Source organism: Alistipes sp. AM16-43 (assembly GCF_003435745.1).
Classification (GTDB): Bacteria; Bacteroidota; Bacteroidia; order Bacteroidales; family Rikenellaceae; genus Alistipes; species Alistipes onderdonkii.
The window spans coordinates 129724-245066 of sequence record NZ_QTUQ01000005.1 but is presented as its reverse complement, the minus strand read 5'-3'; the positions used below and the strand labels follow the sequence as shown (position 1 = coordinate 245066).

General features: G+C 58.4%; 104 protein-coding genes, 2 tRNA genes, 1 pseudogene and 1 riboswitch (1 of these 108 running past the window's edge). Of the genes and pseudogenes, 57 read left to right on the top strand and 50 right to left on the bottom strand.

Annotated features, from left to right (window positions below; translation table 11 throughout):
* The 14 genes from pyrB to DW189_RS11000 all read right to left on the bottom strand — a co-directional run.
* A protein-coding gene (gene pyrB, locus DW189_RS11065; protein WP_117508147.1) for an aspartate carbamoyltransferase crosses the window boundary here: on the bottom strand, nucleotides 1-763 show its 5' portion. Its footprint begins 323 nt before the window's first position; the window shows 763 of its 1086 coding nt (coding positions 1-763); its start codon is at nucleotides 761-763; the stop codon falls past the left edge of the window.
* A 139-nt stretch (nucleotides 764-902) separates the two neighbouring features.
* The gene (pyrE, locus tag DW189_RS11060) at nucleotides 903-1535 is read right to left on the bottom strand and encodes an orotate phosphoribosyltransferase (protein ID WP_022332502.1); all 633 of its coding nucleotides are present in this window, start codon (nucleotides 1533-1535) and stop codon (nucleotides 903-905) included.
* Between the two features lie 2 nt (nucleotides 1536-1537).
* Complete coding sequence (locus tag DW189_RS11055; protein WP_232045620.1) at nucleotides 1538-2641, bottom strand: S41 family peptidase; 1104 nt, start codon at nucleotides 2639-2641, stop codon at nucleotides 1538-1540.
* Nucleotides 2642-2694: 53 nt separating this feature from the next.
* On the bottom strand, nucleotides 2695-2955 hold the full coding sequence (locus DW189_RS11050; protein WP_022332504.1) for a glutaredoxin family protein: 261 nt from the start codon (nucleotides 2953-2955) through the stop codon (nucleotides 2695-2697).
* A 31-nt stretch (nucleotides 2956-2986) separates the two neighbouring features.
* Complete coding sequence (gene pyrF, locus DW189_RS11045) at nucleotides 2987-3691, bottom strand: orotidine-5'-phosphate decarboxylase (RefSeq protein WP_117508229.1); 705 nt, start codon at nucleotides 3689-3691, stop codon at nucleotides 2987-2989.
* A gap of 17 nt (nucleotides 3692-3708) precedes the next feature.
* Entirely contained in the window at nucleotides 3709-4668 is a 960-nt protein-coding gene (locus DW189_RS11040; RefSeq protein ID WP_174760532.1) for a dihydroorotate dehydrogenase, read from the bottom strand.
* Nucleotides 4662-5402: a dihydroorotate dehydrogenase electron transfer subunit gene (locus DW189_RS11035; RefSeq protein WP_117508143.1), complete on the bottom strand. Its 741-nt coding sequence runs from the start codon at nucleotides 5400-5402 to the stop codon at nucleotides 4662-4664. The genes DW189_RS11040 and DW189_RS11035 overlap by 7 nt, the downstream gene beginning before the upstream one ends.
* 36 nt (nucleotides 5403-5438) lie before the next feature.
* Nucleotides 5439-8621 (bottom strand): carbamoyl-phosphate synthase large subunit, encoded by a 3183-nt coding sequence (gene carB, locus DW189_RS11030; protein WP_117508141.1) that lies wholly within the window; start codon nucleotides 8619-8621, stop codon nucleotides 5439-5441.
* Nucleotides 8614-9705, bottom strand: a complete 1092-nt coding sequence (gene carA, locus DW189_RS11025) for a glutamine-hydrolyzing carbamoyl-phosphate synthase small subunit (protein ID WP_022332508.1) — start codon at nucleotides 9703-9705, stop codon at nucleotides 8614-8616. Before carA ends, carB begins: the two co-directional genes overlap by 8 nt.
* Before the next feature lie 2 nt (nucleotides 9706-9707).
* Nucleotides 9708-10979, bottom strand: coding sequence for a dihydroorotase (locus DW189_RS11020; RefSeq protein ID WP_117508225.1), 1272 nt, complete (start codon nucleotides 10977-10979; stop codon nucleotides 9708-9710).
* Nucleotides 10980-11295: 316 nt separating this feature from the next.
* Complete coding sequence (locus DW189_RS11015; RefSeq protein ID WP_022332510.1) at nucleotides 11296-12069, bottom strand: DeoR/GlpR family DNA-binding transcription regulator; 774 nt, start codon at nucleotides 12067-12069, stop codon at nucleotides 11296-11298.
* Between the two features lie 143 nt (nucleotides 12070-12212).
* Nucleotides 12213-13667, bottom strand: coding sequence for an MFS transporter (locus tag DW189_RS11010; RefSeq protein ID WP_117508139.1), 1455 nt, complete (start codon nucleotides 13665-13667; stop codon nucleotides 12213-12215).
* A 39-nt stretch (nucleotides 13668-13706) separates the two neighbouring features.
* Nucleotides 13707-15047: a sn-glycerol-1-phosphate dehydrogenase gene (locus DW189_RS11005; RefSeq protein ID WP_117508137.1), complete on the bottom strand. Its 1341-nt coding sequence runs from the start codon at nucleotides 15045-15047 to the stop codon at nucleotides 13707-13709.
* A 238-nt stretch (nucleotides 15048-15285) separates the two neighbouring features.
* The gene (locus tag DW189_RS11000; RefSeq protein WP_162508115.1) at nucleotides 15286-18228 is read right to left on the bottom strand and encodes a fibronectin type III domain-containing protein; all 2943 of its coding nucleotides are present in this window, start codon (nucleotides 18226-18228) and stop codon (nucleotides 15286-15288) included.
* A 641-nt stretch (nucleotides 18229-18869) separates the two neighbouring features.
* On the opposite strand from DW189_RS11000, the gene DW189_RS10995 reads away from it, so the two are divergent.
* The 8 genes from DW189_RS10995 (at nucleotide 18870) to DW189_RS10960 (ending at nucleotide 30820) form a co-directional block, all read left to right on the top strand.
* The gene (locus DW189_RS10995) at nucleotides 18870-22178 is read left to right on the top strand and encodes a SusC/RagA family TonB-linked outer membrane protein (RefSeq protein WP_022332514.1); all 3309 of its coding nucleotides are present in this window, start codon (nucleotides 18870-18872) and stop codon (nucleotides 22176-22178) included.
* A gap of 13 nt (nucleotides 22179-22191) precedes the next feature.
* On the top strand, nucleotides 22192-23961 hold the full coding sequence (locus DW189_RS10990) for a RagB/SusD family nutrient uptake outer membrane protein (protein WP_055211425.1): 1770 nt from the start codon (nucleotides 22192-22194) through the stop codon (nucleotides 23959-23961).
* A gap of 75 nt (nucleotides 23962-24036) precedes the next feature.
* A complete protein-coding gene (locus DW189_RS10985) occupies nucleotides 24037-25626 on the top strand; it encodes a calcineurin-like phosphoesterase C-terminal domain-containing protein (protein ID WP_117508133.1) in 1590 nt (529 codons plus the stop codon).
* A 55-nt stretch (nucleotides 25627-25681) separates the two neighbouring features.
* On the top strand, nucleotides 25682-26857 hold the full coding sequence (locus DW189_RS10980) for an FN3 domain-containing metallophosphoesterase family protein (RefSeq protein ID WP_022332517.1): 1176 nt from the start codon (nucleotides 25682-25684) through the stop codon (nucleotides 26855-26857).
* Nucleotides 26858-26945: 88 nt separating this feature from the next.
* Nucleotides 26946-27842, top strand: coding sequence for a glycerophosphodiester phosphodiesterase family protein (locus tag DW189_RS10975; protein ID WP_018695070.1), 897 nt, complete (start codon nucleotides 26946-26948; stop codon nucleotides 27840-27842).
* Nucleotides 27843-27846: 4 nt separating this feature from the next.
* Complete coding sequence (locus tag DW189_RS10970; protein WP_032136071.1) at nucleotides 27847-28713, top strand: HAD-IIA family hydrolase; 867 nt, start codon at nucleotides 27847-27849, stop codon at nucleotides 28711-28713.
* Nucleotides 28714-29001: 288 nt separating this feature from the next.
* The gene (gene zupT, locus DW189_RS10965) at nucleotides 29002-29802 is read left to right on the top strand and encodes a zinc transporter ZupT (RefSeq protein WP_117508131.1); all 801 of its coding nucleotides are present in this window, start codon (nucleotides 29002-29004) and stop codon (nucleotides 29800-29802) included.
* Nucleotides 29803-29806: 4 nt separating this feature from the next.
* Nucleotides 29807-30820, top strand: a complete 1014-nt coding sequence (locus DW189_RS10960; RefSeq protein ID WP_117508129.1) for a calcium/sodium antiporter — start codon at nucleotides 29807-29809, stop codon at nucleotides 30818-30820.
* Here DW189_RS10960 and mutY read toward each other — a convergent pair.
* A complete protein-coding gene (mutY, locus tag DW189_RS10955) occupies nucleotides 30796-31836 on the bottom strand; it encodes an A/G-specific adenine glycosylase (RefSeq protein WP_117508127.1) in 1041 nt (346 codons plus the stop codon). The two genes, DW189_RS10960 and mutY, sit on opposite strands and share 25 nt — an antisense overlap.
* 80 nt (nucleotides 31837-31916) lie before the next feature.
* Between mutY and DW189_RS10950 the strand changes: the two genes are divergently transcribed.
* Nucleotides 31917-32219 (top strand): GNAT family N-acetyltransferase, encoded by a 303-nt coding sequence (locus DW189_RS10950; RefSeq protein ID WP_117508125.1) that lies wholly within the window; start codon nucleotides 31917-31919, stop codon nucleotides 32217-32219.
* A gap of 48 nt (nucleotides 32220-32267) precedes the next feature.
* Here DW189_RS10950 and DW189_RS10945 read toward each other — a convergent pair whose 3' ends face one another.
* Complete coding sequence (locus DW189_RS10945) at nucleotides 32268-33677, bottom strand: sialate O-acetylesterase (RefSeq protein WP_117508124.1); 1410 nt, start codon at nucleotides 33675-33677, stop codon at nucleotides 32268-32270.
* 206 nt (nucleotides 33678-33883) lie between these two features.
* Here DW189_RS10945 and DW189_RS10940 point away from each other — a divergent pair, with 206 nt between their 5' ends.
* From DW189_RS10940 to DW189_RS10905, 8 genes are read left to right on the top strand one after another with little or no spacing between them, the layout of a single operon-like run.
* Nucleotides 33884-34111 (top strand): 2TM domain-containing protein, encoded by a 228-nt coding sequence (locus tag DW189_RS10940; RefSeq protein ID WP_055202442.1) that lies wholly within the window; start codon nucleotides 33884-33886, stop codon nucleotides 34109-34111.
* Between the two features lie 19 nt (nucleotides 34112-34130).
* Nucleotides 34131-34508, top strand: a complete 378-nt coding sequence (locus DW189_RS10935) for a DUF2141 domain-containing protein (protein ID WP_117508122.1) — start codon at nucleotides 34131-34133, stop codon at nucleotides 34506-34508.
* Nucleotides 34509-34512: 4 nt separating this feature from the next.
* Nucleotides 34513-36870 (top strand): outer membrane beta-barrel protein, encoded by a 2358-nt coding sequence (locus DW189_RS10930; RefSeq protein WP_117508120.1) that lies wholly within the window; start codon nucleotides 34513-34515, stop codon nucleotides 36868-36870.
* Nucleotides 36871-36912: 42 nt separating this feature from the next.
* Complete coding sequence (locus DW189_RS10925; RefSeq protein ID WP_117508118.1) at nucleotides 36913-37548, top strand: hypothetical protein; 636 nt, start codon at nucleotides 36913-36915, stop codon at nucleotides 37546-37548.
* Nucleotides 37541-38176, top strand: coding sequence for a hypothetical protein (locus DW189_RS10920; RefSeq protein WP_117508116.1), 636 nt, complete (start codon nucleotides 37541-37543; stop codon nucleotides 38174-38176). The genes DW189_RS10925 and DW189_RS10920 overlap by 8 nt, the downstream gene beginning before the upstream one ends.
* 33 nt (nucleotides 38177-38209) lie before the next feature.
* Nucleotides 38210-38797, top strand: a complete 588-nt coding sequence (locus DW189_RS10915) for a hypothetical protein (RefSeq protein ID WP_117508223.1) — start codon at nucleotides 38210-38212, stop codon at nucleotides 38795-38797.
* 8 nt (nucleotides 38798-38805) lie between these two features.
* Nucleotides 38806-39441 carry a hypothetical protein gene (locus tag DW189_RS10910; protein ID WP_117508114.1) on the top strand — a complete coding sequence of 212 codons (636 nt, stop codon included), beginning with the start codon at nucleotides 38806-38808 and terminating at the stop codon, nucleotides 39439-39441.
* Nucleotides 39426-39710: a winged helix-turn-helix domain-containing protein gene (locus DW189_RS10905; RefSeq protein ID WP_018696559.1), complete on the top strand. Its 285-nt coding sequence runs from the start codon at nucleotides 39426-39428 to the stop codon at nucleotides 39708-39710. The genes DW189_RS10910 and DW189_RS10905 overlap by 16 nt, the downstream gene beginning before the upstream one ends.
* A 118-nt stretch (nucleotides 39711-39828) precedes the next feature.
* Here the strand turns inward: DW189_RS10905 and DW189_RS10900 are convergent, their stop codons facing one another.
* From DW189_RS10900 to DW189_RS10890, 3 genes are read right to left on the bottom strand one after another with little or no spacing between them, the layout of a single operon-like run.
* On the bottom strand, nucleotides 39829-40824 hold the full coding sequence (locus DW189_RS10900) for a lysine exporter LysO family protein (RefSeq protein ID WP_117508112.1): 996 nt from the start codon (nucleotides 40822-40824) through the stop codon (nucleotides 39829-39831).
* Between the two features lie 3 nt (nucleotides 40825-40827).
* On the bottom strand, nucleotides 40828-43518 hold the full coding sequence (locus DW189_RS10895; RefSeq protein ID WP_117508110.1) for an AsmA-like C-terminal region-containing protein: 2691 nt from the start codon (nucleotides 43516-43518) through the stop codon (nucleotides 40828-40830).
* Nucleotides 43515-43955, bottom strand: coding sequence for a GNAT family N-acetyltransferase (locus DW189_RS10890; protein WP_117508108.1), 441 nt, complete (start codon nucleotides 43953-43955; stop codon nucleotides 43515-43517). Before DW189_RS10890 ends, DW189_RS10895 begins: the two co-directional genes overlap by 4 nt.
* Nucleotides 43956-44266: 311 nt before the next feature.
* On the opposite strand from DW189_RS10890, the gene DW189_RS10885 reads away from it, so the two are divergent.
* Genes DW189_RS10885 through DW189_RS10875 form a run of 3 tightly spaced genes read left to right on the top strand, consistent with a single transcriptional unit; the run spans nucleotide 44267 to nucleotide 46820 of the window.
* Complete coding sequence (locus DW189_RS10885; protein WP_117508221.1) at nucleotides 44267-45142, top strand: hypothetical protein; 876 nt, start codon at nucleotides 44267-44269, stop codon at nucleotides 45140-45142.
* Between the two features lie 55 nt (nucleotides 45143-45197).
* Nucleotides 45198-46073 (top strand): DNA alkylation repair protein, encoded by an 876-nt coding sequence (locus DW189_RS10880; RefSeq protein ID WP_232045622.1) that lies wholly within the window; start codon nucleotides 45198-45200, stop codon nucleotides 46071-46073.
* Nucleotides 46074-46094: 21 nt separating this feature from the next.
* A complete protein-coding gene (locus DW189_RS10875; protein WP_117508106.1) occupies nucleotides 46095-46820 on the top strand; it encodes a polyprenol monophosphomannose synthase in 726 nt (241 codons plus the stop codon).
* Nucleotides 46821-46911: 91 nt separating this feature from the next.
* Here DW189_RS10875 and DW189_RS10870 read toward each other — a convergent pair whose 3' ends face one another.
* On the bottom strand, nucleotides 46912-47280 hold the full coding sequence (locus DW189_RS10870; protein WP_055211448.1) for a GtrA family protein: 369 nt from the start codon (nucleotides 47278-47280) through the stop codon (nucleotides 46912-46914).
* Nucleotides 47277-48986: an ArnT family glycosyltransferase gene (locus DW189_RS10865; protein ID WP_117508104.1), complete on the bottom strand. Its 1710-nt coding sequence runs from the start codon at nucleotides 48984-48986 to the stop codon at nucleotides 47277-47279. Before DW189_RS10865 ends, DW189_RS10870 begins: the two co-directional genes overlap by 4 nt.
* 543 nt (nucleotides 48987-49529) lie before the next feature.
* Between DW189_RS10865 and DW189_RS10860 the strand changes: the two genes are divergently transcribed.
* From DW189_RS10860 to tatC, 7 genes are all read left to right on the top strand, one after another.
* Nucleotides 49530-51179 (top strand): DUF6377 domain-containing protein, encoded by a 1650-nt coding sequence (locus DW189_RS10860; protein WP_055202422.1) that lies wholly within the window; start codon nucleotides 49530-49532, stop codon nucleotides 51177-51179.
* 221 nt (nucleotides 51180-51400) lie between these two features.
* Nucleotides 51401-52474 (top strand): Gfo/Idh/MocA family protein, encoded by a 1074-nt coding sequence (locus tag DW189_RS10855; protein ID WP_055211452.1) that lies wholly within the window; start codon nucleotides 51401-51403, stop codon nucleotides 52472-52474.
* A gap of 50 nt (nucleotides 52475-52524) precedes the next feature.
* Complete coding sequence (locus tag DW189_RS10850; RefSeq protein ID WP_022333036.1) at nucleotides 52525-52734, top strand: twin-arginine translocase TatA/TatE family subunit; 210 nt, start codon at nucleotides 52525-52527, stop codon at nucleotides 52732-52734.
* Nucleotides 52735-52768: 34 nt separating this feature from the next.
* Entirely contained in the window at nucleotides 52769-54241 is a 1473-nt protein-coding gene (locus DW189_RS10845) for a Gfo/Idh/MocA family protein (RefSeq protein WP_172678899.1), read from the top strand.
* Nucleotides 54242-54286: 45 nt separating this feature from the next.
* On the top strand, nucleotides 54287-55159 hold the full coding sequence (locus DW189_RS10840; RefSeq protein WP_032136088.1) for a DUF1080 domain-containing protein: 873 nt from the start codon (nucleotides 54287-54289) through the stop codon (nucleotides 55157-55159).
* Nucleotides 55160-55180: 21 nt separating this feature from the next.
* Complete coding sequence (locus DW189_RS10835; RefSeq protein ID WP_022333038.1) at nucleotides 55181-56086, top strand: sugar phosphate isomerase/epimerase family protein; 906 nt, start codon at nucleotides 55181-55183, stop codon at nucleotides 56084-56086.
* Nucleotides 56087-56191: 105 nt separating this feature from the next.
* Nucleotides 56192-56971, top strand: coding sequence for a twin-arginine translocase subunit TatC (gene tatC / locus DW189_RS10830; protein ID WP_055202420.1), 780 nt, complete (start codon nucleotides 56192-56194; stop codon nucleotides 56969-56971).
* Between the two features lie 98 nt (nucleotides 56972-57069).
* Here tatC and DW189_RS10825 read toward each other — a convergent pair whose 3' ends face one another.
* Both DW189_RS10825 and DW189_RS10820 read right to left on the bottom strand, forming a co-directional pair.
* A complete protein-coding gene (locus DW189_RS10825; RefSeq protein WP_117508102.1) occupies nucleotides 57070-57963 on the bottom strand; it encodes an AraC family transcriptional regulator in 894 nt (297 codons plus the stop codon).
* A gap of 98 nt (nucleotides 57964-58061) precedes the next feature.
* On the bottom strand, nucleotides 58062-58955 hold the full coding sequence (locus DW189_RS10820) for a helix-turn-helix domain-containing protein (RefSeq protein WP_117508100.1): 894 nt from the start codon (nucleotides 58953-58955) through the stop codon (nucleotides 58062-58064).
* Nucleotides 58956-59195: 240 nt separating this feature from the next.
* On the opposite strand from DW189_RS10820, the pseudogene DW189_RS10815 reads away from it, so the two are divergent.
* From DW189_RS10815 to DW189_RS10790, 6 genes and pseudogenes are all read left to right on the top strand, one after another.
* Nucleotides 59196-60379, top strand: a pseudogene (locus tag DW189_RS10815) (iron-containing alcohol dehydrogenase).
* A 20-nt stretch (nucleotides 60380-60399) separates the two neighbouring features.
* The gene (locus DW189_RS10810; RefSeq protein ID WP_117508098.1) at nucleotides 60400-61428 is read left to right on the top strand and encodes an alpha/beta hydrolase; all 1029 of its coding nucleotides are present in this window, start codon (nucleotides 60400-60402) and stop codon (nucleotides 61426-61428) included.
* A 105-nt stretch (nucleotides 61429-61533) separates the two neighbouring features.
* Entirely contained in the window at nucleotides 61534-62082 is a 549-nt protein-coding gene (locus DW189_RS10805) for a cyclophilin-like fold protein (protein ID WP_117508096.1), read from the top strand.
* The gene (locus DW189_RS10800) at nucleotides 62060-62188 is read left to right on the top strand and encodes an SDR family oxidoreductase (protein WP_117508219.1); all 129 of its coding nucleotides are present in this window, start codon (nucleotides 62060-62062) and stop codon (nucleotides 62186-62188) included. Before DW189_RS10805 ends, DW189_RS10800 begins: the two co-directional genes overlap by 23 nt.
* Nucleotides 62189-62207: 19 nt before the next feature.
* Nucleotides 62208-63071 (top strand): DUF3737 family protein, encoded by an 864-nt coding sequence (locus tag DW189_RS10795; RefSeq protein WP_117508094.1) that lies wholly within the window; start codon nucleotides 62208-62210, stop codon nucleotides 63069-63071.
* A 76-nt stretch (nucleotides 63072-63147) separates the two neighbouring features.
* Nucleotides 63148-63624: a TspO/MBR family protein gene (locus DW189_RS10790; protein WP_117508217.1), complete on the top strand. Its 477-nt coding sequence runs from the start codon at nucleotides 63148-63150 to the stop codon at nucleotides 63622-63624.
* Nucleotides 63625-63718: 94 nt separating this feature from the next.
* Here DW189_RS10790 and DW189_RS10785 read toward each other — a convergent pair whose 3' ends face one another.
* Nucleotides 63719-64597, bottom strand: coding sequence for an arginase family protein (locus DW189_RS10785; RefSeq protein WP_174760533.1), 879 nt, complete (start codon nucleotides 64595-64597; stop codon nucleotides 63719-63721).
* Between the two features lie 382 nt (nucleotides 64598-64979).
* Nucleotides 64980-65182, top strand: a riboswitch (cobalamin riboswitch).
* Between the two features lie 282 nt (nucleotides 65183-65464).
* Between DW189_RS10785 and DW189_RS10780 the strand changes: the two genes are divergently transcribed.
* Genes DW189_RS10780 through DW189_RS10760 form a run of 5 tightly spaced genes read left to right on the top strand, consistent with a single transcriptional unit; the run spans nucleotide 65465 to nucleotide 74409 of the window.
* Complete coding sequence (locus DW189_RS10780) at nucleotides 65465-67474, top strand: DUF5074 domain-containing protein (protein WP_117508092.1); 2010 nt, start codon at nucleotides 65465-65467, stop codon at nucleotides 67472-67474.
* Nucleotides 67475-67485: 11 nt separating this feature from the next.
* On the top strand, nucleotides 67486-69210 hold the full coding sequence (locus tag DW189_RS10775) for a PKD-like domain-containing protein (protein ID WP_022333048.1): 1725 nt from the start codon (nucleotides 67486-67488) through the stop codon (nucleotides 69208-69210).
* Between the two features lie 4 nt (nucleotides 69211-69214).
* On the top strand, nucleotides 69215-71242 hold the full coding sequence (locus DW189_RS10770) for a hypothetical protein (protein WP_117508090.1): 2028 nt from the start codon (nucleotides 69215-69217) through the stop codon (nucleotides 71240-71242).
* Nucleotides 71229-72311, top strand: coding sequence for a YncE family protein (locus tag DW189_RS10765; RefSeq protein ID WP_172678680.1), 1083 nt, complete (start codon nucleotides 71229-71231; stop codon nucleotides 72309-72311). The genes DW189_RS10770 and DW189_RS10765 overlap by 14 nt, the downstream gene beginning before the upstream one ends.
* A 13-nt stretch (nucleotides 72312-72324) precedes the next feature.
* Nucleotides 72325-74409, top strand: coding sequence for a TonB-dependent receptor plug domain-containing protein (locus DW189_RS10760; protein WP_055202398.1), 2085 nt, complete (start codon nucleotides 72325-72327; stop codon nucleotides 74407-74409).
* Nucleotides 74410-74702: 293 nt separating this feature from the next.
* On the opposite strand, the gene DW189_RS10755 is transcribed toward DW189_RS10760, so the two are convergent.
* Together DW189_RS10755 and uvrC are read right to left on the bottom strand one after the other, a co-directional pair.
* Nucleotides 74703-74786: transfer RNA gene (locus tag DW189_RS10755), tRNA-Leu, on the bottom strand.
* Between the two features lie 65 nt (nucleotides 74787-74851).
* Complete coding sequence (uvrC, locus tag DW189_RS10750; RefSeq protein WP_117508088.1) at nucleotides 74852-76672, bottom strand: excinuclease ABC subunit UvrC; 1821 nt, start codon at nucleotides 76670-76672, stop codon at nucleotides 74852-74854.
* A gap of 182 nt (nucleotides 76673-76854) precedes the next feature.
* On the opposite strand from uvrC, the gene DW189_RS10745 reads away from it, so the two are divergent.
* Entirely contained in the window at nucleotides 76855-77781 is a 927-nt protein-coding gene (locus tag DW189_RS10745) for a hypothetical protein (RefSeq protein WP_117508086.1), read from the top strand.
* Nucleotides 77782-77794: 13 nt separating this feature from the next.
* Nucleotides 77795-79174 (top strand): DUF5723 family protein, encoded by a 1380-nt coding sequence (locus DW189_RS10740; RefSeq protein WP_117508084.1) that lies wholly within the window; start codon nucleotides 77795-77797, stop codon nucleotides 79172-79174.
* A 418-nt stretch (nucleotides 79175-79592) separates the two neighbouring features.
* Here the strand turns inward: DW189_RS10740 and DW189_RS10735 are convergent, their stop codons facing one another.
* The 3 genes from DW189_RS10735 to DW189_RS10725 are packed head-to-tail and all read right to left on the bottom strand — an operon-like array spanning nucleotide 79593 to nucleotide 81648.
* Nucleotides 79593-80390, bottom strand: coding sequence for a patatin-like phospholipase family protein (locus DW189_RS10735; protein ID WP_022333055.1), 798 nt, complete (start codon nucleotides 80388-80390; stop codon nucleotides 79593-79595).
* Complete coding sequence (locus tag DW189_RS10730) at nucleotides 80387-81106, bottom strand: DUF169 domain-containing protein (protein ID WP_117508213.1); 720 nt, start codon at nucleotides 81104-81106, stop codon at nucleotides 80387-80389. Before DW189_RS10730 ends, DW189_RS10735 begins: the two co-directional genes overlap by 4 nt.
* Nucleotides 81107-81111: 5 nt before the next feature.
* Complete coding sequence (locus DW189_RS10725; protein ID WP_117508211.1) at nucleotides 81112-81648, bottom strand: 5-formyltetrahydrofolate cyclo-ligase; 537 nt, start codon at nucleotides 81646-81648, stop codon at nucleotides 81112-81114.
* A gap of 118 nt (nucleotides 81649-81766) precedes the next feature.
* Between DW189_RS10725 and DW189_RS10720 the strand changes: the two genes are divergently transcribed.
* From DW189_RS10720 to DW189_RS10705, 4 genes are all read left to right on the top strand, one after another.
* A complete protein-coding gene (locus DW189_RS10720; protein ID WP_022333058.1) occupies nucleotides 81767-82471 on the top strand; it encodes a succinate dehydrogenase/fumarate reductase cytochrome b subunit b558 family in 705 nt (234 codons plus the stop codon).
* 33 nt (nucleotides 82472-82504) lie between these two features.
* Nucleotides 82505-84451 carry a fumarate reductase/succinate dehydrogenase flavoprotein subunit gene (locus DW189_RS10715; RefSeq protein WP_055202395.1) on the top strand — a complete coding sequence of 649 codons (1947 nt, stop codon included), beginning with the start codon at nucleotides 82505-82507 and terminating at the stop codon, nucleotides 84449-84451.
* A 39-nt stretch (nucleotides 84452-84490) separates the two neighbouring features.
* Nucleotides 84491-85234 (top strand): succinate dehydrogenase/fumarate reductase iron-sulfur subunit, encoded by a 744-nt coding sequence (locus DW189_RS10710; protein WP_055202393.1) that lies wholly within the window; start codon nucleotides 84491-84493, stop codon nucleotides 85232-85234.
* Nucleotides 85235-85462: 228 nt separating this feature from the next.
* Nucleotides 85463-85684, top strand: coding sequence for a hypothetical protein (locus DW189_RS10705; protein WP_018696602.1), 222 nt, complete (start codon nucleotides 85463-85465; stop codon nucleotides 85682-85684).
* Between the two features lie 25 nt (nucleotides 85685-85709).
* Here the strand turns inward: DW189_RS10705 and DW189_RS10700 are convergent, their stop codons facing one another.
* The 5 genes from DW189_RS10700 to DW189_RS10680 are packed head-to-tail and all read right to left on the bottom strand — an operon-like array spanning nucleotide 85710 to nucleotide 88961.
* The gene (locus DW189_RS10700) at nucleotides 85710-86195 is read right to left on the bottom strand and encodes a DUF4252 domain-containing protein (protein ID WP_022331810.1); all 486 of its coding nucleotides are present in this window, start codon (nucleotides 86193-86195) and stop codon (nucleotides 85710-85712) included.
* A gap of 17 nt (nucleotides 86196-86212) precedes the next feature.
* Nucleotides 86213-87106 carry a hypothetical protein gene (locus DW189_RS10695; RefSeq protein ID WP_117508082.1) on the bottom strand — a complete coding sequence of 298 codons (894 nt, stop codon included), beginning with the start codon at nucleotides 87104-87106 and terminating at the stop codon, nucleotides 86213-86215.
* Nucleotides 87107-87125: 19 nt separating this feature from the next.
* Nucleotides 87126-88022 carry a hypothetical protein gene (locus tag DW189_RS10690; RefSeq protein ID WP_022331808.1) on the bottom strand — a complete coding sequence of 299 codons (897 nt, stop codon included), beginning with the start codon at nucleotides 88020-88022 and terminating at the stop codon, nucleotides 87126-87128.
* Nucleotides 88023-88033: 11 nt separating this feature from the next.
* Nucleotides 88034-88468, bottom strand: coding sequence for a hypothetical protein (locus tag DW189_RS10685; protein ID WP_022331807.1), 435 nt, complete (start codon nucleotides 88466-88468; stop codon nucleotides 88034-88036).
* The gene (locus DW189_RS10680) at nucleotides 88443-88961 is read right to left on the bottom strand and encodes an RNA polymerase sigma factor (protein ID WP_232045624.1); all 519 of its coding nucleotides are present in this window, start codon (nucleotides 88959-88961) and stop codon (nucleotides 88443-88445) included. Before DW189_RS10680 ends, DW189_RS10685 begins: the two co-directional genes overlap by 26 nt.
* A 253-nt stretch (nucleotides 88962-89214) precedes the next feature.
* Here DW189_RS10680 and DW189_RS10675 point away from each other — a divergent pair, with 253 nt between their 5' ends.
* The 8 genes from DW189_RS10675 (at nucleotide 89215) to DW189_RS10640 (ending at nucleotide 96026) form a co-directional block, all read left to right on the top strand.
* A complete protein-coding gene (locus tag DW189_RS10675; RefSeq protein ID WP_117508078.1) occupies nucleotides 89215-89733 on the top strand; it encodes a PspC domain-containing protein in 519 nt (172 codons plus the stop codon).
* A gap of 4 nt (nucleotides 89734-89737) precedes the next feature.
* Entirely contained in the window at nucleotides 89738-89947 is a 210-nt protein-coding gene (locus tag DW189_RS10670) for a PspC domain-containing protein (protein ID WP_018696608.1), read from the top strand.
* 6 nt (nucleotides 89948-89953) lie between these two features.
* Nucleotides 89954-90283, top strand: coding sequence for a PadR family transcriptional regulator (locus DW189_RS10665; protein WP_022331804.1), 330 nt, complete (start codon nucleotides 89954-89956; stop codon nucleotides 90281-90283).
* A 27-nt stretch (nucleotides 90284-90310) separates the two neighbouring features.
* Nucleotides 90311-91114: a head GIN domain-containing protein gene (locus DW189_RS10660; RefSeq protein WP_117508076.1), complete on the top strand. Its 804-nt coding sequence runs from the start codon at nucleotides 90311-90313 to the stop codon at nucleotides 91112-91114.
* A gap of 18 nt (nucleotides 91115-91132) precedes the next feature.
* Nucleotides 91133-92467, top strand: coding sequence for a PspC domain-containing protein (locus DW189_RS10655; RefSeq protein WP_117508074.1), 1335 nt, complete (start codon nucleotides 91133-91135; stop codon nucleotides 92465-92467).
* 131 nt (nucleotides 92468-92598) lie between these two features.
* Nucleotides 92599-93579, top strand: coding sequence for a 6-phosphofructokinase (pfkA, locus tag DW189_RS10650; protein WP_022331801.1), 981 nt, complete (start codon nucleotides 92599-92601; stop codon nucleotides 93577-93579).
* A gap of 30 nt (nucleotides 93580-93609) precedes the next feature.
* A complete protein-coding gene (locus tag DW189_RS10645) occupies nucleotides 93610-94611 on the top strand; it encodes an adenosine kinase (RefSeq protein WP_022331800.1) in 1002 nt (333 codons plus the stop codon).
* A 128-nt stretch (nucleotides 94612-94739) separates the two neighbouring features.
* Complete coding sequence (locus DW189_RS10640) at nucleotides 94740-96026, top strand: hypothetical protein (protein WP_117508072.1); 1287 nt, start codon at nucleotides 94740-94742, stop codon at nucleotides 96024-96026.
* Nucleotides 96027-96033: 7 nt separating this feature from the next.
* On the opposite strand, the gene DW189_RS10635 is transcribed toward DW189_RS10640, so the two are convergent.
* Complete coding sequence (locus DW189_RS10635) at nucleotides 96034-96933, bottom strand: glycosyltransferase family 2 protein (protein WP_117508070.1); 900 nt, start codon at nucleotides 96931-96933, stop codon at nucleotides 96034-96036.
* 66 nt (nucleotides 96934-96999) lie between these two features.
* Between DW189_RS10635 and DW189_RS10630 the strand changes: the two genes are divergently transcribed.
* Nucleotides 97000-99081 (top strand): protein-disulfide reductase DsbD family protein, encoded by a 2082-nt coding sequence (locus tag DW189_RS10630; protein ID WP_117508068.1) that lies wholly within the window; start codon nucleotides 97000-97002, stop codon nucleotides 99079-99081.
* A gap of 90 nt (nucleotides 99082-99171) precedes the next feature.
* Here DW189_RS10630 and DW189_RS10625 read toward each other — a convergent pair whose 3' ends face one another.
* Nucleotides 99172-100077: a PLP-dependent cysteine synthase family protein gene (locus DW189_RS10625; RefSeq protein WP_018696617.1), complete on the bottom strand. Its 906-nt coding sequence runs from the start codon at nucleotides 100075-100077 to the stop codon at nucleotides 99172-99174.
* A gap of 149 nt (nucleotides 100078-100226) precedes the next feature.
* On the bottom strand, nucleotides 100227-100388 hold the full coding sequence (locus DW189_RS14460) for a hypothetical protein (protein WP_022331793.1): 162 nt from the start codon (nucleotides 100386-100388) through the stop codon (nucleotides 100227-100229).
* Between the two features lie 106 nt (nucleotides 100389-100494).
* On the opposite strand from DW189_RS14460, the gene DW189_RS10620 reads away from it, so the two are divergent.
* From DW189_RS10620 to DW189_RS10610, 3 genes are all read left to right on the top strand, one after another.
* A complete protein-coding gene (locus DW189_RS10620; protein ID WP_117508066.1) occupies nucleotides 100495-102147 on the top strand; it encodes a hypothetical protein in 1653 nt (550 codons plus the stop codon).
* Between the two features lie 150 nt (nucleotides 102148-102297).
* Complete coding sequence (locus DW189_RS10615) at nucleotides 102298-102798, top strand: DUF2867 domain-containing protein (RefSeq protein WP_117508064.1); 501 nt, start codon at nucleotides 102298-102300, stop codon at nucleotides 102796-102798.
* Nucleotides 102799-102838: 40 nt separating this feature from the next.
* The gene (locus tag DW189_RS10610) at nucleotides 102839-103354 is read left to right on the top strand and encodes a hypothetical protein (protein ID WP_117508062.1); all 516 of its coding nucleotides are present in this window, start codon (nucleotides 102839-102841) and stop codon (nucleotides 103352-103354) included.
* A gap of 83 nt (nucleotides 103355-103437) precedes the next feature.
* Here the strand turns inward: DW189_RS10610 and DW189_RS10605 are convergent, their stop codons facing one another.
* The 12 genes from DW189_RS10605 to DW189_RS10550 form a co-directional block, all read right to left on the bottom strand.
* The gene (locus DW189_RS10605; RefSeq protein WP_055211514.1) at nucleotides 103438-103917 is read right to left on the bottom strand and encodes a hypothetical protein; all 480 of its coding nucleotides are present in this window, start codon (nucleotides 103915-103917) and stop codon (nucleotides 103438-103440) included.
* Nucleotides 103918-104032: 115 nt separating this feature from the next.
* Nucleotides 104033-104108: transfer RNA gene (locus tag DW189_RS10600), tRNA-Met, on the bottom strand.
* A 260-nt stretch (nucleotides 104109-104368) separates the two neighbouring features.
* Nucleotides 104369-106150 (bottom strand): (Fe-S)-binding protein, encoded by a 1782-nt coding sequence (locus DW189_RS10595; protein WP_055211516.1) that lies wholly within the window; start codon nucleotides 106148-106150, stop codon nucleotides 104369-104371.
* A 2-nt stretch (nucleotides 106151-106152) separates the two neighbouring features.
* Nucleotides 106153-106488, bottom strand: a complete 336-nt coding sequence (locus tag DW189_RS10590) for a 4Fe-4S dicluster domain-containing protein (RefSeq protein ID WP_018696667.1) — start codon at nucleotides 106486-106488, stop codon at nucleotides 106153-106155.
* 3 nt (nucleotides 106489-106491) lie between these two features.
* Nucleotides 106492-107496 (bottom strand): FAD-dependent oxidoreductase, encoded by a 1005-nt coding sequence (locus DW189_RS10585; protein WP_117508060.1) that lies wholly within the window; start codon nucleotides 107494-107496, stop codon nucleotides 106492-106494.
* Complete coding sequence (locus DW189_RS10580; protein WP_117508058.1) at nucleotides 107496-108584, bottom strand: heterodisulfide reductase-related iron-sulfur binding cluster; 1089 nt, start codon at nucleotides 108582-108584, stop codon at nucleotides 107496-107498. Before DW189_RS10580 ends, DW189_RS10585 begins: the two co-directional genes overlap by 1 nt.
* A gap of 2 nt (nucleotides 108585-108586) precedes the next feature.
* Nucleotides 108587-109285 (bottom strand): 4Fe-4S dicluster domain-containing protein, encoded by a 699-nt coding sequence (locus DW189_RS10575; protein ID WP_117508056.1) that lies wholly within the window; start codon nucleotides 109283-109285, stop codon nucleotides 108587-108589.
* 103 nt (nucleotides 109286-109388) lie between these two features.
* Entirely contained in the window at nucleotides 109389-109874 is a 486-nt protein-coding gene (locus tag DW189_RS10570) for a dihydrofolate reductase (protein WP_055202361.1), read from the bottom strand.
* 76 nt (nucleotides 109875-109950) lie between these two features.
* Nucleotides 109951-110850: a thymidylate synthase gene (gene thyA / locus DW189_RS10565; protein WP_117508054.1), complete on the bottom strand. Its 900-nt coding sequence runs from the start codon at nucleotides 110848-110850 to the stop codon at nucleotides 109951-109953.
* Nucleotides 110847-111584: a UDP-2,3-diacylglucosamine diphosphatase gene (locus DW189_RS10560; RefSeq protein ID WP_117508052.1), complete on the bottom strand. Its 738-nt coding sequence runs from the start codon at nucleotides 111582-111584 to the stop codon at nucleotides 110847-110849. Before DW189_RS10560 ends, thyA begins: the two co-directional genes overlap by 4 nt.
* On the bottom strand, nucleotides 111584-112726 hold the full coding sequence (locus tag DW189_RS10555; RefSeq protein WP_117508050.1) for a TlpA disulfide reductase family protein: 1143 nt from the start codon (nucleotides 112724-112726) through the stop codon (nucleotides 111584-111586). The genes DW189_RS10560 and DW189_RS10555 overlap by 1 nt, the downstream gene beginning before the upstream one ends.
* Before the next feature lie 62 nt (nucleotides 112727-112788).
* On the bottom strand, nucleotides 112789-113475 hold the full coding sequence (locus tag DW189_RS10550) for a DUF4290 domain-containing protein (protein ID WP_022333490.1): 687 nt from the start codon (nucleotides 113473-113475) through the stop codon (nucleotides 112789-112791).
* A gap of 193 nt (nucleotides 113476-113668) precedes the next feature.
* Here DW189_RS10550 and DW189_RS10545 point away from each other — a divergent pair, with 193 nt between their 5' ends.
* A complete protein-coding gene (locus tag DW189_RS10545; RefSeq protein ID WP_117508048.1) occupies nucleotides 113669-114802 on the top strand; it encodes a sigma-54-dependent transcriptional regulator in 1134 nt (377 codons plus the stop codon).
* 7 nt (nucleotides 114803-114809) lie between these two features.
* Here the strand turns inward: DW189_RS10545 and DW189_RS14630 are convergent, their stop codons facing one another.
* Complete coding sequence (locus DW189_RS14630; protein ID WP_232045627.1) at nucleotides 114810-114974, bottom strand: hypothetical protein; 165 nt, start codon at nucleotides 114972-114974, stop codon at nucleotides 114810-114812.
* Nucleotides 114975-115343: the final 369 nt, after the last annotated feature.

Below are 115343 nucleotides of genomic sequence, written 5' to 3'. Positions count from 1 at the left end.
TGGCCGACCCGAGTTTCTCGGGGTTGAGCACGAAGCTGTTCTTCACGCGGTCGAACTCCTCCTCGTCGAGGAAGCGCTCCTTCTGTACGCGCGTCATGTAGAGGACGTCCAGTTCGGGCATCACCTCCTCCATGGTCTCCACCTCGCGGAACTCCAGCTTCGAGTTCTCGCTCATCTCGGCCAGCATGTAGTCGGGAAGGCGCAGCTCCTGCGGGGCGATCAGGATGACCTTGATGCCCGAGTAGCGCGACAGCGCCTTGATAAGCGAATGGACGGTGCGGCCGAACTTGAGGTCGCCGCAGAAGCCGATCGTCATGTTGTCGAAACGCCCCTTTTCGCGCTTGATCGTCAGCAGGTCGGTCAGCGTCTGCGTCGGGTGGCTGTGGCTGCCGTCGCCGGCATTGATGACCGGCACCCCGGCGTACTGCGAGGCCACGAGCGGCGCCCCCTCCTTGAAGTGGCGCATGGCGATGATATCCGCGAAGCAGCGGATCACACGTACGGTATCGGCCACGGTCTCGCCCTTGGACACGGACGACGAGTTGGCGTCCGAGAAACCGATGACGCTGCCGCCCAGCTCCATCATGGCCGAGGTGAAACTCAGGCGCGTACGGGTCGAGGGCTCGTAGAAGAGCGTCGCCAGCTTCTTTCCCTTGCACGCCTCGCTGTATTTGGCACGGTTGGCGATGATGTCCTCCGCCAGCGCAACGATCTGTTCGGTTTCGGCAACCGTCAGGTCGGTCGGATCGATTAAATGTCGCATATTTTTCTTCTCTGTTTTCGGTTTCGGGTTGCGTAGTCCGTATCGGCGCCGGTATGTCCCGCGGTTCCACCCCGGCTGCGTGCGGGCATATCCCCGCACGGCAGGAAAGGCCCGGCCGGGAATACGCGGCCGCAGCGAACTATTTGTCCATCCAGCTTTCGTCCGAGGGGTTGTCGCGGAATTTCAGCAGCCGGGCCTTATCCCCGGGCTCGATATACCCCTCTTCGGCGGCGACCTCCACCAGCGCATCGAGGTTCGAAAGGCTGTAATTGACCACATCGGCCTCTTTCAGGCGCTCCAGCCCCTTCTTCATGCCGTAGGTGAAGATCGAAGCCACACCCAGCACCTCGGCACCGGCTTCGCGCAGGGCGTTCACCACCTCGATGCAGGAACCGCCGGTCGAGATCAGGTCTTCGATCACGACGACCTTCTGCCCCTTCTCCAGTTTGCCTTCGATCCGGTTGCCGCGGCCGTGGTCTTTCGAACCGCTGCGCACGTACCCCATCGGCAGGTCGAGGATCGTCGCCGTGATGGCCGCATGGGCGATGCCGGCGGTCGAAGTGCCCATCAGCACCTCGGCACCGGGGAATTTGGTGCGGACGATCCCGGCAAGCCCGGCCTCGACATGTCCGCGCACGACAGGCGCCGTCAGCGTCAGGCGGTTGTCGCAATAGATCGGGCTCTTGATACCGCTGGCCCAGGTAAACGGCTGCTCGGGACGCAGGAATACCGCGCCGATCGAGAGCAGGTCTTTAGCAATTGATTTCTCCATGATTATTTTGCATTTTTTTCGGTTTTTTTCAAATCTCCGGCCACCCACTCGACCCACGGGTCAACGTTGTCGGTGAGCGTCCGGGGCAGCGGCAGCGGGATGCGCACGTCGGGGGCAATCCCCTCCCGGTCAATGCCGCGCCCTGCGGGAATCCGGTTGGAACGGGTGACGGGCACGATCATCCAACGCGCCGTGTCCCGAGGGAAATAAAGTATCTCGCAGTTCGAATAGTCGAGGCACCCCAGCGTGTTGTCCTGTCCGTAGACGGTCGTACGACGGCTGCACGCCTTGATTTCGAGCACCAGCTGCTCACCCGACGAGGCCACCCGGCCGTCGACGATCAGCGCGGCGCGCCGGGGCACCGGCGACACCGAATCGTAACGGATACGGTAGGTTTTGCCCTCTTCGAGAAATTCCCCGGCCGGGGTTCGCTCCATACGCGCAACCTTCCTGCGTCCCCGCTCCGTATTCCCGGCAAACTCCCGGACGTGGGCGATGGCTATATCCGATACGCGGTACTCCATGGCATCCTCCACACCTTCGTGGTCGTAGAGCAGTTTGAGCAGGGGTTCATAGGCATTGTCGCTCCCGCCCATATTGCCGCGGATGTCGACGACAAGGTTCTCACAGCCCGAGGCGCGGTAAGCCGCGACAGCGGCCCGCACTCCGGCGATTTCGGCATCGGTCAGGTCGCACGACGGGAATCGGATCAAATACGTATCTTCGTCCACGCGGCAGTGCATGAACTGCGGATCGTAACGCTTCATCCGCCCGGCATAGTCCGTATCGCGGCGCAGCGACTTAGCCCGGTAGGCTTCGGCACCGGGTGTTTGGAGGTGCGAATCGTCGAACCAGCCGAGGTATTCGGCAATGGCATCATAGACGTCACGGTCGCCGGAAATCTCGCTTTGCAGCCGCCCTTTCAGTGCGGCGTACTCCGCTTCGCGGCCCGCGATCTTGTCCGGATAGCCGGCATAGGCACGTTCCACGACACCGACGGCATAGCCGAAATCGGACACAGCGTCCCCTGCCGGGGTTTGTGCCCCGGCGGGCAGCAGGCAAAGCACGACCGCAGCCGCCAGCGACATTCGCAGCAAGGTCTTCATCGGGCAGGTTCGTATGAATCGGCTCCCCGGATCGGTTCTTCCCGACCGGAGAGTTATTCCAGTGCCGAGCGTAAAATCTTCTCCACCTCCTCGGGATAAACCCCGCCTTCGTGCACCTTCACGCCGCCGACATAGAATGTCGGCACGTAGTAATAGTCGAACGTGTCGGCCAGCTCGGGCTGTTCCGACTCCTCGATCATCTCGATCCCGACGGCAGCCAGCTCGGGGTGCGCCGCCCTGGCCTCTTCGATGTAACGCAACGCCTTCTTGCAGAAGGGGCAGTTTTTCAGGTAGAAAAGTTTTACCGGTTTCATAACTATACTCGTTTAAAAGTAACTTCGCGGATTATCCGCAGAATTCGTCCACACAGCGGCGGTAGGCTGCCACGGGGTCGGCCGCAGCGGTGATCGGACGTCCCACGACGATGAAGTCGGAGCCGATCTCCCGCGCACGGGCGGGCGTGGTGACGCGTACCTGATCCGCCACGTCACCGTCTGCAAAACGCACGCCGGGCGTGATTGTGAGGAACTCTTTTCCGCAGGCTTGGTGTACCATGCCCGCTTCGAGCGGCGAGCAGACCACGCCGTCGAGCCCTGCGGCCTTGGTATTCTGCGCGTATTTCACGATCGTGTCGCCGATCGAAGCGTTGATAAGCAGTTCCTGCCGCATACGCTCCTCGCTGGTCGAGGTGAGCTGTGTCACGGCGATCAGCAGGGGGCGCGTACCGTCCTCGCGCGTGAGCCCCTCGAGGGCATATTTCATCATCTCGATGGTACCCGCCGCATGGACGTTGCACATATCCACGTCCAGCCGCGACAGTACGGCCATCGCTTTCTTCACCGTATTGGGAATGTCGTGCAGCTTGAGGTCGAGGAAAATCTTGTGCCCCCGGCGCTTGATCTCACGCACGATTTCCGGCCCTTCGGCATAGAACAGCTCCATGCCGATCTTGAGGAAAGGTTTGCGTGCCTCGCCCCTGAACAGGTCGAGGAATTCGAAGGTATCTTCCGCAGACTTGAAGTCGCAGGCGATAATTACGTCATGTTGCATATCGTACGGTTTTACGTTCATTCTACAATTCCGATTATGTCGCTCAGCCGCCCGATCCCGAGCCGTTGCATCTCGGCAGGCAGCGCCTCGACGATCTCCTTCGAGGCATAGGGGTTCGCCAGGTTCGCGGCGCCGACCTGTACGGCCGTAGCGCCGGCCATCATCATCTCGATCACGTCGCGGGCCGTCGTCACGCCGCCGCACCCCATGACGGGTATTTTGCAGGCCTTGGCGACCTGGTAGACCATCCGCACGGCCACGGGGAAGACTGCGGCACCCGAAAAGCCTCCCATCGTATTGGCGATGACCGCCTTGCGCTTCCTGACGTCGATCCGCATCCCCAGCAGGGTATTTATCAGGCAGATGCCGTCGGCACCCGCCTCCTCGCACGCCCGGGCGATCGAGACAATGTCCGTGACGTTGGGCGACAGCTTGATGTAGACGGGTTTGGTCGTCACGGCCTTCACGGCGCGCGTCACCTCGGCGGCACACTCGGGCGACGTGCCGAACGACATGCCGCCGTGCCGCACGTTGGGGCACGAGACATTGACCTCGATGATGCCAACCTGCGGCTCGCGGTCGATCCGCTCGCAGCAATAGGCGTACTCCTCGACCGAAAAGCCGCTGATATTGGCGATCACGGGTTTATGGAAAAAAGTCTTCAGGCGCGGCAACTCCTCGGCGATCACGGCGTCGATGCCCGGGTTCTGCAGCCCCACGGCATTGATCATGCCCGCCGTACATTCGGCAATGCGGGGCGTGGGGTTTCCGAAGCGCGCATCGCGCGTGGTGCCCTTGAACGAGAACGACCCGAGGATGTTGATGTCGTAAAAATCCCGGAACTCGTTGCCGTACCCGAACGTACCGCTGGCCGGCACGACCGGGTTATCCAGTCTCAGGCCGCTCAGGCAGACGGACATATCCGCGGCGGGTTTTTCCGCGGGCCGGTTTTGTGCGATGAACTGCTTGTTTACCATATGACCTCCCCTTTCGTTAATACGGGCCCCTCCTTGCAGATGCGCTTGTTGCCGTATTTGGTTTTGCACGAACAGCCCATGCAGGCCCCGAAACCGCAGCCCATGCGCTCTTCGAACGAGAGCTGCCCGTCCTGCGGCACAGCGTCGCACAATGCCCGCAGCATCGGCAGCGGCCCGCAGGCATAGAAATAGTCGAACTCGGGGCGGCACTCGGCGATGGCCGTCGTGACGAACCCCCTGACACCCGCCGAACCGTCGGCCGTAGCCAGATCGACGTCGCAGCCCAGCGCCCGGAATTCGTCGGCATAGAAAACCTCGTCCGCCGTATTGAACCCGAGCACCACACCGACCCGTTTGCCTGCCGCAAGCAGCACTTTGGCCAGGTTGTAGAGCGGGGGCACGCCCACGCCGCCGCCCACCAGCAGGGGGCGCTGTGCGGCATTGTGCACGTCGAACCCGTTGCCGAGCCCCGTCAGCAGGTCGAGCTCCCTGCCCGCGACCATACGGCTCATCTGTGCGGTTCCCTCGCCCACCACCTTGTAGATGAGCGTGAGCGTCGTGGCGTCGTAGTCGCAGACCGAAATCGGACGGCGCAGGTAATGGCCTTCAAGCGCGATGTCGACGAACTGCCCGGGGGCGGTGATCCACTGCGTGTCCCCCCCGAGCACCATGCGCCATACGGTCGCCGTCAGCGGTTCGTTGGCAAGGATTTTATAGATGCCTTTCTTATACATGCCTTTCTGTTCCAATGTGCCGCATAATACCGGAAATCACTTCGCGTCGATGGTCGAAACCCCGAACGTAATCTCTTCCAGCACGTCCAACAGCACCTTCACCGTTTCGAGCGCCGTAAATACCGTCACGTTGTTCTCGACGGCCGTGCGGCGGATCTCGTACCCGTCGAGGCGGGTGTTATGCTGGTTGATGTCGATGGTGTTGATGACGTAGCTCACATGTCCCTGGCGCAGCGAGTCGATGATCTCCGAGCTGCCTTCGCTCAGTTTGCGGCGCGTACGGGTACGGATGCCGTGGTTACGCAGGAACTCGGCCGTCCCGGTCGTGGCCTCGATGTTAAAGCCCAGGTCGTAGAAACGCCGCACGAGGGGCAGCGCCTGCTCCTTGTCGTGGTCGGCGATCGTGACGAAGATCGTCCCGTAGTTCGAAACGTTCATGCCCGTGGCCTGCAATGCCTTGTAGAGCGCGCGGGTGAGTTTGTCGTCGTAGCCGATCGCCTCGCCCGTGGACTTCATCTCGGGCGACAGGTACGAATCCATACCGCGGATCTTGGCGAACGAGAAAGCCGGGGCCTTGACGTACCAGCGTTTCTTCTCCTTGCCGTAGACTTCGGTGATGCCCAGCTCGCGGAGCGTCTTGCCCAGGATGACCTGCGTGGCGATGTGCGCCATGGGCACGCCCGTCGACTTGGAAAGGAACGGCACGGTACGCGACGAACGCGGATTGACCTCGATGACATAGACCTCGTCGTTTTCGTCGAGGATGAACTGGATGTTATAGAGGCCGACGATGCCGATCCTCAGTCCGAGTTTGACCGTATAGTCGATGATCTTGTCCTTGGCCTTCTGGCTGACGCTGAAGGTCGGATAGACGCTGATCGAGTCGCCCGAATGGATGCCTGTGCGCTCCACATGTTCCATGATGCCGGGGATGAAGACGTCCTTGCCGTCGCAGATGGCGTCCACCTCCAGCTCCTTGCCCATGATATAGCGGTCGACCAGCACCGGCGAATCCTCGTTGACCTCGACGGCCGTCTGCAGGTAGTGGCGCAGGCGCTCCTCGTTCGAGACGATCTGCATGGCACGGCCTCCGAGCACATAGCTCGGACGCACCAGCACCGGGTAGCCGATGCGGGCGGCGGCCTTCACGCCGGTCTCGATGTCGGTGACGGCCTCGGCCTCGGGCTGCGGGATGCGCAACTCTTCCATGATCTTTTCGAAGCAACCGCGGTCTTCGGCGTTCCTGATCGCCTGCGTATCGGTACCGATAATGGGCACGCCCAACTGCGCCAGCGGCTCGGCCAGGTTGATGGCCGTCTGTCCGCCGAGCGACACGACGATCGCCTTCGGTTTTTCGAGGTGGATGACGTTCATCACGTCCTCGACCATCAGCGGTTCGAAATAGAGCTTGTCGCTGGTAGTGTAGTCCGTCGACACGGTTTCGGGGTTGTTGTTGATGATAATCGCCTCGTAACCGGCCTCGCGGATCGACCAGATGGCATGCACGGTCGAGTAGTCGAACTCAACGCCCTGGCCGATACGGATCGGGCCCGAGCCGAGCACCACGATCTTCTCCTTATCACTCACGACCGACTCGTTCTCGTCCTCGTAGGTCGAGTAGAAATAGGGCACGTAGGAGCTGAATTCGCTGGCGCAGGTGTCGATCATCTTGTATACGGGGAAGAGGCCGTTCTTCTCGCGCAGCCGGTAAACGTCATACTGCGAGATGCCCCACAACTGGCCGATGAACTTGTCGCTGAATCCCATGCGCTTGGCGTCGCGCAGGGTTTCGACATCCATCGGGTGCGCTTTCACCTCGCGTTCGAATTCGACGATGTTCTTGAACTTTTCGAGGAAGAACATGTCGATCTTCGTATTGTCGTAGATCAGCACCAGGTCGATGCCGTTGCGGATCAACTGCGCGATGGCATAGAGGCGGTCGTCCGTAGCGTCCTTGATGTATTCCAGCAGCTGCGCGTCCGACCAGTCGTCGAATTTCTTGTGGTAGATATGGCAGACGCCTGTTTCGAGCGAGCGCATCGCCTTCAGGAGGCTTTCCTCCATCGTGCGGCCGATGGACATCACCTCGCCCGTGGCCTTCATCTGCGTACCCAGTTTGTTCGACGCATCGCTGAACTTGTCGAACGGGAAGCGGGCGACTTTGGTGACCACGTAATCGAGCGTCGGCTCGAAGCTGGCGGGCGTATTGGCCAGCATGATCTCGTCGAGCGTAAGCCCTACGGCGACCTTGGCCGTCACACGCGCGATCGGATAGCCGCTGGCCTTCGACGCCAGGGCCGACGAGCGCGACACGCGGGGGTTCACCTCGATCAGGTAGTATTTGAACGACAGGGGGTCGAGTGCGAACTGCACGTTGCAACCGCCCTCGATCTTCAGCTCGCGGATAATCTTCAGCGCCGAGTCGCGCAGCATCTGGAACTCCTTGTTGGTAAGCGTCTGGCACGGCGCCACGACGATCGAGTCGCCCGTATGCACGCCCACGGGGTCGATATTCTCCATGCAGCAGATGCTGATGGCCGTGTCGTTATGGTCGCGCATCACCTCGAACTCGATCTCCTTGTAGCCCTTGATGCTCTTCTCGACGAGCACCTGGTGCACGGGCGAAAGGAACAGGGCGTGGCGCATCATTTCGCGCAGCTGCTCCTCGTTGTCGACGAATCCGCCGCCCGTACCGCCCAGCGTATAGGCGGGACGCAGCACGACGGGATAGCCGATCTGGGCGGCGACCTCCACGGCCTCCTCGACCGACATGGCGATTTTAGATTCGATCACCGGTTCGCCCAGCGACTCGCACAGCTCCTTGAAAAGTTCGCGGTCTTCGGCGCGTTCGATCGACTCGAACGAGGTGCCCAGGATCTCGACCTGGCACTCTTTCAGGATACCCTTCTTGGCAAGTTGCACCGCAAGGTTCAGGCCCGTCTGTCCGCCCAGCCCCGGCACGATGGCGTCGGGACGCTCGAAACGGATGATCTTGGCCACGTATTCGAGCGTCAGGGGTTCCATGTAGACCTTGTCTGCGATATGCGTATCGGTCATGATCGTCGCAGGGTTGGAATTCACCAGGATTACCTCGTATCCCTCCTCCTTGAGTGCGAGACACGCCTGCGTACCCGCATAATCGAATTCCGCGGCCTGGCCGATGACGATCGGGCCGGAACCGATGACCATTACCTTGTTTATATCTTTTCTCTTAGGCATTTTTACGCTCCTCCATTATTTTGGTAAACTTCTTGAACAAATAGCCGCTATCCTGCGGGCCCGAGGCACTCTCGGGGTGGTACTGCATCGAAAAGACGCCGTCCTCGGCGCACTCCACGCCCTCGGCCGTGCCGTCGAGCAGGTTTACGTGCGTCAGCCTGAGGCCGGTGGCGGCCAGCGAGTCGATGTCCACGGCATAGCTGTGGTTCTGGCTCGTGATCTCGATCCGTCCCGTCTCCAGATTTTTCACGGGGTGGTTCCCGCCGCGGTGGCCGAATTTCATCTTCACGGTCTTGGCGCCATAGGCCAGCGATATGAGCTGGTGCCCCATGCAGATGCCGAAAATCGGCAGTTTGCCGCGCAGTTGCCTGACCAGCCCGATCACCGGCGTCACATCCTCGGGGTTGCCTGGGCCGTTCGACAACACGATGCCGTCGGGATGGAAGGCCATGATCTCCTCGACCGTCGAGTCGTAGGGCACGATGGTCACGTTGCAGCCCACGCGGTTGAGCTGGCGGATGATATTGTGCTTGATGCCGCAGTCGACGGCCACCACGTCGTACTTGTGGTTGGGAACGCGCGACATCCAGCGTTTTTTGCAGCTCACACGTGAAACCATATCGTGCGGCAGGCAATACCCGGCGAGCTTGCGCATCGCTTCCTCACGGGGCGTGGCGGCATCGGTGACGATGACCTTCTGGCTGCCCTCGTTGCGGATAATGCGCGTCAGCGTGCGGGTATCTACGCCCCAGATCGCCGGGATGCCGTACTCCTCAAACACCTCGTTCAGGGTTTTCGTATACCGGAAATTCGACGGCGAGTCGTTATACTCGCGCACGATCATACCGCCGATGGTCGGGTTCTTCGTTTCGTAATCCTCATCGGCCATACCGTAGTTTCCGATGAGCGGATAGGTCATCACGACCATCTGATCCGTGTAGGAGGGATCTGACATGATCTCCTGATACCCCACCATCGAGGTATTGAAGACGATCTCGTTGATAGCCTCTCGGTCGGCACCGAAGCCGTAACCGTAGAACTCCCGGCCGTTTTCCAGCACAATTTTCTTCGTAAATGGTTTCATTCTTATCTATTGGTTTTCATCGTTTCGTCTCTAAACACTTCCCTGCCGCCCACGACGGTCATCGCCGCACGGCCCTGTACTTCCCAGCCTGCGAACGGGGTCGCCCGGCCCATCGAAAGGAACGTCGCAGGGTCGACCCTGTACCGTGCATCGAGATCCAGCACCGTAAAGTCGGCCTGGTCGCCGACATGCAACCCGCCGCCCAGGCCGAATATCCGGCGGGGATTGACAGCCATCAGCGCGACCAGCTTTTCGAGCGTGACGATGCCAGGCAACACCATATATTTATATAACAGCGGGAAAGCACACTCCAACCCCACGACCCCCATGGCGCTTGCGGCCAAGCCGCGCGACTTCTCCGCGGCGGTATGGGGCGCATGATCCGTGGCGATCACCTCGATCGTGCCGTCCGTGATCCCCGCAAGCAGGGCATCGCGGTCAGCGCGGCTGCGCAGCGGCGGGTTCATCTTGAACCGCCCGTCCTCCTGCAGATCCTCGTCGCAAAGCAACAGGTAGTGCGGGGCCGTCTCGCAACTCACGCGCAGGCCCCTGTCCTTGGCGCGACGTACCAGTTCGACGCTCTCACGGGTCGACACATGGCAGACATGGTACTGGCAGCCGGTCTTTTCCGCGAGCGCGATGTCACGTTCCACCTGCCGCCACTCGCTTTCCGAACAGATGCCCTTATGCCCGTGCGCACGGCAGTACTCCCCGTCGTGGATATAGCCGCCCCGCAGCAGGTCATCGACCTCGCAGTGCGCCACGACCGGCTTCCCCACCTGTGCAGCGCGGCGCATCGCCTCTTCCATCAGGCCGTCCGACTGCACGCCGCGTCCATCGTCCGAAAAGCCGACGACCTCGGGCGCCAGCGCCGCAAAATCGACCAGCCGGCCGCAGCCGCGCTGCCCCATCGTGATGCAGCCGTAGGGAACTACGCGCACGACGGCATCGCGGCGGATGATGTCGGTCTGCGCACGGAGCGTCTGCGGAGTGTCGGGCGCAGGGTTCAGGTTCGGCATCGAACATACCGTCGTATAGCCTCCGCGGGCCGCGGCCGCCGTACCCGTCGCAATGGTCTCCTTCTGCGAAAACCCCGGTTCGCGCAAGTGGACATGCACGTCGACAAGCCCCGGCACCACGTGGCGCCCTCCGAGGTCTACGACCCGGTCGGCAACGCCCCCGGCGGGCACGACACACCCCCCGTCGACGGCAAACTCCCCGGCCGCAAAACGACCGCCGTCATAAACTACGGCATTGGTATAAAGTGTTTTCATCTGCGTAAGCGTAAAAAAATAGGGCAACTGAAACAGTTACCCTAATAAAACAAAATCGCCGAAAACCGGAGGAAATACGTCGCCCGACCAATAGTCTTGCTGCCAGGAAGCCTGCGCCGACAATATGCTGGGTTTACAATTCATAGGTTCTCGGGATCACTATAATTGTGCACAAAGGTAGGGCTTTTTTGCCGGGCATGCAAAATTTAGCCGGAAAATTTTCAACAAATAATCCACACCGATCCCCGCCGCCGGAAACGCCAACCGCCCCGTAACGGCTCTGTAATCCGGAATAAGCTTCCCTCCCCGGGTAGCGTTATCTGACGATAATCAGGTCGACGCCCGCCTCTTCGACGATGGTGACCATCTGTTCAGGAATCCCGTCGTCCGTGATGATCACGTCGATATCCTCCAACGCACAGATGCGTCCGAAGCCGCGCTGCCCGAATTTCGACGAGTCGGCCAGCACGATATTCTGCGACGAGGCCTTCATCATCTTGCGCGTGAGTTTCGCCTCGTCGAGCGTCGAGGTGGTGATGCCGTGTTCGAGGTCGATGCCGTCCACCCCGAAAAAGAGTTTCGAGCAGATGCAGTCGTCCAGCGACCGCGAGGCCTCCTCGCCCAGCACCGAAAGCGACTTCTTGTGCACCGTACCGCCCAGCTGCACGACATTGACATTCTCCGCCTCGTTGAGCAGCACGCCCAGCCGCAGGAACGGCGTGACGATGTTCAGATGGTGCCACTGGCGCATCTTGATCTCCTCGGCGAAAGAATAGATCGTAGACCCCGATGCGATGATGATCGAATCGTTATCATCCAACAACTCCACGGCGCGCTGCGCGATGAGGCGCTTGGCATCGCGGTTGATATTGTCCTTGACATGCACGTCGAGGTCGGCGACATGGGGATTGGCGGGACGGGCGCTGCCGTGTACCTTGTAAAGCAGTCCTTTGCTCTCCAGGATTTTCACATCCTTGCGGATCGTTACCTTCGTAACCCCCAGCTCGTTCGCCACGTCGGTGATGCGCACGAAACCATATTTGTTCAGTTTGTCGAGGATATATTTGTGTCGTTCGGCAATGCTCAGCATATCTCTCTGTCTTTTTAGCAGTTATTGGAGCAAATATAGTTATTTTTTCGCTTTTATCAAAAAAAGTGTCCGAAACCGCGCTCCGGTTCGGACACTCCCGGATCGCAAGACCCGTATCATCATCTAAAATAGGAACATACTGTTTAATTCCGTTCCGGTTCGGCATCGTAACCGTCGGCACGCGCCCCCCACATCATCAGGAAGACCAGCATACCGACGATGGCTACGCCGATAATACCGACATAAGCCCAGTTCCAACCGTAATGCTGCGCCACGAAGCCCAGCCCCACGCCCGAAACGACCGTGCTGGCATAACCGAACAGGCCGGTAAGCCCGTTGGCCGTCGCAGCGGCCTTTTTCGTGGCCTGGTTCGCGGCTGCGATGCCGATCAGCGCCTGCGGGCCGTAGATGCAGAACCCGGCGGCACACAGCGTGAGGAAAAGCAACCACACGGGAGCATCGGTGGGCAGCTGCCAGAACAGGAACACGAACAGCGCAGCGCCGGCCATACAGAACACGCAGGTACGGTGCGCACGGCCCCTGAGCCATTTGTCCGTAGCCCAGCCGGCGAACAACATGCCGACGATACCGGCGATTTCGAACATCGCCACGAGCCACCCGGCATGCGACATGCTGACACCCTTCGACTGGCTCAGCAGCGAAGGCCCCCAGTCGAGCACCGAGAAACGGACGATATATACGAAGAAATTGGCGAAGCCCAGGATCCAGATCAGCGGGTTCCTGAACACATGCTTCATCAGGAAAGCGCGGTGCTCGGCACTCTTCGTCTCCTTTTTCACCTCCTTCACCTCGGTGCCTTCCAGTTCGGGAAGCCCGACCGAAGAGGGCGTATCGCGCAGGAAGACGACCAATCCGATCGCCCCGGCGAATGCGATGGCCGAAGGCACCCAGAAACACCATTTCCAGGCCCCAACATGCGTCGCCGAAGCCATGACGCGCTCCATCCCGGCAGCATCGTCGGGCGCAACGCCCAGATTGGCGGCGATCGTCGCCACGGCGTCGGGGTCGGCCGTCATGTTCATGCCCACGGTACCCATGATGTAACCGCAGAGGATCACCACGAGGCCCGCACCGATCGAATGCGAGGTATTCCACACAGACATCTTGGTCGCCAGCTCCGTTGGCGGAATCCAGTGGGTCAGCAGACGCGCACAGGGAGGGAATCCCGTCCCCTGCAACATGCCGTTTATCACCCACATGATCCCCATGAAGAGGATCATCGTATTGGTGAACTGCGAACCGTCGTGCTGCCCCGTGATCCAGTAGGAGACATCCTCGCCGAATCCGAAGGCGAAGTTGGCCAGCGCACAGAGCGCAAGCCCGATGGCCATGTACCAGCGGGCGTTCATGCGGTCGGCCAGGATACCGTTCACGAAACGCGAAAGCCCGTAGACCACACCGTTCAGGGTCAGGAAAATACCCAGGCTGGTTTTCGAGATCCCCAGGTCGGCCTCCAGGCCGGGCATCGCCAGCGAGAAGTTTTTACGCACGAAGTAAAAGAGCGCATAGCCCACCATCGTGGCGATGATGGTACGCGTCTGCCAATACTTGAAGCGTTTGGTTTGTTCAGGAGTCATTTCGGAATGAAAGTTTAGTAGTTTCAGTTTGCAAATATACTACTTTATTTCCCAAATTCCGCCTTTCCCGAAAAGTTTATCGAGCCATTGTTCCATCCAACCGCAACGGAAAGCGACGTCGATGACCGTGAAACGACTGCGCATGTAAGGTATTTTTTCGAAACTTGCCCGGAACCTGGCACGTGAGACGCCGATCTGCTCGGGTTCGTAGGGCGCACCGACCAGCTCGAGGCGGCGGCGGACTTCCCCGAACGGGATGATCTGCCGGCGGATACGCACGCTCAGCTCGGGCCATGCTTTCTTCAGGCGCTGCAACTGCCTGCGCAGCCCCTCCTTATCGACGTATTTACCCTTGGTCTCCACCAACCCGCGGGCCACGAATTCGGGGTCGTTATCGAAGATCCGGCGAATGTCCGCCTCGGTCTCCTCCCATGATTTCCAGGCTGCGACGCACTTTTCGACGTCGAGTTCCCCGACCGGAGCTTCGAGCAGCATTTCGAGGAATGCCGTCGACGCAAGCGTACCTATGCCCACCTTGAACCCGTGCGAAACGGATGCCCCGTTGTATTTGAGGTGTTCCATGTCCCACAGGTGGCTGAACTGGTGTTCGGCTCCCGACGCGGGTCGGCTCGACTGGGTTGCCTGCATCGCAAAACCACTCAGCAGCAACCCTTCGGCCAGCTGTTCCACTTTGACGACATTCCCCGCGTGTACGCCCGCCGGGTCGCAGAGCGCCTCTTTCAGGCCGTCCTGCACCACCGAGAATGCGAAGTCGTCCATCAACTCCGACCCCACGGCGTCGGCCAGCATCCAGTCGGCACCGGCCGGGATCTTGGCGATCAGATCGGCATAGCCCGAGGCGGAGAGCTTCGCAGGCGCAGCCGCGGCGATGTTCGGGTCGAGCACCATCCCCAGCGGCGCCGGGCAATCGAAAGTCTGCTTGTTGCCGTCCTTGGTGATCGAAGCCCCGTAGGCCGTATAACCGTCCATCGAAGCGGCCGTACCCACGACCATGTAACGGCGTCCGTTATGGCTGGAACAGAGTTTCGTCAGGTCGTTGATCACCCCCGAACCGACGGCTACGGGCACGGCATCGGTCTCGGCAAGCACGGTATCCAACTCCCCGACATACGCCCATTCGGCATAGAGCTTCGGGTCGGTAAAGACATATGGTTCATCCTGCGCGACACCCGCTCCGGCCAGTATCTTATGCACGTCATCGCCGGCCACGCGCCATGTATTGGCATCGGCCACGACAAGCGCCCGCTTATCCGGGAACAGTTTTCTGAACATATCCGCAACCTGCGGAAGGGTATCGGTTCCGATCACCAACGCCTTGGTGTCGGTCGTGCGCGACAGGGCACTTTCTACTTTATTCATAGTACGAAATTAATTTATTACCATCCGGAAAAGGGGATAAGCCATCCTAAAGCAAAATAAAGACGCAAGAATTTTCCCTTTCATGCCTCAAAGTTAACATATTTTACTTTATTATGCAATATAAGAAAACAAAATACCAACAAATAACTATCTTTTTATTTTCTTTTTAATCTCCAATGTCGATAAAAACCAGGGACTGCAGACACCCGCAGCCCCCGGTTCACCATATCCACCAAAACTAATTAACCTTCTTAACCTTCAGATTATCCAGCCACATACGATAGTTTTCACCCTCTTTGCCAACAAGAGCCGAATAGATTTTAATGCGCGTATCGGCCGTAACACCGGTGATCTTCACTTTGTGATTCGTATAGCGATACGTATCCTTCAGCCCCTCCTCGATCATTTTATCCACAAGCACGTTACGTAAAGTCACCGTGGCACCGCCGTCGCTGATAACGGCATCGGCCGAGGTCTCGCCCGTTACGCTCACGATCGTCGCTCCGGTCACCGTCACCCCGAAATACTCCATAATGTCGGTGTTCGAGGGTGCCATCATATCCCCCTTCGTACTGGGCTCATAATAGGGGCACGCATCGAATTCCAGCTCGATCTCCGTAGCGCCGGACAACGAGGACAGTTTCGGCAAAGTCAGCCATGCGGGCTTCTTGCCGCCACCGAATTTCATATATCCGGCGGCGATCCCGACATTGGAACTGTTGGCCTTCCAATCCGCACGATCCCACTCGGACAGGTATGCACTGAAATAAGAGTCATTATCCTTCACGCCCTGGCAATAGATGGAGTTCGCATCGCCCGTCGTAATCAATATCTTATCCGGATCGGAAAAATCGGTCGTGCTGCCCAGGCTGAAGCCGTAGGCACCATAGAAGGGCTGACCGCCTCCGGGAAGATTCTCGAAGTCCTTATAGAGGAGGTATCCGGACTTGTCGGGAGCCGCGTCGGTCGTAACGGAAGCCGAAGCCCACTCGGAATCGAGAAGCGCCTCCTTATTCGCCGTCGACTTGCGGCGGAGCTCCAGTGTATAGGTCGCCCCGGGCGTCAGCCCGCCCCACACGAGCCGGTAATATTTATACTTCGTAAAATTGAATTTCGAGAAGTTCTCGATCGACCGGATCACATTCCCGCCGGCATCCTTCACCCGGAAATCATAGGTATCGGTCGACCCTACGGGCTGCTGCTCCAACGCTGCGGCGGACAGCTCCCACTCCAGCACGGCAAGGCCGTGTGTCTTCGCGTAAATCCGCGCAGTGGGAGCAATCATAGGCACGGGATCGGTGGTCACGAACTGAACCGCCACCACGTCCGAATCGAATTCATTCGCCACGGAGCCGTCGCCGACAAGCGCCTGAACCGAAACCGTATAATCCGTACCGGCCTTGAGCCCGGCAGCCGTATAGCTGGTGGCGCCGACGATCGTCGAGGCAACCTCCTGCCCATCGAACGTCGTTTTGACCACGACCCGGTAATTGGCGGCGCCGTTCACTTCGGCCCAGCTGATCTTGGCCCCCGAGGAGGTCACGTCGGCAGCCGCCAATTCTGTTGGCGTCGCTAATTTTTCAGCCGCGAAGCCCAAAGTCCCCACGACCTTCTGCGTCGGGTCGGAATTGAATTCCGCATTCCCGGCGTAAAGCGCCCTGACGGTAAAGATATAAAGGCCGGGTTCCAGATCGGCGAACTCGCAGTTCGAATCCTCTGTCTCGACGGTTTTCCTGAAGTCGGGACGCGTTTGCTGCGCCACGGAAGCCTCATAGGAGGTCGCCCCCTTCACGCCTTCCCACGCAAATGCGATGGAAGTCTTGGCGGGCGTATAGGTAATCTTTTCAAGCTCGAGGGCCGGCAGTTTCTCGGTCACCTCCGTCTTGTCGGCAGCCATAACGACGATATTGTCGATATTGATACGGTACCCCTTTTCGTTATAGGTCTGCGCCTCGATCTTGATGCGCGTCTTGTTGGTAGCGTCCTGAACGGTAAAGGTCAGCGTCTTCCATTTGCGGCCGGCAGCCGAAGTCTGTGCCGGGAGCACGGTATTGTTCACTTCGCCGTTGGTTACGACTCCGGCACCCTCGGCAGAAACGATGTAGGTACCCGTTTCGTTATCGAAACGCAGGAAGTCGATCGAAACCGACACGGTCTCGGGTGCCGCCGAAAGGCTTTCGAGCTCCGGCGTCATGATCCAGCCGCCATTGGCCGTAACCCCCAGCTTCACATAACCCGGGTGCTCATATACACGCAAGCCCGACCACTTTTCAACGCCGCGGTTGATGCGGTAGGTCTCGCCCATCGTGTTGAAAACGTCGCTCGTACCGTCGGATCCCGCCGAAATCACATCGGGTTCCGCAGGCTCCGTACCATCGAACTCCTTGCCGGCGCCGTCCTTTCCGTTCGGGCCGGGGCCCTTCTTGTTGTTCGGGTAATCGCCGCCCCATTTGAACAGGTCGAAGCCCATGCCGAACACTTCGTTCGACGAACTTACGTTCCCCGAAACATCGCCCTGGAATTTCACGACCCCGTCGAGTTTGAAAGTCACATGGCACACCACCTCACCCAGCGTCACGGGCACACCGGTGATAGGCACCGAAATCGTACCGCTACCTTCGTGCTCGATCACAGACTGATAGGGGCTGCTGATGCCGAGCCCCTCGGCGGCAAGGCCGTCGAGCGTGGCTTCGATTTCCACCATCTCTTCGCCGAAAGCCTTGTCATAGGCGATTTCGAGCATTGCGGCGGATTCCGTATTGGACTTGAGCGTCCCCGAAATCACGGGGTCGTTCACCGAGAAATGACCGTCGGCCTGTGCGACCTCGATCTTGATCTCCTCACCGTTGGCCGGTTTCAGATAAATGTATCCCGTACGTTTGTCGCCGGGATTACGCTCGGCCGTAACGGTCACCCACTGGTAATCGCGTCCGTTACCGACACCATTGTCCGGAGAGATGGAGAACCAGTTGTTCACCGGAGCCCCGCTTCCGTCCGTACACTCGACACGCGCCGACCACGAACCGGCATAGCGTACCGAGATCTGGGTCGTGGCGCCTGAATTGTACGTCAGCTCGACGGCATCGGTATCCCGTTTGAGCGGAGCCACATCCGGATCGTCGGAGCAAGCCGCCAGACAGAGGGCCGACACGAAGAGCATCGTCTTTATCCAATTTTTCATAAGTTTCATAACATTTTGATTAGAGTAATAACTATTACCGAAAATAGCAAAGCGGATACGCCTCGGGGCGCGTCCTTACTCTCAAGAGATATGTCGGAACAACTTGCAGGACAAACATAAGCACATTTTTTCTTTTTTGCAAATTTTCGCACCTTAAAAACACTATTGCAACACAAATTGTTTCCTTTAGTGATTATTTAAATAGTTTTTAACACGCATGAAACATCAATAAACGAGCTTTGCCACACAAAAGACAATAATAAGACAACACGAATCAAGACTAACAAAATACAAACACCAACAATTGATTTTAAGGTATTTACAATATATAAATATAAAAATACCCCAAACCTACATAATTTTTACTATTCTTTTTGCAAAGTTTTTAAACCAAATAGTTGCACGAAAGAAAATAAAAACATATATTTGAAAGCAAAATTAGAAGAACCTTATTTATTAAATAATTAAAACACACAAACCTGACACACGCGAAAACCTAACTACTTTTTTTCACACTCTCCAGCAGAAGTTATATCGGGAATGACTTGCAACCAGCCGAAATCCCCGGAAAAACCCGGCCTTATATAATAATAGGTATGGGATCCGGCAACGAACCGATTGATAACTTAAACTGATGTAAAATGAAACAATGTTACACGCTGACCGGACTTGACGTACTGGGCAAAATACGCTCGTACATCAGGCTCCTGACGGTTATTCTTTTATATGTGACATTTGCGCTCCCGGCCTCGGCACAAGGGGGGGGGAAGGCCGTCTCGGGTATCGTTAAAGACGACACGGGAAATCCACTCATAGGTGTCACCGTCACCGTCCCCGGTACCACGAAAGGCACGACTACCGATGCCAACGGTACATACACGATCAATGCTGACAATTCAGAGAGCCTGAATTTCAGCTATGTGGGCTACAAACCCCAGACAATCCACGTCAACAACCAATCCACCATCGACGTCACCATGAGCGAAGACAACACCAGCCTCGAAGAGGTCGTCGTCGTCGGCTACGGCGTACAGAAGCGCCGCGACATCGTAGGCGCCGTCGAAACCCTTTCGACAAAGGGCCTCGAAGAGCGTATGGGTTCGTCGATGAGCATTTCGCGCTCGTTGCAGGGCGCCATCCCCGGCCTTACGATGACCTTTTCCGACGGTAAGCCCAACCGCGGCGCGACGGTGCGCATCCGCGGCGCGGAGAACTCGATCGGTTCGGGCGGCTCGGCCCTGGTGATGGTCGACGGCGTCGAAACCGACATGTCGACCGTGAACCCGGACGACATCGAGTCGATCACGGTGCTCAAGGACGCCTCTTCGACCGCCGTATACGGTGCCCGCGGCACCTTCGGCGTGATCCTCCTTACCACCAAAAAGCCTCAGAAAGGCAGCGCCAAGGTGACTTACAACGGCACCTTTACCTTCTACAAGCGCGCCACCAAACCCGAGATGGTCACCAACGGCTACGATTATACCACCTCGTTCCTGGAATCCTACGTCAACGCATTCGGCAAGGATCCCTCGAACATCAACAACGTATTCAAATTCTCGCGCACCTGGTACAACGAACTGGCACGCCGCAACAGCGACCCCTCGTATGAGAAATGGCGCGTCAACAACCGCAACGTCTACGAATACTTCGGCAACACCAACTGGTACGACGTATTCTACAAGGACTATACGACCGGACACCAGCACAACATCAGCGTGACAGGCGGCGGTGACGTGGCATCGTACTACGTCTCGGGCCGTATGTTCGAGCAGGACGGCATCTACAACGCCGGCGACGAGAAATACCAGCAGTTCAACGTCAAAGCCAAAGGCATCGTCAACGTAAAGCCGTGGCTGCGCGTGGAGAACACCACCGACTTCATGTACCGCTATTCGCACCAGCCGACGAGCCACACGGGCATCTCCACAACGCCGATGACGGTATCGCGCATGCTCAACCACCAGGCTTACCCCGTAGCCCTGGTCACCAATCCCGACGGCACGTGGACGGAAGCGGCCGTATACACGGGCTGGGCAGGCTTCGTCGAGGGCAACTCGTGGCGTAAAGACCGCAAGTTCGACATGAACAACCGCACGGCGGTCACGATCGACCTGTTGAAGGACGTGCTGGTCGCCGCCGCCGACGTGAGCTTCTATTTCAACCAGACCGACCGCCGGCAGGCCGTGAACAGCTACACCTACTACACGGGGCCCGACAGTTCGGGCGAACGCCCCTCGGGCTCGCTCTACGAAGAGCGCTCCTACAACCGCCAGAAAGTCGCTTCGAGCGCCACGCTGACCTACACGCCCCGCTTGGGCGACAACCACTCGCTAAGTATCATGGGCGGTTGGAACATCGAAGATTATACCTACAAGAGCAACCTGATGAGCCGCGAAGGCATCATCATCCCCGGCAAGCCCAATTTCAGCCTGCTGGAAGGCGAAGCGATGACCCTGAAGGACAACGGCAGCTACGACTGGGGACTGGTCGGCGCATTCTACCGCGTAAGCTACTCGTACAAAGGGAAATACCTATTGGAAGCCAGCGGCCGTTACGACGGTAACTCCAAGTTCCCGTCCAACCAGCGTTGGGGATTCTTCCCCTCGGGTTCGGTGGGATGGCGCATCTCGGAAGAGAACTTCATGAAAAACGCCAACTGGCTCGACAACCTGAAGATCCGCGCATCGGTCGGTTCGGCGGGCAACGGCCTCATCAGCGATGCCTACGCCTACCTCTCCACGATGTCGATTGCACAGTCGAGCCTGCTGAACAACGGTTCGGTGTTCAACTACACGCAGGCACCCTCCCCGATTCCCAAGAGCCTGACATGGGAAAAGGCCACAACCTATGACCTCGGCCTGGATTTCGAGGCATTCAACGGCCGCCTGAACTTCTCGGCCGACATCTACCGCAAGAAGACAACCGACATGTATGTGGTGGGCGAAGAGCTGCCTGCCGTATTCGGCAACAGCGCCCCCAAGGGTAACTACGCCGACATGCGCACCGACGGGTGGGAGGCCAGCCTGTCGTGGCGCGACAGCCACAAGGTTGCGGGCAAGACCCTGAGCTACAATATTAAAGTCGCCGTATGGGACAACACCAGCAAGATCACCCGCTATACGGCCAAAACTGGCACGCTCCCGACCAACTACTCGATCAACTATTACGAGGGGATGACCCTCGGCGAAATGTGGGGCTACAAGTGCGACGGGCTGTTCCAGAGCGACGAAGAGGCGCAGACATGGGCCAACTATTCGAAGTTCACCAACCGTTCGGCGACCTGGCAGGCCGGCGACCCGCGCTACCTCGACCTGAACGGCGACGGATACGTCAACAACGGCAACAACACGATCTACGACCACGGCGACCTGGTGAAGATCGGCAACACCACGCCCCGCTACAGTTACAGCATCCAGGGCGGCGTGCGCTGGAACGGCATCGGCATCAGCATGATGTGGCAGGGCGTCGGCAAACGCGACTGGTATCCGGCCAAGGAGTCGGGTTATTTCTGGGGACAGTACGGCCGCCCGTACAGCATGGCACTCCCGTGGCATAACAGCGACCGCTGGTCACCGACCAACCGCGGCGCCTACTGGCCGCGCCTGGTCGGCTATTCGGCCAGCGACTCGGGCCTGATCCTCGCGCAGCCCAACACGCGCTACGTGCAGGACGCTTCGTACATCCGCCTGAAGAACCTCACCATCGACTACAACTTCCCCAAGGAGCTGGTCAACAAGATCGGCCTCCAGGCACTCAAGATCTATGTGTCGGGCGAGAACCTCCTGACCTTCTCACCGCTCAAGAAGTACGCGAAGAACTACGACCCGGAAGGTATCTACGCCGGCGATGCGGACTACGGAACCAACAAGTTCGGTAGCGACAACTTCGGCGACGGCGACGGTTATCCCGTCATGAAATCGTACACGATCGGTTTGAGCATAACTTTCTAAATTACGGACGACAATGAAAAAGATAACATATATTTTACTTTCGGCCTGTTTCCTGCTCACGTCCTGCGAGGATTTCCTTAACAGGGATCCCGACGCCAAGGTCGGATCCGGGGATTATTTCACGGACGAAGGCTCTCTGCTGACCTATATCAACGGGTTCATCCAGAAATACACCCCCAGCGCAGCAGACCTGGGTTACGGCGACGGATACTCGGACATCATGGCTACCGAAAAGTCGTTCACGTTCCTGACCAACGCTTCGTGGACACCCGACCTGCAGAGCGGCTGGTCGATCAGTAACTGGACGCCGATCTACAACATCAACTATTTCCTGGTGCACATGCGCGAGGCGAAGGGGCTCTCCGAAGCTACCTACAACCACTACGAAGGCACAGCCCGTTTCTGGCGCGCATGGCAGTATTTCGAGAAGGTCAAGACCTTCGGTGCCGTACCCTGGTACGACGAACCGATCGACCCCGAAGACATGGTGGCGCTCTACAAACCGCGCGACAGCCGTGAATACGTCATGGAGCGCGTGCTCGAAGACCTGAACTTCGCCTGCGAGCACTGCTACACGTCGTCGGACTGGATCAACTGCGCCCGCATCAACCGGTACATCGCCCTGGCTTACAAGGCCCGCGTGTGCCTGTTCGAAGGTACCTACCGCAAATACCATTCGGTAGACCCGTCGACGGGCAAGGCATGGGAAGACAAGCAGGCTTCGGCGAAATTCCTGCGCGAATGCGCCGAGGCCTGCGAGGAACTGATGGCAGCCGGCGTATACAGCATCGTGAACAACCCTGCCAAGGTCAAGACCCAGTACCGGGAGCTCTTCACACAGGAGGCCGTCAACACGACCGAAGTGATCTGGGCTCGCCAGATGAGCGTCGGCATGACCACGTTCCACGACCTTACGTGGCGTTACACGTCGGGCAGCTACGGACAGCGCTGGTCGCTCGACCAGGATTTCGTGAAGACCTACCTCAACCTGGACGGCTCGCGCCACACGGCCACCGGCGAGGAGTTCACGACCGAAGTCGAAAACCGCGACTACCGGCTCTCGCAGAGCATCATCACACCGGGCTACACGAAGCTGGTGGGCGGCATCTCGACCGCAACACCCCCCGATTTCACGGTGACGCTGACCGGCTACCAGGTCATCAAGTTCAACATCGACGACAAGGCATACGAGTCGGCATCGGTTTCCTACAACTCGCTGCCCATCATGCGTTACGCCGAGGTGCTGCTCAACTACGCCGAGGCGAAGGCCGAACTGGGCGAATTCAGCGACGACATCTGGAACAAGACCATCAAGCCGCTGCGTGAGCGCGCAGGCGTCGACGGCAAGCGCCCGACATCGGCAGACCCCTATCTGCAACAGTACTACGGGCTGAGCGACAGCGACCTGCTCGAAATCCGCCGCGAGCGTGCCATCGAGTTGCTGCTGGAAGGGTTCCGTTACGACGACCTGATGCGCTGGCATGCGGGCGAACTGCTGAACAAGCAGTGGTACGGCATCTACATCCCGGCCATGGACACTTCCTACGACCTCAACGGCGACGGCATCAACGACGTCTGCGTGACTTCGGGCGAAGCCGGCAACGAACCCGGTGTAACGTACATCATACTCGACAACAGCAAATACTCGCTGGAGAACGGCACGACCGGACGCCTGCTCTATACCGTGGGCCGCAACTTCGAGGAAAAGCGCTACCTGCGCCCCATCCCCAAGACGGCACTGAACATCAACCCCGACCTGGGACAAAACTATTACTGGAGATAAACAGGGAGGAAACGTGCCCCGGAGCTAAATTTTCCCGGGGCGCGCATCCCGACACAAACCTTAATTCAGCATACAATGAAACGATACATATTTATCATCGCCGCGCTCACTGCCCTGATCTTTTCCGGGTGTTCGAATGACGACGACCGCCCGGTAAAGACCCCCATAGATCCGCTGACCGACATCTACGGCGTGGTGACCGACAACCAGGGGAACCGACTTCAGGGAATCGTCGTAAGCGACGGATACACCTGCACAGCCACCGACGAGAACGGCGTATACCAGCTTACGGCCGGGGAATTCTCCTATCATGTGTACCTTTCGATCCCCGCGGCATACGAGGTACCCGTGTCCGAAGGGCTGCCCTGCTTCTGGCAGAAACTGACCGAAGGGCGCAAGCGCTACGACTTCACGCTGACCCCGCTGGCCGGAGGTGCCGAAAACGAGTTCAACCTCTTCTGCGTGGCCGACCCCCAGTGCCAGAACACGACCAACATCGCACGTTTCAACAACGAGACGGTGCCCGACATCGCCGCACAGGTCGCAGCCTCGGCGCTGCCCTCGTACGGCATCACGCTGGGCGACATAGGGTGGAACACCGAGAATACGGACTACACGAACGACGTATTCCCGCTGATGAAAAAGGCCATGCAGATGGACAAGGTCGGGCTGCCGCTCTTCCAGGTGATGGGCAACCACGATAACAAGGTGATCGCCGTCAGCAAGGATAACTACACCGTCGCACACGACATCGCCGCACAGCGGAATTTCGAATACATCTTCGGCCCCGTAAACTATTCGTTCGACCGCGGCAACGTGCACATCGTCGCCATGGACAACATCATTTTCCCGAGCCACAAGGATTATTCGCTCGGATTCCGCGACGACCAGGTCGAATGGCTCCGACAGGATCTGAGTTATGTTTCGAAAGACAAAATGGTGATCCTCTGCGTACACATCCCCATGCGCGCCAGCGGCAACCAGAACGTACAAGCGGTATTCGAACTGCTCAAGCCGTTCGCCGAGGTGCACGTCATGTCGGGGCACACGCACTACGCCGAGAACAACGTCTACGACAGCCACTACGAACACGTGCATGGCGCGGCCTGCGGCGCATGGTGGAACTCCACGATCAACGTCGACGGCACGCCCAACGGATACGCCATCTACAACATCAAGGGCGCCACGATTACCGACTGGGTATACAAGGGCACGGGGCTCGATGCCCAGCAGCAGATACGGCTCTACCGCGCCAACGACATCTTCATGCGTGATTACTCGAAAAATTACCAGTTCTATTACAAGGGCGACGACCAGATCGTAGCCAATGTCTGGAACGCCGACAAGGACTGGAAAATCGAAGTATACGAGAATGGCATAAAAACAGGGGAAATGACGCATTTCGACTACACAGGCAATGAAAAGGACAAGTCCTGGGATGCCTGGGCACTGGGTTACCACATCGGCGTAGTAGGCAAGGCCGAACTGGACAGCAATAAGAAACCCACGAGCTACTACCAGCGCAACGTCCGCCACCTGTACTACTACACGCTTCAGTCACCGACAGCGTCGGTCGAAGTGCGTGCCACAGATCGGTTCGGCACGACCTTCACGCAAACGAAATTCACCACGGGCCTTGCCGAGGATTTCCCGGTCGGCGAGTAGGTTATTACGGAAAAATTCGTAACTTTGTGAATTGCGATTCAAAAGCAAAAACAAAATGAAACGACTGATCTCGATACTCGTCGCCCTATCGGCCTGGGGCATTGCCATCGGACAGCCCTCGGTACGCATTGCCCACGGGCCCTACCTGCAACAGGTCACCGACGACGGTTTCACCGTCGTGTGGACGACGACCATCAATGCCGCATCGTGGGTCGAAGTCGCTCCTGACGACGGATCGCATTTCTACGCCGCCGAGCGGCCGAAATATTACGATTCGCACATCGGCAAACGCCGCATAGGCCGCCTGCACCGCGTACGCGTGGAGGGGCTGGCTCCGGGGACGACCTACCGTTACCGCATCATGCAGCAGGGCGTGCTCTGCGACGAAGGCAACAAGCGGGTAGTCCTGGGCGAAGGTTACGGGAGCGACATCCTCAAACACAAGCCCTATACGGCCACTACGCTCGACGAAAAGAAGGATCAAACCGAATTCTGGGTTGTGAACGACATTCACGCCCAGGATTCGATCTTCCGGTTGCTGCTGGAAGGTGCCGAAAAGGCCAAACCCGATTTCGTCTGCTTCAACGGCGACATGCTCACTTCGATGGAGTCGGAGAAGCAGCTTTTCGAGGGGTATCTCAATTCGGCCGCCGAATTGCTGACGCCCGCGGGAATCCCGATCTTCGCCACGCGCGGCAACCACGAGAACCGCGGCTCTTTCTCCCCGAGTTTCCTCGACTACTTCCCGACCTCCACGGGCGAGGTATACTACACGTTCCGGCAGGGGCCGGCCTATTTCGTCGTGCTGGACTGCGGCGAGGACAAACCCGACAGCGACATCCGCTATTACGGGTTGTCGACCACCGACGCCTACCGCGAACAGGAAGCCCGCTGGCTGAAGGGCGTGGTCGAAAGCGAGGAATACCGCGCGGCACCCCTGCACATCGTCGTGCTGCACATGATCCCGGGCGGGAAAAGCAGCTGGCACGGCGAACAGGAGATCCGCAGATTGTTCGTACCGATCCTCAACGAAGCTTCGGTCGACATCATGCTATGCGGGCACTACCACCGCTACCAGTGGATAGACGACGGGAGCCGGGGCACGAACTTCCCGATCCTCGTAAATTCGAACCGGGACAAGCTCGTGGTGAAGGCCGACCGCAGGGGAATCGACATCGACGTCGTGAACACGGGCGGCGAGGTCATCAAACGCCACCGGATCGACAAGTAACCGCCTGAAAGGAAACAGAACAGGGACAAAGGCGCTTCCGGGCGCCTTTGCTCTTGGAACAAACCGCAGAGAACCAATAAAACACACTATGAAAACATCCAGACTACTGACCGCCTTCGCCACCGCCGCCCTGCTGCTCGGATGCGCCCCGGGCGGGCAAAAGGCCGAAGGGCCCTACTACATCGACATCAAAGACCGCACACAGCTGCACGAGTGGTTCCGCTATTCGCCCGAGCGGCCGGTCGTCATCAGCGGCCACCGCGGCGGCATGGTGACGGGATTCCCCGAAAACTGCATCGAGTCGTTCGAGAAGACGCTCACGATGATGCCCTCGTTCTTCGAGATCGACCCGCGCATGACCAAAGACAGCGTGATCGTGCTGATGCACGACGCCACGATCGACCGTACCACGACCGGCACGGGCAAGGTTTCGGACTACACCTACGCGGAGTTGCAGCAGTTCTTCCTCAAGGATCGCGAAGGCAACGTCACGACCTACAAGATCCCCACCCTCGAGGAGTGCATCGCATGGAGCCAGGGCAAGACGATCCTCAACCTCGACATCAAGGACGTCCCGCTCGAAGTGATGTCGCAATTCATCAACCGCCTGGCACCGGCCAACGTGATGTATACCGTGCGCAACGCCAAACAGGCGCGCACGTATCTCGACCGCGACCCGCAGGCGATGTTCTCGTGCTGGTGCAAGAACATGAAGGAGTTCAACGAATACGTCGGGGAGCGGATTCCCTGGTCGCAGGTGATGGCCTACGTCGGCACGATGATGCTGCCCGACCAGCAGGAGCTTTACGACAACCTGCACCGCAACGGCGTGATGTGCATGATCTCGCTCGCCCCGACGCACGACCGCAGGGCCACCGACGCGCAGAAGATACAGGGCTATGAACTCGAAATCCCGACGGGTTGCGACGTCATCGAAACCGACTACCCCTACTTATTCCAGAACCTTAATCTCAACCGCAAGTAAACAAATGGCTGCATTCGAAAAATATCGCTCGGTCTACACGCACGACGAACTGATGGAACACCTGCGCCGCATCCGGCACGTGGCGCTCGACATGGACGGCACGATCTACATGGGCATGTCGCTCTTTCCCTACACCAAGCCGTTCCTCGCGGGGCTCAAGGAGATGGGCATCGGCTATTCGTTCCTGACCAACAACCCGTCGAAGTCGATCGCCGACTACCTGCACAAACTCGACGTGCTGGGCATACGGGCGACACGCGACGAGATGTACACCACCGCACTGGCGACGATCGACTACATCAGGGAGCATTACCCTGCGGCCAAACGGCTTTTCCTGCTCGGCACGCCGAGCATGATCTCGGAATTCGAGGCCGCAGGTTTCGAATCGGCCGCAGATTCGGCGGACGACGTGCCGGACGTGGTGGTCGCGGCGTTCGACATGACGCTGCAGTATGACCGCCTGTGCCGCGCCGCATGGTGGGTGTCGCAGGGCGTGCCCTACATCGCCACCAACCCCGACCGGGTATGCCCCACCGACCAGCCGACGATACTGGTCGACTGCGGTTCCATTTGCGCTTGCATCGAACATGCCACGGGACGGCGGCCCGACATCACGCTCGGCAAACCCGATCCCAACATGCTCTCGGGCATACTCTCGCGCCACGGCCTGCAACCCGACCAGATCGCGATGGTCGGCGACCGCATCTACACCGACGTGGCGATGGCGCACAATGCCAAGGCCATGGGCGTGCTGGTGCTCTCGGGCGAAACGACGCTCGACGTGGCGGACAAGGCCGACCCGCAGCCGCACATCACGGCCGACAGCATCGAAGTGCTGGGCGCGCTGATCCGCGAAGCACACGGCAAATAACCGGACGCAGCATGCCGTCCGGCAGACCGGCAGCACCGCACCGCCACATCGGCATATCAGCGCTTGGGCGCACAAATGCCTGTCGGAAACAGCACTCCGAATAGGCGGAGGTTATACTCCTATCAGAAAAACCGGGCTCGCAAGGGCCCGGTTTTTTACGGTGTTCACCGGAAAAGCACTATCTTTGCAGAAGATAAGTTGCACCCGGGCATTTGAGAGCAAGCTCCCTTGCCGCCCGTTTGCACCATCATCGCGGCGATAGAGCCAGATAAACGAACGGTAAACCCTATGGAACACAATATCCTCATACCCTTGCTGCTGACGCTGGGCGCCGGACTGGCCACCGGCATCGGCAGCGCCATCGCTTTCTTTGCCCGCCGCACCAACAAGCGGCTGCTGTCGTTCTCGCTGGGCCTGTCGGGCGGCGTGATGATCTACGTATCGTTCGTCGAGCTGTTCCAGCAGGCGCACGCCACCCTCTCGGACGAATGGGGCGCACAGACGGGGATCATCGTCACCGTCGCCAGCTTCTTCGCCGGGATACTGCTCATCGGCATCATCGACCGGCTCGTCCCCTCGTTCGAAAACCCCCACGAGGCACACATGGTCGAGGAGATGGACAAGCAGCCCCGCAACCCGAAACTCATGCGCATGGGCGTAATGACCGCACTGGCAATCGGCATACACAATTTTCCGGAAGGTATCGCCACGTTTACCTCGGCCGTGGACAACATGGCTCTGGGCGTTGCCATCGCCGCGGCGATCGCCATCCACAACATCCCCGAAGGCATTGCCGTCTCGATCCCGGTTTACTACGCCACGGGCGACCGCAAAAAAGCCTTCAAACTCTCGTTGTTGTCGGGGCTCGCGGAACCTGTCGGGGCGGTGCTGGCCTACCTGGTGCTGATGCCCTTCATGACGCCGACACTGATGGGCTGCATCCTCGCGGGCGTGGCGGGAATCATGGTATTCATTTCGATCGACGAACTGCTGCCTGCGGCCCGCGAATACGGCGAAGCGCACATCTCGATCTACGGCGTGGTGGCCGGCATGGCACTCATGGCCGTAAGTCTTATCATACTCGGATAAAACAATGGACATCCTGTTACTACTCGTCGGCCTGGGGCTGATCCTCGGCGGCGCAAATTTCCTGACGGACGGCTCTGCGGCGGTAGCCCAGCGTTTCCGCGTCCCGGAATTCATCATCGGCCTGACGATCGTCGCCGTCGGCACCTCGATGCCCGAACTGGTGGTCTCGGTGCTCTCGGCTGCGGCGGGCAACAGCGACGTGGCGATCGGCAACGTCGTCGGCTCGAACATTTTCAACGTCTTCGTAATCCTGGGAATCTGCGCGCTGATCCGGCCGCTCGTGCTTACGAAGGAGAACATCCGGCGCGATATCCCGTTCGGCATGGCCGCGTCGCTCGTGCTGCTGGCGGTCACTTCCGACCGCCTGGTATGCGCCGGGGCAACGGACAGGATCGGCCGCCCGGACGGCATCGTCATGCTCGCGCTCTACATCGGGCTGATGTGGTACATGATCCGCACGACCAAACGCCAACGCAGCATGCCCGGTGCGGCAACCGGGATGACCGTTCCCGTATCCGGAGCTGCCCTGAAAAACGGGGCGCAACACGCCGAAGGCACAAAAAAACCGATGGCGTTGTGGCTGGCGGGGGTGATGATCGCAGGAGGGCTCGCGGGACTGATCTTCGGCGGCGAGATGTTCCTGAAAAGCGCTACGGCGATCGCCCGCACGCTCGGAATCAGCGAATCGGTCATCGCCATCACGCTCGTGGCGGGCGGCACGTCGCTGCCGGAACTGGCTTCGTCGGTGGTATCGCTGCTCAAAGGCAAGGCCGAAATGGCGCTCGGCAACGTCATCGGATCGAACATCGCCAACATCCTGCTGATCCTGGGCATCAGCGCCACGATCCACCCTCTGACGATGGGCGGGATCACGCTGACGGACATCCTCGTGGTCGTGCTCAGTTCGCTGCTGCTGTTCATGGCAGCCTTCACGTTCCGCAGCAAAAAGCTCGACCGGTGGGAAGGCGCTATCTTCCTGGCGATTTACATCGCTTATATCTGGTATTTGATCAGGTAGCGGTCGACCAGCCGAGGCAGGGCATAGCCGCCAAGCGCGGCGGTTTCCACGGACGGGAAAGCGGGCATGGCATCGCATTCGATGCGGTGGAAAACCGCATGCAAAAGCTGGTGCGAAAGCCGGTGCCCGGGCATCGTGACGCTGCGAAGCAGGTGCCACCTGCCGTTGCCGAGCAGCTCCCCGAACGCCGCCGTTGCAGCCAGCTCCGCGAAATCCACGGCCTTGTCGGTTTCGATAAGCGGAAATTCATACAACCCCTGCCAGATATCGCCTCCGCCGCGACGATGCAGCAGCGTCTGCCCGCCGCATGTCACGTGCAGGTAGTTGAACCAGCGGTCGCGCACCTTCGCACGCCCCTGTTTTACGGGACGCACGTCCACCGTGCCGGCAGCCAGGGCGAGGCACCGCCCAGCCAGGGGGCAATCCCCGCACCGGGGCTGCGCGGGGGTACATTGAAGGGCTCCGAAATCCATGATCGCCTGGTTGTAAAGTCCCGGGCGGGAAGTATCCAGCTGCGACTGTGCCAACTCGGCGAACGTCCTCTTCCCGGCCGTCGTATCTATCGGGATGCCGATATCGAAAAGCCGTGCCAGCACCCGGTATACATTCCCGTCGAGCACCGCACACGGGGCGTCGTAAACGATCGAGCAGACGGCCGCCGCAGTATAGTCGCCCACGCCGGGCAGCGCGCGCACCTCCCCGTACGTGGCAGGGAACACCCCGCCGAACCGAGACATGACCTGCCTCGCGGCAGCATGGAGGTTGCGGGCACGGCTGTAATAGCCCAACCCCTGCCACAGTTTGAGCACCTCGTCCTCGGGCGCGGCTGCCAGTGCGGCGATGTCGGGGAACCGCTCCGTAAAGCGCAGGTAGTACTCCAATCCCTGCGCCACGCGCGTCTGTTGCAGGATAACCTCCGAAAGCCATATCCGGTAAGGGTCACGCGTGCGACGCCAGGGCAAGTCACGGCCTTCGCGGGCGAACCAGGATAGCAGTATGTCGGAAACAGGCTCCATCTTTCGGATGCAAAAATAACATTTTTCCCGATTAGGAACTATATTTGAAGAGGTAAAGCCACTATCTAAAACGCAAGGTTATGGAAAGAAAAAAACACACGCTGGTCGACAATGCCGACGAAAAGCGCTATGAATTCGACCTGGGCGACGACATCGCCATCATCGAATACATCAAAACCCAGGGATTCATTATCCTGACACACACCGAAGTCCCTGAAAAATACGAAGGGCAGGGCATCGGCGCCGAGCTGGTGCACGACGTACTGGAGGATCTGCGCGCCAAGAAACTACAAATGATCCCCCAGTGCCCCTTCATCGCCCAATATATCCGCCGCCATCCCGAATGGGTGGACGTGGTACTGAAAGAAATGCCGGCCAAATAAACAGGAAACCCGCCTCCCGGCGGGTTTCCTGTTACGGTATCACGGCATTCAAAAATCGTCCGTGCGGAACGGCACGACCGGCAGCCCCCGGATGTTGGCCAGGTTGCCGGGCATAAAGTCGCGGAACCCGTACCGTACGGCAACCGGACTGGCAACCTCCTTCGACGAGACGACCAGCAACAGCTCCCGCCTGTCGACCTCCACATCGGCCGGATGGAATACCCGGTCGGGGCCGCACACCTCGAACCCGCGGATATCCTCCATACGGCTGAACCCCTCTTCGGTATGGGACAAGGCAACGTAAGCCTTTCCGTCGCGGATCCCGATCGACCTGAACCGCGGGCTTTCGCAGGCGATGTCTGAAAAACCGTAGGTCTTGTTGAGTGCCATGTAGGCCAGCCGGTGCCCTACCTCCCGTTTATTCTTGGGGTGGATATTGGTTGCCTCGTAGGGTTCCACCAGGTCGTTCGTGCAAATCACGCCGCTGTTGGGGATGAGTTCCTGCGCCTTCCACTGCGCTTCGCGCAGATAGGCGCCGCAGCCGTTGCCATAGGCGAACGGGGCGACCTCGACGTAATAGAACGGGATATCGCCCTGCTTCCAGAGCGAACGCCACAGCCCTACCATGTTGGAAAGGCGGACGGCATAGTCCTTATACTGGTTTACGTTCGATTCACCCTGATACCACAGGAAGCCACGGACGGTATACCCCGCAACCGGGTGCAACATGGCATTGTACATCACCATCGGGCGCAGCCAGTCGGTCATAGCCTCGATGCCTTTTTCCGTCAGGTCGATATCGGGATAGGTTTCCAGTATCTCGCGGTTCGTCCAACCCTCGACACGCGTCCCGCCCCACGTGCAGTCGACAATGCCGACAGGCATGTCCAGCACGTCGCTGAGCAGTTCGGCAAAGAAATAACCCGTGGCGGTGAAATCGGGCGCGGTCTCCACCGTACATGGCCTCCATTTCCCCGGAACCCGATCCTGGGGCGTATAGGCCGCCGTGAGGGGTATTTTCACGTAGCGGAGCCTGTCGCGCATACTCCCCGCACGGGCTATGATCTCGTTGGCCCCGGCGATGGGACAGTTATTGAACCCGCGGAGCGGCATCTCCATATTGCTCTGCCCGCCGGCGAACCAGACTTCGCCGATCAGTACGTTGTCGAGCACGACCCTATCGCCGCTTACGATCGTCACCTGCTGCGGCTCATAACTGCCGGCCGGGGTGTTCACCCGCGCAGACCAACGGCCGTCGGCATCGCTTCGCACGGTGCATTCGGCACCCCACGAGGTTTCGATCCGCACCGTGGCCCGGGGATCGGCCCAGCCCCAGAGGCGGCATTGGGCATTTTGCTGGAGCACCATGTCGCTGCCGATGATCTCGGGCAGTTCGACCTTGGCCGCGGCACCCCATGCGGCGGCAAGGCAAATAAGGGACAAAATGAGTTTCTTCATATCGGTGCGGTATCAATTTATTTCCCGCAAATTTACATTTTTTCCGGCAACCGGGAATACCCCGCGCGCATAAAAACTACTCGGCTGTTAATATAGGTATCGAATTTTTTCGAAAATTCCCGTCCGGAAATTTGGTTTGTTTTATAAATTACTTTATATTTACAACAGATTTATAAGCCAAGAGAGTCATTTCACACCGCAAACCTATGGAACTTCTGGAAAACACCACCGACAAACGCCGCCTTTTCGGCCGCTGGTTCGCCCGCCGCATCACCACCTACGTCGCGGTATGCGCGTTCCTCACCTTCGTCAACTGGTACACCTCGCCCCACTACTGGTGGGTGGTATGGGTCATGGCCGGCTGGGGGCTGAACCTGATCCTCTCGCTGGTCTGGTACCTGACCGGCTGCGACGAGGACAAAGATTACCGTTAAACCCATAAAAATCCCGGTTATGAAAACCTTACACCTGCTACTGGCCGCCAGCTTCATGCTGGCCTCCACGGCCGTCTCGGCCAAAACGCTCGAAGTCTCCGTATCGGACATTCGCAACGACAAGGGCAACATCCTCGTCATGGCCAAGGTCGCCGGGCAGGAACAGCCCGTCTACGGCATGGCAGCCGCAAGGGCCGGCAAAGTCGTCGTGACGCTCGAAGGCATCGAAGCCGATGCGGCCGAGCTTTCGCTTTTCCACGACGAAGACGGCGATTACAAAATGAAGATGGGGGAGCGCGGCCCTGCCGAAGGCTACGCCACCCGAAAATGCAAGCTGCCCGCCGAGCACAACACGGCTACGCTGAAGCTCTACTATCCTGCCACCGAAAACGAATAGGCGCATGTACCGCCCGCTGCTCACCGCACTGCTGCTCGCCGCGACGATCCCGGCCGCAGCTCAACATACCCTCCGGGGGCGCGTCCTGGAGGGCGAGAGCCCGGTCGGCTACGCCACGGCAGTCCTGCTGCGCGACGGACGCCAGGCAGCGGGTACGACGACCGACGACGCAGGGAGCTTCGTGCTCACGGCAGATACGGGCCATTACACGCTCGTACTGCGCCACGTCGCCTACCATCCCTTCGAACAGGAAGTATGCGTCGCCGCAGCGGATACCGACCTCGGTGATTTACCCTTTGCACCTCTCGGAATCAGCGAGGTGACGGTGACCGCCGAGACGGTGACGCGGCAGGCCGACAGGTTCGTGGTCAGCATCGGGAATACGCCCGCACTCGCGGGACAGGACGGCACCGAACTGCTGGCACGGGCGCCGGGCGTATGGCTGGGTGAGGACGGCATCTCGATCAACGGCGCCGGCGGTACGAAAGTCTACGTGGACGGCCGCGAGCTGAAAGGTTCGGCGGAGGAAACCGTCACCTACCTGCGCAGCCTGACCGCAGCCGACATCGCCCGCATCGAAGTGGTACCGCTGGCGGGCGCCGAGTTCGCCGCCGACAGCCGGGGCGGCGTGATCCTCATCACACTGCGGCGCAGACGCGAGGGCGGCATGGACGGCAACCTGCAATTCTCCACGGTGCAAAGCAACCGGATAGCAGGCTATACCCCCACGGGGCGCATCGGCATCCGCACGGGGCGCTGGACACTCACCGCCTCGGGGTCGGGAAGCTTCACTCCGGTTGCCGAAAGCCGCTTCACGGAGACCCGCAAACAGGCCAGGCAACGGCTGCCCTTCGCCGGCAGGAGCGATTCGAAGAGCCGTACAAACTACGGGCGCGGACGTTTCTCCGCGGTTTTCGACCCGACGCCGAAGCACACCGCAGGCTTCGACGTCGAATACACAGAGCGCAGTACCGACATGCCGACACTGTCGCGCACCACACTCGGACAAACTCAGAGCGACAGCCGCTACCGCCAGCACATGGGCGGGAATACCCTGACGGCGACCGCCAATTACATCTGGAAGATCGACACGCTGGGTTCGCAGTTCAAACTGATCGCCGACTATACGCGTTACACCTCCGACGGCGACAACAGCTATCGCACGACGACCTCCGCACCCGGAACCGTACGCGACTCGCTCTACGAATCCTCCACGGGCTCCGTGTACGACATCCTGACGGCCGACGCCGGGCTGACGCGCAAACTGCCGCACGGCCTGACACTGCGCGCGGGGCTGCGCTACACCCGCAACGGCATGGCGGACGAAAGCCGCTACGCGGCACAGACGCAGGGCACATGGCAGACACTGCCCGAATACGGCTACGACCAGCACTACACCGAGCAGATCGGCGCGGCCTATGCCTCGCTGGAGTACAGCGCCGGGCGGTGGGAGCTTTCGGCCGGGCTGCGCGGTGAATACACCTCCGTCGCATCGCAGGCCTTCGGCCGCTCCTATTTCGGGTTGTTCCCAAACGTTTCGGTCAGCCGCGCGCTCAACGCCCTGCGCACATGGCTGCTCGTGGCGCAGTGGAGCCGCAACATCGAACGCCCGGCATTCCCGGCGCTGAACCCCGCACGGATCCGCATATCGGATTACAGCTGGCAGTCGGGCAACCCCTCGCTGCGGCCGACCTACATACACCGTTTTTCGCTCACGGCCGTATGGAAATACCGTTACACGCTCACCGTGGGCGGCAACCTGCACCACGACCTGATTCGCGAAATCGCACACAGGGACGCAACCGACCCGGACGCCGTGTATATCCGTCCCGAAAACCATTACACGGAGAACCACTGGTTCGTGGCGGCGAGCGTCCCGGCGAAAATCACCCGCTGGTGGAACCTCTCGGTCAATGCCGTCGGGGTGATGCAGCGCATCCGGCTCAACAGCACCGACAGCCCGGCCACGCACTACCTGATGTTCGCCGACGCCACCTGCTCGTTCACGCTGCCGGCCGGGTTCTTCGCCGAAGCCGCCTACCGTGCCCAAAGCCGCCTCTACTCGGGCAACAGCGAGGTCGGGCCGCGCCACACGCTCCAGGCGACCGTCAAAAAACAGCTCTTCGGCAAACGCCTGACGCTTTTCTGCACCCTGTCGAACATCACCGGCTGCGACTGGGAGTTCGCCTCCCTGACCGACGGCATGCGGCGCACGATCGACACACGGCAAGCCTGGTCGGGGCGCTTGTGGAAAGTCGGCGCGGCCTGGAATTTCCGCACCGGCAACAAATTCCGCGCCCGCACCGTCGAAAGCGCGGCGGAAACCCAGCGCAAGCGCCTCGTGAAAAGCACGGAACAATAAAAAATAATTCGTAACTTTATCCCCAGTAACCCACCATCCGCCATGGAAGAAAAAAACCTCGACGCAGACCAGCGCATCGAACTCATCCAGCAGATGATCCGCGGCACCCGCCAACGGCTCTCATTCGGCAGCAGCAACCTGTTCCTCCTGTGGGGATACCTGCTGGCCGCGACCGCCATCGTGATCTTCGTCCTGCTGAAAACCACCGACTGCCGCACCTGGCTATGGTTGTGGCTGCCAGCCGCGGCAACAGGGGGCGCCGTGACTTGGTGGCATAACAGGTTCCGCGCCCCGCAGGTCAAAAGCTACACCGACCGGCTGCTGGAACAGATATGGAGCTGCATAGCCTCACTGGTCGTCCTGTCGGCGATCCTGATTTGCGGGTACGACCCGTGGGCGGTCGACCCGCTCTTCCCTGCGCTGCTGCTGATCGGCGCCGGACTCTTCATCTCGGGGCAGGTAATCCGCAACAAGTACATGTATTACGCATCATGCGCCGTAATACCGATCGGCTTCGGTATTACCCGGGACTCTTGGCTCAATGCCGACCCCGACTACAACCTGCTGCAATTCGCCGCAGCGGTTCTCATCGGGCTCACGGGTGCCGGCTACGCGCTCAGAAGGCAGGTAAGGTGCGATGCGGACAAAGTGGCGAAATCAAACGACGCGCATGACTGAAGATAAGAAACTGAACGCCGCCGAGAGTCTGGCACTCATCGGCCGCATGATCGAAAATACACGCAACCGCATGGCCGGCAGCGCCGGGCTCCACCTGCTGACATGGGGTTATGTTACGGTCGCCACGACACTCGCCGTCTGGGGGCTGGCAAGCTATTTCGACAACACACACTGGAACTACCTTTGGTTCATGCTGCCGGTAGCCGGCTACCTCATAACCCGCCTGCTCGGATCCGAAACGACCGGATCCTGCTCCCGCACTTACGTCGACCAGGTGATAGACATAATCTGGAAGGTCATCGGGTTCGCCGCCCTGCTGGTCGGCTCGCTGGCGGTGCTGCTCATCATCCGGATTCCGGTAACGTTCACCATCCTGCTGATGATCGGCATGGGAATCGCCATCACCAGCCTGATTCTGCGGTTCACGCCCGGCATCGCCGGAGGCACGGCGGGGATCGTGCTGGGATCGGTTTCGCTCGCGGTTACCGACCACTGGCACCTCGTATTATTCACGGCGGGATTCGTCCTGATGCTGATCATCCCGGGGCACCTGCTCCATTACCGTTATAAACATTCCGGGCAGTACCGTGCCGGCAAGGGTGGCGGCAAAACACCCGGCGCCCACTGAAACGACATGAAACGGACGCAAAAACACATCGCTATGGAAGACAAGCAACTGAATGCCGCCGAGAGCATCGCGCTCATCAGCCGCATGATCGACAACACCCGCAACCGTATGCTGCGCAACTCGGGACGGCCGTTCCTGGTCTGGGGTTACGTGACCGTCTTCACGACGCTCCTGGTCATGGGTGCGGTGTATTATTTCCAGGATCCGAAATGGAACATCCTGTGGATGCTGCTCCCCGTACTGGGCGCATTGCTGATGTGGCTGACACGCGACAAGCATACCGAAGGCAAAGTCAGCACGTTCGTCGACCGCGTCATCAACAACGTATGGCTGGTAATGGGCCTCACGGCGTGGTTCGTCAGCATGCTCTCGCTTTTCAGCCAGATACGGCTGCCGATCCTGTTCATCATCCTGCTGACGATGGGCATGGGAACCACGATCACGGGGCTGATCATCCGGTTCCGCCCGGCCACCGCCGGCGGTACGGCGGCTATCGTCCTCGCTCCCGTTTCGCTCATCGTGAGCGGTTACTGGATGCCGGCCCTCTTCGCCGCCGGATTCGTCGTGATGATGATTATCCCGGGGCATATCCTCAACTACAAGTCGAACCATACGATATAAATAACACAATGGACAGGCAGAAAATATCCGAAACGGAAGCGCTGGACATCATCGCCCGCGTCTTCGACCGCAATATGCGCCGCATGAATTACGTACGGGGCGAATTGTTCATCTGCTGGGGAGCGCTGCTCAGCCTCACGGCACTGGCCGAATACGGGCTTTACCGCTGGACAGGCGACGTGCGCGTGCTGTGGAGCTGGCTGGTTCCGCTGGTCTGCGGCTATATTTGGACGGTTCGCAATTCGCGGCGGAAGGCCCTCGTCCGCACGGGGTTCGACGACCTGCTGATCCTGATATGGGGCATGCCGGCGATGATCTCGGCCGCCGCGATCGTCTATGCCGTAACCATCCCCGGAAACACGATAAACCCCGTAGGCGTCATGCAACTGCTGCTCGGCACGGCACTGGCCATCACCGCCGAATTCTACCGGGGCAAAGGTTCCCAGCAATCGGGGTCGTTCGCGGCGCTGCTCATGCTCTCGGTCTTCGAGCTCACCATGGCGTTCAACTATACGTTCCGCATGCCGTTCGACGCCCAGGGCGGAACGTGGATGCTCGAACTCTCCGCCCATGGCATATTGCTCGTACTGCTACCCGGTTTTATCCTCCGCCACATAACCCGCAAGCAATGTTCAAAGAACTGAATCCCCTGTTGCATTCGGAACTGAGACTGGCCGTGATGTCGATCCTCATCGGGGTCGAGAGCGCCGACTTCGTCTTTATCCGGCAGCAGACAGGGGCCACGGCGGGCAACCTTTCGGTACAACTGGACAAGCTGGCGAAGGCGGATTATATCGAAATCGAAAAGACCTTCCGCGGGAAGATGCCCTGCACGGTCTGTCGCATCACGGACACCGGGCGCGATGCCTTCGCCGAATACGTCGCGGCGTTGCAGACCTACATAAAAAGATAACCCCCAAACGCCCACGGAGTACCGCCGGGGTCGTAGCCGTCCATCTATGCCCGCTGTGGCGGGGACTTTTTGCCGTGACAGCGGCAAAAGCGCTCCGGAAGGGCATCCGTATCCGAATTTACATCGTGCAGAAGAACGTCACCAGGAACGGGACGCTGAAATCGAGCACGCAGCCGTGGAAGATCGACACCACGGCATAGGGTTTCCCTGCGGACTGCGTGATGATCGGCAGGGTGGTATCGAAAGTCGTGGCTCCGCCGATCGAGACGGCGGCCAGCGGCCCGAACCACCGGGCGACAAGGGGTGCGGCCAACAGTGTGAACAGCTCGCGCATGACATTGCAGAGCAATGCCACCGTTCCCAGCTCCGCGCCCCGGAAATCGGCGATGAAGATACTCGAAAGCGAGTAGTAGCCGAACCCAGCGCCGACGGCCATCGTGTCCCCGGCCGTAAGCGGCGGCAAGAGCAGTGTCGACAAGGCAGCGCCGGCCAGCGTACCGACGGCCGTCATCACGGGCAGCAGCGCCAGCCGCGGATCGAGCCGCCGCACACGCCCCGCAAGGGCCGTATCGCTGCCGAGGGTGATCCCCACGCAAAACATCAGGGCATAGAGCACATAGGTGCTGAGGCGCGACCCCGCCACGTCGAACGGCAAGGCGGAGAACAACCCCGCCAGACACCCTGCGACGAAAAAGGCGACGATCACGAGGCTCCCCCGCAAGGCGTCCCATACGGAAAGGGGTCGGGTGTCCCCGCCAGCTGCGGCCTGGCCGCCTGCCGCCCCTCGCGGGAAATCCGCAGCCGCGGCAGGCAGTCCCGGCGATTCCGCACCGCCTCCGTCGGGCACAGCGTCCCGGCGCCGGACGCAGCGCCACAACAGCCACGACATACAGATGCTGCCCGCGACCGAGCATGCGAAGATGACAAAGGCCGTGCGTCCGAGGGTCGCCATACCGCCCACGACGGTAGGGTCGGAACCGACCTCCAGTCCCAGCAGGAACAGCAGGAGCCATATAATCACGGTGATCATACGGGAGACGAATACGAGGCGCCAGCTCGACAGCAGGCGCCCCGTAATGATTCCTCCGATGATGACGGCAAAAATGACAAGCATCGTTTATTCCTGCTTCGCCGTGAGTTTTTCGATCTGTTTATCGGCCTCGGCCGCAAGTTTGTCGGCCTGTTTGCGGGCTTCCTCGACCAGTTTGTCCCCGGCCTTCTCGGCAGCCAGCTTGGCCAGCGCACCTTTCTCCTTCGCACCGTCGATAAGCTTCGTCCGTTGCGCCTGGGCGGCCTCGACGAGTTTCTCACCCGCCTTCCTGGCCTCGGCCCGGAGGTTGTCGGCCTGTTTGCGGATCTCCTCGCCGAGCGACTCGCTGCCCGTGAGCTTCTGGATCTGCTGGTCGACGACGTTCTTCACGGCCTGCTCGGCAGCCTCCTTCACACCGAGCGTGATCTTGGGCGAGGTGAACGTGCCGCCGATACCGACGTTGACCGATTGCAGGATACCGCCCGTCGAACCGGCCGGGAGGGCTACTCTGGCCGTATAGTCGATAGTCTGGTCGAGCCCCGTCGAACCCGACATGTTGATCCTGATGTCGCCCATCTTCAGGTCGAAAGGCTCCGTAGCGATACGTCCGTCGCGGATGGCGAAGCGGATAGCCACGTCCTTGGCCTCGATCTTACGCAGGTTGTCGTTGTTGAGCGCCTTGGCCAGTGCATCGAACGCCTCAATGTTCTGGATGCGGATATTGGCCGACTTGATCTCGCCCGTGGCGTTGACCGACTGCAGGTCGGGCGACATCTGCGCATCGAGCGTCGCGGACATATCGAGCGAGAGCGAATAGTCGCCGCCCGTCTTGGCAAAGACCGGGACGAGTTTCTGCACCATCTCCAACTCGTCGAAGGTCTTGGAGAACGATGCCCCCGAAAGCCCCAACGAGAGTTTCAGCGCCGGCCGCTGCGGATCGAAGGCCGTCGAATAGCTGCCCGATGCGGTAGCCGTACCTCCGAAGAGCTGCATACGCAGGCGGCTGAGCGACAAAGTTCCGTCCGCCATGCGCATTTCGCCGGTGATGCCGCCGATGGTCATCTTCTGGAACAACACCTTCTGCAACTCGGTATTGAGCGAAAGGTCGAGGTTGCGCGGGACTTCGAGCGCCTGCGCGGGAGCAGGGGACTCGGCGGGCGCCTGGGCAGCAGCTTCCCCGCCGGCGGTTTCTTCGTCGGCCGGCATGGCGTTCATGATCTCGTTCAGGTCGAGCAGGTCGGATTTCACGTAAAGGCGCCCGGAGAGCTTGTCGCCCCGCAGCAGGTAGCCGATATACCCCGTAAGCTGGCCGTTGGCCGCAAGGTCGCTCTTACCCACGGTCACGCCGAACTCGCCCAGCGTCATCGACGCCGGGGTGATCGTAGCCGCGGCACGGCGGATATGCACCGCGGGCAGGCCGGGCATGGAGAGGCCGAGTTTCTCGACGACGAACGTCCCCGAGGCGCCGATCTGCCCGTAACGGGCCTTCTCGACATCGGACATGCGCCCCGAAACCTTCACGTCGGCGCTAATCAGTCCGCTCAGGGCTACATCCTCACCGAGCGGGTAAACCTCTTTCACCGCCCCCAGGTCTACCCGTCCGTCGGCCGCAGCGCGGAATACCGGATCGCTGGCGAGGTTCGTCGCATAGAGCGATGCCGAAAGCGTGTTTCCCGCCATGCGGAGCGTGAATTTCGAAAGGTCTACCTCGGTCTTGTCCATGACGCCGCCGGGGTTGGCTATCCGTGCGGCGATATTGATTCCGTCGACCGCCTTGGGCAAAGACGAATACTGGAAACTGCCGTTGCGCACCTCGGTCTTGAGTTCGAAGGCCGGGAGCGCCGCCCCGCGCATCTCGCCACGGGCCCACAGCGCCATCGAAAGTTCGCCGGAGGCGGACAGGTTGCGGAAATCGCGGGTATAGAATGCCGGGACAAGCGAAAGCACGTCCTTGAACTGCACCTTGTCGCATCCGGCCGTAATATCCATAGCCACGGCATCGTCCTTCATTTCGGCCCAGCCGTCGAGCGTAAGCTCGATCGCATTGAGGCGCAGACGGTTCCGGGAGAAGGTAAAACGGTTGTTCTTCAGGTCGGCCGCGATCACGGCGTCGAGCTCCGCCTCGGCGTCGCTCAGCAGCGGAATTCCGCCCGAAACCAGCCGCACGGCACCGGCCGTAAGCCGCAGGTCGAGGTCGGTCTGGTCGGCCGACATGTCGCCCCGCAGGCGAAGGGAGAGGGGTGCCGTCGAAAAACGCATGCCCGTCGAATCGTCTTCATAGCGGATCGTCGCGTCGCTGATCCTGAAATCGCGAATCGAGAGGCTGAACGACGAAGAACCTTCCTCCGAAGACACTTCCCCGGCGGCGGGTTCCTCCCCCGAAGCCTTCACGATGTCCCAGTTGACCTTGCCGTCGGCGAGTTTATGCGCGTGCAGCGCAGGCTCGGCGAGGATGACCTTCGTCACTTCGAACCCGTCGTCGCCGAACAGCGACATCGGGTTCACGACGACCGATATGCGGTTCGCGGCAACGATCGTATCGCCTTCGAACGGCCCCGCACCCACGACGGTCAGCCCTTTCAGGTCGAGCGACGCGCGCGGGAAATGGCGCAGCAGGCTGATGTCGAGTTTTTCGAAATCGACCCGTGCGTCGAGCATCTCATTGGCTTCGCGCTTCACGATCTGGGCGATCTTCCCCCTCAGCAACATCGGGGCGACAAAAGCCGCCACCAGAACAACGGCCACGACAATGGCCACAATCTTCACGATTTTTTTCATTTCCTATCTGTTTTAAAGACGAAAACCGTAGTCCCCGCCTCTTCGAATCCGATTTTACGGTAAAGGCCCCGGGCAGCTTCGCGCGCAGGGTTCGAGGTGAGCATCACCTTCGCAGCACCGATGCGGGCGGCATGCTCCGTGGCAGCCTTCACCAGCGCCTCACCGGCACCGCAGCCGCGGGCTGCGGCATCGACCACCACATCCTCGACCCATGCCTTCCGGCCCGAGGGTACGTCGTACCACACCAGCGTCAGCACCCCGGCGATCCGGCCATCCAGCCGGGCGGCGAACAGCGCCGCGCCATCGCTGCACACAACACGTTCCATAGCCTCGCGGGAGAGTGCCCCCAGCCGGGGCGAAAGCTGAGGCATGAGCCTTGCGAACGCCTCGGCGAGTTCATCGGATACCTCTGTCACACACTCTATTTCGACCGCCATACTTCCCGGATATTTTTCACAAAGTTAATCTTTTTTTCGAAACCCCGGCTTTTTGCCCGTATCCCGGCTGCCATATGCCGAAAAAAGAGTATTTTTGTCCCGTTCGGGACAGGCAGGCAAACCGACACCCCGACGCGGCCCCGTGCCACCCTGCGGCGGATCGTACGCCGGGCGACCGGTGCAGTTGCGGACGGCCCCCCTCCGGCGCGGAGAAAACGCCCGGGAAGGGGGGGGGCAGGAGCCCGGGCGCCGGCAAGCCCGGGGAATACCCGGGCCGAATCCCGGCCGAAACCGTAAAAATTATGGAAAACATGAATAAATATGCATTCCCGCTCGCGGCGCTTCTTTTCGCCGCCTGCAATTCCGGCGAAGAGACCACGACCACGCAGATCCAGGAGCCCGTCGCCACGATCCTCGAATACACCCCGGCACCGGGCCAGTTCATCAACGGCACGATGGCCGGGTTCGACCATGTGGCATCGGAGGCAGACGCCCTGCGCTATGCCGCCGACCGCCTCGCCTCGAACAACTGGGTTTCGCTCGGCGGCTGGGGAGGCCGCATCGTGGCGGCCTTCGCGGAACCCGTGCCCAACACGGGCGGATACGACCTCTACGTCAAAGGCAACCAGTTCGACACGTCGTCCGAACCGGGCATCGTGTGGGTGTCGCAGGACGCCAACGGGGACGGAGCGCCCAACGATACGTGGTACGAACTGCGGGGCAGCGAATACGACAACGCCGAAACGATCCGCGGCTACAAGATCACCTATACCCGCCCCGCGGAGGCGGACGCCCCGGTAGCCTGGAGTGACAACGCGGGCGGCAGCGGCACGATCGACCGTGTGAAAGAACATACGCAGGCCTACTACCCCGAATGGCTCGGGGAGCGATTCACATTCGAAGGGACACGGCTGCCGGACAATATCGGAAAAGCCGGGGAAAAATGGACGATGGAGCCTTTTGCATGGGGTTACGCCGACAACTATTCGACCTCCGACCGCACCGGCATGACCAACCGCTTGCGGATCAGCGACGCCGTAACGGCCGATGGCGCCCCGGCCAACCTCGCACAGGTCGACTTCATCATGGTGCAGACAGGGGTGAATGCCAAAGCGCCCCTGATCGGCGAGGTATCGACCGAGGTGAGCGGCATCGGCTGCTACCGCACCGTAACGAAAAAACAATAACCACACACGGCAATCCGCCCTATTCGGGGCGGCAAAATTCCAAATTCCGGGAACGATGACCCTCCGCGACCAACTGCTCGAACTCCAGGAGCCGAAATACATGAAATTCACCGCGGCACTGATGCCGGGCGTGGAAAACGTACTGGGCATACGCCTGCCGGTACTGCGCAAAATAGCCCGCCAGATCGCCGCAGGCGACTGGCGCACATACCTGGCCGAAGCCGAGGATTTCTATTTCGAGGAGCGGATGTTGCAGGGGCTGGTGATCGGCTGCGCCCGCTGCACGCCGGCCGAGAAGCTGGAGCATGTGGCGCGCTTCGTGCCCAAAATCGACAACTGGGCGGTCTGCGACTGTTTCTGCTGGCGCCTGAAGGCGGCCGAACGGCAGCCGATGTGGGAATTCATACAGCCCTATTTCCGATCCGAAGCCGAATACGACGTGCGTTTCGCCGTGGTGACGGGGCTGGGGAATTTCGTCGACGGGGAGCACCTCGAGGCACTGCTGCAACTGCTCGACGGCGTCCGCCACGAAGCCTACTACGCCCGTATGGCCGTGGCATGGGCGGTGTCGGTCTGCTATGTAAAATTCCCGCAGCGGACACACGAGTGGCTCGGCAGCTGCTCGCTCGACGACTGGACATTCAACAAATCGCTGCAAAAAATCGTCGAATCGTTGCGCGTGAGCGACACGGACAAACAGGCGATCCGCGCCATGAAACGGCGCAAACAGGCAACTTCACGGGCCGCCGTGAACCCGCGCCCCGGCACCGAAACGGCCGGGCAGGCGGAAAAACGGCCTGGACAGGCCGCAAAACAACCGACAGACGGTAAAACGGCAGCCCGGCGACGGCGCCCGGCAGAAAAACAGGGCGCACGGCAGAAAAACAGGGCGCACGGCACAGATTTGCAAAATAATGTTACCTTTGTGTAAGAAATTCCAAAACGAGCCCCTATGCGCAAACTGGTAATTATCCCGACATACAACGAGAAAGAGAATATTTCGGCGATGATCGACAAGGTCTTCTCGCTGCCCGAGGCTTTCGAAATGCTCGTCATCGACGACGGTTCGCCCGACGGCACCGCAGCAATCGTCAAAGAGCGCCAGCAGGAATTCCCCGCGACGCTGCACCTGCTGGAACGCAGCGGCAAGCAGGGGCTGGGCACGGCCTATCTGACGGGGTTCCGCTGGGGACTGGACAACGGGTTCGACTACATCTGCGAAATGGACTGCGACTTCTCGCACAATCCCGACGATCTGCTACGGCTGTACCAGGCTGCGGCCGAAGGGAACGACGTAGTGGTAGGTTCGCGTTACGTGCAGGGTGTGAACGTCGTGAACTGGCCGATGTCGCGCCTGCTGATGTCCTACTTTGCCTCGATGTACGTACGCATCGTGACCCGCATGCCCCTGCGCGACGCAACGGCGGGGTTCGTCTGCTACTCGCGCCACGCGCTGGAGACGATCGACCTCGACGCCGTGAAGATGAAGGGATACGGGTTCCAGATCGAGATGAAATACTCGGCATGGCGGCTGGGACTCAAACTCAAGGAGGTGTCGATCATCTTCGTCGAACGCCGCGAAGGCACCTCGAAAATGAGCGGCGGCATCTTCCGCGAAGCGTTCTTCGGCGTGCTGGGACTCCCGTTCCGTTCGATCAGAAGCGCGAAAAGGCAGTGACAGCCATCCGGCAGGAATACGGACGCCAGCCTCCCGGGAGGCTGGCATTTATGCATACATACTTTACAGCGGAATCCGAGCACCCCGGAAATCAAAACGTAAAGAAATAGTTCATGAAGAAATTCCAGAAGGTGACTACCCCGATGGCAAATAATTTAGCCAGGTAGAAATTCAGCTTCCAGCGTTCGTGCAGCAGATAGATCGTGAGGTTGTTGATCACGAGCCCGACGGCTGCGATACCGAGGAAACGGAGGTATTGCCCGGCAATGTCGGGGTTTTCATTATGGAACGTCCAGATGCGGTTCAGGACATAGTTCGAGGTCGACGCACAGAGGAACCCCAGCGAATTGGCCAGGTACTTGTTCAGGCGCAGCCACTCCTTGCAAAGGTAAGTGATCCCGAAATCAACGAAGACCCCCGAACCGCCGACGACACAGAATTTGATGAACTGCTGGATCATGGTGCGACGACCTCCGTGCGGAGAGGTTTCCCGTTAAACCAATTCGTATACCCATCGCGGCGCAGGGCGAAACCGGCATCGAAACCGGCGCCGGAGAGTTGCTCCGGGACGACGAACCGCACCTCGCGCGTGATGGTATCCCCGGCCGGGATATTGAAATGCTCCCCCGTATCGAATTCCTCGACGCGGAAGCGGCCGTGCTTCCAGAGCATCACGAGCGACCGATCCCCGCAGACCCCGATCGCATAGGGATAGGGGTTCGAGATGCGCAGCGTCAAACGCAGCGTATCGCCCGCAACGACCTGTTCGGGCAGCCCCGTAAAGGCAATATCCACCAGGCGCGTCGGATGAAAATGCGGGTCGACGAACCACGAAAAACGTTTGCCGTTGGGCAACACGACGCTCCGGACGCGGCCCGTGGTATCCGCCCCGTCGTAAGGCGTTTCGACCAGCACCTCGTGTCCCGCGAAGCGCGTATCGTCATCGCGGAACTGCCACTGGTGCGTACGGTAGCGGATATTGGGCTGGCAGTAGGCCTCGCCCCCGGTATAGAAGGCGTATTTGGCCGCGACGGCATAGCCATGGCGGAAAACGACGGGGCGGCCGTCGGCGATCCCGGCGATCCGGCCGTAGCTCGCAGGATTGTCGAAGACCTCGAAACGCAGGCCCAGCGGATTGAAGATCATTTCGAGACGTACCAGACCGACCAGCAAAACGGTCGCCAGCCCGGCGCACATCAGGTAACGCCGCGTGCAGGAATGCCGGCGGGCATAGGTGAAAAGCGTATAGATCAGGCCGAAAACGGCGACGATCACCCATTGGGGTTGCACGTAACCGCGGAATGTCGAGAGCAGGAAAAAAACGATGAACGCCACGGGGATAAACTTCAGCGCACGTTCGACGGCGTTCTGCGGCTTCACGGCGATCCAGGCCTTCACGTACAACGGCACGAAGAAGGGATTGAAGACCACCAGCAGGTTGAGCAGGTATTCGGCGACATAATTGGGCCGGAACACCGAATTACGCCCCGCCAGATGATAGGCCAGCGAGGCCCAGTCGTGCTCGTACTGCCACACGAAATGCGGCACGAGCAGCAACAGCGCTACCGCGCCGCTGAGATATAGGGTCGGACGCAGGAACACACGGGGGGGGGTCGCCGCAAGCGCGAAGAGTACGACCAGCGCCCCGTGGTATTTGCTGTAAGCCATCAGCGCCATGGCAACCCCCATCCAGAGCCATGCACAACGCCGGTTCTCGGAGAACCACTTGAATGTCTGCAGGAACAGCGCGGTGGTCATCATCAGCGGGCCGTCGGGCACGGCGATGAAGCCGTAGAGCTGCAACATCAGCGTCGCGGCCGAGAGGACGACAAAAAGCGCCGCGTCGCGCCGGTTGGCATCCGCGGGGCGGATTATCCGCCATAGTATATAAAGGTAGAGCGGTTGCAGCACCGTAAAGAAAAACCGCACGCCCAGTTCGCCCCCGAAAAGGTGCTCGCCGAGCCAGACCAGCAAGGCGGTCATCGGCGGATGGTCGAAATATCCCCATGCGAGGTTTTCAGCGAACATATGGTAATACGCTTCGTCGTTGGCCAGTTCGGAAAACCCGGCCTGCAGGAGGTTGCACACCCACCACACGCCGAGCCACAAAGCTACCAGGCCGTCGGCGCCGAGCGAAGCATAAGTCTTTTTGAGCGATGCCTTCATACAAGCGACAAAGGTAGCAAAATTTATCGTTTTTGCGCCATTCCCGTCCGAAAGAGAGGGGAGGGGCGAAACAGCTTTCGCGCAAATCAGTCCGCGGGGACACACTTTGCCGGTGTAAAAAACGTTTCCGTAATATCGGATCGTTGTTACGGGCCGGCCCCATCGGCGGAAAATCCCGGACAATACCGTGTCCCACAGCCAGATGCCTGCAATGGAAGCGGAAGAGGGAAACACCTGTGGCATGTTACCATATTTGGAAGTCCATAAAAAAATGTTTCAGACAATGACACAACGGATTACAGATGCCTGATTCACAAATCCGGCATTATGTCCCAGAAAAGAAGCCTCCGGAATATCCCCGGCTCCCGAAGCGCAGCAATCGCCAAAGACACCCTAAAAAATACGAATATCAGACAATAAATACATAAAAAGAAACAATATTTATCCTATAAATAGCCTTAACTTCGTAGCATAAAATATCATTTTTTTACGGCAGCCCGCAACCTGCCGTTTTTGCTACGGAAGGCTGCATACGAAGAGGCCATGAAACTACGAAATTCCATACGTCCGATAAGGCTACTCCTGCTGCTCTCCGGCTTGCTGGCATTAGCGTCGTGCCGGCAGGACGAGACGCAATCCCTCTCGGAATATCTGGACTACGTAATCGAGAACAAACATATTTTCGAAGCCGAAAAGGAAGAGCGGATCAGCAGGCTAAGGAACCTGCTGGGCGTAAGCAACCTGACCCCGGAACAGGAGTACGAGATCAATACGAAGCTGTACGAAGAATTCAGGAAATACAAGCTGGATTCGGCCATCCGCTACGTCGAACGGAACCTCGAAATCGCCAGGCAGCTGGACAACAAAAGGCTGACCTACCTGTCGAACATGTACCTCGCCCAGCTCTACTCTTTTTCGGGCATGTGCGTCGAGGCGAACCAGATACTCCGCTCCATCCGATCGTCCGAACTCCCGCGCGACCTGCTTCCCGTCTACTACGAGGCCAACAACCGCTATTTCCAGCACTACGCCACGCTGAGCAGCCAGCGCAGCCACCTGCACGAAATGAATATCTACCGGGACTCGCTGATGATGGTTTCCGACCCGGGATCGTTCCGGTACAGGATACACCTGAGCTACAAACTTATGGGAAACGGTAAGATGGACGAAGCCAGGGCGATCCTCGACGAGTTGCTGGAAGAGGTCGGCAAGGACACGCCGCTCTACGCGGAGACGGCCTATGCCTACGGTTATTTCTACCGGCTGAACAAAGACCCGGAGGCTGGAAAGAAATATTTCATGCTCTCCGCGATCGCCGATGCGAAGAGTGCGGTGAAGGAGAACGCCTCGTTCCACACGCTGGCTCTGATGTATTACGACCAGGGCGACCTTTCACGGGCTTTCAAGTACACGCAGGCGGCCATCGAAGATGCGGTATTCAGCAACGTGCAGTTCCGCACGACCCAGATGTCAAAGTTCTATTCGATCATCAACTCGATCTACCAGGCCAAGGAGGCCAAGTCCAAATCCAAGTTGCAGCACTACCTGATCCTGATCAGCGTCCTGTCGCTGTTCCTCGTGCTGCTGTTCATCTACGTTTACCAGCAGATACACAAGCTGTACCGCATCAAGGAGGAGCTGTCGCGGACGAACGGGCGCCTGATGCAGCTCAACGACGAACTGCATGAGAAAAACACGCAGCTCACCGATTCGAACATCATCAAGGAACAGTACATAGCTAGGTTCTTCGACCTCTGTTCGATGTATATCGACAAACTGGAGGACTACCGGAAATCGCTGAACAAACTGGCGCAGAACCGACAGATCGACGAGTTATACAAACAGTTGAAATCCACGTCGATGATGGAGAACGAACTGGATGAACTGTATAAGAATTTCGACGCCATATTCCTGAACCTCTATCCGACGTTCGTCGCCGATTTCAACGCCCTGCTGGTCGAGGACGAACGGATCGTGCTCAAATCGGAAGACCTGCTGAACAAGGAACTCCGGATTTACGCCCTGCTGCGGCTGGGCATCACCGACAGCGTCAAGATCGCCTCGTTCCTGCGATGCTCGCTGAGCACCGTATATAACTACCGCACCAAAGCCCGGAACAAGGCCGCAATATCGCGCGAGGACTTCGAAAAAATGGTCATGCGAATCGGTGTGCCGCCCGAAAACAGGCCGTGACCGATTCCACGGCAACTACATTTTTTTTGTATATTTTTTTGATAAAATATTTATTTACAAACATATAATACTTTACAGGTTCTACAATTTCCGCCCCAACCTATAAATATGGTATATAATAGGATTAATTTTGTAAACACAGCGTCCAGCCACCCTCTCCCGCAGCGGGCAGCCGGATTGCATCGGATTGTAAACACCTACTTAAACCTATTTTATACGAAATGAATCCAATTAAAGTCGGTCTGATCGGTTTTGGCAGAATGGGAGGTTTTTACCTCGAAGAGATGCAAAAAAGCGGTAACTGGGATATCGTTTACATCTGTGACGTATCTCCCGCATCACGGGAACTGGCCCAGCGGCTCTCCCCCCGGTCGAAAGTAATATCCGACGAACAAATCATATTCAACGACCCCGAGATTCAGGCGGTCGGGCTGTTCGCCCTGGCGGATTCCCGCCCGGAGCAGATTCAGAAAGCCATTGCGAGCGGGAAGCACGTCATAGCCGAGAAACCGATCGCCGACACGGTGGAAAAGGAGTGGCAGACGGTCGCGCTGGCCGAGAAGGCCAAAATCTTCTCGACGGTAAACCTTTACCTGCGCAATTCGTGGTACCACAATACCATCAAGGATTTTATCGCACAGGGCGAAATCGGCGAACTGGCGATCATCCGCGTATGCCACATGACGCCGGGGCTGGCCCCGGGCGAAGGACACGAATTCGAGGGCCCGTCGTTCCATGACTGCGGCATGCACTACGTGGACATCGCACGCTGGTATGCCGAATCGGAATTCAAGACCTGGAACGCACAGGCCATCCGCATGTGGGATTACAAGGATCCGTGGTGGCTCCAGTGCCACGGCACGTTCGAGAACGGCATCGTATTCGACATTACCCAGGGACATGTATACGGACAACTGGCCGAAAAACAGACACATAATTCATACATCGACATCATCGGCACGAAAGGCATCGCGCGCATGACGCACGATTTCAAGACGGCGATCGTCGAACTGCACGGAGTGACACAGACGCACCGGCTCATACAGCCCTACGGAGGCAAAAACATCGACGTGCTGTGCAAACTGTTCGCCGAGTCGATCGAAAGCGGGAAACGCAATCCGTCGCTCCCCTCGTTCCGCGACGCCGCCACGGCATCGGAATACGCATGGCGGTTCCTCCAGGATTCGCGGCAGCACGACCTGCCGGCAATCGGAAATCTGGAAACGCTGCAGGAGATTCGCGAACGCCGCCGCACGATGTCGAATGGCTACGGGTTGCTGAGGAAGCGCGCATAAGCCGCAATCTGATACTAAAACAAACTTTATAAACCTTAAAAACAATCGGTATGAACCACTTACTGTTTATCGGCAACCTGGGTGCAGGCGAAATCATCGTCATAGCCCTGATCGTACTGCTGCTCTTCGGCGGCAAAAAAATCCCGGAACTGATGAAGGGTCTCGGCAAGGGTGTGCGCAGCTTCAAGGAAGGCATGAACAACATCGAGAACGACATCGAAAACTCGGGTACGGAAAAATCCAACAACGAAAATAAATAGTCCCTCAAAAACAACTAACTTAAATCAAGAAACAATGTCAAGCGAAATGTCAAGGAGAAAGTTCCTGAAAAAAGGAGCTGCTGCCGCGATCGGCTTAGCGGTCGTTCCGGGTACGGTTTTAGGTAAGAAGTTCGGGCACACGGCTCCGAGCGACAAACTCAACATCTTGGGTGTCGGTATCGGCGGCCGCGGCTCGTCGGTGCTCCGCGGCCTCGAAAGCCAGAACATCATCGGCCTGTGCGACGTCGACTGGAAATATGCCGACCACGTGTTCAAGCGCTACCCGGCTGCCAAGAAGTACAACGACTACCGCAAGATGTTCGACGAAATGCTCAAGTCGGCAGACGCCGTGATGGTGGCTACGGCCGACCACACGCACGCGATCATCGCAGCCGATGCGATGACGGCCGGCAAGCACGTCTACGTCGAGAAGCCCCTGACGCATACCGTATACGAATCGCGTCTGCTCACCAAGCTCGCCGACAAATATAAAGTAGCCACCCAGATGGGTAACCAGGGTGCGTCGGACGAGGGTGTCCGCAAGGTCTGCGAATGGATCTGGAACGGAGAGATCGGCGAAGTCCGCAAGGTGGAGACCTTCACCGACCGTCCTATCTGGCCGCAGGGGCTCTCACGTCCCGAGGACGACCAGCGCATCCCCAAGACGCTGAACTGGGACGCCTTCATCGGCCCGGCTCCCTACCGTCCCTACAACGCGATCTACACCCCGTGGAACTTCCGCGGCTGGTGGGATTTCGGTACCGGCGCACTGGGCGATATGGCCTGCCACATCCTCCACCCGGTATTCAAGGGCCTGAAGCTCGGCTATCCGACCAAGGTTCAGGGTAGCTCGACGCTGCTGCTCAACGAATCCGCACCGATGGCGCAGACGGTGAAGTTCGTCTTCCCGGCACGCGACAACATGCCGAAGGTAGCCATGCCCGAGGTAGAGGTATACTGGTACGACGGCGGCCTGAAACCGGCGCGCCCCGAAGGGCTGCCCGCAGGCAAAGACCTGAACATGGCCGGCGGCGGCGTTATTTTCTACGGTACGAAGGATACGCTGATCTGCGGCTGCTACGGCGTGAACCCCTACCTGGTTTCGGGTCGCGTGCCCAACGCACCGAAGGTACTGCGCGAGATCAAGGAGTCGCACCAGATGGACTGGGTACGTGCCTGCAAGGAGGATGCCGACGACCGCGTGCCGAGCGCATCGGACTTCAGCGAAGCCGGCCCGTTCAATGAAATGGTGGTTATGGGCGTGCTGGCAGTCCGCCTGCAGAACCTGAACCGCGAGTTGCTCTGGGACGGCCCGAACATGCGTTTCACGAACATCCCCGATGACGCCACGATCAGTGCCGTCATCAAGGACGGGTTCCACATCAAGGACGGCCATCCGACCTTCGACAAGACCTGGACGGATCCGGTCAACGCACAGCAATTCGCACAGGAGCTCATCAAGCACACCTACCGCGACGGTTGGAAACTGCCCGACATGCCGCGTTAATCTACGGACAAGATTATCAACTCAAATTAAAACAACGGAAAGAATATGAAAAAAGTCATTTTATTCTCGACATGCATCGCAGCAGCCGCAACGATGGCGGCATGCGGCGGCCCGGGGGCCAAAGGCAAAGCGGCAGCCGACACGGCAGCGGCAGAAACCAAAGCCGTACCCGAATACACGGTCATCAACAATGCGACGGTAGACCTCGCAGGTTTCCCGCAGGACAAGGACGGCTACTACGTGATCTTCGACGGCAAGACGTTCAACGGCTGGCGCGGCTACGGCAAAGACCACGTGCCCTCGAAATGGACGATCGACAACGGTGCGATCAAATTCAACGGTTCGGGCGGCGGTGAAGCCCAGGACGGCGACGGCGGCGACCTGATCTTCACGCACAAGTTCAAGAACTTCGAGCTCGAAGTGGAGTGGAAAGTTGCCAAAGGCAGCAACTCGGGTATCTTCTACCTCGGCCAGGAGGTAGCCACGACCAAGGACGGCAAACAGCGGATGGAGCCCATCTACATCTCCTGCCCCGAGTACCAGGTACTCGACAACGAGAACCATCCCGATGCCAAACTGGGCGTCGACGGCAACCGCAAGTCGGCTTCGCTTTACGACATGATCCCGGCCGTTCCCCAGAACGCCAAGCCCTATGGCGAGTGGAACAAGGCGAAGATCATGGTTTACAAAGGCACCGTGGTACACGGCCAGAACGACCAGAACGTGCTCGAGTACCACCTCTGGACTCCCCAGTGGACGGAGATGCTCGAAAAGAGCAAGTTCAGCCCCGAGAAGTGGCCCCTGGCATTCGAACTGCTGAACAACTGCGGCGGAGCACAGCGCGAAGGTTACATCGGCTTCCAGGATCACGGCGACGATGTATGGTTCCGCAACATCCGCATCAAGGTGCTCGACTAATTCCGTTAACAACGGTAACGTATGAAACGTAAACTGTTTACAGCGGTTTGCATCCTGCTCGCTTCGGCAATTGCTCCCTGCGGGGCATTTGCCAAAGCGAAGAAGGACGCAAAGAAGGATATCGGTATCCAGCTCTACTCGGTCAGGGATCTGATCGGGAGTTTCGGAAGAAACCAGCACGACTACAAACCCGTCCTGAAGGCACTCGCCGACATGGGTTACACCAGCATCGAGGCCGCCAGTTACAACGACGGTAAATTCTACGGCAACACCCCCGAGGAGTTCAGGCGCGACGTGGAGGCCGTAGGCATGAAGGTGCTCTCTTCGCACTGCGGCAAAGGCCTCTCCGACGAGGAACTGGCTTCGGGCGACTTCTCCGAATCGATGAAATGGTGGGATCAGTGCATCGCAGCCCACAAGGCCGCAGGCATGGAGTACATCGTGACCCCGTACCTTCCCGTCCCCAAGACGCTGAAGGAGATGCAGACCTACTGCGACTACCTCAACGCGATCGGGAAGAAGTGCCGGGAAGCCGGAATCAAATACGGCTACCACAACCACGCCCACGAATTCCAGAAGATCGAGGACAAGGCTGTCATGCTGGACTACATGATCGAAAACACCGACCCTGAAAACCTGTTCATCGAACTGGACGTATACTGGGCCGTGATGGGGAAGGCAAGCCCCGTCGACTATTTCCACAAATACCCCGGCCGCTTCAAGATGCTCCATATCAAGGATCGCCGCGAAATCGGCCAGAGCGGTATGGTCGGGTTCGATGCCATCTTCGAGAATGCCAAGACCGCCGGTGTGGAAAACATCATCGTCGAGGTCGAGCAATACAGCTACGATGTGGAGAAGAGTGTCAAACTGAGCCTGGATTACCTGCTCGAGGCACCTTTCGTGAAGGCTTCGTACAGCAAATAATCCCTCCGGAAGCATGAAGACGATATCCGGCTGTCTGACGGATGGCCGGATATTTCTTCGCTGAAAGATACCTTCCGGAAAACAAGCAATAAACCCTACTATCCCATGGAAGAAAAGGAAATGACGTTCTGGGCGCACCTCGAAGACCTGCGCTGGTCGCTGGTTCGCGTAATCGCCGTCTTATTCGTGTTCGTTGTCGTCTGTTTCTGCCTCATGCCCTATCTGTTCGACAATTTCGTACTGGCTCCCACCACGTCCGATTTCCCGCTTTACAGATGGCTGTCGAAACTGGGAGGCGGCAACCCGCTGCTCCCCGATTTCAGCAACGACCACTTCTCGGTAGAACTCATCAACATCAACGTAGCCTCGCAGTTCCTGACGCATATCAGCACTTCGTTCTGGTTCGCGCTGGTACTGATATTCCCCTACCTGACGTTCGAAATATGGCGGTTCGTACAACCTGCCCTGTTCGACAACGAAAAGAAGAGCGTCGGGTTGGCATTCGCATTCGGGACATTCATGTTCTTCCTCGGATGTGCGGTCGGTTACTTCCTGGTCTTCCCCTTCACGTTCCGGTTTCTGACCGAGTATCAGTTGAGCCCGCTTATCACGAACCAGATCTCGCTGACTTCCTACATGGGTAATTTCCTGATGCTCATTTTCGTAATGGGCATCGTCTTCGAGTTGCCGCTGCTGGCATGGCTGCTTTCGAAACTGGGCCTCGTGACAAAGACATTTTTCCGGAAATACCGGAAACATGCCGTAGTCGTCCTGCTGGTGCTCTCTGCGGTCATCACCCCGACGGGCGACCCGTTCACGCTGATGATCGTCTTCCTGCCGCTTTACCTGCTCTATGAGCTGAGTATAAAGATCGTCCGGGCATAGCGGGCAACGACACACGATTTGCCGGCTTTTGCTGACATACGAACTACTACGGCCGGGTAATTCCCGGCCGTAGTCATTATGGGGAGGGGCCTGCCGGGTCAGATGCCCTGCCCCTCCGCCTGAGGTGCATTCCGCATCGAAGCCCGGTACTGCGTCGGTGAAACGCCGTAACGCTGCTTGAATGCCCGGTTGAAATAGGGAATGTCCGTAAAACCCACTGCATAGCAGATTTCGGAAATGTTCTTAGAAGAGCGGGTCAGCATCGTACAGGCCATCTGCAACCGAAAGACATTCAGGTAGGCGACAAACGACTCGCCGGTCGCCTTCTTGAAAAACAGGCAGAAGGCCGTCTTGTTCATCGAGGCATAGGACGCGATTTCCTCGAGGGTTATCTTACGGTGGTAATTCTCGACGATATACTTGTAAACATCCTGCAGGCGCTGCTTGTTCTTATGGATTTTTGCCCCGCGGAATTTCCCGGGCCCGATGGGGCGGCAATGCCCGTCCTGCGCGATCAGGAAAAGCAACTGCAATAACGTCACGAACCGTTCGGGGTCTGAGCTGCGCTCAAGACCCGCCAGTAATTTACGCACCCTGACCGCCGTTTCGCCAGTGAGCCCGACCGCCTGGCGCAACTCCTTATAAAACCGTACGACGGGCTGGAACTCGGGCGAGAGCTGCGACAACTGCACCAGAAACTCCTCGCCGAATTGCAGCGAACCGTTTTCGATCATCCCGTCCGGGGCGCACAATGCCTTGTCATAGACCCAGCCATGCGGAAAATAGGGCGGCAACACGACGACTTCCCCCTCGCGGAAGGGTTCCGTGAAGTCGTTGGTCACCCGCTGGCCGTTCCCGCTGAAAACCACCGTAATCTCGTATTCGGGATGCTGGTGGTATGGGAATTCGTCCCGGTACCACAGCCTTTCGTGGCGGTAAGTGAAAGAGCGGGAGGCACCCTTGAATATTTGCCCGCATGCAACAGTTCCCATCGGTCTTATGCAATCATTTTTTGCGAATATAAGACAATGTTCCGGAAAATCGGAAAAAACAGGGGAAAATTTCGCAGGCACACCTGTTTCAGCCCCGATCAGCTCTGCAACCGATATTCCCTGGGGGTGTAGCCGACATGGCGTTTAAAGAAGCGTACGAAATGCTGCGGATACTGGAATCCCAGTTCATAGGCCACCTGCCCGATGGTTTTGTTCGGGTCGAGAAGCCCCTCCTTGGCCGCGTCGATCATCTTCAGCTGGATATACTCCTGGGCCGATTTCCCGGTCTCCTTTTTCACCAGATCGCCGAAATAATTGGGCGACAGGCATATTTTGCTTGCAAAATAGCGTACCGAAGGCAATCCTTCCCTCGCAGCGGCGCCACCCGTAAGGTAATCGTCGAGCAACCGCTCGAAACGTGCCAGGACATCGAGATTCATGTCCCCGCGCGTGACGAACTGGCGCTCGTAAAAACGCATACAATAGTCGAGCAGCAGTTCTATATTGGTCGCAATAAGTCCCTTGGTATGCTTGTCGATGGCGTGGCGCAGCTCCATGCGGATTTTTTCCAGGCAGTCGAGGACAATCATACGCTCTTCCTCCGACAGGTGCAAGGCTTCGTTGGACTCATAGGAAAAAAACGTATATTTCTTAATCTTCTGCCCCAGCGACGTACCGCGGATGAAATCGGGGTGAAACAGCAGCCCGACCGATTTCTTGGGAATCCCCTCCACGTCGGTATACCCCACCGTCTGCCCCGGGGCGATACAGATGACCGTCTGGTCGTCAAAATCATAACTCGTCTTGCCGTAGTTGATCCGGCATCCCGCAGTCTCCTTGAGGAATACCGAATAGAACCCCATCGTCATCCGGTAGTTTCCCTGGCTCTCGGCCGTATCGAACGAAACGACGCCGACCTGCGGGTGGCGGGTCTCGAACCCGAAGAGTTTGTTATACTGGTCGACCGTGTCGATTTTCAGGATTTCTTCCATGTTTTTTTCTTTACCTTTTGCAAAGATAGTGTTTTTGCAGATTCGGCCCACATGCCGGGCCGCCGAAACAGTAATTGGGGTAATATTATCCGTAATAGGGGTATATTACTGTACATCAGCATATTTCACAGTCGACCAAACCAGTAATCAGGGTAAATATATCCGTAATACGTATACAAAACGAATGCCCCGCGGGATGTAGTTTTGCAGTGTGGAAAAAACATCAAACACAATAGAGCCATGAAAACAAAACTGAATTTCAACATGTGGATCCCGACCCGCATCCTTTTCGGGGCGGACGAACTGAAAAACCTGCACAGGCAGGAGATGCCCGGGAAAAAGGCGCTGCTGGCAATTTCGAACGGCAAGTCGACCCGGGAAAACGGCTATCTGGCCGCCACGGAGGAACAGCTCCGGCTGGCGGGGGTCGAAAGCGTGGTGTTCGACCGGATCGAAGCGAACCCCTTGAAATCCACCGTCATGGCCGGAGCGGCAGCGGCACGGGAGCACGGGAGCACGGGTGCGACATGATCGTCGCATTGGGAGGCGGCAGCGTCATGGACGCCGCGAAGGCCATAGCCCTGATGGCATCCAACGACGGCGACCTGTGGGACTACGTTTTCGGCGGGACGGGCAAAGAACAGCAGGCCGGACACGCACCGTTGCCGCTCATCGCCATAACCACGACGGCAGGAACCGGGTCGGAAGTCGATCCGTGGGGAGTCGTAACCAACGAACAAACCCATGAAAAGATCGGCGTCGAAGCCGGATTTCCCGTACTGGCCGTAGTCGATCCGAAGCTGATGCTCACCGTGCCGCCGAAATTCACGGCATACCAGGGGTTCGACGCATTGTTCCACAGCGTGGAGAGCTACATTTCGAAATTCGCCAACCTCGCAAGCGACATGTACGCACTGACCGCCATCGAGCACATCGCCCGCAACCTGCCGCGCGCCGTGGCCAATGGCGACGATCTCGAAGCCCGTACCCGCGTGGCCTTCGGCAACACCCTCTCCGGCGTGGTGATGTGTCTGAGCGCGACGACCAGCCAGCACTCGATGGAACACGCCATGTCGGCCTACCATCAGGATCTGCCCCACGGCGCCGGGCTGATCATGCTCAGCAGGGCTTACTTCTCGTTCTTCATCGACCGGCACGTCTGCGACGAGCGTTTCGTACGGATGGCCCGTGCAATGGGGATGGAGCAGGCCGCACAGCCCGGGGATTTCATCACGGCGCTCACCCGCTTGCAACAGGCATGCGGCGTCGCCGACCTGAGGATGTCCGACTACGGCATCACCCCCGGAGAGTTACAGCAAATGACGTTCAACGCATTCGACACAATGCCCGGACTGTTCGAATCAGACCGCCACAGTCTGAGCATCGACGAATGCACGGCCATCTACCGGGCCGCCTATAAATAACCCGAAAAAACGACACGATCATGAAACGACCATTAATTCTGACAACAGCCATACTTATGATACTCGGCACGAACACATCCGTCGCACAGGGCGACGCAGACAATTTCTACAAAAGCAATTCGGTAAACACAGAGAAAGTATCCTTTTCCAACCAATACAAAATGAAAGTAGGCGCACGGCTCTTCCTGCCCAAGGAGCTGGAGAAAGGGCGAAAATACCCCGCCGTCATCGTCGGGCACCCGATGGGCGCAGTCAAGGAACAGAGCGCCGGTCTGTACGCCACGAAACTGGCCGAATGCGGGTTCGTCACGCTGGCACTCGACCTCTCCTTCTGGGGTGAAAGCGACGGAGAACCGCGCAATGCCGTCCTGCCGGATGTCTATTCGGAGGACTTCAGCGCGGCGGTGGATTTCCTCGGCACCCGCCCCTTTGTCGACCGGGAACGTATCGGCGTTGTCGGGATCTGCGGCAGCGGCAGCTTCGCCATCAGCGCTGCGAAGATCGACCCCCGCCTGAAAGCCATCGCAACGGTCAGCATGTACGACATGGGGGCAGCCAGCCGCAACGGGCTGAAACACGCCCTGTCGCCCGGAGAGCGCAAACGGATCATCGCCCAGGCTGCCGAACAGCGTTATGCCGAATTCCTGGGCGGGGAACCCCTTTACACCGGCGGCACAGTACACGAACTGACGGCCGAATCCACGCCGATCGAGCGCGAATTCTACGAATTTTACCGTACGCCGCGCGGGGAGTTCACCCCCGACGGGGCCACGCCGCGCACGACTACGCACCCCACACTGACCAGCAACGTAAAATTCATGAACTTCTACCCCTTCGCCGACATCGAGACCATCTCGCCGCGGCCGATGCTCTTCATCGCGGGAGAGAACGCCCATTCGCGGGAGTTCAGCGAGGACGCCTACCGCCTGGCTGCCGAACCGAAAGAGCTTTACCTCGTGCCGGATGCAGGGCATGTCGACCTCTACGACCGGACAGGCCTGATCCCGTTCGGGAAACTGGAAACATTCTTCAGGGATGCGCTGAAATAATCCCGCTGCGCGGGCAACAGTGCCAAAAGCACACCGGGATGCCGCACCTGTCCGGCGCCCGCGTACCCGGGATCGACCGCCCTGTAAAACCAATAAAGAACGACTATGAAAAAATTATGGTTACTGCCCCTCATGCTGCTATCGCTGGTACTGCCGGCGGCATGCGGGGAATCGGGCGACGACCCTGCCCCTTCCGGAGGGCACCCCGGTCAACCGGAGACGCCCGGCGGAAACGAGGGCGGCGCCCCGGGCGAAACATCGCTGAAAATCGGCATCACGGTCGGCAGCCGCACGATTACCGCCACGATGGAGGACAATGCCGCCGCACGGGATTTCCTTTCGCGCCTGCCGCTGGAGGTGACGTTGTCGGATTACAGCAACGCCGAGAAAATATTTTATCCCTCGCCGGCGCTGACGACCTCCAAGGTCGCACGCAGCTGCACCCCTGCACCGGGCGACATCACGATCTATGTCCCGTGGGGCAATGTGGCCATATTCTACAAAAGCGGGTCGCGGAGCAACGACCTGATCCGGATCGGGCGCATCGACGGCAACGGAATCGACGCCCTCGGCATCCCCGGCTCGCTTAGCGTCCGGTTCGAAAGGCAACGACGGGAAACACCGGAAAACAATAGCGAACAAAATCCGGCATGACGGAGCGGAAGAGGTCGCAGCAGCCGTTGTATGGCATTGCAGCCCCGGAGCGAACTATATTACAGGACAGGCAATAGCCGTCGACGGCGGATATACAGCCCTGTAAATTCAAACTAAAAACAACAATGATGCAGATAAAAAACACCACCTACGGAGGCGAACGCCCGCTGTTCGCCTCGCACGGCCTGCGCATGGAGCACGTAACCGTCCAGGCCGGCGAATCGGCACTCAAGGAGTGCTCGGACATCGAAGCCGTCGATTGCCGTTTCGAAGGCAAATACCCTTTCTGGCACGTCGACGGGTTCGTCGTCCGGAACTGCCTCTTCACCGAAGGTGCACGCGCGGCGCTGTGGTATTCGCGCAACCTTACGATGAGCGACACGCTGGTCGAAGCCCCCAAGATGTTCCGCGAGATGAACGGCATCCGGCTGGAGAACGTACGGTTGCCTTTTGCGCAGGAAACGCTCTGGCACTGCCGCAACGTGCGGCTGCGCAACGTGCGGGTCGACAAGGGCGATTACATTTTCATGCACGGCGAAAACATCCGCATAGAGGATTACGCACAAAGAGGCAACTATTCGTTCCAATACTGCCGCAACGTGGTGATCCGCAACGCCGTCATCAACTCGAAGGACGCTTTCTGGAACACCGAGGACGTGACGGTCTACGACTCCGAGATCAACGGCGAGTACCTGGGCTGGCACTCGAAGCGGCTGCGGCTGGTCAACTGCAAAATATCGGGCACCCAGCCTCTGTGTTACGCCACGGATCTCGTCATGGAAAACTGTACGATGGCCGACGACTGCGACCTGGCGTTCGAATATTCGACATTGCAGGCTGCCATAGACGGCCCCGTCCGCAGCGTAAAGAACCCCCGCAGCGGTTCGCTCACGGCCGAAAGCTACGGGGAGGTCATCCTCGACGGGAATGTCAAGGCACCGGGCGACTGCCGTATCGCAACGTGGGACAAACAAAGCAACTGCGCATAGCTGGAATGCGATTTCGATGCCGGGAAACGGAGCATCGGGCATTTTTTTTGTAAATTCGGAACAAAACAATAACGCCATGAAAAAGATATGGGCCTATATTCTCCCGACAGCGCTGTGTTTCGTTCTCGGGGGACTTGCCGGATGGTTGCAGCAAGACGCGATCGAGGAATGGTATCCGCTGCTCGACAAACCGACGCTGACACCGCCCAATGCGGTTTTTCCGATCGCATGGAGCATCATCTACCTCTGCATGGGTATCTCGGGCGGGCTGGTACTGACCTCCGAAGCCCCCGCCCGTAAAAGTGCGGTGAGGCTGTGGTTCCTCCAGTTAGGGTGCAATTTCCTGTGGAGCATACTCTTCTTCGTCTGCCGCAGCCCCCTGCTGGGCATGGTGGACATCGTGGCGCTCGACGTCCTGGTGATTCTCTATCTCGTCCGCAGTGCAAACGTACGCGCCGCTGCCGCATGGCTCTTCGTCCCTTACCTCTGCTGGCTCCTCTTCGCCACCTACCTCAACGCCTATATCCTCGTTGCGAACGGGACGGGGCTGTAAACCGGGGAAAGGCGCGATGTGCAGCAGGACGAAGATTTGAAAAATCCCCGGGAAGGAAACTCCCGGGGATTCGACGGCGTATCGCATAAGGCGGCTATTCCAGCAACGGCAACCTGCCCAGCATATCCCTGAGCCGGATCGCCGTACGGGGCATCGGCTCGGCGACCGTAAGGCCCACCAGCTCCTTTTCAGCCGCAATATCGTTTATCACGCGGACGACCGCCTCTATTTTCATCCCGTCGGGATCGGTGCCGACCGCCGCAACGATCTCCGCCGGGTCGAGCACGTCCATATCGAAATGAACCACCACCTTCGACGCCCCGCACGATTTCAGCCAGGCCCGGAGCGCATCGCTGTCCGCAGCCACCTCTTCGGGGGTGAGATGCTTTATCCCGTACTGATGCTGGCGGGCCTTAATCTCGTCCCGCTCCCAGTTGCGCAACCCTACGAACAGGATCTTCGACGGGTCGAATGCGGCGGGCAGTTCCGCCACGATCTTCGCATCGCCGTGCCCCATGCAGGCCGTCACGGCCATGGCATGGTAGCCGGGATAGGGATCGCCCGGAAGCGTGATGTCGGGATGGGCGTCGATCCATACCATCGCCACGTCGCCGCCATATTTCGCGGCAAGGTAGGTAAACGGCACCACGCTCACAGAGCAATCCCCGCCCAGGGTCACGATCCTGCCGGGATCGCTCGCCCGCAGCATCCCCAGCGCGGCTTTCGTCTGCCGGAGGATAACGTCGCGGTCGAGTACACCGTCCGTCACCCTGCGTTCCCCGATCTGGGTGGAGACGGGAACGGTGAGCGTTTCCTGCCCGCCGCGGGGAGCCAGGAAGTCGAGCAGCTGCGCCCCGAGGTAATATCCCCGTGCGGCATCGTCGGGGTTCTCTACCTCGGGTACCATCGCCGCGACATTACCGCCCTGCCATTGCGGGTAGACCAGGCGGATCGTCGATGTATTTGTTTTCATAACTTCGCTGTTTGTCGGTACTTTTTGCTGCACTCCGCCAGAAACCACTCCGCCGGCCAGCACCCGGGCAACAAAAATCCTTTCATAGCGGGTTCGTCCCTTTTGCAGGACATGCAAAAATACGAAATGCCTCCGGGAGATGCAAGTACGTGCAAATTATTCGTATATCGATAAATTTACGGGATGGACAAATTGCGGAAATACGGCTGGCAGTTATTCGGGAAGCGTTATTTTTGCACAAAACCGATCTCTGCTGGAAGCCGCGCACAGGAGTAACGCATTTTACCCGGGCAGATCCCTACCGATACGGAAATTCTACGCCCTCCCGATTGCGAGGCCGGGCGATTTTTTTTGTGATTTGTATAACAATCAAAAAAAATAATTACCTTTACGCCGTTATGGTTCCTGCCCGGTATGCCGGACAGGATGAAAAGGGAATCCGGTGAAAATCCGGAACAGTACTCGCTGCTGTAAGTCCCCTCCTTCGGGAGAAGTTGTTTATCGTACTCTTTGCCACTGGTTTAGACTGGGAAGGCGCGATAAACGGGACGAGTCAGAAGACCTGCCTTAACGATTGATTTGCACCCGCGGGTTTCGGGTTGGAATCGAATGGTACGGTCGTCGTTATCGCAACGCACTCCCTCCCCGATTTGATTTTCAGCAGTTTCCTGTCGTGCAATCACCCGCGTGATTCGAATGACAATGGGAATAATTCATAACAGACAGGGTTATACAACGGGAGAGGCTAATCCGCGCCCCGTCCGGATCTCCTGTTCATCCTCTACGCTTGCCGCAGGCCGTCGCCTGTCGGCAGGCGTTTTTTATCCCCCGGAAATCAAACCGATTAATAATTAAAATCTGAAAAGCATGAAACAACTATTTACCCTTTTGGCAATAACCCTGTTCGGTGCTGCGACATGGAGCTGCTCGTACGACGACGACGATCTGTGGAAGGAGATCGACGGGATCAAGACCCAACTCGCGGAACTCAACAAAGAGGTTTCGGCGCTGCAAACGCTTGTGGATGCCCTGCGCCAAAGCAAGACGATCTCCGATGTGACCCAGACGGACACCGGATACACCATCACGTTCAACGACAACACCTCCGTTTCGATTGCCGACGGCAAGAACGGTACGAATGCCCCGGAGGTCGGTATCGACCTCTTCGAGGGAGGCTACTACTGGACGATCGGCGGCAAGGGCAACTGGCTGACCGATGCGAACGGCCACAAAATCCCGGTAGCTGGCAAAGATGGTTCGAAACCCGAAATGGCCGTCGATGCCGACGGTTACTGGATTGTGGACGGAGCGCGCATCAAAGATGCGGCCGGCAACGACGTAAAAGCGACGGGAAGCAACGGAAAAGACGGGGATTCGTTCTTCAAATCGGTCAGCGACGGCGACGATGCCGTAACGTTCACTCTGACCGACGGCACGGAAATCGTCATTCCAAAAACTTCGGTGTCCTCATTCTGTTTTGTACAGCCCGACGACGGCCGTTCGTACTTCGTATTCGACTTCGGCAAGAAAAAGACGCTGACGCTGAATACGACGGATGTGGAAACCGCCGACTTCATGAATATTCCCGAAGGGTGGAAGGCGTCGCTGAACCTTGCGAAAAATAGCGTAACCGTGCAGGCTCCGGCGGCTTCGGATGCAGCTTACTCAGGTGGCATCATCACGCTGATCGGGATCGATAAAAAAGGGAATACGGTCTTTGCCTCGGCCGACGTGTGCGCTTCGGTGGACTACACGGACAAGGACGGTACGTTCGTGGTCTGCGAAGGCAATATGACTTCAGTAAACGGTATGCTGGTCTACTACGACAAGGCCGGCAAGGAGTACCGGGAGGTATTCGAGCAGGCCAACGGCGGATTGGAGATCGGCAACGTCGTACAGGATATGTTCATGGCCAACGGAAAAATCTACCTGTTAACCCAGAACGGCGACCGCATGGGCGGCGCAGGCCGTTTCGTTGTGTGCGATGCCCGGACGATGCGCATGGAATTCGCCGACCCGCTGGTATTTAAAACCCCCGAAGACAAAGACACATGGCCTCAGCATCTGGTCGTTGTAAGTGCAACGAAAGCCTATGTTCAATATTCCGATTCAAGTATGGAAAGCACTTCGGGCATAGTCGCCCTGACCCTCGGTGAAAATTCGGTGCAAATCGGCGCGACCCTCGAAGGCACGTTCGGAGCCTTTACTTCGGTGGGCGCGATCAAAACCCGCATGGTCTATTCACGGGGTAAGATTTATGCGGGATGCGGACACAGCGTCGTTATCATCAATGCCGAAAGCGGAACGGTGGAAAAGCGGCTGACCTATGAGGGCCGGCAAGTAAAAGGCATCGTCAAAGGTGCCGACGGCAATATCTATTTCGCCCTTGCCGGAACCTATTCCGGCACGAGCCCGAATATGGGAACCCTGACCTCCGATCCGATGATCGTTGGCATCGATCACTCTGGCACGGTCGTTTCGGAAAAAGAACTTTCCGGAGGTGTTCGATTCCCGATCGCAACATGGTCTCCGGCTATCGGCATGTGCGCCAGTTTCACCGATCCTTATCTCTATTTTGTGGATACCGATGCTTTCAACGCCACGAGCGCAACGCGGTACAATTACCAGACGCAGACCGTCGATTACAAATATCTATCTGGAAATGAAACGATTTACGGCATTATGGGGCAGCATCCGACAACCAATGTGTTGTGGGTCGGCAAGTCGAGCTACGTCGATTCGAATATCTACACCTATGACGTGAGCGGAACTTCCGCCTCGGAAATCAACCATTTTTCCTATCCCACGCAGAAAGGTGCCAGCCCGGCCGGGATCGATTTCGTCTACCGTTTCTCCGAAGCGTATATTAACAAATAAAGCATAAAGAGATGAAAAAACTGTTATCCTGTTTATTTGCTGCGTTGTTCGTGTTGTCGTCCTGCAACAAAGACGATGTGATCGAGGTCGATTCGCAGACGGCCCCCCGTATCACGCTCGACAGCGAGAATGCGGTTTACACCATCAAATCAGGCCGGGAACTGACGATCAGCCCCACTTATGAAAACGCGGACAAGGCACTCTATGTGTGGAAAATCGACGGAAAAGTCGTCGGCACGCAACCCGCCCTTACGGTGTGCGAACAAACCGTAGGCGAGTTGTTCGTGCTCCTCCAAGTGTCGAATCGCTACGGCACGGCCTCCGAGGAGCTGCGTGTGGATGTGGTAGAACTGGAAATTCCGACGATCAGCCTGCCGGTTCCCGAAAAAGGGTATACGATTCTGGTCGGCAGTCCTCTGACGCTGAAACCCTCCGTAATCGACACCTCGATCCCCACGACCTGCACATGGAGCGTGAACGGCAAAGAGGTTTCCTCCGAAAAGGAATTTACATTCGACGCGTCCGAAGCCGGAGATTATACGCTCGAATTCGCCACCCGCAATGAGGACGGCGAGGACAGCAAGGAATTCGGGGTAAAAGTCTGCACGATCGACGAAATGCCGTTCGGCTGGACATTCGATCAGACGGTCTTCAACCTATCCGCCGGCCGCCGCATCCGTCTGATGCCTTTCGACATTACCAATGCGTTCGATGCCAGTTATACCTGGTCGGTAAACGGCAAACAGGTGCAACAGTCCTCCGATCCGGTATATATTTTCTCCGAATCGGCCGAAGGAACGTACACGGTCAAAGTCGAAATGAAAAACTCATATCTGACGGTTCCTCAGGAATTGACCGTCAATGTCTGCCCCGCAGAAGGCCGATACTACCGTGCCGGATCTCCGGCAAGCAGCAAGGATTGGAACAAGGTCTACGAGTTCCTTGCCGCTCCCGGACAATTCGTCAACGAACGTTATGACGTGACGACGATGGACGCAGCGTGCGCCTATGCCGAGTCCCAGATGAAACTCAACACCTATGTGTCGCTGGGAGCTTTCGGCGGCTATCTGGTAGTCGGCTTCGACCACAGCATTGAAAATGACGGCGGCTACAACATCGGCGTTTCGGGCAACTCGTTCGACGGTTCATCCGAACCGGGCATCGTATGGGTCATGCAGGACGAAAACGGCGACGGACTGCCGAACGACACATGGTACGAACTGAAAGGCTCCGAATACGGTAAGCCTGAAACGACACAGGATTATGCCGTGACCTATTACCGTCCACGCGCTGCCGGCATGGAGGTGCAGTGGACGGACAACAAGGGTGCGAGCGGTTCCGTCGATTACCTTTCGCAATTCCATACGCAGGACTACTATTATCCGGCATGGGTCGAGGCTGACAGCTACACGCTGCGCGGCACTTGCCTCAAGGCCAACAATTACGACCAGTCGGGCAACGGTTCCTACTGGGTCAATCCGGCTTACGACTGGGGCTACGCGGACAACTTCAGCCCGATCGACCGTCTGACCGACGATCCGAACTCCGGAGCGGGCGTCAACGCCAACCATTTCCGGATTTCCGACGCCGTCACTTTCGACGGCAAGCCCGCTGGCCTCAAATACATCGACTTTGTCAAGGTGCAGACCGGCATTCAGGCAAAAAGCGGCTGGCTGGGCGAAATTTCGACCGAAGTGTTCGGCGTATTCGATTACAACATGACCAAAAAGAAATAATACGATGAGAAAAATACTGATTCTGGCCGCAGCGGTTTTCGCGTTCTGCGGCTGCAACGACAAAGAGGAGAACCAGCCCTTTGCCGGCATCGACAACCACATCACTTCGTTCGCGCTCACCGCCAAGGACGGAACGGTATACCGCGCCGCACTCGTCGGCGACGAAATCGTGGTTTCCATTCCCCGCAATGTGTCGCTCGAAGGTGCTACTGCTGACTACGAACTTTGCGAGCAGGCGATCCTGTACCCCGATCCGGCGAGGATCACCGACTGGGACAACGAACACCGTTTCCGCGTCATGGCCTATAACCAGACCCTGCGCGACTACGCCTACTCGGTCAAGCGTAACGACGTTACGACCGGCAGCGTCGCACTGCCGACACAGGCCGATGTCGAAGCGTTCGCCGCAACGGGTGCGACGGTGATCGAGGGAAACCTCACGATCGGCGATTTTTCGGCCTGCGACGATCCCGTGACCGACCTTGCGCCGTTAGCCGGACTGACCGACGTGCGCTACAACATCGTCGTAGGCAACTCATTCGCCGGGGAAAAACTCTCCGGGCTCGAAAACCTGCGTTCGGCAGGCGGTCTGGTGTTGGGAACGGCCACCACGCCGCTTACGACCGCCCAGGATTTCGACGTGGTACTGCCCGCCCTCGAATCGCTCGGACAGCTCTCGGTAAACGGCAATACGGTCGCCAAACTCGACCTGCCGAAACTCGTATCGACGGGGACGGTCTATATCAATGCAGCCAAACTCTCCGTTTTCAATGTTCCGGCGCTGAAGGAGTGTACGGGCGATCTGACGATCCTCTCCGGCACAAATGCCTCGACCGGCAACAAGGCCCTGGCCGCACTCGGACTCTCGTCGCTCGAAAAAGTAACGGGTTCGCTGTCGCTCCAGTATCTCAGCGAATTGCAGTTATTGGAACTCCCGAAGATCGCCTCCATCGGCGGCAACTGCACGCTGACTTACCTGACACAGCTCAAAGTACTCAATATGCCGGAACTGGTGCATCTGGGCGGTGCATTTACCTGGAACTACCTGACGGCAGCGACCACATTCGCAATGCCGAAAGTTCCTTCGCTGGCCTCGTTCTCGCTCTCGGACAGTAGCTCTGCAGCCATGCTTTCCAGCATCGACCTCTCGTCGCTCGAAAAGGTACGTGCGGATTTTAAGATCGACACGAAATTTTCAAGCGACAGGCTCGAACTGCCCGCGCTCGAAACCATCGGAGGACAGTTCTACCTGCGCCACCTTTCTCTGATCGAAACACTCTCCATCCCCCGGCTCACGGCCTGCGAAAACATCTATTTTTACCAGTTGAACCTGCTGCCGTCGCTCGACCTGTCGGGCGTGGAGTCGCTCCCGAAGGTCGAACTGATCGCCTGTTACAAACTGGCGAAGGTCAGGGTTCGGAAAAATGCGCTGGGCGATCTGTCGCTGAACGGCGGTTCGAGAGCGTGCGACTTCACCGCACTCGAAGGCGCTGAAACCATCTCGGGAAAACTCAGCGTTTCCAATTATACGCAGAACGACCTGATTACCTTCCCCGGCATTAAATCCATCGGTACCTATTCGCAGTCGGGCGGCAAAGCCAGCGGCCAGACAACTGTTTCATTTCCCGATCTGGAGCAAGTCGGAACTTTCCAGATGAGCAGTTGTTCGTACCTCAAAAAACTCAGCGCCCCGAAACTTACCGAGGTGACGGACAAGTGGGACACGAGCTATATGCAGTATGTGGATGAAGGCGATCTCGAATTACCCTTGCTGCGCAAGATCGGGGTATTCAAATTCTGGGGCGGAACCTACTCCGGTGCGGCCAGCCAAATGAAGCTGACAGGCATGGCCGATTTCGCGGGCGTCACTGAAATCGGTTCGGTAGATATCAAATACTGGGGCAAGATGACCGATTTCTCCGGGCTGAAAAATGCGCTGCCGTCACTTTCGGCCGACAAGTGGAATGTCTCGGGCAACGGTTATAATCCGACCTGGGAGCAAATAACCGCAGGGGAGTATGTCAAGCCGTAGGATGAACCGCTTTATATTCATCGTCGCAGGCTGTTGTTCGGTTCTCACCGGCTGTATGAAGTGGGACTACGATCTCGGTCGGGAGATCGCAGTCCGCCCCGAGGTGGGACACGGGCTGTTCATCACCAACGAGGGGAATTTCCAATACGGCAATGCCACGCTCTCGTTCTACGACACGCAAACCCGTAAGATCGACAACGAGGTGTTCTTCCGCGCCAACGATCAGAAGCTGGGCGACGTGGCACAGTCGATGACGATGTACGGCGGCTTGGGCTGGATCGTCGTGAATAATTCGCATGTGATCTTTGCCATCGACCCCGTGACCTTCAAAGAAGTCGGGCGCATCACGAACCTCACCTCCCCGCGCTATATCCATTTTTTGTCGGACGAAAAAGCCTATGTCACACAAATCTGGGACAACCGCATTTTCATCGTCAATCCCAAACGGTTCGAGATTACGGGATACATCGACTGCCCGGGTATGACGATGGAAACCGGTTCGACCGAACAGATGGTGCAATACGGCAAATACGTCTACGTGAACTGCTGGTCTTATCAGAACCGGCTGCTGAAGATCGACACCGAAACGGACAAGGTGGTCGACGAGCTGGTCGTCGGCATCCAGCCCACGTCGCTGGTGATGGATAAGTACGACAAGATGTGGACGATCACCGACGGCGGTTATGAGGGCAGTCCCTACGGGCACGAGGCCCCCTCGCTCTACCGTATCGACGCCGCAACTTTCAGGATCGAAAAACAGTTCAAATTCAAATTCGGCGACTGGCCCTCGGAGGTGCAGCTCAACGGCGGACGCGACACGCTCTACTTCATCAACAACGATATCTGGCGGATGCCGGTGGTGGCCGATCACGTCCCCGTGCGGCCGTTCCTCAAATACAAGCAGACGAAATTCTACGGCCTGTCCATCGACCCCAACACGTCGGAAGTATACGTGGCCGACGCCATCGACTACCAACAGAAGGGGATCGTCTACCGCTATTCGCCCGAAGGAGAGTTGCTCGACGAATTCCGGGTGGGAATTATTCCGGGGGCTTTTTGTTGGTATTAAACCGATACGCAATATGAAGAAACCAATACTTCTGTTTATCGGTTTGTGCCTCGCCGCAACAATCACTGCACAAGAAAAACCGGCCGGCAACGGCTGGTGGAACAACAACCCCTCGCTGGTGATGCCCATTCGTGAGGTCGGTGTTACAGGAATTCGTCCGATGAAAGAGATCGGCGTACAAAAAACACAACTGGACACCCTCGTCCTGCACGAGAACATCGCCCTGTCGATGGCCGACGTGCTGACGTTCAATACGGCAATCTTCATCAAACAGTACGGCCGGGCCACGCTTTCTACCGTGGCATTTCGCGGTACGGCGGCATCGCACACGCAGGTGATGTGGAACGGCATGCGTATCAACTCCCCGATGCTGGGCATGACCGATTTTTCGATGATCCCGTCCTATTTCGTGGACGACGCGACGCTGCTGCACGGCACCTCGTCGCTCAACGTCGTGGGCGGCGGTCTGGGCGGGGCGATCACACTGGCGACCAAACCCGCCGATACACACGGATTCAAAATGCAGTATACACAGGGAATCGGCTCGTTCTGGACGACGGACGAATTTCTGCGGCTGACCTACGGCGACGACCATTGGCAGACCTCGACGCGCGTGGTCTACTCCTCGTCGCCCAACGAATTCAAGTACCGCAACCGCGACAAGAACGAAAATGTCTACGACGACGATAAAAATATTATCGACACCTACCACCCCATCGAAACCCACCGTGACGGCGATTTTCATGACTTTCACGCCTTGCAGGAGGTCTATTACAATACCGGCAAGGGCGACCGTTTCGGGCTGAACGCCTGGTTTCTCACCTCCAAGCGCGGCCTTTCACAAACGACCGTCGATTACGGCGATCCGAAGGATATTCTGCACCAGCAGCGCGAACGCACCCTGCGCAGCGTACTCTCGTGGGATCATCTGCGTCCTACATACAAGGTCGGAGCAAAAGCCGGTTACATCCACACATGGCTCGGCTACGATTACGCCCGTGACAAAGGTAACGGCGAATGGGCCTACATGATTACTTCGCGCAGCAAGGTAAACACGCTTTTCGCATCGGGCAACAGCGAATTTTACGTCGGCAAAAAATGGCTTTTCTCGGCCGACATTGCCCTGCACCAGCATTTCGCGAAAAATCAGGATCGCAACATCATCACCCAGCAGGGCGACAAGGCGGTGGTCGGTTACGACAAAGCCCGCACGGAACTATCTGCTTATATGACTGCCAAGTGGACGCCTACCGAACGGCTGGGCCTCTCGCTGGCGTTGCGAGAGGATATGTACGGCAAGGATTGGACGCCGCTCATTCCGGCATTCTATGCCGATTACATGCTCTCGAAAGCCGGAAACGTCCGGGCCAAGGCATCCATTTCGCGCAACTACCGTTTCCCCACGCTCAATGACCTTTACTTCCAGCCGGGCGGCAATCCCGACCTGCAGCCCGAACACGGCTTCACCTACGACGGCGGCGTATCGTTTGCCTTCGCCAAAGAGGGTCGGTACGCGGTTCACGGCGAGGCGACGTGGTTCGATTCCTACATCGACGACTGGATTCTGTGGATACCGCTGGGAGGCAAGCAGGATTTCTGGACGCCGAAGAACCTCAAAAAAGTACATGCCTACGGAGTGGAATTGAAGGCGGGCTTCGACCGAACCTGGAACCGTGACTGGCAAGTCGGTGCCGACGGCAATTTTTCGTGGACGCCCTCGATCAACGAGAGCGAGCCGATGAGCAAGGGCGACGAGTCCATCGGCAAACAACTGGTCTATGTACCGGAGTTCTCGGCGTCGGTAACGGCGCGGCTGGCATGGAAAAGCTGGCGGCTGCTCTACAAATGGTGTTGGTATAGCGAACGCTTCACCATGTCGAGCAACGACTACACGATCTCGGGATATGTACCTCCGTATCTTATGAGCGACATGTCGGTCGAAAAACTTTTCGCCGTACCCTGGGCTGATTTTTCCGTGAAGATCGCGGTCAAAAACCTGTTTAACGAGGAGTATCTTTCGGTGCTGGCTCGTCCCATGCCACGCTTGAATTTCGAGATTTTCCTCGACATACGCCCCAAGTGGGGTAAAAAAAGATAACTCTGCGGCGGCGGGCCTTTTGGTCGCGGTGAACCATTGCAAACATTTCTGCATTTGAATCCCGCCGCCGTTCGTTTACAATCTGTTCGCGGGAACCGGAATAATAGAGATTAGTAGCACGTTGTCTGCCATAACAACGCAATACTCCGGTTTCCGCAGACAGATTTTGCTGATTTTGTATTTTGAAAAAATAGAAAATCTTTACAGCAAACAGAGAAAGGGTCAATGCCCAATTCATGGCAAATAAAAAACGCCCATGATTTGATTATTAAATCATGGGCGTATTAAAAAAGTACCCGGAGCCGGGGTCGAACCGGCACGACATTGCTGTCATTGGTGTTTGAGACCAACGCGTCTACCGATTCCGCCATCCGGGCAAGCCTCTTCCGTAGAATCGGGAGGGCAAAGATAGTCGATTCTTCGCAATTTTCAAAAAATCCGGTTATTTTTCAAAGAAAGCCTTGATTTTTTTCGCCTTGGCGGGGCCGACCAGCGCTGTCAACTCCTCGAACGGTGCCGCCTTGACCTTGGCCACGGTGCGGAAATGTTGCAGCAGCGTACGGACGGTCTTGTCACCGATGCCTTCGATCTGTTCCAGTTCGCTATGGATAAAGGCCTTACTGCGTTTCTGACGATGGAATGAGACGGCGAAACGGTGCACCTCTTCCTGGATGTGCGCCAGAAAGTGGAAAAGGGGCGAAGTGGGACGGATGCCGACCAGGACAGGCGGGAATCCGCAGAGCAACTCGGAGGTGCGGTGGCGGTCGTTCTTAGCCAGCCCGGCGACAGGTATGTCCAGCCCGAGATACTCCAGCACCTCGTGAATGACGCCCATCTGCCCCTTCCCGCCGTCAGCAATAATGAGATCGGGCAGCTCGGCCCCCTCCTCCTGCAGGCGGCTGTAACGCCGGAAGACGACCTCGCGCATCGAAGCGTAATCGTCGGGGCCCTCCACGGTCTTGATGTTGAAATGACGATACTCCTTGCGTGCGGGTTTTCCGTCGCGGAACACCACGCACGAGGCTACCGGATGGGCCCCCTGCAGATTGGAGTTGTCGAAGCATTCGATGTGCCGCGGCTGGCGATCGAGGCGCAGTTCCTTCTGCAGGGCATTCATCAACCGCTCGGTATATCGTTCGGGATTTTTGATTTCGAGGTTCTTGAGCTGCTCGGCGCGGTAGATACGGGCGCTCTTCTGCGAGAATTCGAGCAGTTCGAGCTTTTCGCCGCGCTTGGGCACCGTGAAGGTCACACCGTCGAACAGCAGCGTCGTCGAAGGCAGGAACGGTACGATGACCTCACGGGCCAGCGTCCCGGCAATATGCTCGACGACATGCTGGATGGCCAGCGTCAGCATGTCGCGTTCGTCGCCCCCGACACCCGTCTTGAGTTTCACGGTATAAACGCCCACGACCGACCCGTGGCGGATACGCACGAAATTGCAATAGGCCACATCGTCGTCCGGAAGCAGCGAAAAAACATCCACGTCGACGATCTTCGCACTGACGATCACCGACTTGCCCGCATAGTTGTCCAGCGCATCGAGGCGCTGCTTGTAGCGCTGCGCCAATTCGAATTTCAATCCCCCGGCAGCACGTTGCATCTCCTGTTCGAGGTAGTTACGCACGGGGCGCAGGTCGCCCTTGAGCACCGCGACGACCATGTCGACGAGCCGGCCGTATTCCCCTTCGCCCTGCGCCCCGATGCAGGGGCCTTTGCAGTTGCCCAGGTGGTATTGCAGGCAGACCGTATATTTTCCCTTGGCGATCTGCTCGGGAGCGAGATTGAGTTTGCAGGTACGCAAGGGAACCACCTCGCGGATGAAATCCAGCACGCTGTGCTGCATCATCACCGATCCGTAGGGGCCGAAGTACTGCGACCCGTCGCGGTTCAGTTGCCGCGTCGACTGCACGCGCGGAAAATGCTCGCGGCGCACCACGATCCACGGATAGGTCTTATCGTCTTTGAGCAGGATATTGTACCGCGGCTGGAGGGTCTTGATGAGCGAGTTTTCCAGCAACAGGGCGTCGGTTTCGCTGTCCACGACGATATGGCGGATCTCGGCGATCTGCTTCACCAGCACGCGAACCTTGGGGCTGTGCTCCTTGCTCTGCACGAAATAGGACGAAACCCGCTTGCGCAGGCTCTTGGCCTTACCGACGTAGATGATCGTCCCCGAGCGGTCTACGAACTGGTAGACGCCCGGTGACAGCGGCAGCATCGCCACCTGCTCCCTGAGGTTGTTTTTTTCGGTTCCCGCCATAGCGTTAATCGCAATGCAAATGTAGCAATTATTTCACAAAACGCGCCATCCCCTGCGGCATGCCTCCGGCGCACGCAGAGATGGCCGCATTTGACACACGCATAAACTAAAACGTCTGATTTTTTGTTTTATTCGTCGGAACGGCATATATTTGCGGCACATTGAAAACAAACCCAAACCCTATGAGAAAATTTTTACCTTTTCTCTTCGCCGCAGCACTCGCATCGTCCTGTATCGACAACGCTTACGACCTGTCGAACGTGAACACGGACGATGTCACCATCGGCGACGAGGACTCGGAATACCGGCTGCCGCTGGCCACGGTATACGTAAGTATGAGTGAACTGAACGAAGGAGGTGCGGACATCAAAACGCTCTTCGACGAAGCGGACATCTGGCTTCCCTCGCCCCTGCCCGGAAACGCCGCATACGTCGACCTGCGGGAACTCCAGAACACCCCGGAGACAATCACGCCGCTGCTCGATGCACTGATCGACCAGATGATGGACGACGATGCCAAGATCACCGCCGTCGCCGACCTGCTGGCGGAAAAATACCTCTCGACCTTCCTGCCCCTGCTCCCCCCGAATACGGATCCGGCAGATTTCAAACCGGTCTTCATCGAAGCGTTCCGCAATATGCCGATGCTGCACGACCGGCTTTCGGGCGAGGTCAAATCCCTGGCCGGCAGCTACCTGACAGAGCTCAAAGTCCAGGATGTAACCTACGACATCGGTAAGATCGACATCGGCGGCGACGTGGTGGACATGCTCTGCGAGAATCTCGACAGTGAAGGCACCCCCAACCCCAAAAACACGCTGCACCTCTACGGCAGCATCACGAGCGCCCTGCCCGTGAGCCTGCGGCTCGTGCCCTATTTCTCGCCTACGAACGTCCGGTTCGACGTAACGGTCGAACCCGGCATAACGAACGAGATCAGGGAGACGCAACTTTTCGAAAGCGACCTGCGGCAGATCATCGAGGGTGCCGAAATCATCCTCCCCGTCTTGCTGGAGAAATACTATCCGGGCTACGATTTCACGTCCGATCAGCAAATCATCATCACCCTGCGCCTGATCAAGCGCGGCGGCCTGAAGCTCAACCTCTAATCCGGCACAGAACATGAAAAAAATATACGCATTCCTATTCACGCTGCTGCTGGCATCCGGCGCCGCGGCACAGAACCCGACGGCCTATTTCATGGAGGGGTCGACCCTCCGCAGCCAGTTCAACCCGGCTTTCGCCCCCTTACGCGGCTATGTCAACATCCCCGGGCTGGGCGGACTGGACATCAACGTGAGCGGCAACCTCTCGATCGACAAAATACTCTATCCGCGCAACGGAAAACTCGTCACGCTGCTCGACAGCTCCGTATCGACGGCCGACGCCCTTTCGGGACTCAAAGCCGACAACCTCCTGGGTCTCGACACGCGCGTAAACCTCATCGGGTTCGGCGCCTTCACCCGCAACCACAAGAATTTCTGGTCGTTCGACCTCAACGCCCGCGTCACGACCGACGCCACCCTGCCCTACTCGCTCTTCGACTTCCTGAAACGCGGCAATAGCGGCGACATCAGCGACATCGGCATCACGGCCGACAGCTATCTCGAAGCGGGTTTCAACTACTCTTTTCCGCTGCTCGACGACAAGTTATACATCGGTGTGCGGGCAAAATTCCTGATGGGCATGGCACGTGCGCGGATGTACTTCACGCAATTCAACGTATCGCACAACGAGGAACGCTGGCTGATCAACGCCGCGGGCGGACTGGACATCACGGCCGCAGGGCTCGACGTCAAGACCGAACTCAACGACCACGGCGAAGAGGTCTACAAGATGGACGACATCAGCCTCAAGCCTACCTCGCCCGCCGGCTACGGCTTCGCGGTCGACTTCGGAGCCACGTACGACATCCTGCCCAACCTGCAGGCATCGCTGGCGGTGAACGACCTGGGCTTCATCGGCTGGAGCAAGAACAAGAACGTAACGGGTTATTCGGCGAAGGAGCTCTCCTTCACGGGTGTGACGGTCACCGAGGACGGCACCGAGTCGCCCGACTTCGACATCGACGTACTGGAGTTCCACAAGGGCGCGGCCAAGAGCGTATCGCGCATGCTGCGTGCCTCGATCAACGCCGGCCTCGAATACGAGGTATGGCGCCATAAGATCGGCATCGGCCTGTTGTATACGGCCCGCGTGTGGGAATACAAGACCCTGCACAACATCACCGGGTCGGTCAATTTCCACCCGATCCGCTGGTTTACCGTCACGGGCAGTTATTCGGTGATCGACAACCGCGGCGGCGCCGTGGGGCTGGCGCTGAACCTGAACCCCAGCTGGATCAATTTCTACCTTGCCACGGACATCGTCACGGCCAAGCATACGCCCCAGTTCATCCCTATCAAGCAGAGCGTGATGAACGTCACGCTGGGCATCGGAGTACCGATCGGCAGACGCAGCCACCGTATCGCGGCCTATGTGTACGACAAGGATCGGCGGTAAACGAACGAACGGGAAACCCGGCCTTTTCAGGCCGGGTTTTTCTTATCAGGACGCCCGAAAATTCTGCCGAACCGGGCATAAAGACACTTGGAGTACGCAAAAAAGACAGCCTGCGGCAACAAACGCACCCTCCCTTTCCATATTTTAGGCGCACCCATACCATAATCGGGCAATGGCATTGGTTTATCGGAAACTTTATTTATCTTTGCAATGTAGAGATTACGAAAGCATTTCTCAGGGGACGATCCCATTTTCCTGCCCCGGATGATTTTGCGTTTAAATATTGCGACGGCCCCTCAAATCTGTGTGAAGTTGCGTCACTACTTTTGAATTCTTCAAAATCACGGGCCGTCGCAATCTTTTTATCCCCTTAAACAAAAATCATGCCATAGCCCATCCGATTTTCCTCGCCCCCAGTCTATCCCGCTTCGACGAGGCTACGCTCCAGTGCGGCACGCGTCGCCATGCGGCCGGCCTCGACAATTTCCCGGGCGCGGTAGAATTCAAAAATCCCGAAACGGTCGGCAGGCATCTCTATCAGCAGGTCGGGCTTGTAAAGCTTGCACATCAGGCGTGCGATATGCTGCTGCATGATCTCCGACGATGCGGTAATCACCTTATAATAGTTCAGCGAAGCCTTGTTGCGGACGGCCATCTCCTCCGAGAACGGGGCGCTCACATCCACGGCGACCAGGACGTCGCCCGGTTCACGGCGCACCCGGTTCAACGGCAGCGGATTGACCGTACCGCCGTCGACCAGCACCTGGTTCCCCCGGCGTACGGGACGGAATACCGACGGGATGGAGATAGACGCCCGGATGGCATCGTACAAGCCTCCCCTGTCGAGCACGACTTCGCGCCCCGTCAGCAGGTCGGCGGCAACCGCGGCGAACGGCAGCGGCATCTTCTCGATCTTCACGTCGGGCACCAGCTCCTTCATGGCCCGCATCACGCGGTCGCCCTTGACGAGTCCCTCGGTGCTCAGCGCAAAATCGACCAGCCCGAAAACCTTATACTTGTCGAGCGTATACATCCACTCCTTGAAGGGTTCGAGATGCCCCGAGGCATACATGCCCCCGACCAACGCCCCCATCGAAGTGCCGGCCACAGCATGCACCTCGAATCCCTGACTCTCCAACTCCTCGATCGCCCCGATATGGGCAACACCACGCGCGCCGCCGCCCGCAAGCACCAGCGCAGCCCTTCTTTTTTTCATAAATTCATCTTGTTTATCCGCTCCCGGACTTTATCCCACGCATGGGTTCCGAACAGACAGCTTGCACGCATCGTGCCGCATATCCCGGCAAAACGCGACATCGGAATAACGAAACACAATTCGTCCGCACCGACCCACGGGCGCACCGAAGGATCGAACAGCCCCAGGAAACACCTGCGGCCGCCGTTACGGTTTTCCCGCACGGCCTGCGACACCACGGTACTGCATCCCGAGCCGAACGGCGCCGCAACGGCATCCGGGGCGTCGTTGTCGAACCCGGCCCATGTCACGAGCCCCGCCAAGACGTCTGGCGTAGCGAAGAATAGCACGCCTTCCGCCCCGTCGAACGTCCCCGCCGCATCCACACGCACGAACTCGAGCCACGCCTTCGGCCCCGGCCGCAGGTCGAGCGCAGCGATGAAGTCCAGCACCATTTCGGGCGTCTGCTTATAACGCTCCTTGAGCGAGACGAACTGCGGGACGAATTCCGGCATGGGGCTGAAACCCGTATAGAACTTGCCGCCCCCGCAACCGATATTCGAGGCGTTGAGCCCCACGGGCCGCCCGTCACGCGCCTCGGCCAACGCCTTGAAAAAACACCCGCCCGCCTTTGCGGCGGGGCGCAGCGGTTCGTCCGTATAGCGAAACAGCAGGGGCAGCTCCGGCACCGGGCCGAAAGCCTCGCGGAAAGCGGCGACAAATTCTCCTGTCTGCATGGCATTCATCCGTTTGTAATTACATAATCCATAAATACGTCGTGCGGTTCGACGGGCAGTGCCCCGACCAGCTGGTGGGCGTAGCAGACCCCGACCTTCACGCCCCGGAACCCGGGCTGCGAGAGGTATTTGTCATAAAACCCGCGGCCGCGGCCCATGCGGGCACCGGCTTGCGTAAATGCCGTTCCAGGAACGACGATCAAATCTATTTCGGACGGTTCGCACGGCATTGCGTCCCCGTCCGGTTCGGCGATCCCGAAGGCCCCCGCACGGAGTGCCCCGGGTACGTAATCGAAGAACCGCATCGCGTCGCCCCCGACCCGGGGGACGACGATCCGCCTGGCGGAGCCCCACCGGGCAAGCGCCTCCTCCGTCGCGGGTTCGTCGGGCAGGGCACAGAAAAACGCCACGCACCGCGCTGTCCCGAAAGGCCCCGATTCCGCTACCCGGCGGAAGATCCGCCCGGATGCCGCCGCACGTTCTTCGGGGGAGAGGGACAGGTTCTGTTTTTTCATCGCTGCACGCAGCTCTTTTTTAGTCATAAAACCCTCCTTTTCGGCATAAAATTCCCGGCCGTTTCTATTGTTATTCTGCAAACAATGGCTATCTTTGCGTCCGGGAACACAAAACTTTAACAAATATAAACAAATTTAAATCATTATGAGCTGTTTTTTATCTAATTCCTCGCTCGGCAAGAAGTTGGTGATGAGCGTAACGGGGTGCTTCCTCGTGCTCTTTATCCTTTTCCACATGTCCATGAACATTGTGGCGATCATCTCGCCCGAGGCTTACAACATGATCTGCGCACTGCTGGGGGCCAACTGGTACGCGCTGGCCGGTACGCTCGTACTGGCGGCAGGCGTGGTCATCCACTTCATCTACGCCGTCATCCTGACGCTCGAAAACCGCAAGGCACGCGGTTCGCAGCGCTACGCCGTAACGGTCGTGGAACCGGGCGTCAAATGGGCTTCGAAAAACATGCTCGTACTGGGCTTCATCATCCTGGGCGGTTTGGCACTTCACCTGTTCAATTTCTGGGCTAAAATGCAGCTCGTCGAAATCATGGGCGGCCATGAGAATTCGCTGGGCTTCGGCGCTGCCGACGGCGCTTCGCTGATCGCCTACACCTTCTCGCAGTGGTATTACGTGGTGATCTACCTCGTGTGGTTCTTCGCCCTCTGGTTCCACCTCACGCACGGCGTATGGTCGATGTTCCAGACGGTAGGCTGGGCCAACGACACGTGGTATCCCCGCCTGAAATGCATCGCCAATATCGTAGCGACGATCATCTTCCTCGGCTTTGCCGCCGTCGTGGTGGTTTACTTCATCAAGAGCATCTGCCCCTGCTGCGCAGGCGCCTGCTAACCGATTATCCAGAACAATAAACACACAACAGATATGGCTTTTAAATTAGATGCTAAAATCCCTGCCGGCGCTCTCGCAGAAAAATGGAGCAACCACAAGGCAGCTATCAAGGTCGTAAGCCCCGCGAACAAGCGCAAGCTCGACATCATCATCGTCGGAACCGGCCTGGGCGGTGCTTCCGCAGCCGCTTCGCTCGGTGAACTCGGATATAACGTAAAAATATTCTGCATCCAGGATTCGCCCCGCCGCGCGCACTCGATCGCCGCACAGGGCGGTATCAACGCTGCGAAGAACTACCAGAACGACAACGACTCGGTATACCGCCTGTTCTACGATACGATCAAGGGCGGCGACTACCGCGCACGCGAAGCCAACGTATACCGCCTGGCCGAGGTTTCCAACCTCATCATCGACCAGTGCGTGGCCCAGGGCGTACCTTTCGCACGCGAATACGGCGGCCTGCTGGCCAACCGCTCGTTCGGCGGCGCACAGGTATCACGTACGTTCTACGCCCGCGGCCAGACGGGCCAGCAGCTCCTGCTGGGCGCTTATTCGGTACTCAACAAGGAAATCGCAGCCGGCACGGTGAAAAGCTATCCGCGCCATGAAATGCTCGACATCGTCATCGAGGACGGCGAGGCAAAGGGTATCATCGCCCGCAACCTCGTCACCGGTGAGATCGAGCGCCACGGCGCACACGCCGTGGTGATCGCCACGGGCGGATACGGCAACGTATTCTTCCTTTCGACCAACGCCATGGCATCGAACGGTTCGGCTGCATTCCAGTGCTACCGCAAGGGCGCCGGCTTCGCCAACCCCTGCTTCACGCAAATCCACCCGACCTGCATCCCCGTACACGGCGATCAGCAGTCGAAGCTGACGCTCATGTCGGAGTCGCTGCGCAACGACGGCCGTATCTGGGTTCCCAAGAAACTCGAAGACGTGAAGGCCATCCGCTCGGGTGCCAAGAAACCGTCGGACATCGCCGAGGAAGACCGCGACTACTACCTGGAGCGCCGTTACCCGGCCTTCGGTAACCTCGTGCCGCGCGACGTGGCTTCGCGTGCCGCCAAGGAGCGCTGCGACGCAGGCTTCGGCGTGAACGAAACGGGGCTGGCCGTATTCCTCGACTTCAAGACCGCCATCGAGCGTCTGGGCAAGGATATCATCAAGCAGCGCTACGGCAACCTGTTCGACATGTACGAGGAGATCACCGACGTGAGCCCCTACGAGCAGCCGATGCAGATCTTCCCCGCCGTGCACTATACCATGGGCGGCATCTGGGTCGACTACAACCTGATGACCACCATCCCCGGCCTGTATGCCATCGGCGAGGCCAACTTCTCCGACCACGGTGCCAACCGCCTCGGCGCCTCGGCGCTGATGCAGGGTCTGGCCGACGGTTATTTCGTACTGCCTTACACCATCGGCGACTACCTCTCGCACAAGATCCAGGCTCCGAAGGTGAAGACCGACACCAAGGCCTTCGACCAGGCTGAGAAGGAAGTCAAGGAGAAGATCGCCAAACTGCTCTCGATAGGCGGCAAGCAATCGGTAGACGATATTCACAAGAAACTCGGCCACATCATGTGGGAGAACGTCGGCATGGCCCGCACCAAGGAGTCGCTCGAAAAGGCGATCACCGAGATCCAGGCACTCCGCAAGGAGTTCTGGAAGGACGTGAAGGTCGTAGGCAAGGAAAACGACTTCAACGTCGAGTTGGAAAAGGCGCTCCGCCTGGCCGATTTCCTGGAACTGGGCGAGCTGATGGCCCGCGACGCACTCAACCGCGAGGAGTCATGCGGCGGCCACTTCCGCACGGAGCACCAGACCGAGGAAGGCGAGGCCAAGCGCGACGACGAGCACTTCGTATATGCCGCCGTATGGGAGTACAAGGGCGAGGACGCAGCCCCCGAACTGACGAAAGAACCGCTGAACTTCGAGTTCGTACACCCCGCACAGCGCAACTACAAAGACTAACCGTTTGACGTTGTAACACTTTAATAACAAATTGAAATTATGAATTTTACATTAAAGATATGGCGTCAAAAGGACGCTAAAGCAAAGGGTGGTTTCGAAACTTACAAAGTCGAAAACATCTCGGCCGACACCTCGTTCCTCGAGATGCTCGACATCCTCAACAATAACCTCATCCACGAGGGCAAGGAGCCCGTGGCATTCGACCACGACTGCCGCGAAGGTATCTGCGGCATGTGCTCACTGCACATCGACGGCCATGCCCACGGCCCCAGCCAGGCGGTCACGACCTGCCAGATCTACATGCGCAAGTTCAAGGACGGTGCGACCATCACCATCGAGCCCTGGCGCTCGGCAGCGTTCCCCGTCATCAAAGACCTCGTGGTGAACCGTTCGTCGTACGACCAGATCCTGCAGGCGGGAGGTTTCATCTCGGTACGCACCAACTCGGTGCCCGACGGCAACGCCATTCCGATTCCGAAGGCCGATGCCGACGAGTCGATGGACGCCGCCGCATGCGTAGGCTGCGGAGCCTGCGCCGCGACCTGCAAGAACGGTTCGGCCATGCTTTTCGTCGCTGCCCGCGTATCGTCGCTCGCCAAGCTGCCGCAGGGCCGCGTGGAGGGTGCACGCCGCGCCAAGGCGATGGTCGCCAAGATGGACGAACTGGGCTTCGGCAACTGCACCAACACGGGTGCCTGCCAAGCCGAGTGCCCCAAGTCGATCTCCATCGCGCACATCGCACGCCTGAACCGCGAATTCCTCTCGGCAAAATTCGAAGACTAAACGGACATATGCGACCGGCTTTCCCCGCTTTGCGGAAATGCCGGGCAGACAAAGGGGAGGGACTGCATTGTCCCTCCCCTTTTTTATTGTATCGTTATGCAAACTCCGCTTCCGGTTCTCAATATGCGCCCCGGCCATACCCGGCCGTCGTCTCGCGCCAATGCCGGACGCGGGAAGGCAGACGGTACCATTTTTGCGGCGACGGATGAAATACAAAACCGCAATGCCATGGAAAGAATTGTAGAATTTCCGACCGATCGCACCGTCATCTCCACCGAAAACAACGGGTTCGCAGGCGACGAACGCGACGAAACCCTGATCGACGAAAATCTCGTGGAAACCGAGATCCCGCTGGCGGACAGGATCCCGGGTGCCGTCCGGGAGACCGAAGAGGGCGACAGGCCGATCTATGACGAAGAAGGATACCGGAACGATCCGGGCGGGGAGTAAAACGGAGCCGGCGAAGCCCCAGCCTTTATTGCGGGCGGATCGACGAAAGCCGCGCCACCTGCTTGAGGTCGAACTCGCCGTAGATGTTCACCACGACGGTTTCCTTCGCACCGTAGGTAATCATCACCAGCTCTGACTTGACCGACAGGGCCGTTTCCCGGATATAGAACTTCGTGGTCTGCCCGTCCTCCGTACCGGAGGTGACGGGCTGGAATTTCCGGTCGGCGGCGACGGCGGCCTCGGCATCGCGCACCAGCATCCCGCTGTCCCCGCCTTTGAGAGCAATGATACGGATATACTCAATGTCCTTCAGTAATACGGCAAGTCCTTTATCCCCCCTTTGCGCGGCCTGACGGCTCATCATCTGCATCATCTTCTGCTCCAGCAGCACGCTGGTAAATCCTTCGGAGGCATCGTACCGCCGGAAGAAATTGTCCACGGAGCTGCTCTGCGCCGATACAGACCGCGGCAGGAAGAGGCAAAGGGCAAATATCAATAACAATCGTTTCATGGATTCCGTGATTATAATTACATGAGCAGCGAAATGCCGAAACTCAGCGTATGGCACTCGGGGCCGCCCCCCTTCTTGAAAAGGGGCGTCACACCGTAACGGACGAAAACACCGACACCGCTATAGGAAACCGAACCGCCCACACCGAACTGATATGTCCGCAATCCCGAAAGCTCGTACTGCACCTTCGGCTTTTTATGCAGTGAAGTCAGCTCGATCCCGAAGTCGGAATACGCGATGGCCGACACCTGAAAATTCCTGAAAGGCTTGTAAATAAGCCTCAGAGGAATACCGAGCGACGAAGTGACGAACTTCGATTTGTCGGCCGGTTCGTCCAGCGCCACGGGCAGGAGGCGTCCATGTTCGTACCCAAGGCGGATTTGCGCATCGGAAAGCCGGTAATTATCCACGGCAAAATTCAAATCTGTGGCAAAATAGAGTGTACGGTTGCGGTTCAGAGCAACCTGCACCTGTAAAACCGAGGCTGCGACATGGATCGAACTCCCCAGCTTCTGGTCGAGAAAACCCTTCTCTTCGGGGGCATAACCGTCGTAATCGACCCCAACCAGTTGCGAGAACCCGAATTCACCACAGTTGAACAGATAGAGTTTCACACGCCCCGACCGGGTCACCACATCGGCGTACTCCGGTTCCGGGGCACGCCCCAGTATAATCCCGAACCCGGCCACCTCGAGTATGACATTGCCCTCGCGGTCTGCTCCGCGCAGTGCCATCAGGTCGTTGCCCACCGTATCGATCCTCCGCAACGTATCGAGCCCCAGTGAATCGCGGTTCATCGCCATAACGGGCCGTTCGCAGGTTCCTCCCCGCTGCACACGGAGTTCACCTTCGGTCTGCGCCGATACCAGCCAAGGCAAAAGCAGAATAAGTGCCAATAATAATCTTTTCATAGCCATTCCGTTTCAGGTTTTACAGCGAGAGCGAATAGGCAAACCCGAACGAGACCGTATGGCAGTCGGGGCCGGCATCGTGCTTGAACAGCGGCGTGATACCGTAACGGGCATAAAGGCCGAACCCGCGGTATGCGACCGACGCACCCAGGCCGAACTGGTATGCCCGGAATCCGGACAAACTGTGCTTCTCCTTCGGTTTTTTATAGATGGCATCCGCCCCCAGCATGAAATCGGAATAGGCGACGGCCGTGATCCGGAGGCGTTTCACAGGCTCGTAGATCAACCGCACGGGAATACCGAGCGAGGAGGTGACCGCCTTCGACTTGTCGGCCGGTTCGTCCAGAGCTACCGGCACTAGGCGTCCGCCGATGTTGCCAAGGGTGATTCCCGAATCGGCAAGGCGAATGTTGTCGAGCGTGTATTGCAGGCCGAGGCCGAGGCTGAGCGTCCGGCTCCGGTTCAGCGACAGGCATATCTGCATGACCGAGAAACTGAAATGGAACGACGGGCCGAGTCGCTGGTCGAGGAACCCCGCCTCACCGGGGGCATAGCCGGAATAATCGACCCCGGTCAGCTGCGTAAAACCGAACTCCATATCGCTGAGCAGGTTGAGCCAAACCCGGGGCGATTTCACCTCCATCTTCTGCATCGGGGTATGCCCCAGCCGGAGGCCGAAGCCGGCGACTTCGAGCACCATGCTGCCGTCGCGTCCCCCGTCACGCAGGGTCACCAGGCCGTTGTCGACCGTGTCGATACGCCGCAGCGTGTCGATACCCAGCGAGTCGCGGTCGACGGTTTCGATGGTCACGGGTTTCCCGTCGGCACGGCGGAAACGAACCGAGTCGGCGTTCTGCGCCGCAACGGGTGAAAAGGCCAGGAGCAATACCCCCGCAAAAACAAACAGTTTCTTCATGACATATCATTTTAATCGTTCACAATCAATTCTTCGACCAGATGCTCAGGGTCGGCGAACTCGGAAAAACCCTGCAAATAGACCGTCGTCCGCATGGCGACGTCCTTGTCGTAGACCGCTTGCCCGTCGATGTAACAATAGGGGCGGCGCATGTACTCCACGCACAGAAAAAGGCCGAGCGCCACGACGGCCGCTGCCGCGATCCCGCACAGGCGCAGGAACCTCCGCTTCCTGCCGGGTCTATGCCCGAAGGCCTGCACCCGCTCGGGCAGGCATTCCCCGGCAAGTCCGTCCATGCCGCAGAACATCGCCCGGGCATAGCGCAAACCGGGATCCGTTTCCCCCTCCCGGAAATAAGCCTTCAGTTCCTGCTCTTCGGCATCGGTCGTCCGCGCCTCGAAATAGCGCTCCAACAACTTCTCAATCCGTTCTTTCCGCTCTTTCATCGTCCATCATTTTTTTCAGTATTCCCCTCAGTGCATTGCGGGCGCGGGAGAGGATCACGCGCACCTGGGCTTCGTCGCAAGCCACCATGCCGGCAATCTCACGGGTCGGATAACCCTCGATGTCCTTCAGGTACAACACCTCGCGCTGCCGCCCGGGCAACTCCGCCATCGCACGGCGCACCAGGTCACGCGCTTCCCACCCTTCGGCATCCCCCGTCGTCGCACGATCCGCCCATCCTGCCACAGCATTGTTGCGGCGCCCGTCCGCCCGCCGCCGGCGCAGGCAATCGTAACAACGGTTGCGCACGGCTGCCATCACGAAGGAAGCGATGTCACGGCAACCGTCGAGCCGCCCCCGCTCCGTCCACAACCGCTCCAGCAGGTCGTGCGTCACGTCCTCGGCCTCGTCGGCGCAAAGCAGCAGGCTTTGTGCATAACGGAACATACGGTCGCGGAGCGGCACAACGTAACGGGTGAATTCGAATTCCTTCATTGTATTTGTAAGACGAAGCAGCCGGGCAAAACGCAACACCGGATCGGTAAATATCGTAATTTTTTCCTCAATAGAAGCCTTTCCGATCCCATGCCGGAGCTCCTATAATATATAATATAGGTATTGCAAAAAAATGCAGATTTTTTGAAGAAATTTAGTACTTTGTATTGCATAATACTAAAATATGTATTATATTTGCAATACCAAAGTAGTAGTAAACCGGAAATATTAACCCTAAAATACCTCTACGACTATGAAAGAGACAGTAAACGTAAATATCGGCTCGCAGGCTTTCACCCTCGACGAAGATGCTTACCGTGTACTCAGGAGTTATCTTGACGACATACGCAGCCGCCTGCCCGAATACGACACCGAAACCATGGGCGACATCGAGGTACGCATTGCCGAGATATTCCGCGAGATCGTCTCCTCTCCGATGCGCGTCATCACCCTCGACACGGTGCGCACGGCGATGCATCGAATGGGGGCACCCTCGGACTTCGGCGAGCGCCGCGGCAACACCGCCCGGCAGGAGGACGAGGAAGCCGAGCCGGAAACCCGCAGGCTCTACCGCTCGCGCACCGACCGCTCGATCGCCGGCATCTGCGGCGGACTGGCCGACTTCTTCCATGTAGATGCGACGGTCATGCGGCTCCTCATGCTGTTTCTGATAATCTTCGGCGGGCTTTCGATCTGGGCCTACATCATCCTCTGGATCATCATCCCCGAACAACCCGCCCCGAAATTCAATATTAACCGTAAAAACCGATAAAACCATGGCAACGGACAAAACAAAAAAACTGTACCGGGTACGCGACGGCATCATCGCTGGCGTCTGCGGCGGACTGGCCGACTTCTTCGGGCTCGACCCGTCGCTCATACGCATCGCAACTCTCATCCTCATACTCTTCGGCGGGCTTTCGCTCTGGGTATACATCATCCTCTGGCTGATTGTACCGAAGGCTCCGAAGCGATTAACCGAATAAAGCATTATGGCTGAAGACAACGTAAAAGCGCAGATGCGCAAGGGAATCCTGGAGTATTGCATCCTCGCCATCCTTTCCCGCGAAGATTCGTATGCTCCGAAGATCATCGCCGAACTCAAAGAGGCCGAGATGATCGTGGTCGAGGGTACGCTGTACCCGATCCTCACGCGGCAGAAAAATTCAGGGCTCCTGACTTACCGTTGGGAAGAATCCCCGCAGGGGCCGCCCCGCAAATACTACACGCTGACCGACAAGGGGCGTGAATATCTTAAAACGCTCGACGAAGCCTGGGACGAACTCGTAGGCCAGATACAGGTCATTCGCCACGGAAAATAAAAAATCAACCCTTAAATAATTACAACCATGAAAAGAATACTTTTGATCGCAGTCCTGCTGGGCACCATGATCACCGCCACCACATATTTCGTCTGCATCGCAGCCCCGTCGGTACTCTTCGGCAAGGGCATCAAAGGCAGCGGCAACATCGTCACGCGCACCATCGACGCCCCGGATTTCGACCGTGTGGACGCGGCACGCGCCGTGAAGGTCGTCATCACCGACAAGGCGACCGGCAAAATCACGATCGAAGCCGACGACAACATTATGGAATACGTAGTGGTGGAGGCCAAGGGCGGACGCCTGACGGCGACCATCGACAAGTCGGTCAACAACGTATCGAACGCCGACGTGACCGTCACCGTCCCGGCCAACGGGCGCATCCGCGCACTCGACGCATCGAGCGCCGCACGGATCACGAGCGAGGTCACGCTGACGGCCGACAAATTCTCGATCGACGCATCGAGTGCCGCCAGGATCGACGCGGCCGTGAAATCGACCTCCTGCACAGTGGCCGCATCGAGCGCCTCGAACATCGACGCCGCCATCGAAACCGGCTCCTGCACGGTAGGGGCATCGAGCGCCTCGAAGATCACCCTGAAGGGCTCCGCCGACAAATGCAGCATCGACATGAGCTCGGCCGCAAAACTTTCGGCCGCCGAATTCACGGTCGCCGACTGCAGCGTCGACACCTCGAGCGCTGCCAAAGCTACGGTCAACTGCACGGACAAACTCCGCGCCGAGGCTTCGAGCGGCAGTTCGATCCGTTACACGGGCGACTGCCAGACCAGCATCAGCAAATCGAGCGGCGGCAGCGTAAGCAGGAAATAATCCCCCAACGGCACAACTATGAAAGAGGTTAAAAAATGCAGCATATCGGGCGTAGCGTTCACGATGGACGCCGATGCCTACCAGGAGCTGGAGAACTATCTCGACAGTCTGAAAAAGACCTACAAGGATACGCCCGACGGAGCCGAGATCGTCGCCGACATCGAAGCCCGCATAGCCGAGCTGATCCTCACAACGCAGGACAACACCCGCGTGGTCGAGAAACCCCTGATCCTGAATATCATCCACCAGATGGGCTCGGTCGAGGACATCTCCGAGGAGAGTTCGGACAAAAAAGCCCCCGAAGAGCCGCGTATCCCGCGCCGCCTTTACCGCGACACGGAGAACGCCAAACTGGGCGGCGTATGCGCCGGCATCGGCAAGTACTTCGACGTCGATCCCGTATGGATCCGGCTGGGCATGTTCCTGCCGATCCTGCTGAGCTTCCTGCACTGGATTCCGTTCATGGACTGGACGGGATCGATGATGGGCAACCTGTTCGGCATCTTCGTCATCTGCTACGTTATCATGTGGTTCGCCGTACCGGCGGCACGCACGGCACGCCAGAAGCTCGAAATGAACGGCGAAAAAATCACCGCACAGTCGATCCGCGAGACCACCGAAGCCACCGCGGGCTGCGATCCCGACGTCAGGGCCAAGCCGATCGTGGCGGAGGCCGTCTCGGTCTTCGGCAAAGTGGTGCTGATCCTGCTCAAGCTTTTCGCGGGGCTGCTCGTATTCGGGCTTATCATGGGGGCCTGCGCCCTGATTATCGGGCTGTTCGCCCTGGTCATAGGCGGCGGAGGCATCCTCTCGCCTTTCTTCCCGCTGGGCATGACGCTGTGGGTACCTATTCTCGGCATATTTATTGTACTGATTCCCGTCATACTGCTCATTTATGTACTGATGTGCCTCATCGCTTCGCGCAAGCCCGGAGGCACGGCCGTGCTGATCATCTTCCTGCTGTGGCTCGCGAGCTTCATCGCATGCGCCTGCATTGCCATCCGCGAGGATGTGGGCGACCGGTTCCGCGCCAAGCGTAACGTGATCGAACAGGTGCTCAACACCGAAGTGGTGATCGACAACGACACGACGACGGTACAAAAGCTGCTCAAGGAGTACGAAAGCCAGAACGTCATCGAAGACGGCCACAAGACGCTGCACATCAGCATCCCGAACAAATCGATCGACATTACGATCGATAAAGACAAGGCCGGGCTGGAAGTAAAGGCCGACGGCAAACGGGTGAAGGTCGGGAAAAGCCGCAAGGCTTCGGCAGAAGAGGCCGGACAGAGCACGCAGGCAGCCGCAGAGGCGGACGCAGACACTGCTGCGCAGGAGCAGCAGACCGAATAAGGCCACAGGCGTTAGGTAAAATAAAAAGTTTTTTCGGAACGCAGGGCGCACCCACGGGTAGCGCCCTCGTTTTTTTGAAAAATTTAAAATAATTACTACCTTTGAGGGATTTTGTGTTTAAACGAAAAACTATGGCTGGCAGCAAATGCATAGGCATTCTCACATCGGGAGGCGACGCCCCCGGCATGAATGCGGCAATACGTGCGGTAACCCGCAGCGCAATCTATAACGGCTTTACGGTAAAGGGTATCATGCGCGGATACAAAGGTCTTGTATACAACGAGATCGTAGAGTTCAAGTCCCAGAGCGTGAGCAACATCATCCAACTGGGCGGCACGATCCTCAAAACGGCGCGCAGCCAGGAGTTCACCACGGCCGAAGGACGTAAGGCGGCTTACGACAACATGGTCGCAGCCGGCATCAACGCGCTGGTGGTCATCGGCGGCGACGGCTCGCTGACAGGCGCAGGGATTTTCGCGCAGGAGTACAACGTGCCCATCGTCGGGCTTCCCGGGACGATCGACAACGACCTCGGGGGTACGGACTCGACGATCGGCTACGACACGGCGCTGAACACGATCGTGGAGGCGGTCGACAAACTGCGCGATACGGCATCGAGCCACGAGCGACTCTTCTTCGTCGAGGTCATGGGACATACGGCGGGTTACCTGGCGCTGAACAGCGCCATCGCCACGGGTTCCGAAGCGGCTATCATCCCCGAAATGGACACCGAGGTCGACCAGCTGGCCGAACTCATCAACCACGGCTTCCGCAAGAGCAAGAACTCGGCGATCGTCATCGTGGCAGAGAACCCCAAGACGGGCGGCGCCACGGCACTGGCCGAACGTGTCAAGAAGGAGTTCCCGCAGTACGACGCCCGCGTCACGATCCTGGGGCATATCCAGCGCGGCGGGTCACCGACGGCCGTAGACCGCATCCTCGCCTCGAGGATGGGCGAAGCAGCCATCGAGGCGTTCCTCGACGAACAGCGCAACGTGATGATCGGCATCCAGAACGGCAAGATCGCCTACGTCCCCTTCGCCAAGGCGACCATGCACAACAAGGGCATCGACCGCAATTCGCTCGATCTGGTAAAGATACTCTCCATATAATTTCACAACAGACAACCCCGAACTTACCGAATGAAACGTGTTATCGGAATCGGCAATGCCCTGACGGACATGCTGGTCAACCTGGAATCAGACTCCGTGCTGGGTCGCTTCAAACTCGCCAAAGGCTCGATGAGCCTCGTGGATACCAAACTGCAGACCGAAATCTCGAAATCCGTGGCAGGACTGCCCTACTCGCTCTCGCTCGGCGGTTCGGCCGGCAACACCATCCGCGCCATGGCCAAACTGGGCTGCCAGGTCGGGTTCATCGGCAAGGTCGGACAGGATACGACGGGCGACTTCTTCGTCCAGGCACTCGAAAACCTGGGCGTGGAACCCGTAATCTTCCGTGGCTCGAAACGTTCGGGCAAGTGCGTGTCGCTCATCTCGCCCGACGGCGAGCGGACGATGGTCACCTACCTCGGCGCGGCACTCGAACTGACCGCCGCGGAGATCGACCCGGCGATCTTCGACGGGTACGACTGCCTCTATATCGAAGGTTACATCGTCCAAGACCACGACCTGATCCGCAAGGCTGCCCGCACGGCCAAGGAGTGCGGACTGAAGGTCGCCATCGACCTGGCCAGTTTCAACATCGTGGCCGAAAACCTCGAATTCCTGCGTAACCTCGTCAGGGACTATGTCGACATCGTTTTCGCCAACGAGGACGAAGCCAAGACCTTCGCCTGCGAGGCGGAGCCGCTGAACGCCCTGCAATGCATCTCGGAGATGTGCGAACTGGCCGTGGTGAAGATCGGCATCAAGGGCGCCATGATCAAGCACGGCGACGAAGTGGTGCATGTCGGCATCCTGGCTGCGGCAAAACGTGTCGACACGACGGGTGCCGGGGATTTCTACGCCGCGGGGTTCCTCGCAGGGCTTTGCGAGAACCTCTCGCTGCGCCAGTGCGGCACGATCGGCGCCATCACGGCGGGCAAAGTCATCGAGGTCGTCGGGACTACCTTCGGCGAAGAGGCATGGGAGGACATCTCGCGCCTGGTGAACAAGGTCAGGAACGAGAAATACCTGTTCTGATCCGTAAAACCGGAATAAAGAAAGCGGCCTTACGGGCCGCTTTCTTTATTCCAAAGGCAGGAACCGAACCTGCAACGCCCATAAAATCGGAATTTATTGTTATTTTTACGACACAAAACACCGGCGGCATGGACAAAATATGGACTTCGGCCAAAGTCAAAATCAGGAACCGGCTGGACTTTATCCGTTACGGCCAGCGAATCGGCTACATCAATATCGTCGCGATCGTCATAGACCTCGCCATTCTGCTCTATTCGGCCATCGACTACCAAACGCTGATGCGAACCGGCAACCTGTTCCTTTTCCTGTTCCTGGTCTTTACGACCCTTATCTGGCAGACGATCTGTTTCGTAAAGGATTTCTACGCCTACACGCGTAAGACGGAGTACTACAACCTCCACGACATCTACCGGCACAAAACACCGGAGGCAGCCGACGAGTTGGACGAGATTTATACCGCCGCCCCGATCGCCTTTCCGGGCACCGTATTGCGGCACAGCGACAACATAGACCGCTTATTGCAAGCAGACCGCCCCATCCATGCGATACTATGCACCGACAAGGAAAAGCGGGTGTTGAAATACATAAAGAATTACCGGGACATCCTGCTGCCGTTCCTCAACGGCAAGTGGCACGAAATGAAGAACAGGAACGGCAGTTTTTACAACGAGCGCAAACTGTGCATGGCATCCGAATTCGGGGAAAGCGGCGGAGAATGGTACGTCCGGGTATGCAAAGGCTGTTACTACAACTCCTACCTGACGAACGTAATCTATACGAAAAAACTCTCCCACCAAAGCGGTTGGGGCATGACCCCTCCCGCAAACATTGCCAACTACCCGGTACGCCGGCTCGAAAAATCGGTCATGAGCGACCACATCGGCATTTCGACACTGGCCGTCACAACCGACGGATATGTCATTATCCTCCACCAGAACGACAAAGCCCTCACTTCGACAGACCGCCTGACTCCTTCGGGATCGGGATCGATCGACTTCAGCGATTTGCGTCCCGACTCCGATTTCAGGGAGACGTTGAAAGCCGCCGCAGAGAGGGAGCTGCGCGAAGAAACCAACCTTCCGGCAGGCTGGATCGGACACACGGAGGTCATCGGCTTTTACCGCGACCTGGGGCGCGGCGGGAAACCCGAGTTCTGCTGCCTGACCCGGCTAAACGCCAGATCGTTCGAAATAGCGGAACTGGAACCGAACTGCGAGGAACAGCGGGACGATTTCGAAACCTACCAGATACTGGGTGAAACGGGAGAATTGGACGGAAAAGATTTCGGGCGGTTTTCGGACATGGCGCTCAACCTCTCGCCCGGATGCGAAGAAGAGCACCCCTCATTGGCGCTCTACATGTGCTACATCATGCTTTGCCGCTATTTCGGCAAGGAAATCCCCGTGCGCAATTAAAAACAGCTCAATGGCCGGCACGGGAGAAAAGCCCCCGGCTGATCTCGTAACGCATACGAATCAGCCACAATGATTTACGGGGGGACATCGTCAGCGAAAGCAACAGCGTAGCCGCCCATTTCATACATTCCAGCACAACGGCTTTCGGATAACGGCGGTAGATGCACGCCCGCAGGCGCTGGCTCACGCCGACGTTGTAGCAAAGGCGGCGGAAATAGTCCTCGGTAAGTTTTCCGGGCGGGATAATATGCCACATGACGGCATCGGGGACATACCAGCATGTCTCGCCGCCGCGCATCATGCGTTCGAAGAAATCGTTTTCCTCGCCACCGATCAGCATCCCTCCCACACGCCCCAGCGAGGGGTCGAACCCGCCGTATCGGGCGGTTGCGGAGCGTCGGAAAGCCATGTTGCCTCCCCCGGGAACACGGCCGGCAGGAAAAGGCCGTACGGCATGGCCGAAATCCATCGGGTTGGCGACAGGCAGTTCGGTATATTTCGACATCCACGCCGGACGTCCCGAGACATACTCGGCAATGATGCGCCCCCCGGCCACGACGGCATCGGGATGTGCGTCGAAGAATTCGGCATACGCCCGGATAAACCCCGCATTGATACGTTCGTCGTCGTCGATGAAGGCCACATAGGGTGCCGAAGTTTCCGCTATCCCCCGGTTGCGGGCATAAGAAACCCCCGGGCCCGTTTCGGTCACCATGCGCAGGTTGAGCGCCGGATACCGTGCCGCGAAGGCTGCGAACCGGGCAGGCGTATCGTCCGTCGAATTGTTGTTCACCACCACGCATTCCCACTCCCCGGCGGGCATGTCCTGCCGCACGACGGATTCGAGCGCCGCGAGAAGCTGTCTGGCACGATTATGCGTTGGGATTATGAGCGAGAGGCGGATCATCGTGCGAATGTAGCAATTTATCCGTAAAAAACCGTTATATTTGCACAAATTATAAGCGATACGACTATGCACAATCTGTTTCGTACCCTTTTGCTGCCCATAGCGGCCATGTTTGCCGTGACGGCGGTCTCGGCGCAAAACGTAAGCTGGAAAAGCACCGTGGAGCACCTCGACGGCGACATGTACCGGATCGTACTCGAAGCCTCGATCCCCGCACCCTACCATATGTATGACATGGGGCCCTATGAAGGCGGGCCCAATGCCACAACGATCACCTTCACCGCGGGTGCCGGGGCTACGCTCGTGGGGGGCGTAGAGCAACTCTCCACTCCCGAGCGCCACTACGACAAGACCTTCGAGATGGAGATCGGCACCTTTGCCGGCAAGGCGCTATTCGCCCAGCGGGTGAAGCTCGCGGCCGAAAAGGCCGCCGTCACGGCCCAGCTGGAGTGGATGATCTGCGACGACACGAGCTGCATGCCGCCCGAGGATACGGAAATGACGATCGACCTGACGGCACAGGCCGGCGCAGCGACGGCATCGGCCGCCACGCCGCAGGATACGGCCCCAGCGGGAACTGCGGACAAGGCCGCCCTTGCGAAAGCCCCGGACAATGCCGACGGAGGCTCGGCACAGGCCGCAGCGGAACCTGCGCAGAAAGACGCCGCAGGCGGAGGCTCGCTGTGGGCGTTGATCATCGAGGCGATCCTGTGGGGTTTTGCAGCTTTGCTGACCCCCTGCGTATTCCCCATGGTGCCGATGACCGTATCGTTCTTCATGAAAAGCTCCGGCAGCCCCGCGATGGGACGTTTCCGCGCCGGCATGTACGGGTTCTTCATCGTCGCGCTCTACACGCTGCCGATAGCCGCAATCATCGTCATCACACGCATCGTCGGGGGCGATGCCGTGACGGCCGACATCTTCAACTGGCTGGCGACACACTGGCTGCCCAATATCCTTTTCTTCCTCGTATTCATGGTATTCGCCGCATCGTTCTTCGGAGCGTTCGAGATCACCATGCCTTCGTGGATGGTCAACAAAACCGACAGCAAAGCCGACTCGAAAGGCCTGGCCGGCATCTTCTTCATGGCCCTGACCCTCGTGCTGGTATCCTTCTCCTGCACGGGCCCGATCGTAGGTTCGGTGCTTATCAAATCGACGTCGGGCGAATTCTGGAGCCCGATCGTCACCATGCTGGCGTTTTCCGTCGCCTTCGCGCTTCCCTTCACCGTCTTCGCCTTCTTCCCGTCGATGCTCAAAAAGCTGCCCAAAAGCGGCGGATGGCTCAACTCGGTGAAGGTCGTGCTGGGATTCATCGAGGTGGCGCTCGGCATGAAGTTCCTCTCGGTCGCCGACCAGACCTACCACTGGGGGCTGCTCGACCGCGAGATATACCTCGCCGTATGGATCGTGACCTTCTCGCTCCTGGGGCTCTATCTGCTGGGAAAAATCAAATTCGCGCATGACAGCGATACGCCCTATCTGGGCGTAGGCCGCCTGGCACTGGCCATCGTCACCTTCTCGTTCGTCGTATACCTGATCCCCGGCATGTGGGGCGCCCCGCTCAAAGGCCTCTCGGGCTACCTGCCGCCGCTGCATACGCAGGATTTCGTGATCGGGAAGGAAGCGCCGACCGCTTCGGGCGGAGAAACGCGCATGCTGCTGACCGTCGAGGGACAGAAGCCCAAGCACAGCGATTTCCTGCACCTGCCCCACGGCCTCGAAGGGTTCTTCGACCTGAAAGAAGCCGAGGCCTATGCCGCAAAGGTCGGCAAACCGCTCTTCATCGACTTCACGGGTCACGGGTGCGTCAACTGCCGCGAAATGGAAGCCCGCGTATGGGCCGACCCGCAGGTGCTCGACATCCTGCGCAACGACTACGTGATCGTGGCGCTCTATTCCGACGACAAGAAAGTGCTTCCCGAGGACGAATGGGTAACCACCGACACGGGAAAGGTGCTCAAAAGCCTCGGCAAGATAAACTCGTATTACGCCCTGAAAACCTACGGGGTAAATGCCCAGCCTTACTACGTGCTCCAGGGACGGGACGGGAAACAACTCGTGCCGCCGCGCGGGTACGACCTCAACGTCGACAATTTCGTGGGATTCCTCAAGAGCGGCGTCGAAGCCTACAACGCCCAAAAATAAGGGCTGCGACGACAAAAAAACAAGCACTGCGACGGCAAAAAAGCCTGCGACTTTCCGGTCGCAGGCTTTTTCACATCCACCGTCCGCACATCAGTCCGCGAACTCGTCGAACATCGTCGTACTCAGGTATTTCTCGGCACGGTCGGGGAAAACCACCACGATATTGCCCCGTTCGATGCGCTGCGCGGTGCGCACGGCCGCCAGCATCGCGGCGCCGCTGCTCATGCCGGCGAAGATCGCCTCCCTGGCAATGATCTCCCGCGCCATGGCGATCGCCTCTTCGCTCTCGACCATCTCCTGCATGTCGATCTGCGAAGGATCGTAAATGTCCGGAACGATAGCCTCCTCCATATTCTTCAATCCCTGGATATAGTGGCCCCGGATCGGTTGCGCGCAGACGACCCTGATGTCGGGCTTCATCACCTTCAGGAACCGCGAAAGCCCCATCAGCGTCCCCGACGTGCCGATGGCACAGACCAGGTAGTCGATCCTGCCGCCTGTCTGCTGCCAGATTTCCAGTGCCGTAGACTGGTAATGCGCCAGGTAATTGCCCGCATTGGCAAACTGGTCGGGCATGAAATATTTGTCGGGGTCGCCGGCCACCTTGCTGCGGGCCAGGCGGATCGCCCCGTCGGTTCCCTCCTCGGCGGGCGTAAGGATCACCTTCGCACCATAGGAACGGATTATTTTACGTCGCTCGACCGACACGGCGCTGCTCATCACGATCTCCACGGGATATCCCTTGACGATGCCGACGATGGCCAGGCCGATGCCCGTATTGCCCGACGTCGGTTCGATGATCGTCTTGCCGGGCGTGAGGCGCCCGTCCTGTTCGGCCTCCTCGATCATCCGGAGCGCAATGCGGTCTTTGATGCTGCCCGTGGGGTTGAAACCTTCGAGTTTCGCATAGATATTGACGTTCGGGTTGGGGCAAAGCCGGTTGATCCGCACCATCGGGGTTCCCCCGATAGTACCCAAAATATTCTTTTTTACCATAAATCGACCTAATTAACCGCGTAAAGATAATCATTTCCCCGAAATAGCGGCAATCCGCCCGTCCGATTCCGCCCGAAAGCCGGCCGCCATCAAACGCAGGGGTGCCCGCACAACGAATGTGCAGGCACCCCAATCCTCATCCGGAACGGTTATTTTTCCGGCTTCCCGTGTTCGTCGAAAGCGGCCTTGACCTCGGCCTCCTTCTTTGCGCGCTGCTCGGCATCGGGGGCTTCGCCCTCCTTGACCAGCTCATTCACTTTACGTTCGAAATTCTGCTCGCAGGGCGTGCAGGTCGTTTCTTTGTTTTCCATAGGTACGAATTTTGGCATATTACGTACGTTTCCCTGCAAAATGCACACCGGAATTGCCTCGGTTCGGATCTGCCGATTATATTTGTATACCTGAAACAAAATAATCATGAAAACCTGCAAACTACTCCTGCTCGCACTTTGCTGCGGATGCATCTCCGCATCCGCAGCCGGCAAGGCCGGCTCTGAGGCACCCCGCATCGTCAACATCGTCAACTTCATCCGCAATATCGAACCGCGCAGCGAAGAGATCACCGAAACGGTACTCTACGAAACCGTCGCACGGCAGGCGGCACAGCTCGCCGAATACGGTCTCCCGGCCACGTTCCTGCTGCAATACGACGCGCTGATCAATCCCCGCTACCGGAAACTGCTGACACAGGATGTCTATCCCGGCACCGAGGTGGGCGGCTGGTGGGAGATCACGCAGCCCCACGTGGAAGCCGCAGGGCTCAAGTGGCGCGGCCGCTACCCGTGGGACTGGCATGCCGACGTGGGCTTCGCAACGGGGTACACACCCGAAGAACGCCGCAAACTGGTGGACGTCTACATGGAAAAATTCAAAGAGGTATTCGGCAAATACCCGACGGCCATCGGGTCATGGTTCATCGACGCCTATACGCTCGGGTACATGTACGACAAATACGGCATCGTCGCTTCGTGCAACTGCAAAGACCAGATAGGTACCGACGGCTACACGCTGTGGGGCGGCTACTGGAACCAGGCTTATTATCCCAGCCGGGTCAATGCCTACATGCCTGCTCAGACCCGCGAGGGACAGATCCCCGTCCCCGTATTCCGCATGCTGGGCAGCGACCCGATCTACCAGTACGACAACTGCGTGGGCGGAGCCTTGCAGGGGGTGATCTCGCTGGAACCCGTCTACGGCGACAGCGGCGGCAGCCGCCAGTGGGTCGAGTGGTTCTTCCGGTCGATGTTCGAAGAACCCTGCCTCGCATTCGCCTACACGCAGGCCGGGCAGGAAAACTCCTTCACCTGGGGCAGCATGGAGAAGGGGCTCAACATCCAGATCCCGCTGCTGGCAAACCGTTTCCGCAAGGGCGAAATCCGTGTGGAGACGCTCACCCGGTCGGGCGAATGGTTCCGGGAGAATTTCCCGGTAACGCCCCCGACGGCCGTTACGGCACTGACCGACTACCGTGAAAAGGATCGTAAAACCGTATGGTACAACAGCCGTTACTACCGCACCAACCTGCTATGGGAGGGCGGCGCATTGTGCATCCGCGACATCCACATGTTCGATCAGCGGATGGAGTCGGACTACTACCGCAAAGCCGGCACCACCAACCAGTGCGTCTACACGACGCTGCCTGTCGTGGACGGCTGCATGTGGAGCACACGGGAGAAGCTGGCCGGGCTGCGGGTCATGCGGCGCACTGCCGACGGAAGTCTGGCCCAAGCGCAGGGCGGCACCCCCGCCGTAACGGAAAAGGGCAAGGGCAAATTACTCGTGGAGTGGCCGATGGACGACGGACGGAAGCTCACGATACTGCTTTCGGAAGAAGGGATGGAGATCGCCGTCCCCGGCAAAGGCCCCGACTGGATGCTGGAGCTGACCGCAGCACCCGGTGCAGCGTTGCCGTTCACGGCGTTCGGGGCAAGGCGGATCGCCGCAGTCCAAAAAGGGTTCGCCTACGCATTCGATTGTACGAAGGGCACCATTGCGACCGACGGCACCTCCGCGGGAAGCATATTCGTCCTGTATCCTTCAGACGGAAAGATCTCGCTGAAATTCAAATAACGGCGCAACGGTTTCACAAGCCGGCGGCCTGCCTCGGGATCGGGGCGGGCCGCCGGTGTTTAAAACCGTTCCGGGAATGCGGTATTCCCGCAAATTTTCGTTAGCTTTACGACATGGGAGCCGTCGCTAACCGACGTCGTCCGCACAATCATGAAAGTATACAAATCGCCTCTCCCTGAAAATTCGCGGATCATCCGCTACCCCGACGCCAATTACCGCGACTGCTTCCGCTGCCGCCTGCAAAATCCGGGAAAAGTATCCCCGAACCAGGTGATGGCGGCATTTTGGACAACCTGCCCGGCATGGCTGAAGTTTCTCTTCCGGCTACGCGACCTGCTGGTCAGGCCCTTCGGGCTGAAAACCGGGGAGGGAGCCCGCCGAGAAAAACTGGAAGAAGCCCTGAACAACGGCGAAAGCTGCGGTTTCATGTCCGTCGCCGAAAGGACGGCCGACGAAACGATCGTCGCCCTGGACGACAAACACCTGGTGGCCTACATGTCCATCTACATCGAAGGCGGCCAAGTCTTCGCGAGCACGGTCGTGAGATACCACAACAAACTGGGAGTGGTCTATTTCAACCTCATCCGTCCGTTCCACGTCCTCGTCGTGAAAAACCTCTTCAAACAGATGATGCGCGAACGCGGATTCTGACACGGGGTTATTCCCGCGTCGCCCGAAAACACCGCTTGCCATGAAACCGAATGTCCTATTACTCGGAATACTGCTATTCCTGTCGCCGGCCGTCCTCGGAAATAACGCAGGCGACGATACGGATGCGCTGCTGATCGCCGCCACATATATCGGCGACGGGAACGGGACGATCTACCGCGGATACGGCACCAACCCGCTGGATGCGGCATATACGTTCAAAAACGGCAGAATCTACAAAGGCGACGGCAGGTTCACCCTGTCGCTCGACGCCCTGTATACGATCAGAGACGGAAGAATTTTCGAGGGCAACAACACCTGGCCCTACGATGCCGCATACTCCATCGAAGGCGAGCGGATATACCGGGGCAACGCCACATTTGCTTCGTGGTTCGACGTGTTGTTTACGGTAAGGGACGGACAGTTTTACATAGGGGACAGTTCGTTCATCCTCGACATAGCCTACTCCGTCAGGGACGGCCGGGTTTACGAAGGTCGCGGGGAGTTCACAAATACGCTATTCGATGTGCTGTATACGATCGAATACGGGGGTTATTAAGCATCGGAGGAAATCCCGGGGCAAGTAATTTACAGACCGGGCGCCGGAAATATACCGTGTATCCCGATCTTTCATGATCCCTGTTATTTATTACGGTTGGCAAAGGGGCGCCGCCCGTCGTGGGAATCCTTGAACGAGCGTATCAACATCGTTTCATATTCACCGGGGAGTTCTTCTGCCAATTCTTTCCAGCAAATTATCAGGCGGTCACAGTCTTCCATCTGCCAGATATAGCAACCACCCCGGTGTCCTACGGGCTTTCCTTCACCAAATTGCATATACTGTTTTATCCGTCGGCGCAATGAACTTCCGGTCATTCCTATATAAAGAATATTTGTTCCCGTTACCCAATTGTTTTTCAACACGGTAATATCCACATTGGGATCCTTTCCCTTGAAAAAACCGCCGCGGCCTACCTCGGCAAATTCAGGGAAACTTATTTCTTTTCTGAGAACCAGATATACTCCTTTCGTCTGCGGAATACAGTCCACCTCCTTTTTAAGGGCCGCAACCGTTTTAAAACCCACAAATCCCCATGCCCTTGCATCTTCAAGCGTATTCATAAACAAAAGATTTTAGTACAAGCCCATAGTAAATCCGGACAGTCATTGGTTATCAATCAACTACACCTAATTCCAAACATAAAAACAGGGGTCGGATTTTTCAATCCGACCCCTTTGGTAGCGGGAGGAGGACTCGAACCTCCGACCTTCGGGTTATGAGCCCGACGAGCTGCCAACTGCTCCATCCCGCGATATATCTTCAGTGATGTACTATCGCTTTTGCGTGTGCAAAGATAAGACAAATATTCGGACTTTACAAATAATTCTGCGCATGTTCCCTCCGCACACCGCTTATCGTACTATCTATCAGCCGCAAAAAATATTTTATTATTTTTCGAAGGTTAGCCCCACGCTGATTTTTCCACAGATTTCCTACCACCCGGAACAGGGCCGGATGAAAACGCACACACCGTCTGCAGATCCCATTCGCCACACACACCGTCATTCCCAATCAGCGGATATTGGCTGCGACAATCTCCGCCAGGTCGCGGACTTCCCCTTTCGTACCGCGCCCGATGGCTTTTTTGCAAAGCGGGCAGGCCGTGACGATCACCTCGGCACCGGTAGCTTCCAACTGCCCGGCCACGGATTTTGCGATCTGCACCTGCTGACCGTCGGAGATCGCCGTATTGGCGACCGAAGAGCCGCAGCAGGGAGCGTTTTCGCGGGTTTCCGCGGGTTCGAGCAATTCCCCGACTGCTTCGATCACGGCACGCGGATCGTCGTAAATCCCGCTGCCACGTCCCAATTCGCAGGGGTCGTGGTAGGTATAACGCGTCGAGCCGTGCCCGACATGGAGACGGCCTGCCTTCATCAGACGCAGGATATATTCCGAATGGTGCAGCACCTCGACCCCTTCGAGCGCATAATCCTCACGGAAAACCTTGAGGCAGATCGGACACGAGGTCACGAGCGTCGTGATGCCGTGCTTGCGGAACAACTCCGTATTGTAGCGCATCATCTTGCGCGCCGAATCCGTCTCACCGGCCAGTTTCAACGGGCGTCCGCAGCAGACGCCCCCTTCGCGGTCGGCCCACCAGACCTCTTCGCCGGCGGCCTGGAATACTTTTTCCATCGCCGACATCGTACGGGGCGTCAGGAGGGTCATGCACCCGGCGAAATAGCCCACCTTCCCCTCGCCGGACGAGCGGTCTAACCCTTTGAAATAACCGTAGCGCTTTTCGTCGGGAACATTGCGCATCGTATCGCGGGAATTGAGGCGCAACGTATTGAGGTCGATATCCACCGGGCATTTCTCGGCGCATCGTCCGCACATCAGGCAATTGTCGGCCACCTGCAGGCGCAGCATCTTATATCGCCGGTCGCGCAGAAAATAGACCGACTGCACGTTGTCGATGCCCAGCACGCTCTGCAACTGGCAGGGGTCGATACAAATGCCGCAGCGCGAACAGGCCTCGACCTGGAAGTTGTCGAACGACCCCTCCTTTTCGGTCGAGCGGAGCTTGTAGTGGCGCAGGAAGATCAAGGGTATCTCCGTGAAGATGTGCATGTAACGGGAGAACGGCAGCGCCACGAAGAAAACACCGAGACACGAGGAGTAGAACCACCACGCCACGCTTTCGAGGTTTATCAGCACGAAGGTGCTCATGTGCGCAGCCATCCATCCGCCCAGCGAACCGGTGAGGAATCCCCCGCCGCCATAAAGGGCGCAAGTCGTGCTTTCGGCGATCAGGCGCGCCGGGAATACGAACCACAGGGCCGAAAGCGCAATGCGGTCGCCCGGCACATGCTTGGTCGTGCGGCGCATGCCCATTCTCTTCGAGAAAAAGCGCTTGCCCCAGGCCAGCGCAACGCCCGACAGGACGAACAGCAGCAACAGATCCATCAGAAAATCGAAGACCGGCTTATGCTGGAGCCCCGTCGAAAAGTACTTGAAGAAGACATGCCCCTGCAACGGCACATAGCGGAACCCGAGGTAGGCGACGGTCTCGATCCACCCCACGGCGATCAGCAGGAACCAGCCGAAGGCCAGGCTCATGTGCATGTAGCCCAACAGCGGGTTGACCCTGAAGATCCTGCGGTGGAGCAGCGATTCGCCGACGACCTCCCCGATCGCCGAGAAGGTACGGCGTGTAGGCAGCCCGAACAGAATCCGTTTCTTGTCGGCGAGCGGCAGGCGGTAGAGCCACAGGCCCCACTTCCACAGCAACACGATGAACATCACCGCGGCGCCGATCATGAAAGGTATGCAGAATGGTGCGAAAAAAGTCATCGTCAGAAGTCCCCCAGTTTACGTTTGATAAGCATCACCACACCGCGCGTATTGATCCCGCGCGGACATACCAGACGGCATTTGCCGCACAGCATGCACTTGTTCATCTCCTCGTAAGCCCCCTGGTATTCGCCGCGCCGCACCAGCGTATGTACCTTGCGGAAGTTGAATTCCGTAAGGTTGCCCGCCGTGCAGACCGCCGTGCAGGCGCCGCAGCCGATGCAGGCCTGCAACTCGGGCATCTCGCGCAATATCTCGTCGCTCTTGCGCAGGTTGTTGCGGTCGATGTCGATCGCCCGCGGCTTGGAGATGGTATATCCGAAATTGATCGCTGCCATATGCTAAACCCCTACATACCGGGCCGCAGCATCGGCGGCGGCCGTCCCTTCGTTCAGGCTCTCTCCGATATTCTTCGGCGCCGTGACCGTCCCGGCATAGAAAATACCCTCAACATTGCTCTTCACGTTGCCGAGGAACATGTCGCGCGGCGCCATGAAGCCGCTCGGCGCACGGTTCAGCCCGGCCCCCTCGGCAAAAGCGGCGTTGTCGTCGTTGGCACGCATGCCCACGATCAGGATCAGCATGTCGACGCTCATGCGCAGCGGACGTCCCGTGAGGGTATCCTCGGCCTTGATCTGTACGCGTCCGTCGATCATCGGGCTCGCCTCCGAAATACGCCCGCGGATGAAATGAATGTTGTATTTCTGCTGTGCCTCGCGGTACATCTCCTCGTAACCGGGGCCGAACATGCGGATATCCATGTAAAAATTGAACACGTCGGCCTCGGGAAACATCTGCCGCATCTCCATGGCCTGCTTCACCCCCGTGATGCAGCATACCTTCGAGCAATGCTGCTGGCAAACCTTCTCGTCGCGCGAGCCCACGCAATGCAGGAAGGCGATGCGCTTGGGGCGCGAGCCGTCGGCCCTGGCCACGCGGCCCTCGTTGAGCATCCGCTCGATGTCGACCGTCGTAAAGACGTTGTCGTAGATGCCGTAGCCGTATTCCTCCTTGATCGAGGCATCGAACAACGTGAAGCCCGAGCAGACTACGACCGAATCGCATGCCAGCATACGCCCGTCCGGGAGCTGCACCCCTTCGCGGCTGAACCCCCTGGCTTCGGTACGGGTCATCACCTCGATCCCGCGCTCGGCAATGCGGCGGCGCAGTTCGGTGAGTATCTCCGACGCCGGGGTGAACGACGGAAACAGCACATGCCATCCCCGGAGCTTGCCGCCCAATTCGGCCTCCTTTTCGATGATTACGGGCTCGACGCCCTGTTCTGCGAGGCGCAGGGCCGTCTGCATGCCCGCTACGCCGCCGCCTATGACTGCAACTCGCTTCATTATTCTCTGATGTCGTATATTGTGTCCGTCGGGCAGCAATTGACCACGGCCGACGCGGGTTTACCGATATATTTTCCGTTGCGGCCGAGGTATTTGGCCGCGGGGTCGTATTCGACGCCCATCTTGTCGAGCAAGGGTTCGACGTCGACCTGGTGCATCTGCATTCCGAGCACCCACGGGTCGTAGCCCAGCACCAGCCCGGCCATCTCCTCGTAGGTCAACACCGGAATGCCGTGGCCGTTCTCGCCGTAGGTCGTACCCTCCATTTCGGCGATCGCATACTGCCACTTGTCGAGGAACATCGCGCACCCCGGGCAGTTGGCCACGATGAAATCGGGTTTGTAAGGCGCCATGCTTTCGAGTTTCTTATGCGAATTGGCGATCGAATAACCGCGGTTGGCCTGCACCAGGTAGTTGCGGAACCCGAACCCGCAGCAATGCCGCCGCTCGGGGTAGTCCACGCATTCGCCGCCCCACGACTCGACCATGCCGGCCAGCACATAGGGGAATTCCGAACCGCCGATGCCCGACTTGGGGAATATCTTGGCGTAGTGACAACCGATATGCTCCACCACGCGCAGCGGCTCTCCGGTCTGGACGTTTACCAGTTTATGCCTTGCCCGGGCGGCGATCTGCTCGCGGAAATGGAAAACGATGTCCGAGGTATGCGCCAGGCTCGCAGGCTTGCGGAACTCGCGCCCCGTGGCTTTAAACAGGTTTTCCCGGGCTTTTTCTTCGGTCTCGGGGAACTCGTGCCACGTGGCCAGTATCTCCGAATAGACACCGAACGAAGTGATGCACGAGGTCACGAAATTCTCATAGCCCGCCTCGGTCATCAGCGCGAACTGCCGCGCCACGACCGTCATGATGGTTTCCAACGGCACGATATCCGAATGGTAGCCGATACCCGTACACGACGAATGCATGGGATCGTCCAGCAGATCCTTGCCCAGGTCGTTGTGCAGCATGTCTATGAACAATTTTTCGCTGCCCGGGAAAAAATTCTGCCGGATACAGCTGCGGCCGTAATAATAGTTATCTTCGGCGATCTGTTTCTGGTATTCTTTCCAGCTTGCCCGCTTCATCATGATCAATAGTGTTCGTTGTTGTTATGAAGGAAGACATCCATCATATATTGCTGATCGGCGCCCTGATCGTAGCCCAGTTCCCGGGCCTTGCGGTCGGAATGCTCCTCGATGGAGTCGAACATCTCCTTGCCGCCGCTGACTTCGAAGATTTTGTTGATCTCCTCGAGCGACTGCTCGTCCAGACGGCGCAGGGCCCCCGCGCCGTGGCGCATGTATACGGGCGTGAATTGTCCGTAGACCTCCTTGTCGTTATCGTAGATCCACTGCCACACGGTTCCCTGCTCGGGGTGCAGCTCGGGCTTCACCAAGCGCGGTACGATGCAGTAGCCCGTGCGGAGGATATTTTCGCCGATGATGCGCTTGAGTGCCAGCTGCTGGCGCCCCTTCTCGCTCTCGACGAAGAAACCCAGCTTCTGCGACAATGTGCGCAGCGCCTGAATCACATACCCCGGCGTATTGCCGCGCGGACAGCGCGGGCGGCACGACATGCACTCGCCGCAATACCAGATCGTATCGCTTTTCAGCAACTCCTCGATGGCATCGTCGTCGCGCGTCTGCACGGTATTGACGATCTGACGTGGGTCATAGTTGTAGAACTCGGCCGCGGGACATACGCCCGTGCAAACACCGCAGTTCATGCACGACTGAAGGCCCTCCTTCATCCGCACGTCCTCCATCAGCATATCGAAATATTTTCCCATAATCTCACCTTTCACCGGGCACGAAACCGCCCCGGATGCAACAAAAAAACCTTTGCAGTGCAAAGGTAGGGAATACGGGCGAGCCGTGCAGTGGTATAAATACCTAATTTCGCCGGCGCTCGTAGGTCTCGAAGGCGAAAGGATAAGGGTAGTTCGCACCCGATGCGAAGGACTCGGACGACAGGAGCCGCCACTGCGCTTCGTCCCACTCGGGGAAATGCGTGTCGCCCTCGTAAGCGCGGAACACGCGCGTCAGGTAGAAACGGTCAGCCAGAGGCAGGGCCTGCGCATAAATCTGCGCGCCGCCGATGACGAAAACCTCGTCGTCCCCGGGAAACAGCGCGACGGCCTCCCCGAGCGAATGAACCACCCTGCAGCCGGGGATTTCGACCTGCTGGCGCGTAATGACCACATTGGTACGGTTCGGAAGCGGGCGCCCGAGCGATTCGTAGGTTTTGCGGCCCATGATCACGGGGTGTCCCGTCGTGACGGCCTTGAAATGTTTCAGGTCTTCCGAAATATGCCAGAGCAACGTATTCTTATCTCCGATCACGCCGTTTTCGGCCACGGCAACGATAATGCTAACCATAAATTTCAAATTTTAACGTCCGGCGGCATCGCGGCCGGGTATAACGATGCAGATACGGCGGGCACGGATTGCGCGCTCAGAACGACATCGGCGCCTTGATCGCCGGCCAGGGATCGTAGCCTTCGAGCGTGAAATCCCCGTAGCGGAAATCGAAGAGCGATTTCACATCGGGGTTCAGCCGCATCACGGGCAGCGGCCGCGGTTCGCGCGACAACTGCTCGTCGGCCTGTTCCATGTGGTTCAGGTAGAGGTGCGCGTCGCCGAGCGTATGGACGAACTCGCCGGGTTCGAGGCCGCATACCTGCGCCGTCATCAGCGTCAGCAGGGCATACGACGCGATATTGAACGGCACGCCCAGGAACGTGTCGGCGCTGCGCTGGTACAACTGGCACGAGAGCCTCCCCCCGGCCACGTAGAACTGGAACAACACGTGGCACGGCGGCAATGCCATGTCCCCGATCTCGGCGACATTCCAGGCCGAGACGATGATGCGCCGCGACTCGGGATTGTGCCGTATCAGTTCGACCGCCTGCGCGATCTGGTCGATGAAGCGGCCGTCGGGCTTGGGCCAGCTGCGCCACTGATAGCCGTACACATGGTTCAGGTCGCCGAACCGATACCCTTCGACGGGCGATTCGACACCGTCCTGTGCCGCACGCAGGAACGTATCCCGGTCGACGGGCAGCACGCCGTGGCGCACGCAGAGTTCGTTGTAGTAGCGGAAAGCGTCGTTGTCCCAGATATGGACGCCGTTGTCCACGAGGTACTTGATATTGGTATCGCCCGCCAGGAACCACAGCAATTCGTGGATCACGCCTTTCAGGAATACTTTTTTGGTCGTCAGCAGCGGGAAGCCTTCGGAGAGGTCGAAACGCATCTGGTGTCCGAAGACGCCTTTGGTGCCGGTGCCGGTACGATCGCCGCGGACGACGCCCTCGGCTTTGATCCGCCACAGCAGGTCGAGGTATTGTTTCATCTCTCCAGCATTTTTAAAATCATTCCGCCCGATGCGTCCAGCACGGCGCACGAAGGGTATTTCTCCCAGCACCCCAGGTTTATCACATGCAGGCCCTGCTCGCGGTAGTCGCGCGGGAAATGCATGTGCCCGAAGACGAAGTGGTCGACGTCGTGCTCGGCGGCATACCGGCGGGCATATTCGATCAGCGGCTCGGTAAGCGAGACGTCGAGTTCCTCGGCACCGTGCGATTTGCGCGACTTGCCGCTCCACCAGTGCCCGAAGCGCATCGCCAGGTCGGGATGCAGCAGCCACGAAAAGAGCCAGCGCAACGTCCGCGAGCGGAATACCGTATTGAGGAATTTGAGCACCGGCTGTCCGTCGATGTTCATGTTGTCGCCGTGGGCGATGAAGACGTTTTTATCGTTCAGGCGGAATTGCTGCGGCGAGGTATAGATCTCGACGCCGCATTCGCGGGCGAGGTAATCGCCGACCCACATGTCGTGGTTTCCCGTAAAGAATACCACCCGGATACCCCGGTCGGTCAGTTCGGCCAGCTTGCCGAGCGTCCGCACGAAGCCCTTGGGCACCACGCCCCGGTATTCGAACCAGAAGTCAAAGACGTCGCCCACCAGGAAAATCGCCTCCGCATCCTGCGCCGCATCGTCGAGCCAGCGCACGAAGCGCCGTTCGGTCTGCTGCGCAAACGCCTCGCCGCCTGCGCCCAGGTGGATATCCGATGCGAAATAGTACATCAACGGGTCAGTTCATCGAGTTTTTGTTCGAGGCTCTTGCCGTAAATATCCTTCCCGACGATATTCCCCTCCTTGTCGATCAGGAAATTGGCCGGAAGTTTCTGCACGTTGTAAAGTCCCAGCGACGACGATGCGCGCCCGCGCAGGTCGCTCACCGAAACCCAGGGAAGCTGCTGCTCCTGCACGGCCGAAATCCACAGGGGCTTCGACGTGTCGATGGCAACCTGGTAGACCTCGAATGCGACCGGGGCGTCGGCATATTTCTTATAGACCTCCTTCAGTTCGGCATTGAGCGTATTGCTGTTGCCCAGCTCGGCCGACCAGAAATCGAGCAGCACGACTTTCCCCGCGAGCGACGAGAGGCGTACCTTCTTGCCGTAGATGTCCGACAGCTCGAGGTCGGGATACCCCGCCTCGGTAATCTGGGACGACAGGCTGATGCGGGCGTCCATGCGGGCGATCTCCCCCATGAGCGATTGCAGGTAGGGCGATTCGGGATAAGTCTGTTCGATGGCCTCGGCCACCGTGCGGTAATAAACCACGTCGCTGTCGCCGTTGAACAGGTATGTATCCCCGGGCAACCGCTGGTAAAGGGCATAGACCGCCGCCAGCGACGCTTTATTCTCGATGATGAAGCGCAACTGTTCGCGGCGGATACGGTAATATTCGGCCGTGTACTCCTTTACCAGTGCCTGGCGGTCTTCCTCGGACAGCGTTGCCTTGGCAAACTGCGAGGCGATGTTATCCAGCCGCTGCGCGCCCGAAACGAAAGCCTGGTAGAACTGCCGCAGCAGTTCCGACTCCTTCGAACCTTCGACCGTATAGTTGCGTACGACGCTCCCCACCGAATTCAGGGAAAGTTTCTCGCCGCCGGCGAGGAACAGCGGAATGCGTTCGCCGTTATATATTATATTATAAAGCGACGGGGTCTTCGTCACGCCCTTCAACTCGAAACGGTAGTTCCCGTCCTTGTCGAGCACCGCGGAGTCGATCACCGACTGCGTCAGGGGCAATACCTGCTCCAGATAAACATCCTTGGCATCGTTACCTACGAAGCGACCCGAAATCTTCACCTTCGACGACTGGCATGCGCACAGCATGACGGCCGTGGTCAGGGACACGAAAAGCGTTTGTTTATTCATTTATCCTTGTTATCGCAGTTAAATGCTTACAAATATAGCAAAATTCCGGATATGCGCACTTTTTATTTCGACGAATTGCGGTGTGCGCCGTTGTTTTTCGAGAAATTGCGCCCGTGCTGCTGGTTGCGGTTTTTCTGCGGGCGCTGCTGCTGACGCTGCTGCGGCCCCTTCTGGGGACGTGCCGTAAAGTGCTGTTTATAGTCACTTCGGAGATTATTTAATGCCACTTCATCGATTTCGATCGCTCCGCCGGACATGCGTTTGATGTCTTTTACGATCACTTCGTTGTTGGGATGCTCCTGGTTGTACTCGTAGCTCTTCGTGCGCATGTAGCGGGCCAGGTTGTCCACCGTGCGCGCCATGGTACGCCGGTCTTTTTCCTCGGAAAGCCCGGCGATCATCCGCTCGACATACTTGCCGTAATGCTTATAGGAGATACGCCCCTGCGTGTAAGCCATGCGGCGCGGCGTAATGGTCAGCTCCTGACGCGAAGGCTGCGGGTATGGAGAATCCACATCGAGCTGGAAATCAGACATTATGAAAAGGTGATCCCACAGCTTGTGGGTGAAGTCGGCCGTATCGCGCAACAGGGGGTTCAGGTTGCCCATCACGGCGATCACGGCACGCGCCTGGCGGTTGCGCTCGCGACGGTCTTCGATCAATTGCAACGAGTCGATCATCTCCTGGATATGACGCCCATACTCGGGCAGGTACAACTTGCGTCGTGTGTAATTATAATTCTTTTTCATATTGTATTTGCGGTTCTCCGCACTGTTTCAATCCGTCCGCCGGAGCGTCCGGCAAGCCCGTTGCGGTAAACCGATTCAAGACGTTTTTTCCGACTTTCCACCCCATCCGGCAAGACCCTACAAGATTGGTTTTACACCGCAGAAAGTCATAACTTTGGGACAAAAGTAGGTAAAATTTCAGGAAAAACAAGCTATGGCAAAGGTTTTAATTTTAGACCAATCAAAAAGTATGCGAAACACGCTGCGCGAGCGGCTCGAATACGAAGGTTTCTCGACAGAGGCCGCCGAAGACGAAGAGGCGGCCTCGAACATGTGCGAGAAAATCCCGTTCGACGTCATCCTGTCGGACACCGGGTGCAAAATCCCCGACAAGGGCGTCCCGTTCATCGTGCTGTCGTCCGAGGCGTCAATCGACTCGGCCGTGGAGGCCGTACGCAACGGCGCCCAGGACTATCTGACCAAACCCATCGACATGAACCGCCTGCTGCAGTCCATCCACCGCACGATCGACGACCCGGCCCCCGCGCCCGCCCCCGCGGCGGCCCCGGCACGCCGCACCCGCCGCGGGCACAATGCGCAGACGGAGCATATCATCGGCACCTCGCCCCAGATCGAACATGTCCGCCTGTTGATCGACAAGGTCGCGCCGTGCGAAGCGCGCGTGCTGATCACGGGCGAAAACGGCACCGGCAAAGAGCTGGTCGCACGCTGGCTGCACGCCAAAAGCAACCGCGCCGCGGCTCCGTTCGTCGAGGTCAACTGCGCGGCGATCCCCTCGGAACTGATCGAAAGCGAACTCTTCGGCCACGAACGCGGCGCCTTCACCTCGGCCATCAAGCAGCGAAGGGGCAAGTTCGAACAGGCCGACGGCGGCACGCTGTTCATGGACGAGATCGGCGACATGTCGCTGGCGGCGCAGGCCAAGGTGTTGCGGGCGCTTCAGGAAAACAGGATCAGCCGCGTAGGCAGCGACAAGGACATCGAGGTCAACGTACGCGTCATCGCCGCCACGAACAAGAACCTGCGCGAGGAGATCCGGAAGGGCAATTTCCGCGAAGACCTTTACCACCGCATCGGAGTGGTCGTCGTGCGCGTCCCGGCGCTGCGCGAACATGCGCAGGACATCCCGCTGCTGGTCGACCATTTCATACGCACAATTTGTGCCGAATACCACATCCCGGCAAAACGCATCGAGGACGAAGCGCTTGCCGAGCTGCAAACGATGCCCTGGAGCGGCAATATCCGCGAACTGCGCAACGTCATCGAGCGGCTCATCATACTCAGCGAGGAGCGCATCACCCCCGCCGACGTCAAGGCCTACTGCTGACCGAGGCTCAGAACAGCACCCCGACCTTCAGCAGGAGGGTGCCGTGGCTGAGCTGCTCGGCAAATTCGGCGGAGAACCAGCAGCCTTCGTATTTCCGGAGCCGCTCCAGCCGCTGCAACTCATAGCCCGCCGCGAAGAACAGGTGTACCCCGCAGCGCAATGCATACTGCACCCCAGTTCGGGATTGAGCAGCAGTCCCCCGTTGGCATCCCTGCGCGGTGCGAAAGCATATCCGGCGGCGCACCCGGCATAGGGCGTAAAGCTGCGGCGGCGCATAAGCAGGAACTTCGCATCGGCAAAGAGCGGCACGAGCGTTTTTTCATAGCAGGAAACCCCCGTTCCGGCACCGACCGAAAACCGGCGACTCACATTGTAATGACCCGTCACGCGCCAGACGACGGGCACCGACGACGGACGGGTCAGGCCGAAACCCGTCCCTACGGACGCCGAACAGGAAAAGCGGGGCAACTCCTGCGCCGGCACCTCGGCGGCAAGGAAAGGCAGCACGCACAGCGCCGCGGCCAATACTCGGGATCGCCCC

Bases quoted from the DNA above. Each gene is read 5' to 3' on its own strand.
- pyrE (WP_022332502.1), bottom strand. From the start codon at position 1,535: ATGGAGAAATCAATTGCTAAAGACCTGCTCTCGATCGGCGCGGTATTC.
- DW189_RS11055 (WP_232045620.1), bottom strand. From the start codon at position 2,641: ATGAAGACCTTGCTGCGAATGTCGCTGGCGGCTGCGGTCGTGCTTTGC.
- DW189_RS11050 (WP_022332504.1), bottom strand. From the start codon at position 2,955: ATGAAACCGGTAAAACTTTTCTACCTGAAAAACTGCCCCTTCTGCAAG.
- pyrF (WP_117508229.1), bottom strand. From the start codon at position 3,691: ATGCAACATGACGTAATTATCGCCTGCGACTTCAAGTCTGCGGAAGAT.
- DW189_RS11040 (WP_174760532.1), bottom strand. From the start codon at position 4,668: ATGGTAAACAAGCAGTTCATCGCACAAAACCGGCCCGCGGAAAAACCC.
- DW189_RS11035 (WP_117508143.1), bottom strand. From the start codon at position 5,402: ATGTATAAGAAAGGCATCTATAAAATCCTTGCCAACGAACCGCTGACG.
- carB (WP_117508141.1), bottom strand. From the start codon at position 8,621: ATGCCTAAGAGAAAAGATATAAACAAGGTAATGGTCATCGGTTCCGGC.
- carA (WP_022332508.1), bottom strand. From the start codon at position 9,705: ATGAAACCATTTACGAAGAAAATTGTGCTGGAAAACGGCCGGGAGTTC.
- DW189_RS11020 (WP_117508225.1), bottom strand. From the start codon at position 10,979: ATGAAAACACTTTATACCAATGCCGTAGTTTATGACGGCGGTCGTTTT.
- DW189_RS11015 (WP_022332510.1), bottom strand. From the start codon at position 12,069: ATGCTGAGCATTGCCGAACGACACAAATATATCCTCGACAAACTGAAC.
- DW189_RS11010 (WP_117508139.1), bottom strand. From the start codon at position 13,667: ATGACTCCTGAACAAACCAAACGCTTCAAGTATTGGCAGACGCGTACC.
- DW189_RS11005 (WP_117508137.1), bottom strand. From the start codon at position 15,047: ATGAATAAAGTAGAAAGTGCCCTGTCGCGCACGACCGACACCAAGGCG.
- DW189_RS11000 (WP_162508115.1), bottom strand. From the start codon at position 18,228: ATGAAAAATTGGATAAAGACGATGCTCTTCGTGTCGGCCCTCTGTCTG.
- DW189_RS10995 (WP_022332514.1), top strand. From the start codon at position 18,870: ATGAAACAATGTTACACGCTGACCGGACTTGACGTACTGGGCAAAATA.
- DW189_RS10990 (WP_055211425.1), top strand. From the start codon at position 22,192: ATGAAAAAGATAACATATATTTTACTTTCGGCCTGTTTCCTGCTCACG.
- DW189_RS10985 (WP_117508133.1), top strand. From the start codon at position 24,037: ATGAAACGATACATATTTATCATCGCCGCGCTCACTGCCCTGATCTTT.
- DW189_RS10980 (WP_022332517.1), top strand. From the start codon at position 25,682: ATGAAACGACTGATCTCGATACTCGTCGCCCTATCGGCCTGGGGCATT.
- DW189_RS10975 (WP_018695070.1), top strand. From the start codon at position 26,946: ATGAAAACATCCAGACTACTGACCGCCTTCGCCACCGCCGCCCTGCTG.
- DW189_RS10970 (WP_032136071.1), top strand. From the start codon at position 27,847: ATGGCTGCATTCGAAAAATATCGCTCGGTCTACACGCACGACGAACTG.
- zupT (WP_117508131.1), top strand. From the start codon at position 29,002: ATGGAACACAATATCCTCATACCCTTGCTGCTGACGCTGGGCGCCGGA.
- DW189_RS10960 (WP_117508129.1), top strand. From the start codon at position 29,807: ATGGACATCCTGTTACTACTCGTCGGCCTGGGGCTGATCCTCGGCGGC.
- mutY (WP_117508127.1), bottom strand. From the start codon at position 31,836: ATGGAGCCTGTTTCCGACATACTGCTATCCTGGTTCGCCCGCGAAGGC.
- DW189_RS10950 (WP_117508125.1), top strand. From the start codon at position 31,917: ATGGAAAGAAAAAAACACACGCTGGTCGACAATGCCGACGAAAAGCGC.
- DW189_RS10945 (WP_117508124.1), bottom strand. From the start codon at position 33,677: ATGAAGAAACTCATTTTGTCCCTTATTTGCCTTGCCGCCGCATGGGGT.
- DW189_RS10940 (WP_055202442.1), top strand. From the start codon at position 33,884: ATGGAACTTCTGGAAAACACCACCGACAAACGCCGCCTTTTCGGCCGC.
- DW189_RS10935 (WP_117508122.1), top strand. From the start codon at position 34,131: ATGAAAACCTTACACCTGCTACTGGCCGCCAGCTTCATGCTGGCCTCC.
- DW189_RS10930 (WP_117508120.1), top strand. From the start codon at position 34,513: ATGTACCGCCCGCTGCTCACCGCACTGCTGCTCGCCGCGACGATCCCG.
- DW189_RS10925 (WP_117508118.1), top strand. From the start codon at position 36,913: ATGGAAGAAAAAAACCTCGACGCAGACCAGCGCATCGAACTCATCCAG.
- DW189_RS10920 (WP_117508116.1), top strand. From the start codon at position 37,541: ATGACTGAAGATAAGAAACTGAACGCCGCCGAGAGTCTGGCACTCATC.
- DW189_RS10915 (WP_117508223.1), top strand. From the start codon at position 38,210: ATGGAAGACAAGCAACTGAATGCCGCCGAGAGCATCGCGCTCATCAGC.
- DW189_RS10910 (WP_117508114.1), top strand. From the start codon at position 38,806: ATGGACAGGCAGAAAATATCCGAAACGGAAGCGCTGGACATCATCGCC.
- DW189_RS10905 (WP_018696559.1), top strand. From the start codon at position 39,426: ATGTTCAAAGAACTGAATCCCCTGTTGCATTCGGAACTGAGACTGGCC.
- DW189_RS10900 (WP_117508112.1), bottom strand. From the start codon at position 40,824: ATGCTTGTCATTTTTGCCGTCATCATCGGAGGAATCATTACGGGGCGC.
- DW189_RS10895 (WP_117508110.1), bottom strand. From the start codon at position 43,518: ATGAAAAAAATCGTGAAGATTGTGGCCATTGTCGTGGCCGTTGTTCTG.
- DW189_RS10890 (WP_117508108.1), bottom strand. From the start codon at position 43,955: ATGGCGGTCGAAATAGAGTGTGTGACAGAGGTATCCGATGAACTCGCC.
- DW189_RS10885 (WP_117508221.1), top strand. From the start codon at position 44,267: ATGAATAAATATGCATTCCCGCTCGCGGCGCTTCTTTTCGCCGCCTGC.
- DW189_RS10880 (WP_232045622.1), top strand. From the start codon at position 45,198: ATGACCCTCCGCGACCAACTGCTCGAACTCCAGGAGCCGAAATACATG.
- DW189_RS10875 (WP_117508106.1), top strand. From the start codon at position 46,095: ATGCGCAAACTGGTAATTATCCCGACATACAACGAGAAAGAGAATATT.
- DW189_RS10870 (WP_055211448.1), bottom strand. From the start codon at position 47,280: ATGATCCAGCAGTTCATCAAATTCTGTGTCGTCGGCGGTTCGGGGGTC.
- DW189_RS10865 (WP_117508104.1), bottom strand. From the start codon at position 48,986: ATGAAGGCATCGCTCAAAAAGACTTATGCTTCGCTCGGCGCCGACGGC.
- DW189_RS10860 (WP_055202422.1), top strand. From the start codon at position 49,530: ATGAAACTACGAAATTCCATACGTCCGATAAGGCTACTCCTGCTGCTC.
- DW189_RS10855 (WP_055211452.1), top strand. From the start codon at position 51,401: ATGAATCCAATTAAAGTCGGTCTGATCGGTTTTGGCAGAATGGGAGGT.
- DW189_RS10850 (WP_022333036.1), top strand. From the start codon at position 52,525: ATGAACCACTTACTGTTTATCGGCAACCTGGGTGCAGGCGAAATCATC.
- DW189_RS10845 (WP_172678899.1), top strand. From the start codon at position 52,769: ATGTCAAGCGAAATGTCAAGGAGAAAGTTCCTGAAAAAAGGAGCTGCT.
- DW189_RS10840 (WP_032136088.1), top strand. From the start codon at position 54,287: ATGAAAAAAGTCATTTTATTCTCGACATGCATCGCAGCAGCCGCAACG.
- DW189_RS10835 (WP_022333038.1), top strand. From the start codon at position 55,181: ATGAAACGTAAACTGTTTACAGCGGTTTGCATCCTGCTCGCTTCGGCA.
- tatC (WP_055202420.1), top strand. From the start codon at position 56,192: ATGGAAGAAAAGGAAATGACGTTCTGGGCGCACCTCGAAGACCTGCGC.
- DW189_RS10825 (WP_117508102.1), bottom strand. From the start codon at position 57,963: ATGGGAACTGTTGCATGCGGGCAAATATTCAAGGGTGCCTCCCGCTCT.
- DW189_RS10820 (WP_117508100.1), bottom strand. From the start codon at position 58,955: ATGGAAGAAATCCTGAAAATCGACACGGTCGACCAGTATAACAAACTC.
- DW189_RS10810 (WP_117508098.1), top strand. From the start codon at position 60,400: ATGAAACGACCATTAATTCTGACAACAGCCATACTTATGATACTCGGC.
- DW189_RS10805 (WP_117508096.1), top strand. From the start codon at position 61,534: ATGAAAAAATTATGGTTACTGCCCCTCATGCTGCTATCGCTGGTACTG.
- DW189_RS10795 (WP_117508094.1), top strand. From the start codon at position 62,208: ATGATGCAGATAAAAAACACCACCTACGGAGGCGAACGCCCGCTGTTC.
- DW189_RS10790 (WP_117508217.1), top strand. From the start codon at position 63,148: ATGAAAAAGATATGGGCCTATATTCTCCCGACAGCGCTGTGTTTCGTT.
- DW189_RS10785 (WP_174760533.1), bottom strand. From the start codon at position 64,597: ATGAAAACAAATACATCGACGATCCGCCTGGTCTACCCGCAATGGCAG.
- DW189_RS10780 (WP_117508092.1), top strand. From the start codon at position 65,465: ATGAAACAACTATTTACCCTTTTGGCAATAACCCTGTTCGGTGCTGCG.
- DW189_RS10775 (WP_022333048.1), top strand. From the start codon at position 67,486: ATGAAAAAACTGTTATCCTGTTTATTTGCTGCGTTGTTCGTGTTGTCG.
- DW189_RS10770 (WP_117508090.1), top strand. From the start codon at position 69,215: ATGAGAAAAATACTGATTCTGGCCGCAGCGGTTTTCGCGTTCTGCGGC.
- DW189_RS10765 (WP_172678680.1), top strand. From the start codon at position 71,229: ATGTCAAGCCGTAGGATGAACCGCTTTATATTCATCGTCGCAGGCTGT.
- DW189_RS10760 (WP_055202398.1), top strand. From the start codon at position 72,325: ATGAAGAAACCAATACTTCTGTTTATCGGTTTGTGCCTCGCCGCAACA.
- uvrC (WP_117508088.1), bottom strand. From the start codon at position 76,672: ATGGCGGGAACCGAAAAAAACAACCTCAGGGAGCAGGTGGCGATGCTG.
- DW189_RS10745 (WP_117508086.1), top strand. From the start codon at position 76,855: ATGAGAAAATTTTTACCTTTTCTCTTCGCCGCAGCACTCGCATCGTCC.
- DW189_RS10740 (WP_117508084.1), top strand. From the start codon at position 77,795: ATGAAAAAAATATACGCATTCCTATTCACGCTGCTGCTGGCATCCGGC.
- DW189_RS10735 (WP_022333055.1), bottom strand. From the start codon at position 80,390: ATGAAAAAAAGAAGGGCTGCGCTGGTGCTTGCGGGCGGCGGCGCGCGT.
- DW189_RS10730 (WP_117508213.1), bottom strand. From the start codon at position 81,106: ATGCAGACAGGAGAATTTGTCGCCGCTTTCCGCGAGGCTTTCGGCCCG.
- DW189_RS10725 (WP_117508211.1), bottom strand. From the start codon at position 81,648: ATGACTAAAAAAGAGCTGCGTGCAGCGATGAAAAAACAGAACCTGTCC.
- DW189_RS10720 (WP_022333058.1), top strand. From the start codon at position 81,767: ATGAGCTGTTTTTTATCTAATTCCTCGCTCGGCAAGAAGTTGGTGATG.
- DW189_RS10715 (WP_055202395.1), top strand. From the start codon at position 82,505: ATGGCTTTTAAATTAGATGCTAAAATCCCTGCCGGCGCTCTCGCAGAA.
- DW189_RS10710 (WP_055202393.1), top strand. From the start codon at position 84,491: ATGAATTTTACATTAAAGATATGGCGTCAAAAGGACGCTAAAGCAAAG.
- DW189_RS10705 (WP_018696602.1), top strand. From the start codon at position 85,463: ATGGAAAGAATTGTAGAATTTCCGACCGATCGCACCGTCATCTCCACC.
- DW189_RS10700 (WP_022331810.1), bottom strand. From the start codon at position 86,195: ATGAAACGATTGTTATTGATATTTGCCCTTTGCCTCTTCCTGCCGCGG.
- DW189_RS10695 (WP_117508082.1), bottom strand. From the start codon at position 87,106: ATGAAAAGATTATTATTGGCACTTATTCTGCTTTTGCCTTGGCTGGTA.
- DW189_RS10690 (WP_022331808.1), bottom strand. From the start codon at position 88,022: ATGAAGAAACTGTTTGTTTTTGCGGGGGTATTGCTCCTGGCCTTTTCA.
- DW189_RS10685 (WP_022331807.1), bottom strand. From the start codon at position 88,468: ATGAAAGAGCGGAAAGAACGGATTGAGAAGTTGTTGGAGCGCTATTTC.
- DW189_RS10680 (WP_232045624.1), bottom strand. From the start codon at position 88,961: ATGAAGGAATTCGAATTCACCCGTTACGTTGTGCCGCTCCGCGACCGT.
- DW189_RS10675 (WP_117508078.1), top strand. From the start codon at position 89,215: ATGAAAGAGACAGTAAACGTAAATATCGGCTCGCAGGCTTTCACCCTC.
- DW189_RS10670 (WP_018696608.1), top strand. From the start codon at position 89,738: ATGGCAACGGACAAAACAAAAAAACTGTACCGGGTACGCGACGGCATC.
- DW189_RS10665 (WP_022331804.1), top strand. From the start codon at position 89,954: ATGGCTGAAGACAACGTAAAAGCGCAGATGCGCAAGGGAATCCTGGAG.
- DW189_RS10660 (WP_117508076.1), top strand. From the start codon at position 90,311: ATGAAAAGAATACTTTTGATCGCAGTCCTGCTGGGCACCATGATCACC.
- DW189_RS10655 (WP_117508074.1), top strand. From the start codon at position 91,133: ATGAAAGAGGTTAAAAAATGCAGCATATCGGGCGTAGCGTTCACGATG.
- pfkA (WP_022331801.1), top strand. From the start codon at position 92,599: ATGGCTGGCAGCAAATGCATAGGCATTCTCACATCGGGAGGCGACGCC.
- DW189_RS10645 (WP_022331800.1), top strand. From the start codon at position 93,610: ATGAAACGTGTTATCGGAATCGGCAATGCCCTGACGGACATGCTGGTC.
- DW189_RS10640 (WP_117508072.1), top strand. From the start codon at position 94,740: ATGGACAAAATATGGACTTCGGCCAAAGTCAAAATCAGGAACCGGCTG.
- DW189_RS10635 (WP_117508070.1), bottom strand. From the start codon at position 96,933: ATGATCCGCCTCTCGCTCATAATCCCAACGCATAATCGTGCCAGACAG.
- DW189_RS10630 (WP_117508068.1), top strand. From the start codon at position 97,000: ATGCACAATCTGTTTCGTACCCTTTTGCTGCCCATAGCGGCCATGTTT.
- DW189_RS10625 (WP_018696617.1), bottom strand. From the start codon at position 100,077: ATGGTAAAAAAGAATATTTTGGGTACTATCGGGGGAACCCCGATGGTG.
- DW189_RS14460 (WP_022331793.1), bottom strand. From the start codon at position 100,388: ATGGAAAACAAAGAAACGACCTGCACGCCCTGCGAGCAGAATTTCGAA.
- DW189_RS10620 (WP_117508066.1), top strand. From the start codon at position 100,495: ATGAAAACCTGCAAACTACTCCTGCTCGCACTTTGCTGCGGATGCATC.
- DW189_RS10615 (WP_117508064.1), top strand. From the start codon at position 102,298: ATGAAAGTATACAAATCGCCTCTCCCTGAAAATTCGCGGATCATCCGC.
- DW189_RS10610 (WP_117508062.1), top strand. From the start codon at position 102,839: ATGAAACCGAATGTCCTATTACTCGGAATACTGCTATTCCTGTCGCCG.
- DW189_RS10605 (WP_055211514.1), bottom strand. From the start codon at position 103,917: ATGAATACGCTTGAAGATGCAAGGGCATGGGGATTTGTGGGTTTTAAA.
- DW189_RS10595 (WP_055211516.1), bottom strand. From the start codon at position 106,150: ATGACTTTTTTCGCACCATTCTGCATACCTTTCATGATCGGCGCCGCG.
- DW189_RS10590 (WP_018696667.1), bottom strand. From the start codon at position 106,488: ATGGCAGCGATCAATTTCGGATATACCATCTCCAAGCCGCGGGCGATC.
- DW189_RS10585 (WP_117508060.1), bottom strand. From the start codon at position 107,496: ATGAAGCGAGTTGCAGTCATAGGCGGCGGCGTAGCGGGCATGCAGACG.
- DW189_RS10580 (WP_117508058.1), bottom strand. From the start codon at position 108,584: ATGATGAAGCGGGCAAGCTGGAAAGAATACCAGAAACAGATCGCCGAA.
- DW189_RS10575 (WP_117508056.1), bottom strand. From the start codon at position 109,285: ATGGGAAAATATTTCGATATGCTGATGGAGGACGTGCGGATGAAGGAG.
- DW189_RS10570 (WP_055202361.1), bottom strand. From the start codon at position 109,874: ATGGTTAGCATTATCGTTGCCGTGGCCGAAAACGGCGTGATCGGAGAT.
- thyA (WP_117508054.1), bottom strand. From the start codon at position 110,850: ATGAAACAATACCTCGACCTGCTGTGGCGGATCAAAGCCGAGGGCGTC.
- DW189_RS10560 (WP_117508052.1), bottom strand. From the start codon at position 111,584: ATGTACTATTTCGCATCGGATATCCACCTGGGCGCAGGCGGCGAGGCG.
- DW189_RS10555 (WP_117508050.1), bottom strand. From the start codon at position 112,726: ATGAATAAACAAACGCTTTTCGTGTCCCTGACCACGGCCGTCATGCTG.
- DW189_RS10550 (WP_022333490.1), bottom strand. From the start codon at position 113,475: ATGAAAAAGAATTATAATTACACACGACGCAAGTTGTACCTGCCCGAG.
- DW189_RS10545 (WP_117508048.1), top strand. From the start codon at position 113,669: ATGGCAAAGGTTTTAATTTTAGACCAATCAAAAAGTATGCGAAACACG.